The sequence below is a fragment of the Trebonia kvetii genome (assembly GCF_007827045.1).
Lineage (GTDB): Bacteria > Actinomycetota > Actinomycetes > Streptosporangiales > Streptosporangiaceae > Trebonia > Trebonia kvetii.
This window is the reverse complement of the sequence record NZ_RPFW01000001.1, coordinates 57,672-172,081: the sequence shown is the minus strand read 5'-3', so window position 1 is coordinate 172,081 and position 114,410 is coordinate 57,672. Positions and strand designations below refer to the sequence as shown.

Genomic DNA, 114,410 nt, shown 5'->3' with positions numbered 1-114,410 from the left:
CCTCAAGGGTCACCAGATTCGTCACGCTGCCCGCCGTCACGGCGGGCTCGACGCCTCCCGAGTGCGCGTGCCCGCCAGCCGGGAACCGTGAGTCGCCCAGGAGCAGCGAGGCGACGCTCATCGCCCGCTCCCGCCGCCAGCGCGAGATAGTGGATAGTTCTCCACACCCGGATGGCGGCAACTATCCACTATCTTCCGGGCCCCAGGCCAGGACGGCACACGTGCGGGAGGCAGGCGAAGCTCGGACATGGCTCAGAACAGGAAGTAGCGCTGCGCCATAGGCAGCTCAGCGACGGGGGCGGCCTCGACGACCTCGCCGTCGATGCGGACGGTGAACGTGTCGGGATCCACCCGGATGTCCGGCAGCGCGTCGTTGTTGACCAGGTCGGCCTTGCCGCGCGCGGACACGTCGGCGACCGGGACCAGTTCGCGTGCCAGGCCGAGCCGTTCGGCGAGCCCCGCCTCGAGCGCCGCGGGGGAGACGAACGACAGCGACGTCTTCGCGGGCACCCGCCCGTAGGCGCCCCACATCGGCCGGGGCAGCACCGGCTGCGGCGTCGGGATCGACGCGTTGGCGTCGCCCATCGCGGCCCACGCGACGAACCCGCCCTTGATGACCGCGTGCGGCCGCACACCGAAGAACGCGGGGTGCCACAGCACCAGGTCGGCCAGCTTCCCCGGCTCGACCGAGCCGATCTGGCCGTCAAGCCCGTGCGCGATCGCCGGGCAGATCGTGTATTTGGCGACGTACCGCCTGGCCCGCGCGTTGTCCGCGCCGCGCGTTCCGCCGGAGTCGGAAGCGACGGACCCGTAGCCGGACAGGGCGCCGCGCCGCAGCTTCATCACGTGCGCCGTCTGCCAGGTGCGCAGCACCACCTCGCCGATCCGGCCCATCGCCTGCGAGTCCGAGCCGATCATCGAGATCGCGCCCATGTCGTGCAGGATGTCCTCGGCCGCGATCGTGGACGGCCTGATCCGCGACTCGGCGAACGCCAGGTCCTCGGGGACGGCGGGGTTCAGGTGGTGGCAGACCATGAGCATGTCGAGGTGCTCGTCGACCGTGTTCACCGTGTGCGGCCTGGTCGGGTTGGTCGACGACGGCAGCACGTTGGGCGACGAGGCCACGGTGATGATGTCCGGTGCGTGCCCGCCGCCCGCGCCCTCGGTGTGGTACGCGTGGATCGGCCGGCCACCGATCGCCCGCAGCGTGTCCTCGACGAAGCCGGCCTCGTTGAGCGTGTCGGTGTGGATGGCGGTCTGCACGCCGGCGGCCACCGAGACGCGCAGGCACGCGTCGATGGCGGCGGGCGTGGTGCCCCAGTCCTCGTGCAGCTTGAACCCGGCCGCGCCGGCCACAAGCTGCTCCCACAGCGCCGCTTCCGACACCGTGTTGCCCTTGCCGAGCAGCACGATGTTCACCGGCCAGGCGTCGGTCGCCTCGAGCATCCTGGCGAGGTGCCACGCGCCGGGGGTGACCGTGGTCGCCTTGGTGCCCTCGGCCGGGCCGGTACCGCCGCCGATCAGCGTTGTGATGCCGCCGCCGAGTGCCTCGGGCAGCTGCGTCGGCGAGATCATGTGCACGTGGCAGTCGATGCCGCCGGCGGTCAGGATCAGCCCGTTGCCCGCCATGATCTCCGTCGACGGGCCGATCACCAGGCCGGGGTGTACCCCGTCCATGATGTCGGGGTTTCCCGCCTTGCCTATCGCGGTGATCCGGCCGTCGCGCACGCCGACGTCGGCCTTGACGATGCCCCAGTGGTCGAGAATGACCGCGCCGGTGATGACCAGGTCGGGCGCGCCCTCGGCGCGGGTGGTGAGCGCCTGGCCCATCGACTCACGGATCACCTTGCCGCCGCCGAACACCGCCTCGTCGCCGCCCGCGCACAGGTCCCGCTCCACCTCGATGAGCAGCGCGGTGTCGGCGAGCCTGATCCGGTCGCCGGCGGTGGGACCGTAAAGCAGCGCATACCGCTCGCGGTTCAGTTCGCTCACTGGCCCTCCTCCGCGCCGGACGCCTCATCGCCGGAACGCTGCCCGCCGTCCGCGAACCGCCGCCCGCCGGTCTGCAGCCCTGGCACCGCACGCCGCCCGGCCAGCGGCACCAGCGACACCTCGCGCTCGACGCCAGGCTCGAACCGCACCGCGGTGCCGGCCGGCACGTTCAGCCGGTGCCCCCACGCGAGATCCCTGTCGAACAGCAGTGCCGCGTTCGCCTGAGCGAAGTGAAAGTGCGATCCAACCTGGACCGGCCGGTCGCCGGTGTTGGCCACGACGAGCGTCAGCACCGGCCGTCCCGCGTTCAGCGTGACATCGCCCTCGCCCGGCAGGATCTCGCCAGGGATGATGTAAGCGGAGCTCACGGGATCGGCTCGTGCACGGTGACGAGCTTGGTCCCGTCGGGGAACGTCGCCTCGACCTGGACCTCGGTCAGCATCTCCGGCACCCCGTCCATCACGTCGTCTCTGGTGAGCACCGTCCGCCCGGCGCTCATCAGCTCCACCACGGTCCGCCCGTCGCGCGCGCCCTCCAGCAGGTACGACGTGATGAGCGCGACCGCCTCCGGGTAGTTCAGCCGCAGCCCGCGCGCCCGCCGTTCCCGCGCAAGCCCCGCCGCGACGTGAATGAGCAGGCGTTCCTGCTCATGCGGGGAAATCAGCATGCCTGCACGATAACCCCGCGGGTAACTCCGCTCGTTACGCCCGCATGACGAATTGTCACGTCCTGTTTCGCGCCTACGAGCGGGGGTCGCCGCCCCATTCGGTCCACGGGTCGTAGTCGACCTCGAGTGGCTCCTGGGGCGGGCGCTGCTCCTCGGGCACGTGCTCCAGGTTGAGCCGGATCCTGGTCCAGGTGGACGACCGGCCGCGCATCGCGTCCACCAGGACATCGGCAGGCTCGAGCAGCGGCCAGACGTCCGAGTGGCGCGCCTTCCAGCGGTCCAGGCCCTCCATGGCCTCGGCCTTGCTCTTGGCGCGGGCGACCTCGATGAGCGGCTTCGTCGATTTGCGCCGGCCGGTCGGGCTGATCGACGGCACCTCGTCGGCGGACCCGGCGGACCCGGCGGACCCGGCCGAAGCGCCGCCGCCCCCGGCCCGGACCGGCGCGCGGCGCTTCGAGGGCTGGACGCGGGCGTCCTCGCCCTCCTGCTTCTCGTAGTGCGGCGGCCACGGCGCGTCGGGCAGACCCGAGGCCTCGTCCCGCTCCGCCTGCGCAAGCAGTCCGTCGAGCGACCCGACGGCGGAGTCGATGCCCTCCCACGGGTCGCCGATCCGCGCGAACCGCGCGGGCACCGTGTCGATGGTGAATGCGGACGGGTCAACGGAGGGGACCTCATCCCAGTTCAGCGGCGTCGACACGCGCGCGTCGGGCAGCGGCCGCACCGAGTAGGCGGACGCCACGGTGCGGTCCTTGGCGTTCTGGTTGTAGTCGACGAAGACCCCGTGCCGCTCCTCCTTCCACCACTTGGAGGTGGCCAGGTCGGGAACGCGCCGCTCGATCTCGCGGGCCACCGCCACCGCCGACCGCCGCACGTCGGCGAACGACCAGTTCGGCCGGATGCGCGCGTAGATGTGTATGCCGCGCGACCCCGATGTCTTCGCCCAGCCGGTGAGGCCGAAGTCGGAAAGTACCTCGCGGGCGCACAGCGCCACCGCGATGATCTGCGGCCATTCGACACCAGGCACCGGGTCCAGGTCGACCCGCAGCTCGTCGGGGTGGTCGAGGTCGGACGCGAGCACCGGATGCGGGTTGAGGTCGATGCAGCCGAGGTTGGCCACCCAGGCCAGGCCTGCCGCGTCCCGCAGCACCACCTCGTCGGCCGTGCGGCCCGACGGGAACCGCAGTTCAGCGGTCTCGATCCAGGACGGGCGAGACGACGGCGCCCGCTTCTGGAAGAACGCTTCCTCCTCCGCCCCGTTCACGAACCGCTTGAGCGCCATCGGCCGGCCGCCCGCGCCGCGCAGCGCCCCGTCGGCGACTGACACGTAGTACTGGACCAGGTCCAGCTTGGTGTGCCCGGTGCGCGGAAAGTAGACCTTCTGCGGGTTGGAGACCGCCACCTCCCGGCCCGCCACCTCGATCACCATCTTCGGACTCGCCATCAGTGTTAGCCCCATCCGTTCGGAATGCTTAGTTCTTTCCCAGGATTTCCGACAGGCTGTAGCTCACGGGCTCATCGAGCTGATCGAAAGTGCACGAGGCAGGCGTGCGGTCCGGGCGCCAGCGGACGAACTGGGCGGTGTGCCTAAAGCGGCTGCCCTCCATGTGGTCGTAGCGGACCTCGACCACGCGCTCCGGGCGCAGCGGTACGAACGACAGGTCCTTGCCCACGTTCCACCGGCTGTACTCGGAGCCGCGCGGATTGCGGGCACCCTCGCCGGAGGCGGCCGCCGCGACGTGCGCGCCCCAGTCCCAGGGATGGCCCTCGAACGTCGTCACCAGGGGTTCGAGCTCGGCCCGTAGCTCGCGTCGGGTGGCCATCGGGAACGCGCCGATCACGCCGACGCTGGCGAGCTGGCCCGTCGGCTGGTAGAGGCCGAGCAGCAGCGAGCCGATCGCGTCGTCGCCCGTCTTGTGCGGCCGGTAGCCCGCGACAACGCAGTCCGCGGTGCGCTCGTGCTTGATCTTGAACATGACTCGCTTGTCCGGCTCGTACACGCCGGACGGCGACTTGGCGACGAGGCCGTCAAGGCCGGCGCCTTCGAACTGCGTGAACCACTGCTCCGCGACCGAGCTGTCCGCGGTAACCGGCGTGAGGTGTACCGGCGGCCGGGCCGCGCCGAGTGCGGACTCGAGCGCCGCGCGACGCTCGGCGAACGGGCGCTCTGTGTAGTCGTCCGCGCCCAGCGCGAGCAGGTCGAATGCGACGAAGTGGGCGGGCGTCTGCGCGGCGAGCATGCGCACCCGGCTGGCCGCGGGGTGCAGCCGCAGCTGCAGTGCCTCGAAGTCAAGCCGTCCCGCGGCGAAGTCCGGCAGCACGATCTCGCCGTCGATCACGCAGCGCTCCGGCAGGTTGGCGAGCACGGCGTCCACGAGCTCGGGGAAGTACCTGGTCATCGGCCGCTCGTTGCGCGAGCCGATCTCCACCTCGTCGCCGTCGCGGAACACGATCGACCGGAACCCGTCCCACTTGGGCTCGAAGAGGTAATCCCCTGACGGGATCTGCGGCACCGCCTTGGCGAGCATCGGCGCCACCGGGGGCATCACCGGAAGGTCCATGATCACAGACTCGCATACGCGCCACGGCCATGACCCCCCGCACCGGCCAAGCAACGTGCGGGCGCCCGCCCGCACATCGGGGGGTACGGGGGGGCGTCCCCCCGGGAGATACGCGCTTGCTGAGCGCCCGATACGATGGCGATTTGTGCCATCGGGCGCTCAGCAAGCGCCGGTCCAGTCGGCGCTGTGCTTCCACAGCAGCCCGGCGAGCTCGGGGGTGGCCACGTTGCTCGCCTGGCGTGCCGCGCTCTTGTCGTAGTACAGCCCGTTGTCCTGCGCGACCTCCGGCGCGGTGGCACAGTAGACCGACGTGACCGCGCCCTGCTCGACGGTGAGCATCCGCCTGGTGATGAGCGGGCGGGCCAGCCGCGGCACGCGCCGCCAGATGTCGGAGGCGACCACGCCGGGGTGCAGCGCGTAGGCATTGACGTCGCTGTGACGGCGCGCGAGCTCCTGGGTGAACAGCACGTTGCACAGCTTGGAGACCGCGTATTCGCGCATGCCGGTGAACGAGGCAGTGCGCCGTCGCACGGCGGTGAAGTCGATGCCGGGCGCCGAGTAGTGCACCTCGCTCGACACGTTGACGATCCGCGCGTCGGGGCCGCTCGACGACAGCCGGGGGAGCAGCAGCTGGGTGAGCGCGAAGTGGCCGAGGTGGTTCACGCCGAAATGCAGCTCGAACCCGTCCGCGGTGAGGCCGCGCACCCCGCCGACCCCGGCGTTGTTGACAAGCACGTGCAGCGGCTCGCCGGAGTCGAGGAACGCCGCCGCGCAGGCGCGCACCGAGTCGAGCGACGCCAGGTCGAGCGGGAGCAGCCACACCTCGGCCGAGCCGGACTCCGCCTTGATCCGTTCGACCGCCGCCGCACCCGCGGCGGCCGAGCGGCACGCGATGAACACCCGCCCGCCGTCGCGCCCGAGCGCGATCGCCGTGGCCTGGCCAATGCCGGTGTTGCCACCGGTGATGAGGAATGTCCGCCCAGATGTCACGTGCCCATTATCGGGTTATAACGCACTATCCGCCGGCCATCGCGCCGACAACCATGAACGGTTCGCGCCCCGCGGTGATGGCGTCCGCGATCACCGCGGGCAGCGGCGCGTCGGGCGCCTCGTTCGACAGGTCCTCCTCGCACGCGTAGAACCGGACGAACGCGCGCCGCTTGCCGGTCTTGCGGTCCCTGATCGTCCCGCCGAGCACCGGGTACGCCGCCTCGAGCGCGTCCAGCACGCACCGCTGGGTCAGTTCGGTGCCTGCCACCGACAGCAGCACCTCGCCGTGCACGCCGGCCAGGGTCCGCAGGTGAGCGGGGAGCACGACCCGTATCTCGGTCACGGCAATACCTGCACCTCGACCGAGAGCACGGCGGGCAGGTCGCGGACGATCGGCGCCCAGTTGTCGCCGGAGTCGGGTGAGACGTACACCTGGCCGCCCGTGGTGCCGAAGTAGATCCCCGCGTCGTCAAGCGTGTCCATCGACATGGCGTCGCGGTACACGTTGACGTAGCAGTCCTTCTCCGGCAGTCCCGCCGACAGTTCCTCCCACTCATTGCCGCCGACGCGCGACCGCCACACCCGCAGCTTGCCCTCCGGCGGATAGTGCAGGCTGTCGCTGGTGATGGGCACCACGTACAGCGTCTCCTCCTCGTGCGGATGCACCGCGATCGGGAACCCGAAGTCGCTCGGCAGGTTGCCGCTGATCTCGTACCAGTTCTCGCCGGCGTCGTCGGACCGCATCACGTCCCAGTGCTTCTGCATGAACAGCGTGTCCGGCTTGGCGGGGTGCGCCTCCACGTGGTGCACGCAGTGCCCCGCCTCCGCGTCGGGATCCGGGATGCCGTCGGAGAGCAGGCCCTTGTTGATGACCCGCCACGTCTCGCCACCGTCGTCGGAACGGAGGGTGCCCGCCGCCGAGATGCCCACGTAGATCCGCGGCTCCTGCAAGATGATCGTGTGCGGGCACAGGCCGCCCGCGCCCGGCTGCCACGAAGGTCCCGTCGGGTGCTGGCGCAGCCCGGTGAGCTCGGTCCACGACACGCCGCCATCGGTGGACTTGAACAGGGCCGCGTCCTCCGCCCCCGCGTACACGGTGTCCGGGTCGGTCTTCGACGGCTCCAGGTGCCAGATCCGCTTGAACTCCCACGGCTTGGCCGTGCCGTCGTACCACAGGTGCGTGCCCGGGTCGCCGCCCGCGTAGCTGAAGTCGTTGCCCACCGGGTTCCAGCTGAGCCCGCCGTCGTCGGAGCGCTGGATGAGCTGCCCGAACCAGCCGGTGTTCTGCGAGGCGTAGATCCGGTTCGGGTCGGCGGGCGAGCCTTTCAGGTGGTAGATCTCCCACCCGCCGAAGTGCGGGCCGGTGACCGACCACTTCGCCCGCCGTTCGTCCGAGGTCAGCACGAACGCGCCCTTGCGCGTCCCGGCCAGTACTCGTACCTGTGTCATGACGACCGCCTTCCTTTCGTGACCCTGCGCAGCTAAGACCCTCCTGGGCTGGATATGCCCCGATCCTCGTATGACTGTTTGCATTGGCGGAACTCATCGCGCCTATCGATGTCTGGCAGGATAACGTGAACTGATTACGGCGCGTGTGGTCGCGCGCCGCCTGTCGAGGGCCCGATCCGAGACGGCCCACCCCCATGGAGTGCACGATGGCCGGACAGCCGCCAGAACCTTCCTTCCAGCCCAGTGGCCAGGATCAGGCGCTGACCCAGGGACGCCCCGCCTGGCAGCAGCCCACTTACACCCCGCCGTCGGGGAACGCCGGCGGCCAGCAGCCAGGCCAGGGATACCCGCCGCCCCCGCCGTCCTTCTCCCCCCAGGAGCAGGGCTACGCTCCCCAAGACCAGACGTACGCAGCGCAGGACCACGGCTACGGTCAGCAGGATCAGACCTTCACGACCCTGAACCCTGGTGCCCAGGCGCCAGGCCAGGAGTACCAGGGCTACCAGGCGCCCGGCTACGCCCCCGCCGCCGGTGCCGGCGTACCGCAGTGGCAGGGCATCGCCGGAGTGACGCCCGCGGCGGCACGCCCGCGCGGCGAGAAGGGCTTCATCGGGTCGCTGTTCGACTTCAGCTTCGACTCGTTCGTCACGCCGAAGATCATCAAGGTCCTCTACGTCCTGCTGACCATCTGGACCCTGCTGCTCGGCCTGTTCTTCCTCATCATCGGCTTCCGGCAGGGCGGCGTCGGCGGCGGCATCGCCGTGCTGATCATCGTCGAGCCCATCTTCATCTTGCTCACGCTCGGCGTGTACCGGGTGGTGCTCGAGGCGTTCATGGTCATCTTCCGTATCCACGAGGACACCAAGAAGATCCGCGAAAGAGCGGAAAGCCAGCCCTGACAGCGCTGAGCCAGGCGTCCCGAGGGGTCCCGACGGCAAGACGGAGCAAGTTTTTCCGCACAGTCATATCCACAGCCGTCACTGACTTGTCCACAGCGCGGACCCCAAGCATGCGCGGGCTGAGTGGCATCGGATGTCCACAGCGGGAGACGTCCAACCACGTGGTATTCCACAGCAGAGGCCCGGTTACACACATGGTGATCCACAGCGAGCGTGGAGTACGTTACCTGTCCCGGGGAGCGGTCGGCCGGCAACGGCGGACCGCACCGCGGGGACCGGGGAAACACGATGGCAAGCCGGGCAGGACATCTCAGTCATGACCAGAACCCTGATGCAGCCACTGGCCGCCGAGGCGGCCAGGCATTCTCGACACTTTCAGCTCATCGTCGACGTTCACCTGCTGCTGGTGAACGATGGTGACCTGCTGCTCGGCAGACGCGCCAACACGGGATACGGCGACGGTGCGTACGAACCGCCGTCCGGCCGCCTCGCGGAACGCGAGACGCTCGTGGAGGCGGCGGTCCGGGTGGCGACCGCTCAGGCGGGAATCGCGCTCGACCCCGCGAGGGTGTCACTGGCCCACGTCATGCACGACGTGTCGGGCGCGGGACGGATGGCATTCTTCCTCACCGTGGATGGCTGGGCGGGCGAGGCCTGTCCGGTACCGCCGGTCCGGGGGCCGCGCAGCTACAGCGACTTCGGCTGGTACCCGCTGACCGACCTCCCGGCGAACATGATCGACCGGGCCAGGGTCGCGGTGCGCAACTACGCGGCTGGCGCCCGCTTCTCCACGTATCCCGCCTTCGGCATGTGAGCCAGGGCGTAACCCCCAAAATCCCAGGCCATACCTGCCTTCGCCTTCCGCCTGCCCGGCGGCTGAGCGGTAGGCTCGTATGCGATGATGCTGGTGAAGACCCACGGGTCGCTCAACGAGATCTTCGCCCTGCAGGCGACGCCTGACGAGTGGGCGTCCGACGCGGTGCTGCGCGAGTTCGTCCGCCGGGTCTGCGACCGCTCGTCATGGACGGGCGGCAGCGACGGGATCTACCTCTACGACGTGAGCGGCCAGCACGCGCGGGCGTGGTTCTTCAACCCCGACGGCTCATCCGCCGAGTTCTGCGGCAACGGGATGCGCGGTCTCGGCCGGCTCATCCTCGACCTGCGCGGCACTGACACCGAGGTGGTCAGCAGCGGCGGCCGGGACTACACGGTGCACCGCGCGGCGTCGACGCCCGAAGGCGTCCGCCAGGTGCTGCTCGAGCTGCCGCCGCTGCGCTTCGACAACGCGGCGCTCCCCGAGCCGTTCGCGGGATTCACCGCGGTCGCGGTGCCCAACCCGCATGTCATCGCCGTGGTCGGCGAGTACCGCGAGCCGGACCTGATCGAGCTCGGCAAGCGCGCCGACGAGGCGTTCGACGAGGGCGCCAACGTCTCCTTCCTGCTGCCGCTCGACAGCGCAGACGGCCGCGACGGCGGCGACGTGCCTGAGGTCTTCGTCCGCACCTTCGAACGCGGCGCGGGCCTGACCCCGTCCTGCGGCTCCGGTGTGGTGGCATCGCGCGCCGCCTGGTCCCGCGTGTCGGGGCTTGACCCCGAGCGGCGCGTTGTGGTCCGCAACGCGGGCGGCGTCGCCGCCGCGACCATTCACGTCCGCGACGGTGCCTGGCATCCGGTGCTCGAGGGCAACGCCACGGTCGTCTACCGGGCCGAGGTGGACCCCGACGGGAGCCAGGCCGGACCGGTGGAATGGGCCGCCGACGAGAACGCCGCATATGCCACCCTCGACGAACGAAACGTCGCCTTTCTCACCTCGCACGGCATCACGACGTCGCATCCTTAGCGAAGGCAATCGGCGGCAAGTGACGCATAGTAGTAAATAAGTCGCGCTTCGCTCCAGCCGACCTAGCCGCAGTTGCCGCGAATGCCGCTCTGGGCAGCGGAAAGTGATCTTCGCCTATGGCGGCATAGCATCACGAGTGCCCATCCTGACCAGCAGCAATTCTGTCCTCAGAGAAGTTGCTCGCGGTCGCTAGAGCGGTAAGCTCATCCGCAGAAACGCAGGGCTGAAGTACCTCGTAGTTTTCACACAGCAGCGATCGTGCCGACGGGCTTGATCGTCGTCGGTACCGCCCGGCCTAGGGAGCCGAAAATATATGCCTACTACGTACGCGGACGCAGTCTTCACCTCGGACATGTCCGACATTCATGATCTGCCGCTTGACGCTGAAGTGAGCATCGATGACGTCGAATACGCGCACATAATGCGGCGTATTGGCCTCGTTGAAGGTGAACCGGGAACGTCGGTCTCCGCCTTCAATTCATCCATCTGAGACCTTGGCCGTTTTCGGGGACGTGCTGCCGTTCCGGCAGTTCGTCCTCAAGATCCACAGCCGGTGCGATCTCGCCTGCGATCATTGCTACGTCTATGAGCACGCCGACCAGAGCTGGCGCGGCCGTCCCACGGTGATATCGCCGGAGACGGCCCGGCAGGCGGCGGAGCGCATCGCGGAGCACGCCAGCGAGCACCGGCTGTCGATGGTACGCGTCATCCTGCACGGCGGGGAGCCGCTGCTGGCTGGCGTGTCTCGGCTTGGAGCGATCGCCCGGGTCCTGCGCCGGGCGATCGAGCCTGTGTGTGAACTTGACCTGCGGATCCACACGAACGGGGTGCGGCTTGACACCGCGTTCTGCGAGATGTTCCTCGCCGAGGGAATTCTGGTAGGCATTTCCCTCGACGGCGACCGGGCGGCCAATGACCTGCACCGCCGCTATCTCAACGGGCGCAGCAGCTACGATCAGGTGCTGCGCGCCGTCGCCCTGCTGCGCCAGGAGCGGTACCGGCCCCTGTTCGCCGGCCTGCTCGCGACGATCGACATCCGCAGCGACCCGGTCGCGGTGTACCGGGCGCTTGCCGAACTCGACCCGCCGAATCTCGATTTCCTGCTGCCGCACGGCACCTGGGAAACCCCGCCGCCGGGCAAGCGGGGACCGCTGCCCGACGGGCGGCTGCCGGCCCGGCTGGCCGGCGAGCCGGGTGCCACACCGTACGCGGACTGGCTGGCACCCGTTTTCGCCGAATGGACGAAGGACGGCCGCCGGGTTCCGGTGCGCATGTTCGAGTCCATCATCGAGACCACACTCGGCGGCGCCTCCGGCACCGAGTCGCTGGGGCTCGCGCCGAGCGACGTCGCCGTCATCGAGACCGACGGGACGATCGAGCAGGCGGACTCGATCAAGGTCGCCTACGATGGCGCGCCCGTGACCGGACTCGACGTCTTCAGTCACTCGCTCAACGCCGCCGCCGCGCACCCGGCGATCAGGGCGCGGCAGCAGGGCATCGCCGGCCTGAGCCCGGTCTGCCGCACGTGCCCGGTGGTGGACACCTGCGGCGGCGGCCTGTATGCCCACCGCTACCTGACGGGCAGCGGCTTCGCCAATCCCTCGGTGTACTGCACTGACCTGGAGAAGATCATCACTCACGTGCGCGCGCGGCTCCTCCCGCAGGCGGGTGCCACGGTTGCCGCGCAGCGGCCGTCACACTCGATGCCGCAGGCCCATTTCGACGCCCTGGCCGCCGGTTTCGGCGATGCCGAGTCGATCTCCTACCTCAGCGCCGCGCAGCGCAGCGTGCGCCGCGCAGTGCTGCGCCTGCTCCACGAGCGGGCGCCCCTGGACGGCGACCCGGTCTTCGACGGCGGCTGGGACCTGCTTACCCGCCTCGACCACGCCGCCCCTGGCGCGGTCGACGAGGTGCTCGCCCACCCGTACGTGCGGGCCTGGGCCGAGGGCTGCCTGCGGAACGCCGGCCGGACCGCCGTCGGCACCGCCACCAGAAGCACCGCCACCCGGGCCGGGCACCTGGCGTCGGTGGCGGCGGCGGCGGCCATCAGGTCAGGCACGCTGGCCGAAGCGGAGGTGCCGGTCAGCGACGGGTACGCGCACCTCCCCACGCTCGGACGGCTCCGCGCGGGCGACGCGCGGACGGTCACGATCGCGGTGACCGGGCCCGGGCAGTTCGAGGCACGGGCGACGTCAGGCAAGTGGCGGGTCGAGGCGGGCGTGCAGGACCCGGCCAGCGAGACGGAACCCGACTGGCAGCCGGTCCGCGTACTGCGGTCAGGGGAGTTCACGGTCCGCCTCGAGGACACCGACCTCAACAGGGATTGCCACCAGTGGCCCGCCGCGCCGCGGCTGACGCCGGCCGCGGTCGCCGCCTGGCAGGAGCAGTTCGCGGAGGCGTGGCCGCTCATCGAGGACAGCTTCCCCACGTACGCGCCTGGCCTCGCGGCCGGGCTGAGTACCGTGATGCCGCTGGCGAACGACGCGCCTGGCAGGGAGATCAGCGCCGCGGCCAGGCAGGCGTTCGGCGCGGTCGCCGCCGCGTTGCCCGCCACCGGCGCCGACCTGGCGCTGCTGCTCATCCACGAGTTCCAGCACGTCAAGCTCGGCGCGCTGACCGACATGTTCGACCTGTGCGACCGCACGGACCAGCGGGTGTTCTTCGCGCCGTGGCGGGATGACCCCAGGCCCGTCGGCGCGCTGCTCCAGGGCACCTACGCGCACATCGGGGTGACCGACTTCTGGCGAGTCAGGCGCGACGCGGCGGGCCAGGAGCCTGCCGCGGCCGCCGAGGCCGCCGAACGCTTCGCCCGCTGGCGGATGATGACCGCCGAGGCGATCGAGACGCTGGCCGGTTCCGGCGCGCTGACACCGCTCGGTGACCGCTTCGTCGCCGGCATGCGCGCGACCGTCGAGCCGTGGCTGAGCGAACCGGTGCCGCAGGCCGCCGCGTCGTCCGCCGCGCGGTGGGCGGCCGAGCGCCGGGCGGCGTGGCAGCGGCGGAAGGACTCCTGAGCGTCATGGCAGCCGCCGCCGACGCGACCCGCGCCCCCGAGAGCCGTGTCTCCGCGCAGGGGGTCACCGGGCAGCAGCTCGTCGATGCCCTGCGCGGCCTTGGCGTGGGCCAGGGTGATACCCTGCTCGTGCACGGCTCACTGCGCTCCATCGGCTGGGTGGACGGCGGGGCGCAGGCCGTGGCCGGCGCACTGCGCGAGGTAGCGCGGAACGTCGTGGTGCCGGCGGCGACGGAACAGAACTCGAACACCTCACGGGTGCACCTCGCCCGCATCGCGGGGATGACGCCGGAAGAGGTCCTCGCCTACCGCGCCGAGATGCCCGCGTTCCACGCGGGCATGCCAAGCGGGATGGGCGCCATCGCAGAGGCGGTACGCACGGGGCCGGGAGCGGTCCGCAGCGGCCACCCGCAGAGTTCCTTCGCCGCCGTCGGGCCCGAGGCCGGCTACCTGATGGACGACCACCGGCTCCACTGCCACTACGGCGAGGACTCACCGCTCGCGAAGCTGTACAAGATGGACGCGCGGGTGCTGCTGCTCGGGACCGGCTACCACGCCTGCACCGCGTTCCATCTCGCCGAGTACCGCTACACGCCCAGCCCGCCGGTGCGCCGCTACGAGTGCGTCGTCACCCTCGCCGACGGCCAGCGATGCTGGACGTCCTACGACGACGTCATGCTCGACGATCATGAATTCGAGGTTATCGGCAAATCCTTTGAAAAGGCGGCCGACGTCAACCGCGGTGACGTGGGTAATGCGGAGTGCCGCCTGATGCCACTTTGCCACGCCGTTGACTTCGCCGCCCAATGGATGACGGAGAACCGTAAGTAAAGCCTTTGCTAATGCGGGGTATGCGTTCTTTGCAAATGCTTATCCGTCTCATATAGTGAGGTTTCCTAACCAATGCAGGCACGCGTGCCCGCATGCAGGAAGGGAGACCCGGTGCACGGAGGCTACCCGGCCAGAGACGCCGATGGCGACAGGTATCTGTCGCCAGCCGCCGCCGACGACGGGCCGTTTTTCTTCCTCAGCTACGCGCACGGCCCGCGCGACTTTCCCGTCGGACGAGACCCTGACCTGTGGATAGCCCAGCTTTACGACGATCTGTGCGAGCACATCAAATCGCTGGCAGATCTCGCGCCAGGCAAGAAGGCCGGTTTCATGGACCGGGAACTCCAGCAGGGGCACGAGTGGCCTAGGCACCTGTCAAAAGCCCTCGCGACCTGCCATGTCTTCGTGCCGTTGTACTCACGGCGGTATTTCAAGAGCGAGCATTGCGGCCGCGAGTGGTTCGCGTTCAACAGGCGTCGGCTCAATTACCGTGCCAGGAGCGCCAGGCCGATCGAGACCATCGTCCCCGCGCTGTGGATACCGGTGCGCGACGGCCTGTTTCCCGAGGCGGCCAGCGCGGTGCAGTACAACTCCGCCGACTTCGGCCCGCTGTACGCGGAGCACGGCTTCTACGGAATCATGAAGGTCAGCCGGTGGCGGGAGGCCTATGAGGAGGCCGTGTACCTGCTCGCGCGGCGGATCGTCGACGCCGCGGAGGCCTCGCCCCCGATCGAGCACGAGGTCTGGACCGAATACGAATCGCTGCCGTCCGCCTTCGGCGGCCTCGGCGGGACCGGTCCGGGGGACAAGCTGCTGCGGCTCACCGTGATCGCGCCGGAAAGGGACGAACTGCCCGGCGGCCGCGACCCCGCCTACTACGGCGAGAACGTAAGGGAGTGGAATCCGTTCCGCCAAGACTCGCTGCGCGCGCTCGCCGACCACGCGGGGGATCTCGCGCGGAGCCTGTCCTACACCCCGGACGTTGGCGACCTGTACCGGCATGAGTCGGCGCTGTTCGGTGCCGGGCAGCCGACGGGGCCCGAGGTGCTGCTGATCGACCCGTGGGCGGTGCTGCAGCCGGAATGCGGCCAGATGCTCCGGCGGCTCGACGCGATGGACAAGCCATGGGTCCAGGTCGTCGTGGTGTGGAACACCAAGGACGCGCAGATGCAGGCGGACGCGCAGCAACTGCGGTCGGCCCTGGAGGCGGCGCTGCCCCGCATGCTGCGAGAGGGCCGCGCGACATCGGCACTCGCCGTGCGCGGCGTCCCCTCACTCGAGGACTTCGGCGTGGTGTTCCCCGCGGTACTCGCCGCCGCGGGACGGCACTACGTCAGGCTGGCATCCGCCCGGATCGCGTCGGCGAACGACGGACAGGACGACACACCCGTGGAGCGCGCTGATGGCTGATGACATGACCGCCGAGGGAAAGATCGTCACCTTCTACTCTTTCAAGGGCGGCACCGGCCGCACCATGGCGCTTGCCAACGTCGCCTGGATCCTCGCGAGCAACGGGCTGAAGGTGCTCGTGGTGGACTGGGATCTCGACTCGCCTGGCCTGCACCGCTACTACCATCCCTTCCTCGACCCGGCGAAGGTCGCGGCGACGCCCGGCATCATCGAACTGATCACCGATTACGTATGGGACGCCGCCCAGGCCGACGAGCGCTCACCCGACTGGGTCCGTGACTACGCGCAGATACTGCCGCACGCCGTCTCGCTGAGCTGGGACTTTCCCGACGGGGGGACGCTGGACTTCGTCTCCGCGGGCCGCCAGAACCGCGACTACTCGTCCGCGGTGACCGCGATCGACTGGGACAACTTCTACGACCGGCTCGAGGGCGGGCAGTTCTTCGACGGGCTGCGCGCCGACATGAAGGCGCACTACGACTACACGCTGATCGACAGCAGGACCGGGCTGTCTGACATCGCGGACATCTGCACGGTGCACCTGCCGGACATCCTGGTTGACTGCTTCACACTGAACGACCAGTCCATCGACGGGGCGGCGGCGATCGCCAGGAACGTGGAGCAGCGGTACCACTACCGCAACATCCAGGTGCTTCCTGTCCCGATGCGCATCGACGAGGCGGAGAAGGACAAGGCCGACGTCGGGCTGGCGACAGCCCGCGCCAGGTTCGGCAGCAGCCTGCACGAGAAGCTCGGCGAGTTCGAGGCCAACGACTACTGGGCCGCGGTGCCGATCCCGTACAAGCCGTTCTACGCGTTCGAGGAGACGCTCGCCGTGTTCGGCGACGCGCCGCGCTCGCCGACCACACTGCTCGGCGCCTATGAGCGGCTGACCGCCGCGCTGACCGACGGGCGGGTGCGCACGCTCGGCGTGATGAGCGACGAGATCAGGCTCACCTACAAGGCCGCGTTCATCAGGCCGCGGCAGCCACCGCCAGGCGACATCTACCTCAGCTACGTTCCTGAGGACCGGATGTGGGCGGACTGGATCGCGGCGGTGCTCGCGCCGCGCGGCATTCGCATCCTGCGCCCGTCGAGTTCATCAATAGCCGGCGGCAACACCAGGGAGGAAGCCGAACGCGGCGCCGCGTCGGCCAGCCGCACGATCGCCGTCCTGTCGGCCGCGTACATGCAGTCGACGCAGGCCCAGGGCGTGTGGGACGCGATGGGCGCCGCCGACCCCGCCGGGACCGGCAGGCGGCTCATCCCGGTCAGGGTCGGCGAGACGCGGATCGAGCAGCCGTTCTCCGAGCGGAGTGTGGTGGACCTGACCCGCAGGGACGCCACCCAGGCGACCGAGGAGGTGCTGAAGGCGCTCGGCTACCCGCCGAAGCTCGCCGAGCATCTGGCGGGCCCCGAGCCGCGCTACCCGCGGACGATCCCGCCGGTCTGGCGCGTGCCGACAAGGAACGCCTCGTTCACCGGCCGCAACGACGTACTCGAGAAGCTGCACGACCAGCTGATAGGCAGCAGCACCGCGGTCGTCCTGCCCGTGGCGCTGCACGGACTCGGCGGCGTCGGCAAGACTCAGGTCGCGCAGGAGTACGCGCACCGCTTCATGGCCGACTACGACCTGGTGTGGTGGGTGCCGTCGGAGCAGCGCGACCTGATCAACCCGAGCCTGGCCGAACTGGCGCAGCACCTGGGAGTCAGGCCGGCCGACTCCACGGCGGAGACCGCGGAACTGGTCAGGGAGGCGCTGCGCCGCGGCCGTCCGTACGACCGCTGGCTGCTGATCTTCGACAACGCGGACGAGCCCGGCCAGATCGAGAACTTCTTCCCCGGCGGTCCCGGTCACGTCATCGTCACTTCGCGAAATCCCGCCTGGTCGCAGGTGGCCGAGCCGGTCGCGATCGACGTGTTCTCCAGGCCGGAGTCGCTCGCCTACCTCCAGCGCCGCGTGCAGGCACTCACCGACGAGGACGCCACCCTGGTCGCCGAGGCACTCGGTGACCTGCCGCTGGCGATCGAGCAGGCGGGCGCCTGGCTGGCCGCGACGGGGATGACCGCCGCGGAGTACGTCGAGCAGCTGCAAGACCAGTTCGCGGCGACCATGGAGCTCAGCCAGCCGATCAACTACCCGACCTCGGTCGCGGTCACCTACCGGCTCTCGTTCGACAGGCTCAGGAGTCAGTCGCCCGCGGCGGCCAGGCTGCTCGAGCTGTGCGCCTGCTTCGCCCCCGACCCCATCTCGCTGTCGCTGCTCAACAGCGACGAGATGATCAAGTCCCTGATCCCGTACGACCGGCGCCTGCGCGCGGCCCGCAGCGTCCTCGGCCTGCTGATCACGGACATCACGCGGTTCTCGCTCGCCAAGGTCGACCGTGACGTGACGAGCAACTCGATCCAGGTGCACCGGCTGATCCAGGCGGCCATCCGCGACCAGATGCAGCCCGATTCCTACCGCGACGCGACCCTGCACGAGGTGCACACCATCCTCGCGGGCGCGCGCCCCCGGCAGGGCGAGACCGACGACCCGGCCAACTGGGCGCGGTACGACCTGATCTGGCCGCACCTTGGTCCCTCCGAGGTGTGGAACTGCGACGAGGAGGAGGCCAGGCAGCTTCTCATCGACCGGGTGCGCTACCTGTGGAAGCGCGGCGACTTCGAGCAGGCACTCGACGTCGCCCACCTGCTCGAACAGCAGTGGCGGGAGAAGATCGGGCCGGACGACGAGCAGACCCTGTCGCTCCGCTTCCACATCGCGAACGTGCTCCGCTCGCAGGGCAGCTTCCATGAGGCCTACGAGCTGGACACCGAGATCTTCCGCAAGCAGCAGGAGGTGCTCGGCAACGACCACCCGTCGACCCTGCTGACCGCGGGAAGCCTGGGCGGTGACCTGCGCGGTCTCGGCCGGTTCAGCGAAGCGCTTGACCTGGACGAGGAGACCTACAGCAGGAACAGCCAGCTGCTCGGCCCCGACGACCCCAACACGCTGTCGAGCGCGAACAACCTCGCCATCGACCTGCGCCTGGTCGGCGACTGCTTCCGCGCACGCGACCTGGACAGGGAGACGAGGAACTACCGGCAGATCGTGCTCGGGCCCGACCACCCCTACACGCTGCACTCCGCGTCGATGCTGGCGCGCGACCTGCGCGAGGCGGGCGACTACCCGGGGTCGGTCGAACTGCTCCAGGAGACCTACGAGCGCTACCTCTCGGTGCTCGGCGAGGACTTCGTGGACACCCTGCGCACCGCCAAGAGCCTCGCGGTTTCGCTCCGCAAGATGGGGCGGCTCGACGAGGCCTACGTCCTGACCAGGGACATCGATGACCGTTACGAGCGGATCTACGGGACCAACCACCCGGACTCGCTCGCCTGCAAGCTGAACCTCGCCGCCGACCTGTCCGCCCGCGAGGACAAGGTAGCCGCGTTCCAGGTGGCGAGCCAGGTGCTGCGCGCCTACCAGGCAAGCATCGGCGGCGCCCACCCGTTCACCCTCGTCGCGGAGAACAACATCTCGACCTACCTGCGGGGCGTCGGCTCGGCGCGCGAGGCGCTCGGGCTCGCGGACCGCACGCTCGGCGTGATGCGCGACTCGCTCGGCGAGGATCACCCGTTCACCCTGTCGTGTGAGATCAACAAGGCGAACTGCCTGCACGACCTGCGGCGGCTTACCGACGCGGAGGGACTGCAGCGGGAGACCTACGAGCGGCTGCGCAAGACGCTCGGCGAGAACCATCCGGACACCCAGGTCTGCGAGGCGAACCTGGCGATCGTGCTGCGCGCGCAGGGCCGCCTCGACGAGGCGGAGGCGCTGCAGGTCAAGGTGATCGGGGCGCTCGGCCAGGTGCTCGGTAACGACCACCCCAGCGTCACGGCGCTGCGCAACTGGCGGCTGCAGAACCGCGACCTGGAGGCCCAGCCGACGTAATGACCCGCCCATATCGGGGGGTACGGCCAGGGGGGACGGGGGGCGGGTGCCCCCCGTGCTGGGGAGCAGTCGTCCCCCCGGGAGATATTCGCGCGTTTCAGGCGGCCCTGATCAGCCAGGAGAGCACGTCGGGGACCACCTCGAGCGCGCCGAAGTGGGCGGTGGCGGGGCGGATGGACATGACCGCGCTCGGGATCTGCGCGGCGAGCCACCGGGTATGTGCCACCGGCGAGAACACGTCCTCCTGCCCGTGCCAGAGCAGAACGGGCACGGTGATGTCCGCCAGGTCGAAGCCCCAGGGGGAGCAGAACGCGAGCACGTCGTCGATCCAGCCGTCAGCCGAGCCGCCGAGCGCCTCGGCGAAGTTCTGCGCGAGCTGCCCGCGGATGCCGGCGTCGGAGACGATCCGCTGGTCCGCGGCGGGCATCTCGGGCCTGAGGGCGGTGACGTGGCTCGCGGGGTTGGCCCTGATCTGCGCGGCGGCCTGCACCAGGCGCGCGGTGAGCACCTCGGGATCCGACGCCGCGGCGGTGTAGGAGACCACGTTGGAGTCGGCCATGCCGGCGAACCAGTCGAGCCCCTCGGCGGCCCACGGGGCCAGGCTCACCAGGACGCCGGCCCGGGTCACCCGCGCGGGAAGCAGGGCGGCACAAGCGAGTGCGTGCGGACCGCCGCCCGACCGGCCGAGCACCGCGAAGCGGTCGACCTCGAGCGCGTCCGCGATGGCGAGCACATCGGGTACCACATCGGCCACCATGCGGGACTCGAGGCGGTCAGAGCCGCCGTAGCCGGGCCGGTCGAACGTGATGACGCGGACACCGAGCTCGTAAAGCCGCAGTCCGCGCGGCAGCGGGCCCACCCGGCTGCCCGGCGTGCCGTGCAGAAAGAAAACAGCAGGTCCTGAAGGATTCCCCGATACCTGCACGGCGATACGACGACCGTCCGCCGAAATTACAGAATTTGTCACGTGCCGCAATGATCCACCGCAGAAAACCCCATAACGCGATCTCACCTGCTTACCTACTGCCGAGTCAAGGCTAGGACGCCGTTGTCATGTCTATGTCATGTCGCGTGCGCCGGCCGTTATTTGCGGGGCTGTTATTCGCGGGGCAGGCGGTCAAGGGCCTGCCGGGCCCGGCGCTCCGCGGCCTCGGCGTGGCGGGCCTTCATTCGCATCCCCGCGAGGTCGGCCCGCGTCCTGGTGAGCCGGTCCTCGAGATCACGGACCTCCGCCTCGAGCCGATCCTCGTTCGCGAGCGCGTCAGCGGCGGCGGCGGCGGTCGAAGCCACCAACCGTTCGGCATCGGCGTACTGCTCCCGGCGGCGGGCCGCACGTTCCGCCGCCTCCTGCGCCAGCCGCTCGGCCGCTTCCGCCTGCCGCCGCGCGGCGGCCTCCGCCGACCCCTTGGCGGCCGCGGTCTGCCTGCCGCCGGCCGTGTCCCCCTGAGCCGTGCCCGCTGCGCGCCTGCCTCCCGTGCGCCGGTCCCTGGCGCCCCCGGCCGTGGTGCCTGCGGCGGCCGGCCGGACCGCGCGCGAACCCGCCGCGGCCTCATCGGTTCCCGCTTCGGTCGTGGCGCCGCCCGCGGCGCGCCCGCCGGTCACCACGCCGAGCCGCGGGCGCGGGATCGCCGGCCCGCCATCGACGCCGCCAGGCTCCCCGTCGGCGCTCTCCTCGCCGCTGCCCGCGGCGAGCCCGAGGCCAGGCCATGCGCCCTCGTCCGGCCCGCCCCCGGCCGCCGCCTCTGGCAGCACCCCGAAGCCAGACCACTGCATCGCCCGGGTCAGCGTCCCGCTGGCGAAGCCGGCCGCGACCTCGGGATCGGCCACGGCCGCGGTGAGCGTGTCGGTCACCTCGGCGCGCAGCGATGGCGGCGCGTCGGGCACGCCAGCGACCGAGAAGGCCTGGTTAGTGAGCGCGTCGACCAGCGCGCCGCGCGCGGCGGACAACTCGCGCAGCCTCGGCCCGTGCCCGGCCTGCTGCGCCGCGCGCAGCGCCGTAGCCAGCTCCGCCAGCTTGGCGGGTGCGCCCGGGTCCGAACGGGCCAGGTTATTGACGACCCAGGCCGCCCGGGTGGGCCGCCGCAGCGCGCCGATCGCCTTCGCGCCCTCCCGGTCGCCGGCACTGCGCGCGGCGGCCGCTAGCTCGCCGCGCCGCTCGGTGAAGGCCTGCGGGTCGGCGCCGTACAGCTCCTCGACCGCCGCCGCCACCCGGTCGCCGACGCCCGTCTCGCCTGGCCCGTCACCATCGCTCACGCTGCCCGTTATGCCCCCGTTCGCAACCCAGCGAACAGGTCGTCCTCAGGCAGCGGCGTACCGGTCGTGTCCGCGATCCTGATGAAGTACTCGTAGCCGAAGGCCTGCTCGGCGACTTCCTGCGGCAGCTTGCTGAACCACGAGTCGTTGATCTGGCTGCCGTGCGCGAAGAGTGCCGCCCGCTTGCGCTCGAGCACCGGGCGGATGTCGACCGTGGTGGTGATCCGCGCCTCGGACTCAAGTGCCCGCGCTGCCCGCTCCTTCGCCTCCTCGGAGTCGTTGTCCCAGTTCGGGACCTCCTCGCCGGCCTCGCGCAGCGCGTCCCAGATCTTCCGCCAGTTCGAGCCCTTCATCGTGGACAGGTACACCTTCTCCGGTATGCCCGTCTGCGTGGCCGCGAGCTGCGCGGCGAGGCTGGCGTGCACATGGTCCGGATGCTGGTAGGCGCCCGCGTCGTCGTAGGTGACAAGCACCTGGGGCTGGTACTTGGTGATCAGCTCGCCGATCCGCCCCGCCACCGTCTCGATCGGCACGTTGCAGAAGGCGTCGGGCCGCGCCTTGTACTCCCATTCCTCCATGCCCGAGTCGTGGTAGCCGAGCGGTTCGAGCGCGCTGACTTGAAGAATGCGCGCCGACTCGTCGAGCTCCGCGAGCCGCAGCCGCGCCACCGCTTGCGGGTCGTGCCCGTCCTGGCCCGGCTTGATCCCGCCGGGCGCGTCGCCGAATTCGCCGTTCGTGCAGGTAACTACGACCACGCGGACACCCTGGTCGGCGTAGGTCGCGAGGATGCCGCCGCCGGACGCCTCATCGTCGGGATGGGCGTGCACCGCCATGAGAGTAAGAGCCTCAGCCATATCTTCAAGAGTGCCATCTGCCCATGACATTATTCCGCTGAACCTTTCCTATCTTTTTAGTAGGAAACTTGCCCCTCATGCGCTGCCGCCCGCTTGGCTCTGCGGCGCGGGCCCGTCTCGCTACGACTCGTCGGCGCTCCGGCGGTGGGACGTTTCCTCGTGTCACATTGACGATTCGTTACATGGTGGCTTCGATCACGCATACCGCGCTTATTTCGCTTAGATGGAAATGGAACAATAGAAATTGTCACTCGTGCGATTCCGCATCCGCTGCAGATGGCTATTTTCATGATCGCGGTCGTCTTCGTAGCGGGTCAGGTGATGCTCTTGACTCTGGCCATTTCGACCGTGGGCAAGCCCAGCCATGATCGTTACCTGGACCTCATGCTCCACTGGCCCTACGTCCTGGTCGCACCGATCGTGATACTTAAGCGGCACGCACTTCCCGACCGGTACTTCAGCGACGGCGGACAGCACCGCCTGGCTAACCGTGAGAAGAATGGTGGCAGGGGAGAGCACCAGTCGTCGACGCCTGATTCCGATCCTTCGCCGCTTACGCCGCAGCAGTACCGGCGCGCCCTTGGCCTGGCCATGGAGCGGTTGTCGTCGGTAACGATGGACCGCGCACTGCAAGAACTGCTTATGCGCCAACTCGAGTCGCTTGAACAGCGCAGTCAGCCCGAGGACCAGCAGTAGCGTCATCGTCCCACCTTGCTTACCCGGTGACTGCTCCCATGTCCGGTCCGTGGCATTTGTCGCGCCACCGGGTAAGCAACGCCGGCTCTAGCCGACCGTCTCCCGCAGCGCCGGGGCGGTGCCGTTGGTGCTCGGGACGGGCACGGTGGCGGACTTCTTCAGCAGCTCGAGGATGGCGAAGCCCTGGCCGACCAGGCCGGCCATGACCTCATTGACCCCTTGTGTGCCGTTGAGCACGGTGAGGTTGGTACCGGCCAGGCCGCGCGCCGCCGCCTCGACCAGGGACGGCAGGTTCTCCACCAGCGTGCTAGCCGCGATCAGCTCCTGGTTCCCCTGAGCCAGCGACGCGGCGAGCACGTGGTTGGCGTCCGCCTGACCCTGCGCCTGCGCGCGTTCCGCGTGCGCCTGGGCATCCGCCTTGACCCTCGTGGCCTGCGCCGCGGACTCGGCGAGCGTGGTCTGCCTGAACGCATCCGCCTCGGTGGCGAGCCTGGCCTGGTCGCGGTCCGCCTCGGCGATCTGGCGCTTGCGGAACGCCTCGGCCTCGGTGGCGAACCGTGCCTGGTCGCGCCCGGCCTCGGCGAGCGTCCGCGTTCGGTACGCCTCGGCGTCCGCCGGGCGGCGGACCTCGGCCTCAAGGCGCTGCGCGGCCAGCTCGGCCTCGTGCTGCGCGAGGGCGGTCTGCTGCTGGATGACCTGCTGCTTGGTCTCCGCCTCCGCGAGCGGTCCCGCCTGCTCCGCGCGGGCCTTGGCCTGCTGGGTCTCCGCCAGGTACCCGGCCTGCTTGATCGACAGGTCGCGCTCGTACTGCGCCTTCATCGCGAAGGCAGCCATTTCTCGCTCCGCGGCCTCCATGTCGGCCTTGGCCTTCGCGATCCTGGCCTGGCTCGCCGCGGCGGCGGCGTGCGGGGCGGCCAGGTTGCTGATGTAGCCGGAGGAGTCCTCGATCTCCTGGATCTCCAGGGCGTCCACCACGATGCCGAGCTTCTCCATCTCGGCGTGGCTGCCGTCCTTGATCTCCTGGGCGACCCGGTCCCGTTCCCTGATGATCTGCTCGACGGTGAGCCCGCCAACGATGGACCGCAGGTGCCCGGCGAACACCCGGCCGACCAGGGTCTCCATCCGGTCTTGCTCGGACAGGAAGCGGCGAGCGGCGTTGGCGATGGACGCCGAGTCGTCGCCCACCTTGAACGCGGCGACCGCCCGCACGTTGAGCCGGATGCCCTGGTTGGTGATGCATTCCTCGGTGATCTCGGCCTCGCGCAGGGCGAGAGAAAGCAGCCGTGCCCGCTGCTTGACCGGCATGACGAAGCTGCCATGCCCGGTGACGATGCGGAACTGCGTTTCTTCCCTGCGCCGCTTGGATCCGGAGATAAGCAGTGCCTCATTGGGCGCGGGGACACGCCAGAACAGCATGATGGACTCCCTTTTCCCTGTCTTCCGCAGGGTTCTTGTGGGGATTGCTCAGACCGGTGCCGGGGTGACCAGCACGGATCGAGCGGACAGCGCATCGACGACGACAACCCGGGCATGGCGGGCAATGGGCTCGTCAGACCACGCGGCGAACGCCTCGCTGCCGCCGCGGACGGGCAGCAGCACCTCGCCGGGCCCGTTGACTGGAATGGATACGGTTACCCGCCCGACCGTCCCGATCAGGCTTCCCGCCGCGCCACCATAGGCGTCCACGGCCACATCACCGGCTTTCGCGTTATGCGCCGATACGGGTATATCACCGTTTTCCTGAGCCTCAACGGGGGCCCCGGCAGTTAGCAAAGGCGCAGGCCGTCATGCGACCTTCCACGGGCACCCGCTTGAGACCCGCGCATGGCGAAACCGCGATAATCGCGCCGAAAAAGTAAAGCGGACGCCATGATCACGGAAACCTTGATCCTGATGAATGCAAAGCACGTTCTACGAGTACAAAATTTCCGTTGAAATCAGAATTTCCGTGATTCATGCCCAACCCGGCGAAACGCCTGTGGCAGACGAGGCACGTGTGGCCAGCGATCGCGGGACGCCGGGACGCTTGCACGCCGCAGCGCCAACGGCCACGCGGCCGGCAACGTGGACGCGGCCGACCACGTCCACGCATTCGGCAACCACGCGGCCGGCAGCGCAAGCGCTAGCGCGGCTGGCCGGGGGAGAGGGCCGGCGCGCGGCCTGCCCGCAGGGCGGGCGCGGACGCGGGTACCCGCACCCGGAGAGCCGCGGGCCGCACGGAGATCGTGAGCCGGCGGCCGGCCTCGACAAGCTCGCCGTCCACCTCGCGCGGCAGTGTCGCGCTCGCGGTAATCTCGATCTTCCTCGCCTGGAATCGCTCGAGCATCCGGTCCTGGTGGCGGCTGTTCGTCAGCACGCGCGTGGCCACCCGGGGCCAGCCGAACGGGCCATAGGGCGCGAGCACTCCCACGTCCAGCATCCCGTCGTCGAGCCGCGCGTCGGGCAGCAGGCTGAATCCGCCGGGAAGCAGCCCGGAGTTCCCCGCCACCACCGATCGTGCCATCCGTTCGATGGGCGGCCCGTCGTCGAGCGAGATGGTGAACCGGACGGGCGGAACCGCGAGGTGCACCGCGCCGGACATCGCATAGGCGAGCCAGCCGAACTGGTGCTTCAGTTTGGTACCCGCGACGACGGCCGCGTCGAGCCCCATCCCCGCCATCGCCGTGAACGGCACGTCGTCGGCCACCGCAAGGTCGATCGTCCGGTCGCTGGCGCGCGGGTCGAGCGCCGCGCTGAGCGCGGCCCTCGGATGCACCGGGACGCCGAGCGACCGCGCGAGCAGGTTGGCAGTTCCGTGCGGGACGATGCCGAGCGGCACGCCGGTTCCGGCGAGACCCTCGGCGCACCCGCGCACGGTCCCGTCGCCGCCGACGGCGACCACGATGTCCACGCCGTCGAGTGCGGCGCCGTTGGCAGCCGCGATCCCCGCCTCGGCCTTCTCCGTGACAAGCACGTCGCAGTCCCACCCGTGCCGTGCCGCGCCCTCGCGGCACAACGCGACGAAGTGCCCGCTGCCTCGTACCAGCGAGCCATTGACCACAAACGCGACACCAGGCATACCGTCATCGAGGGTACCCGCACGGCCCGCCGGAAACCTCGCGGTCCGCCGGCGGGCCCCGCGATAGCCCAACGCGACACCGCTATCGTGGGCCATCGGCGGGAAACGTTAACAAAAGCAACAAAAAGCGACCTATTTGTCCCGGTTTAGCGGACACCCGACTTGCGATGGTCCACTCATCCGAACCGGGCAATTAGGTCGGGTTGTGCACACGGGCGTGGTCGCCGCCCGTCCTTCGCCGTGTCCCAGGGCCGGTCCTGGCCGGGTGCCTCCACGATCGCGTAGATTCCGCGCATCGCACAAGAAAGGGGGGCACTATCACGCCCCCTTTCTTGCGCGATGACCTGGTGGACCGTAACCAGCCGGGTCGGTCCCCCCGTTCCCGGGGTGTGCGCTAGTAGTCGCGGTGCGCGCATTCGTCGCAAATGACCATCCGCGGCGGATATAGCCGCGGATGGTTCCACGCTGACCCACGAGCCGGAAACGGCTACACACGCCGCGCCGCGTCGCGGGACAGCAAAACGGTTACCGCAGGTACCACTTGTACGGCGCGATGAGCCTCTCGACCGACGCCGGCCCCCACGACCCGACCGCGTACGGCTCCACGGGCGGCGGGGAGTCGAGCAGCGGCTGCGAGATCTCCCACACCCGGTCGATGCCGTCGGCCCTGGTGAACAGCGACTGGTCGCCGAGCATGGCGAGCAGGATCAGCCGCTCGTACCCCTCCAGGGCATTGGACGCCGCGAACGAGTCCTCGTACCTGAAGGTCATCTTCCCCGTCCCGAGCGTCATCTCGGGCCCGGGCATCTTGGCCATGAACTCGATGGCGATCGACCCAGGGTCAGCGAAGTCGATGACGATCTCGTTGACCTTGCCAGTCGGCGCGTCCACCCGGTGGGTGCGGAACATGCGCACCGGCGGCGTGTGGAACCCGAGCGTGATGACCTGCCGCGACGAGGCGAGCGCCTTGCCCGAGCGCAGGAAGAACGGCACGCCGTGCCAGCGCCAGTTCTCGATCTCCGCCCGCACCGCGATCATTGTCTCGGTGTCGGAGTCCTTGGGCACACCGTCGATCGACCGGTATCCCTCGTACTGGCCGCGCACCACATGCCGCACATCGATGGGCCGCAGCGCGTCGTACACCTTGCTCTTCTCATCGCGCAGCGGCTTGGCGGCGAGTGACGTCGGCGGCTCCATCGCGACGAAGCCGAGCACCTGGAACAGGTGGGTCACCACCATGTCCCGGTAGGCGCCCGTCGCGTTGTAGAAGCCGGCCCGCTGCTCGACGGTGAGCGTCTCAGGCACGTCGATCTGCACGTACCTGATGTGCTGCCGGTTCCATATCGGCTCGAACAGGCCGTTGGCGAACCGGAAGGCGAGCACGTTGTCGACCGATTCCTTGCCGAGGAAGTGGTCGATGCGGAACACCTGCGACTCGTCGAATACCGCATGCACGGTGTCGTTGAGCTTTCTGGACGACTCCAGGTCGGTGCCGAACGGCTTCTCGATGATCACCCGCGAGTGCTCGTTGGCCAGACCCGACGAGCCGAGCATCGTCACCACCGAGCCGAACGCGGCGGGCGGCACCGCCAGGTGGAAGAGCCGCCCGACCGCGTGCGACCCGTTCCGCCTGCGCCCGTTGGAAGAAGCGCCCGCAATCGCCTTCTCCGCCTCCGTGACCGCTGTGACCAGCGGGGCGGGGTCGTCGGGCGACGCCGCGCCGAACGACAGCCGCGAGGCGAACGAGTCCCACGACTCGTCGGGCTTGCAGTTGCCGAACTCCTGGCAGGCCTGCTCCGCGCGGGTGCGGAAGTCGGCGTCTGACAGGGCGAACTCCTGCGGTGAGGACCCGATGACGCGGAACTCCTCGGGCAGCAGCCCGGCGACGAACAGATGGTAGAGCCCGGGAAGCAGCTTGCGCTTGGCCAGGTCTCCAGTAGCGCCGAACAGGACGATCACGTGCGGGTCTGGCTTGGCGTGGCCTTGCCGCACGGACCGGGGGGGTTGTGCCGGTCCGGACTGGGTGCTCACTTCATTTCCTCACTTCTGCTCGGCGTGTCCGCCGAACTCTGACCGGAGCGCCGAGAGGATCTTGCCGGTGAACACGCCGAGGTCGCGCGACTCGAACCGCTGGAACAGCGACGCAGTGATGACGGGGGCGGGCACGCCCTCGTCGATCGCCGCCTCCACCGTCCACCGGCCTTCGCCCGAGTCGGACACGCGGCCGCCGAACTCCTGGAGGTCTGGCGATTTGGCGAGCGCGGCGGCGGCCAGGTCCACCAGCCACGACGACACAACGGACCCGCGCCGCCACACCTCGGCGACGTCGCCGACGTTGATGTCGTACTGGTACGCCTCAGGGTGGCGCAGCGGGGTGTTCTCCGCGTCGTGGGTGGCGTTCTCCTGGAGGCCGATGCCGGCCCCCTTGATGATCGACAGACCCTCGGCGATCGCGGCCATCATGCCGTACTCGATGCCGTTGTGGACCATCTTGACGAAGTGCCCGGCGCCGGACGGCCCGCAGTGCAGGTAGCCCTGGGACGCGGTTGTCCCGGGCGCGCGGCCAGCGGTGAGCTCGACGGACCCCTCGCCGGGCGCGATCGTCTTGAAGATCGGGTCGAGCCGCAGCACTGCGGGGGTGTCGCCGCCGATCATCAGGCAGTAGCCGCGCTCCAGGCCCCACACGCCGCCCGAGGTGCCGACGTCGAGGTAGTGCAGCCCCTTCGGCTTGAGCGCCTTGGACCTGGTGATGTCGTCGCGGTAGTAGGAGTTGCCGCCGTCGATGATCGTGTCGTCGGCGTCGAGCAGTGGCACCAGCTGCTCGAGCGTGGAGTCCACGATCCCGGCGGGAACCATGATCCAGATGTTGCGCGGCTTCTCCAGACCTGCCACGAACTCCGCGAGCGAAGATGACCCGACGGCCCCCTCCGCCTCCATCGCCTTGACCGCGTCCGGGTTCACGTCGTAGGTCACGCAGTGGTGGCCGTCGCGCATCAGCCGGCGGACCAGGTTGGCCCCCATCCGGCCGAGCCCGATCATGCCGAGCTGCATGGGATTGTCAGTTGCCATGTCGAGTCCTCACGCCCCCTTGAGCGAACGGTAGCGCCTGATCAGCGCATTAGTAGAAGAGTCGTGCGTCAGCGACGGCTCGGCGGCTGAGGTGAGCTCGGGGATGATCTGCTGGGCGAGCACCTTGCCGAGCTCGACGCCCCACTGGTCGAATGAGTCGATCTCCCAGATGGTCCCCTGCACGAACACCGAGTGCTCGTAAAGCGCGATCAGCGAGCCGAGCAGCCGCGGCGTCAGCACGTCGCATAGCAGCGTGTTCGTCGGTCGGTTGCCCTCGAACACACGGTGCGGCACCACCGCCTCGGCCGTTCCCTCCGCCCGCACCTCGGCCTCGGTCTTACCGAACGCGAGCGCGGCGGCCTGCGCGAACACGTTAGACGACAGCAGGTCGTGGTGGTCGCCAAGCGGGTTCAGTGTCCGCGCGAACCCGATCAGGTCGACCGGGACCAGCACCGTCCCCTGGTGGATGAGCTGGTAGAAGGAGTGCTGCCCGTTGGTGCCCGGCTCGCCCCAGTAGACCGCGCCCGTGTCGTAGTCCACCTGCTGGCCGGACAGCGTCACATGCTTGCCGTTGGACTCCATGGTGAGCTGCTGCAGGTAGGCGGGGAACCGCTTGAGGTACTGCTCGTACGGCATGACCCCGACGGTCTGGCAGCCGAAGAAGTCCCGGTACCAGACGGCGAGCACACCGAGCAGCACCGGCAGGTTCGCGGCGAGCGGCGCGGTGCGGAAGTGCTCGTCCATGTCGTGGAACCCGGCGAGCAGCTCATCGAACTGGTCGGGCCCCAGCGCGATCATGTTGGACAACCCGATGGCGGAGTCCATCGAATAGCGACCGCCGACCCAGTCCCAGAACCCGAACATGTTCGCCGTGTCGATGCCGAACGCCGATACGCGCGCGGCGTTGGTGGAAACGGCCACGAAGTGGTTCGCCACGGCGTCGGCGGACCCGAGCGCGGACACGATCCAGTCCCGCGCGGACGTCGCGTTCGCCAGCGTCTCCAGGGTGCCGAACGTCTTGGAGGAGATGATGAAGAGGGTTTCCTCGGGCGACAGGTCGCGGACCGCCTCCACGAAGTCAGTGGAATCGACGTTGGATACGAAACGGAAGGTGATTTCACGCGTGCAGTAATGCCGCAGCGCCTCGTACGCCATGACCGGACCGAGGTCGGATCCGCCGATGCCGATGTTGATCACGTTCTTTATCGGCTTACCGGTGAAGCCCTTGAACTCGCCGGAACGGACGCGGTTCGCGAAGTCGCGCATGCGGTGCAGCACGGCGTGCACGTCCGCCACGACGTCCTGCCCGTCGACCACGAGCGACGCCGTCTCCGGCAGCCGCAGCGCGGTGTGCAGCACCGCCCGGTCCTCGGACACGTTGATGTGCTCGCCCCGGAACATCGCGTCCCGCCTGGCAGGCACCCCCGACTCCTCGGCGAGCTCGACGAGCAGGGCCATGGTTTCATCGGTGACCCGGTTCTTGGAGTAGTCCAGGTAAATGCCCACGGCCTCGGCGCTGAGCCGCTCGCCCCGCCCGGGGTCGGCCGCGAACAGTTCGCGCAGGTGTGACCCGGAGATTTCCGCGTAATGGCGCTCGAGCGCCTGCCACGCCTTCCGCTCCCGCAGCGGAGTCGGCATGCTGGTCTCCCCTCGTTCAGGCTCTGACTGTGTCTCGTTGATTACCGTCCCGATCCTTCCACGGTTGCCGGTCTGCAGCATGTCTGGGGGGCGAAGTTCAACGTCAAAGAACTAGTCAGGGCGTGGGCCGCGGGGGGAAGATTTCTCGCGGCGCTCCTTCGGAAGGCCGCGAGGAAATCTCCCCCCACGTCCCTCGTCTGTTCTTGGCCGTGGGAGGTCGCGGGGCGGCCTTCGGCCTGCCGCCCCCTGGGCTGACGCGTCACGGTCCATGGCCCGTGACACTGTCCGGGGCTGCCGCATCTATGCGGCCTTGATATTGCCCTCTAGGGAGCTGCCGCGAGCCTTAGAGGGTGGAAGGTGTGGCAGCCGCAAGAGCTACGGCGCGGACGCGTTCGTTCCCGGGGAGGTCCTCAAGGAGGACCGGGACGCCGTCGGGGCCGCAGAGGGGGAGCTTCCAGTTGGGGTACTCGGTGTCTGTGCCCGGCATGTTCTGGGAGCGGGTTTCGCCGGCGGCCTCGGCGAGATTGACGCCGATGAGCAGGGCGGGTGTCAGTGCCAGGTAGGCGTACAGGGCGACGGTGAACTCGTCGGCAGTGGGCCGGCGGTCGGGGTCAAGCAGCCCCTGCGCGACCAGGGCGCCGATCCAGTCGTCGACCATGCGCGCCGCGTCCGCCCGCTCCTCGGACTCCGGCCGGGTGAGCAGGCCGAGGGCGCACCGGTCGGTCACCTGGGAGCCGGAAAGGAACGCGGCGGCGGGCGGCAGGTCGTGCGTGGAGACGGTGACCATGCTGTTGCGCCGCCACCACTGCGGCGCGAGCGGCTCGTTGGACCAGCCGCGCTCGAACCACAGCATCTGCGTGCCGAGCACGCCGCGCTCGGCGAGCGCGTCCCGCAGCCAGGGCTCGACGGTGCCGAGGTCCTCGCCGACAACGACGGAGCCGGACCCGGCGGCCGCGGCTGCAAGCGTGCCGAGCGTTCCCGCGGCGTCGTAGTAGACGTAGGCGCCCTCGGTCGGCGGCGCGCCCGCGGGAATCCACCACAGCCGGGACAGCCCCATGACGTGGTCGATGCGCAGGCCGCCGCCGAGGGCGAGGCTCGCGCCGACGAGGTCCGCGAGCGGCCGGTAGTCGGCGGCGACGAGCGCGCGCGGGTGCATCGGCGGCAGCCCCCAGTCCTGGCCGCGCTGGTTGAACGCGTCTGGCGGCGCGCCGACGGTGAAGCCGCGAGCGAAGCAGTCCTGTAGGGCCCACGCGTCCGCGCCGCCCGGGTGGACGCCGATCGCCAGGTCAGCGATGATGCCGATGGCCATGCCCGCGTCGCGCGCCGCGGCCTGCGCCGCGGCGGCCTGCTCGGCGACGAGCCACTGCACCCAGGTGTGGAACTCGGCCTGCGCGGCGAGATCGCCGCCGCGCAGCTCCGTGGTGACGGCCGCCGATCGCGGGTCGTGCAGCCGCGATGGCCAGGTCCGGTAGTCGGGGCCGTGCACCTCGGCGAGCGCGCACCATGCGGCCCAGTCCCGCAGGGCGCGTCCGTGCCTGGCGCGGAACGCCTCGAGCGACGCCTGCCGCTCGTCGGACAGGTGCACCTTGCGCAGCATTTCAAGCGCTTCGCGCTTGGCAGTCCATACCGTGTCTCTGTCGATCAGCGCGGCCGTGCCCGACGCGGCACGGAGCGGCGCGGAAAGTTCAGTCAGCCGCCTCCGTTCGGGATAACTCAGCTCCCAGTACTCGGGGATGTCCTCGATGCGGAGGTAGAGGGGTGACACCCAGCGACGGCTCATCGGCAGGTAGGGGGAGGCGCTGACCGGGGCAAGCGGCTCGACCGCGTGTAGCGGGTTGATCAGCACGAACCCGGCGCCGAGCTCGCGCGCCGACCAGGCGGCAAGCTCGGCGAGATCCCGCAGGTCGCCGTGGCCCCAGGAGGCGCGCGAGCGGAGCGAGTAGAGCTGGACGGCGAACCCCCACGACCGCTCGCCGGGTCCGGGGGCGACAGCCTCGGACGCGGCGGATTCGCCGTCGTCCGCCGCGAGCACCGCAGACTCGCCGACCGATTCGAGGCAGGACACGATCGCCTCGAGCGTCTCGTCGGACACGGGCACCTCGTGCCCGTGCCAGTCCCAGTAGCTGACAGAAACGCCCAGCTCCGCGGCACGCTGCCGCAACTCCCCGATGCTCACCCGAACAAGTCTGCCGCATGACTCGCACTGCCCGTGCAACGGCAATTCCTCAGGTCAGGTCTCCCGCGTGGTCATGCACGAAGGTCTGCAGTTCTATGGGCGTGCGCACGTAGCCCGTCGGGGCGGGGCGGCGCGGCAGTCGCAGCCGCGGCTCAGGCACGTCGGTGTACGGGATGGTGGACAGCAGGTGCGCGATCATGTTGATCCGCGCCCGCCGCTTGTCGTCGGAATCGACCACGTACCAGGGCGCCTCGGGGATGTCGGTGAGCATCATCATGTCGTCCTTGGCCCGGGAGTAGTCCTCCCAGCGGCTTATCGACTCCAGGTCCATGGGGGAGAGCTTCCAGCGCCGCATCGGGTCGTTGAGCCGCGACTCGAACCGGATCTGCTGCTCGGTGTCGCTGATCGAGAACCAGTACTTGCGCAGCAGGATGCCGTCCTCCACCAACATCCGCTCCCACATCGGGCACTGGTGCATGAACCGGTGGTACTCCTCCTTGGTGCAGAAGCCCATCACGTGCTCCACGCCGGCCCGGTTGTACCAGGACCGGTCGAAGAACACGATCTCGCCCGCCGCGGGCAGCTGCGCGGTGTACCGCTGGAAGTACCACTGGGTGGCTTCCCGCTCTGTCGGCTTGTCCAGCGCGGCGATCCGCGCGAACCGGGGGTTCAGGTACTCGGTGACCCGCCGGATCGTGCCGCCCTTGCCCGCCGCGTCGCGACCCTCGAACACCACCACGACCCGGGAGCCGGACGCCCGGACCCACTCCTGCATCTTCACCAGCTCCGCCTGGAGCCGGTACAGCTCGGCCGCGTAGACCTTCTTCGACAGCTCGCGTCTAGCAGGACTCCCGTCTTTGCCCGATTTGCCAGGCATGCAGCCCCCTTGTCCAACCCCTGCGCGGGGAATCTCTAGATCTTTCCCATGTGGAAGCCTTCGAAGACAACGATCGAAACTCAGGATTCCGAACGGGTTCTTGTCTTCGCCTCGCCCCCTCGGCGCGTGCTTGGGGCCCGGACATCTCCCGGGGGGACGACCCCCATACTCGCGCGCTACATTGAGCCTCGTGAGCGAAGAGCCAGTGAGCCGCCTCGACACTGTCGAGTTGTACCGGACAGGCGCGGCAGCCAAGATCGTCCTGAACCGGCCAGACCGGATGAACGCCTGGTCGACGGGCATGGCCGCCGACCTGCTTAGCGTGCTCGGCGACCTGGCGAGCGACGACAGCGTCCGCGCGGTCATGCTGACGGGGGCCGGACGGGCGTTCTGCACCGGCGCGGACCTGAAGGACGCCGTCACCGCCGATGGCGCGACGATGGACACAGACCGCATCCTGATCGACTGGTATCACCCGATCGTCACCGCGATCCGCGAGATGCCCAAGCCGGTGATCAGCGCGGTCAACGGCCCCGCGGCGGGCGCGGGCGTGTCCCTAGCCCTGTCGGCGGACCTGGTGGTGGCGAAGGAGTCCGCGTACTTCCTGCTCGCGTTCGTGAACATCGGCCTGCTGCCCGACGCGGGAAGCTCGCTGTTCATCCCGGCGCGCATCGGATTCGCCCGCTTCGCCGAGATGGCGATGCTCGGCGAGCGGCTTCCCGCGCCGAAGGCGGCGGACATCGGCCTCATCAACTCATCCTGGCCGGACGACGAATTTGAGAAGAACGCCGAGGCGCTGCTCACCCGGCTGAGCAACGGCCCGACCCGCTCCTACGCGGGCACCAAGCGGGAGCTGAACCACTGGATGTACTCCGGGATGGCCGAGCAGCTGGCCCTCGAGGCGCAGCTCCAGGGCGAGGTCGCCCGTAGCCAGGACTGCGCCGAGGGCATCGCGGCCTTCACGGAGAAGCGCCCGCCGCGGTTCACCGGCCACTGAGGCGCGCCCTCAGCATTCCTTTAGGAATAGTTCAGCCCACAGTCGGCGATTCCTCGGCAGGACACCCGCGCGTGTGACCCGCGTCACGTTGTGTTCAAACGCGGCGCTTTCAATCGGATCATGGGTCACTTCGGCAGACTCGCGGCGGGCCTGGCGCTCCTTGCCGGTACCGCACTCACCGCGATCACAGCGATTTCAACGCCGCCGGCGGCAGCCGCTCCGGCACCGGCCGCCCCAGCGGCGCCCCCGCGTCTCAGCCACGTCTTCCTGATCATGGAAGAGAACAACGGCTTCACCGATGTGATCGGCAACAAGGCCGCGCCCAATCTCAATTACCTGGCGCGCACGTTCGGCGTGGCGACCGACTACTTCGGCGTGTCGCCCGACAGCAGCGAGAGCAACTACGTCGCCATGCTGGGCGGCTCGACGCACGGCGTGACGAGCGACGACGCCTACTGGATGAACAAGATCAACGCGCCAAGCCTGATCAGCCAGCTCGATCACGCGGGCATCAGCTGGAAGGCCTACCTGCAGGGCCTGCCGCACGCCGGCTACCAGGGCATCTGCTACCCGGCCAGGTGCAACGGCGCGCCGGACTCCGACCCGCTTTACGTCTCCAAGCACGACGGCATCCAGAACTTCACGACCTCGTGGAACTCCTTCGACTGGTCGCGCCAGGTGCCGTCCGGCCAGCTTGCCAGGGACCTGGCGTCGGGTAACGTCCCGCGGTTCGGCTACATCGTCCCCGACGAGTGCCACGACATGCACGGCGACCCGCCCTACTGCCTGGACAGCGGGAACCTCGGCGACCCGCAGCAGCAGCACCTGGACGCGGTGGGCGATGCCTATCTCGGCCAGGTCGTCGCGGAGATCACGCACGCCCGGTTCTGGTCGCGCGGCAACAACGCCATCATCATCACCTACGACAACGGCGACGACTCCAAGGGCTGCTGTGACGGGATCCCGGGCGGCGGCCGGATCGCCACGGTCGTCGTCACCAGCCACGGCCCGCGCGGCATCACCGACCACCAGCCGGCCAACCACTACTCGACGCTCAGCTCGATCGAGAAGTCCTTCGGCCTCGGCTGCCTCAACTTCACCTGCGATACCAAGCACGTCACGCCGATCTCGGACCTGCTCGCCGTCACCGGCTCGAAGGCCATCGCCACCAGGATCCAGCCCGAGCTGCGCTGGCCGACCCCGACTCCGTCGCAACCGCGAGAACCGCGGTCGGCCACCAAGCCAGTGACGGGAACCCGGGCGGGCTTTACCGTCCTGCAGGCCCAGTTGCTCGGCACGGGCGACAACAGTGTCGGTGCGATCGCCGGCTCGTCGCCGAAGGACATCTGGGCGGTGGGCAACTACCTTCCCGACCAGCCCAACTCCAACCAGGACGCGACGCTGACCTTCGCCGAGCACTGGAACGGCGCCTCGTGGAAGGTGGTCCGCACCCCGAACACCGGGCCCAACTTCAACTCGTTCTACGGCCTCGCCGCCCGCGATGGGGAGGCATGGGCGGTCGGCGAGCACCTCAACTCCGCCTACCAGGACCGGGGACTCGTCGAGGTGTGGAACGGCCGCTCCTGGCACGTCGCGGACACGCCGAACCCGGGCAGCCTCCGCGACATGTTCTTCGGCGCGTCCGCCCTGTCCGCCGGCAACGTGTGGGTGGTGGGTGACCAGGAGAGCGGCAACGGGATCTTCGAGACCCTCGCCGAGCACTGGACCGGGCACGGCTGGTCGGTCGTGCGCACCCCCGACCCTGGTTCTTCGGGCAATCACCTGTACGCGGTCGACGCGGTGAGCCGCGACGACGTGTGGGCCGTCGGGCAGAAGCTCGGCGGGCAGGCGCCCGACCAGGGCTTGGTCGAGCACTGGAACGGCAGCCGCTGGTCGGCGGTGCCGCTGCCGGTCTCGGTGAGCGCGAGCGTGCAGCTTGACGCGGTGACGGTTTCGCACGGCCAGGTCTGGGTGGCCGGCGAGTCCGACAGCCCGTTCGGCGGCGGCAAGCCGCTGGTCGAGCACCTCTCGAACGGCCGGTGGCATGTGGTGACACTGCCCGCGATCCCGCACCACACGAACTGGGCCAACCTGTACGGCATAGCGGTCGCGAACGGCGCCGTCTGGGCGACGGGCACCTACGTGGACCCGGCGACAGACAACAACAACGCGCTCGTGCTGCGCGACTCCGGCGGCCACTGGACCGTGCTCGACGGTCCAGACGCCGGGTCAGGGTCCAACATTCCTGGCGGCATCACGACGATCGCTGGCCGGCTCTGGCTGGCGGGCACCTACGACAACGGCGGCAGCAGGGAGCCGCTCGTCGCCCGCCGCTGATGAGCGCGCCCGATGGCGAAAGGCGCCATCGTATCGGGCGCGCTCATCAGCTCTGTCTCCCGGGGGGACGACCCCCCGTACCCCCCGGGGTCCCCGCGCTGCGGCAAGAGCTGCTCAGCGACCCCGTACCCCCAGGGGCAAGAGCTGCTTAGCGATCCCCGTACCCCCCGGGGACAAGAGTTGCTCAGCGCCCCCGTAACCCCCCGAGGGACAAGAGCTGGGCGCGATTCGCGGCTGCGAGCTTGGTCTTAGGGCCGGGGGCCATAAGTTTGTCACCATGACTGCTGAGAAGGCGGCCGTCGTCACCGGGGCAGGCTCCGGGCTCGGGCGGCTGATCACGATCGCGCTGGCGGAAAAGGGCTGGCGGGTGGCCGCGGCCGGGCGCCGTCTGCCCCCCCTCGAAGAGACGGCGGCCCTGGCCGCGGCCGGCTCGGTGATCCCGGTGCCGACGGATGTCGGTGACGCCGCCTCCGTCGGGGCGCTCTTCGACGCGGTGTCTGACCGGTTCGGACGGCTCGACCTGCTTGTCAACAACGCGGGCACCGGCGCGCCCGCCGGGGCCGTGGACGAGCTGGGCCCCGATGGCTGGCAGTCCATCGTCGCCACCAACCTCACGGGGTCTTACCTCTGCGCGCATCACGCGGTGCGGCTGATGAAGGCGCAGCGCCCGCAGGGCGGCCGGATCATCAACAACGGGTCAATCTCGGCGCACGCACCGCGGCCGCGCTCGGTCGGCTACACGGTGACCAAGCACGCGATCACCGGCCTTACCAAGTCGGTCTCTCTCGATGGCCGGCCGTACAACATCGCCTGCGGGCAGATCGACATCGGCAACGCCAACACGGAGATGACTGGGTGGATCGCGGCCGGCGCACCGCAGGCGGACGGCTCGGTCAAGAAGGAACCCACGTTCGACCCCCGGCTGGCGGCCGATGCGGTGGTATTCATGGCCGGACTGCCGCTCGACGCGAACGTCCAGTTCCTCACCATCACGGCCACAACGATGCCGTTCATCGGCCGCGGCTAATGCCTAAGTCTTAGTTCTCGGGGGGTACGGGGGGTCGTCCCCCCGGGAGATTCCGGCCGGCTAGCGCGCGATACGATGGCGCCTTTTGCCATCGCGCGCTGGTCAGCCGCCGTACATCGGCCGCGGCTGATGGCGCGCCGCGGCCGACGACGGATTAACGCAGGCTCGCCCTGAGGGGTCCGCGCGCCGGAACCCGTTGCTGGAGTCCCCGGACGGGGGGGCATCCGGGGACTCCAAGTGGGGGAAAGCCCGAGTACGAAACGCCGCACCCCGCAGGGGCGTTACATCGTTTGCGAAGAATCTTTTGAGTAATTTCCCGGATACAGACGGTGTCCAGCTAGAGACCGTATGTCTCAAGCAGCCGCAACCACAACTCGCTCATTGTTGGGTACGAGGGCACCGCGTGCCACAGCCGACTCAGCGGCACCTCGCCCACTACGGCGATGGTCGCCGCGTGGATCATCTCGCCGACGCCGGGGCCCGCCAGGGTCAGCCCGACGATGACCTGGCGGTCCTCATCGACGATCAGTTGCGCGTGGCCGCGGTAGTCGTCGGCGAACAGGCTGGCGCCCGCCACGTTCCCGATCTCATACTCCACGACGCGGACCCGCATCCCCGCGGCTTCGGCCTGCGCGGCCGTCAGGCCGACCGCGGCGACCTCAGGCATAGTGAAGACGACCTGCGGTACCCGGGTCCTGCTCGCGATGTCACGCACCGGGGGCTCCCGCCCCGCGGCGCGCTCGGCGATGGCGTCGCCGCAGATCCGTGCCTGGTACTTGCCCATGTGAGTGAGCAGCGCCAGGTGGTTCACGTCTCCTGCCGCGTATAGCCACCCGCCGGGGACGGCGGTCACCCGCATGGTGTCGTCGACCTCGAGCCACGACCCGTCCTCGAGGCCGACCGTCGCCAGCCCGATGTCGCCGGTCTTCGGGTAGCGTCCGACCGCGCTGAGCACCTCGTCGGCCTCGACCATCGTCCCGTCGTCCAGGGTCAGCATGACGGGGCCGCCGTCGCCCGCCCTAGCCGCCGCGGTCACGTTCGCGCCGGTGCGGACGTCCACGCCCGCGTCGCGCAGCCCCGCGGTGACGAGTTCGCCGGCGAACTCAGGCACCCGGTCGAGCAGACCGCCACGGGAGATCAGCGTGACCCGCGAGCCGAGGGCCGACCAGGCCGCGGCCATCTCCGCGCCGACCACGCCGCCGCCGACGATCGCGAGCCGCCCGGGCGCCGTCTTCGCGCTCGTCGCCTCCCGGCTGGTCCACGGCCGCACATCGCGCAGCGCCGGCGGCACGATGGCCCCGGTTCCGGTGGCGACGACCACCGCGTGCCGCGCCGTGATCGTGGCGCCGCCGACGGAGACCCGCCGTTCGCCGGCCAGCCTGCCGTGGCCGCGCAGCAACTCGATGCCGGCACCGTCAAGCCACTTGACCTGCCCGTCGTCCTTCCAGTCGTGCGCGAAGGAATCGCGCCGCTTAAGCACCTCGGCGGGCTCAAGCCGTGCTCCGGTGACACCGTGCACGGCCGACGCCTCTGCCACCACGCCGGCCGGCCGCAGCAGCGCCTTGCTCGGCATGCACGCCCAGTACGAGCATTCGCCGCCGACAAGCTCCGACTCGACGATCAGCGCGCTCAGCCCGCCGCGGACCGCCCGCTCGGCGGCGTTCTCTCCGGTGGGCCCGGCCCCGATCACGATCACGTCGTAGCTGTCACTCGCCATGCGCCCCTCCGCGGGAATCACGTGTTTATCGTCATGTCACCGTTGCGGGCATAACGTTACGGCCCGGCCGCGGTCCCGCGCGGCACGGGACGACCGCCCGCACGCGAGAGTTAGCTACCAGGACCGCGTGCCGCCAATCATGCGTCGCCGATCATGTGTCGCCGGCCGTCACTGTGTCGCCAGCCGTCACTGTGTCGCCGGTCATCGCTGTGCCGCTGGTCATGGATCGCGGGTCATGTGTCGCCGGTCATCGCCGTGTCGCCGACCATCGCTACCGGGTCGATGACACGGTCGAAGTCCTGCGCCGAGATGTGGCCGAGCGCCACTGCGGCCTCGCGCAGCGTGGAACCGTCGTGCTCGGCCTTGTGCGCGATCTCCGCGGCCTTGTCGTAGCCGATCACCGGCGACAGTGCGGTGACGAGCATCAGCGAGCGGTTGACGTGCTCAGCGATGCGCGCGTTGTTGAGCGCGGCGCCCTCGACGCAGAATTCGCGGAACGTCTTGCACGCGCCGGCCAGCAGTCCCGCCGACTGCAGGAAACTCGCGATCATCACCGGCCGCATCGTGTTCAGCTCCAGGTTCCCCTGCGCGGCGGCGAAGGCGACCGTGGTGTCGTTGCCGAGCACCTGGGCGCAGACCATGAGCATCGCCTCACACTGGGTCGGGTTGACCTTGCCCGGCATGATGGAGGATCCCGGCTCGTTGGCCGGCAGCACCAGTTCGCCGAGCCCGGCCCGCGGCCCGGAGCCGAGCCACCTGATGTCGTTGGCGATCTTCGCGAGCGGCACGGCGAGCCCGCGCAGCCCCGCGGAGGCCGCCGCCACCGCGTCGGACGCGGCGAGCGCCGCGAACTTGTTCGGCGCGGTCACGAACGGGTGCCCGGTCGACTCCGCGATCCGCCACGCCACCTCCGCGCCGAACCCGGGCGGCGCGTTGAGCCCCGTGCCGACCGCGGTGCCGCCCGCGGCCAGCTCGTAGAGGTCCGCGCAGGCACGCTCAAGGCCGGCCAGCGCCTGGGTCAGCTGCCGAGCGTAGCCCGACCATTCCTGCCCGACGGTGAGCGGCACCGCGTCCTCCAGGTGCGTCCGCCCGATCTTCACTACGTCCCGCCACTGATCCGCCTTGGCGGCGATGGCGTCGCGCAGCGCGGTCACCGACGTGACCACCGACGCGACCGCCTGCACGGCGGCGACGTGCATGGCCGTCGGAAACGTGTCGTTGGATGACTGCCCCATGTTCACGTGATCGTTGGGGTGCACCGGCGACTTGGACCCGATGACGCCGCCTGCCAGCTGGATGCACCGGTTGGCGATCACCTCGTTGACGTTCATGTTCGACTGGGTGCCAGAACCGGTCTGCCACACCCGCAACGGGAAATGCTCGTCAAGCTCGCCGTCAATGACCTCGTCGCAGACCCGCGCGATCAGCGACGCCATCCACTCCGGCATCCGCCCCGCGGCGCCGTTCGCCAGCGCGGCCGCCTTTTTCACGTGCCCGAAGGCGTGATACACCGCGCGCGGCACCGGCTCGGGCCCGATGTCGCCGAAGTGCAGCAGCGACCGCTGGGTCTGCGCGCCCCAGTACCGGTCTGCGGGCACGTCGATCATGCCCATCGAGTCCGACTCACGCCGGTGCCCGGTCGCACCGATCCCCACCGGCAGATCCCGCACATGCGGCGCATCGCTCATGCCCCAAGCGTCGCACAGCGCCTCACGCAGGACGACCTCCCGGCCCTCCGGGAGCATTTCCCTCATTCAGGGTCGGCGACAAGCTGACATTCGCGGTGAGCGTCGAAGACGTGAAGTTCTTCGACGAGTCCACCGGCGTGGCCATCCGCGACTGACCCGGGTTCGGCCTGCGGCGTTATGAATGTACCGTTTGGCCGGCTCCAGCCGGCCAAACGGTACATTCATCGTCCGTGCGACCACCGCCTACGAGCACAGGCGTGATCAGAGTGATGGCGGGGGCGGGCGGGAAGGCAAGCCGCGCGGTCAGCCCGCCCCCGTCGAGCCGCGGCGTGATGCTCAAGCCCGACTCGTGCGCCGCGGCGATCGCCGCCACGATCGACAGCCCGAGCCCGAGCCCGTCGTCACCGCCCGAGCGTGACCTGGACCGCGTCCGCGATGACCCGGGTGGCCCGCCGCGCTGGAACGGCAGCAGCAGCCTGCCGACCGCGTCCGGCCCGATCTCAGCACCGGTGTTTCCGACGGTAAGCACCGCACGGCCGCCGTCCGACTCCACGCTGACCCACACCGTGCCGCCGGGCACGTTGTGCAAGAACGCGTTGTCGACGAGGTTGGCGACCGCGCGCTCGGCGAGCGCGGCGTCGCCGGCGAGCAGCGCGGGCGACAGTTCGACCTGGACGTCGAGACCGCGCGCGGTGATCTCCGCGCCGCGCGCCGCGAGCACGTCGCGGGTGATCGCGGCCAGGTCGAGCGGCTCGCGGCGTGCCAGGCCGCGCTGACCGCGGGCCAGGATGAGCAGCGCCTCGATCAGCCGCTCCTGCTCCGCCCCGGCGGCGATGGCCCGCTCGCAGGCGGCGCGCAACGAGTCAGGCGTCGCGCCGGGATCGCGCAGCGCCACCTCGAGCAGGGTGCGCGACCTGGCAAGCGGTGTGCGCAGCTCATGTGAGGCGTTGGCGACGAACTGCCGCTGCGCCTGCAGTGACGCGTCGAGCCTGGCGAACAGGCTGTCGATCATGTCGGCGAGCTCGCGCACGTCGTCGTCGGGCCCGGCGAGCGCCAGCCGTTCGTGCAGGTTCGTCACGGAGATCCGCCTGGCCGCCGGCGGTGATCCGGCGCAGCGGGCGCAGCGCCCGCCCGGCCGCGAACCAGCCGAGCACCGCGGAGACCACCAGCATGATGCCGAGTGCGATGCCCGAGTACAGCAGCAGCGCGTCCTTCTCTGCGCTGCGCGTGTCGCTTGCGTACTGGCTCGTCGCGGCGTTGAGCGTCCCTGGCCCCTGGATCTCGTTGGGCAAGGTCACGTCCGTCCCTGACCCGCCGGATGTCCCAAGCCCGAGTGACCCCGACCCGGTTGACCCCGACCCGTCGGACGCGGACCCGCCCGATGCTGTCGGCTGACCCGAGGCCGGCTGACCCACGATCGTGGTGCCGTTGAACCTCGCCACGATGATGCCGTTCGTGGCATGGCTCACCAGCCCGTAGGTGATGCCAAGGAGCCCCGCACCGGCGGCGAGAAACAGGCTGGCGAACAGCACTGTCAGCCGCAGCCGCACGCTGCCGCGCGTCACGGCAACTCCACCGGGCGGTTCATATCCGGTAGCCCGCTTGCGCGACAGTCTCGATCGCCGGTGGCTCGCCAAGCTTGCGGCGCAGCCGGCTGACGGTGACCTTGACGGCGGTGCTGAACGGGTCGGCCATCTCGTCCCAGGCCCGCTCGAGCAGTTCCTCGGCGGAGACCACCCTCCCGTTGGCCGCCATCAGCAGCTCGAGCAGGGCCAGTTCCTTGGGCCCGAGGTCGAGTGGCCGCCCGTCCCTGACCGCGACGTGCCTGGCCGGGTCGAGCGTGATGCCCTTGGCGGCGAGCACCGGCGGCACCGCCGGATGCGACCGCCGGGCAAGCGCCCGGATCCTGGCGACAAGCTCGGCGAAGGCGAACGGCTTGGGCAGGTAGTCATCCGCAGCCGCGGCCGAGACCGGCCACCCGGTCCTCCACCGCCCCCGACGCGGTCAGCATCAGGATGCCCGCCCGGTTCGCCCCGGCCAGCCGGCCGCACACCTCGTCGCCGTGCAGGCCGGGCAGGTCCCTGTCGAGCACGATCACGTCGTAGTCGTTGACCATGGCATGCTCGAGCCCGGCGTCGCCGTCGAACGCGGTGTCCACCGCCAGACCCTCGAGCCGCAGCCCGGCGGCGATCGCCGCGGCGAGCTCGGCGTCGTCTTCGATCACGAGCACCCGCATCGTCGGTCTCCCTGCTGGGGGTGGGCGAAGATACCGCTCATGCAACTCCCCGTCGCTGACCGTCAGCTCAGGGCAGGCTGGCAGGATCCTGGATCGTGACGGCGGTCAGCTTCCCGTCGGTGCCCCTGATCGTCGCGGACACCATGTCGCCGACCTTGATGCCCGCGATCGTGCTGACCTTGCCGCTGACCCTGGTTGCCTTAGTCACTGTCGCGGTGACGGCGTTGCCGCCCGCGCCGATCGTGATCGAGGTGGCGCTCACCCTCGTGACGGTGCCGCCGAGCTCGAGTTCCAGCTGCTGACCGGGACCCGGCGTCGGAATCGTCGCGCCTGACCATGCTGCCGCTTTCCGGCGGCAGCATGGTCTGCCCGCCCGTCGGCCAGGCCCATCCCCGTCCGCCCTCATCGCGCTCGTCGTCATCGGGGAACCGCTCGTCGAAGTCATCGTCTTCCGCTGTCACCAGCGCCTCACCTCCGCGAGGCGCCAGCCTGCCCGCCCCCCGGTTGCACCGCGGTTACGCCAGGTGCGGGCGCCAGCCCGCACATCGGGGGTACGGGGGTCGTCCCCCGGCAAGCGTCACCGCCGTGCAACCGGCCCCGCCCTACAACAGGCGGCATGTTCTATTTCACATATCTCTTCAGGGAACTGCGCCGCCGCATGCGGCAGTCGGTCTTCATCGCGCTCGGCCTCGCCGTCGGCGTTGGCCTGGTGCTCACGGTCACCGCCGCCTCGGCAGGAGTCAGGAACGCGCAGGCCGGCGTGCTCAAGGGCCTGTACGGCGTCGGCACCGACATCACCGTGACAGGCAAACCGCCGTCCGCGCAGGGCCCGACAAGCAAGGGCAGCGGAGGCGGCCAGCGGACCAGCATCATGATCGGCCCGAACGGCGGTCAGATATGCGTCAACGGCAAGTGCCACTCGCTCAAGAGCGGCTACACGATCGACACGTTGATCGGCACCAACTCCTCGCCGCTCAGCGAGTCCGCGGTCGCCAAGGTGAGGACGCTGCACGGCGTGTCCGCCGCGGCCGGCGGACTGCTGCTTACCGACAACCAGACGACGGTCTCGCAGACCATGACCCAGCCCACCTCGTTCACCGTTGACGGCACCGACCTCGCCTACCAGAAACTCGGCCCGCTCGGCGACGCCGTGCTCACCGCGGGACGCGGCTTCAAGTCCGCCGACGCGGGCGCCGACGTGGCCCTCGTCGACAAGAACTACGCGATCTCCCACGACCTCAAGCCCGGCGGCACGATGAAGATCGGCGGTGTCACGTTCAAGATCATCGGCATCGTCACCCAGCCGGAGGCGAGCGGCCCGCCGAACGTTTACATCCCACTGACCACCGCCCAGGCCGTCGCCACGAAAGGCCCGGGAGGCGGCGGCAGCCTCAAGAACGAGGTGAACACGATCTACGTGACCGCGGTGAGCGGCACCGCCATCGACGCGGTGCAGAAGGAGATCGCCAAGATCCTGCCGAGCGCCACGATCACTACCCCAAGCAGCCTGGCCAGCGAGGTCAGCGGCTCGGTGACGTCGGCCGCGCGGCTCGCCGACGATCTCGGCAAGTGGCTGTCCATCCTGGTGCTGATCGCCGCGTTCGCCGTCGCGGTGCTGCTGACAATGGCGGCCGTCGCGCGCCGGGTGCGCGAGTTCGGCACCCTCAAGGCGCTCGGCTGGCGCGGCCGCAGGATCATCGCCCAGGTGATGGGGGAGTCCCTCGCGGTGGGCGTGCTCGGCGCCGCGCTCGGCATCGGACTCGGCTTCGCCGGCGCCGCGGTCATCAACGCGATCGCGCCGTCCCTGTCGGCGACGCTGACCCAGGCGACAGGGATGCGCATGATGACACCGAACGGCGCGGTCGACCCGACGAGCAGCCATACCGTATCCGTGCCGATGATCGCCTCGGTCGGCGTGACCGCGATCGGCTTCGCCGTGGCGCTCGCCCTGGCCGGCGGCCTGCTGGCCGGCGCCTTCGGCAGCTGGCGGATCGGCCGGCTCCGCCCCGCCGACGCGCTCGCGAAGGTGGGGTGACGGCGATGTACCAGCTGACCGCCGTGTCAAGGGTCTACAAGACGGCCGCGGGGCCGGTGCCCGCCGTCGACGGCGTGGACCTGACAATCGAAGACGGCGAGTGGATCGCGATCAGGGGCCGGACCGGCCATGGCAAGTCGACGCTGCTCAATCTGCTCGGCGGCCTGGACCGGCCGACGGCCGGTCAGATCAGGCTTGACGGCCACGACCTCGGCAAGCTTCCCGACGCTCAGCTGAGCAGGGTGCGGGCGACCGCGATCGGCTTCATCTTCCAGACCTTCAACCTGATCCCCACCCTGTCCGCGCACGAGAACGTGGAGTCCGCGCTGGTCCCGCTCGGCGGCAGTCCGGCCGGCCGTCGCCGCACGGTGGCCGCGGCCCTGGATAGCGTCGGCCTCGCCGACCGCGCCGGCCATCTGCCGTCCCAGTTGTCCGGCGGCCAGCAACAGCGCGTCGCGATCGCCCGTGCCCTGGTCAAGGAACCGAAGGTGCTGCTCGCCGACGAGCCGACAGGCAACCTCGACGAGGAAACCCGCGACGAGATCATCGCGCTGATGGAGAAGCTGTGGCGCGAGCGCGGCCTCACGCTCATCCTGGTCAGCCACGATGGCGCGGTCACCCGCCGCGCCCAGCGGGTCGCCGTCATGTCCCGCGGCCGCCTGACCCTCAAGCCGTAAAACAAAGAGCATCATCCCGAACGGTTGCGTGGCTTCGCCGGACAGGCCCGGCTGGGACCTGTCCGGCGAAGTCCGGCCCCCGCGCCGGTTACCTCACTATCTGGATGACCTTCTCCATGCCGAGGGTGGTGTGCTCACGCCCGTCCTGAGTGTCCATGAAGCAGGCCAGCACCCAGAAGCCGGCCTTCTGCGAGATCACCGACTCGAACGCCTGGCCGTGCGAGAGCGCGTTGTCCCAGCTGTAGAAGCCGGTCGCGAGCGCCTGCGCGGCGTTGTCCTTGCCTGCCTTCAGGTCCGCGGCGATCTTCTTCGCGGTGGCCAGGTTGGGTGCCTCCGCCCCGACGATCATGTGCACAAGAAAGCCTGCGTTCGCCCACTTGACGAGCTCGCCGTCGTGCAGCTTGGCCGGGCCGCGGAAGCCGAACTCGATCGACGAGATCGTCGCGCCCGCCTTGGGCAGCGCGGCCGGGTGCGCCGACTTGGCGATGGTGAACGTGGTGTTGGGCGGCGTGCCGTTGGTGCCGAGGTCGATCGCCACGTAGTTACCCGGTGCGAGGTCGACGATCCCTGAGCTGGTCCCAAGGTTGGCCTGGGGGGAGTAGACGATCTGCGCGAAGCCTTACAGGTCGTTGGGGTCGGAGTTGGGGCTGCTCGCCAGCTTGGCGAACACCTTGAAGAACTCCCCGTACGTGACCCCGGGGTCGAGCCGCAGCAGGGTCGGCGCAGCGCCGTTCGCCGCCTCCGCCTTGTCCGTGACAGTGGACACGACGCGGACCGCGCCGGACTCGAGCGAACCGCCGACGGCGATGACCTTGCCGGTCATCTTCAGCGTCAGCACGGGCAGCGCCGCCGCCGGCGTGCTCTTGGCGGTCGTCGCCGCGTGCGAGGCGCCGAACGGCACGAGTGCCAGCCCGGTCGCGACCGCGACAGGCACCGCGGCAAGCGCCCACCGCCGCCTGTCGCGGCTCAGTCCGCCGCGCGCCCTGCCACCGCCGGGAAGATTCCTGAAAGAGAACATAACGGCCACCCCTTGGCTGTATGAGAGGGCGGATGCTGCCGGGAGCGAACGTTTGTTCCGGCACCCGTCACGGGCCTTCGGCCCGCACACGTTCAGCCTGCGCCCGCGCCAGATTCCCCGCAGGACGGTCACCACCCCTTTCTTTGGCCACGGCCACCCCCTGCTAATACCACCGCTCCCCTCGCGCCAGTACGCCGCGAACCGTCCAGCGCCGGTCTCTGCTTACCCGGTGACAACAATCCGCGACTCTGCTTAACGGGTGACCACTTCCCTGCCCGGTTCGCCCCATTTGTCCGACCGCCGGTTAAGCGAAGTGGCCGACGCCCGGCGACTTTGCAATAGGTGGTGACATGGACGCGAAACAGTTGGCTGTCCCCTCACCCGCCGGAGTCTGTGGCGGTCAGGGGGAAGACCGCGATGGCACACAACAGGAGTCCCGCCACTCCGAGCGCGTGCGTCCAGGTCGCGTCTGTGAACACCAATAGAACTGCGCCCATCACTAGCCCCGCCACGGCAACCCCGCCCCGCTCGCGCGCATGCCGCGGGAACGGCTCCGCCTCCTCGCGGGCCCCGGGCGCGCCCGCGCCGGCCGGGGTCGCGCCCGCGCCGGCCGGGGTCGCTCCCGAGATGGCCGGGGTCGCTCCCGAGATGGCCGGGGTCACGCCCCGCGCCGCGTGCGGGGGAGCGGGCGGCGCGCCTGGTGCATGCGACTCCGGCGTGTCGAGGCGGCCCCGCAGGAACAGCGAGTACAGCAGGACGAGCGACGGGACCAGGATCACCGAACCGCACGCGACCGCGATGATCAGGGCGATCAGGGTGGACCTGCCTGCTGCGGCCTGCGTCACCGTCATGCCCGGCAGGAACCGCGGCGCCTGCGCCGCCGCCCAGCCGGCCACCACCGCGGCAACGGCGAGCGCCGCCGTCAGCCTTGCCAGTAAGAACGATGACCACCAGCACAGCGCCAGGGTGGCAAGCCCGGCAACACCCGACACACAGACGAGAGCCAGCGCCGATCCGTGCGTCAGGTCGAGCCCGGTCCCGCGCATCACCAGTAGCCCGGCGAGGGCGAGTGCCCCCGACACCAGCCCGGCGAGCAGCGCGCGCTGCCGGAAGGCGGCGGCGAGGTCCGGCTCGCCGTAGCGCACCGAGTCGGCCGCCAGGTAGACGGCCGCCAGGTAACCGGAGAAGACCACGGCGAGGGCGCCGATCAGCACCGACGGCGGGTTCAGCCACGCGGTGACCTCGTTGCCGAGCGCGTTGCCCACCGGGACTCGGCCGGTGGCGATCGCGCCGACCGCGGTGCCGAGCGCGAACGGTGTGAGTACCGACGACACCGCGAACAGGTTCTCCGCCGCGCGCGATGCCCCCTGTCCGCGCAGCGCGTACGCGGCGCCCCGGAAGATGATGCCGATCGCGGCGATGAGCAGCGGTCCTGCAAGCGTCGAGGTGATCGAGCCGAAGGCCACCGGGTAGGCCGTCCAGCACACGACAAGCACGAAGATCAGCCAGACGTGGTTGGCCTCCCAGACCGGCCCCATGGCATGCCTGGCCTGGTCGCGTATCCGCGCCGCGGACGGCTCGCCGAGCCGTCCGACGGCGAGCAGCGACCACAGCCCGGCACCGAAGTCGGCGCCGGCCAGCACGGTGTACGCCGCCATGCCGGCCAGCATGAAGGCGACGGGAACATAAGCCATCGTTCGCCTCCCCAGCAGGAGCGGCGGGCGTGACGGGCGTGACGGGCGTGACGGGCGCGGGCAGCGCAGCGGAAGGCAGCGGCACCCTGGAGAGCCGGCGCAAGATCGCGTACACGATCACGCCCAGGATCAGGTACACCACGGTCAGCGCGCCGTAGCCGACGGGGATGGCGCTTGCCCCGGTGACCGCCGCGGACACCCGCATCACGTCGTAGACGATCCACGGCTGGCGGCCCACCTCGGTGGTGATCCAGCCGGCGATCAGCGCGACAACCGACAGCGGACCGGCGGCGACGACCGCCCACAGCAAGAGCCGGGGCAGGCCGCGGCGCCGGAAGCGCAGGAACAGGTACACCAGGCCGAGCAGCGCGAGCAGCGTCCCGATGCCGACCATCGTCTGGAACGACAGCCGCACCACGTTGACCGGCGGCTGGTCGGCGAGCGGAACGATGTTCAGGCCCTTGATCACCGCGTTCGGGTTGTGGAACGCGAGCAGCGACAGCAGCCGCGGTATCTCCACGCCCCACACCACCGCATGCCCGTTGTACCAGCCAAGCAGGTGCTCGGCCGCGCCGCGCGTCGTGCTCGCCAGGCCCTCCATCGCGGCGAGCTTCACCGGCTGGTAGGTTGCCACGTCCCTGGCCGCCCAGTCGCCGACGATGACCTGAAGCGGTGCGGCGACCGACGCGGCCGACAGCGTGATGCCGAGCGCCGTCCGCTCGTAGCGCCCGCGCCGCCCGCGCAGGAAAGCCCACGCGTAGGCCCCGGCGAGCAGGAACCCGCACACGATGTAAGCGGCGAAGTACATGTGCACGTACTCGCTCCAGTACATCGGGTTGGCGAACAGCGCCTGCCACGGGTGCACGTCCGTCGCCCGCCCGTTGACCAGCGTGAACCCGGATGGATGGTTCATCCAGCCGTTCACCGCGATGACGAAAAGCGATCCGGCCACCCCGGCGACCGCGACCGGGATGCCGGACAGGAAGTGCGCGCGCGGCGAGAGCCGCTCCCAGCCGTAGGCGTAGATCCCGATGAAGATGGCCTCGAGGAAGAAGGAGAATCCCTCGAGCGTGAACCCGAGCCCGAAGACGTTGCCGAAGTCCTGCATCCAGGCAGGCCACAGCAGCCCGAGCTCGAAGGACAGGATGGTCCCGGTGACGACCCCGACCGCGAACAGCGCCAGCATGATCCGCGACCAGCGGCGGGCGAGCACCCGGTACAGGTCGTCACCGGTCCGCAGGTAGCGCCACTCGGCGAACAGGACGAGGACGGGAAAGGCGATGCCGAAGCACACCAGCGGGATGTGCACGGCCAGCGAAAGCGCCTGCATTTGCCGCGCTTCGAACAGATAGTGCTGATTCGCACCCATGTCCCTCAGCCTATAACTGCCTACTACGCGACGTAGTAATTGGCCCTCCGCAAGCGCTATGCGTGCTGGTCGTGCAGGTGCCAGCGGACGATGCGGAAGCCGTGTGCGATGGCGGCGGCCAGGGCGTCAGGCTCCAGCCGGCCGTCGGCGCGGCGCGGTATCGGTATGTAACGCATCGCGCGCGGGTTGCCCACCGCGATGACGCCGAGCAGTCGCTCCACCTCCGCCTGGTCGCTGACCAGGTCGGCGTGCGCGGGCACGCCCCGGCCGCGCAGCCGGAGCCTGACCTCCCGGTGCCCGCCGAGGTTGCGCGTCCAGTTGCCGCCGCCCGGCGTGAGCAGCGTCTCGCCGTCCCTGGCGTAGCTCACCGGCTGGCGGTACGCCTTGCCCGACTTCACGCCGGTGTAGGAGATCAGCATCAGGTTCGCCGACAGCGGGGTCGGGAACGGCAGGCTGAGCGCGGCGCGCATGGGGACGTTGACGACCCGCATGATGCGGGCCTGCCGTCGCCCCGCGGCGGCGGCGCCGTCGGGGAATGCGGTCATGGCCATAACGATGGTCCTTTCCTTGACGAGACGAGAGGAGACGGGATGAGACGAGACGAGAGCTAGGCCAGGGCTTGCCGAGTCACACGAGCACGGCGCCGCCGGCCACGTCGAGGACCACGCCGGTGATCCACGCCGCGCCGTCCGACGCGAGGAAGGCGGCGGCCGCCGCGACGTCCTCCGGCGTGCCGAGCCGTCTCAGCGGGTGCCAGTCGGCCATCGCCGCCTGCTGCCCGGCGGGGATGCGCTGGCGGTTGCCCTCCGTCAGGATCGTCTCGGGCGCGATGCAGTTGACTCGTACGCCTGACGGCCCTGCCTGCGCCGCGACCTCCTGGGTGAGCAGCGCGATCCCCGCCTTGCAGGCGGCGTAGGGGATGGGGGAGCGCGGGTCAGCGCGCCGCCCTGCAGCCGAGCCGATGGTGATGACGCAGCCGCGGCGGCGCTCCTTCATCCCCGGCAGGAAGCTCTTCAGGGTGAGGAACGTGGCCAGTAGGTTGCCGTCGACGGTGGCGCGCCAGCCGTCGACAGGAATCTCCTCGATCGGGGCGGGCGGTGTCAGGCTGCCGCCCGCGTTTGCGACGAGGATGTCCACCGGGCCGGCCTCGGCCTCGACCCGTGCGCGGATCTCTTCCACCTGGGCGAAGTCGGTCACGTCGCCGGTCACCGGGAAGGCCTTGCCGCCCTCTGCAGCGACCAAGGCCGCGGCCGCGCGGACGCTTTCAGGGTCGCGCCCGTGCACGGCGACCACCGCGCCGCCGCGGGCGAGCCGCGCCGCGATGGCGGCCCCGATGCCGCGGGAACTGCCGGTGACCAGGGCGACCTGTCCGTCGAATCTCTCCATGGCTGATAGGTTAGATATCTAAGAGTTAGATGTCAAACGGTTAGAGGTCGATGGATGACTGTTACGCTGGCACCCATGCCGGACCCGTTTCCCGTCCCGATCGGGCTGCGCCTCAACCAGGCGGCCCGCGCCGTCGGCCGCGCCTTCGACGAGGCACTGGCCGAGGCTGGCGGCAGCCTCCCGGTCTGGCTGATCCTGCTCAACTTGAAGATCTGCAGGCCCGGCACGCAGCGCGAGCTTGCGGAAGCGGTCGGCATCCGCGAGGCCACGCTCACCCACCACCTGAACGCGATGGACGCGGCCGGCCTCATTACCCGCACTCGCGACGCAGGCAACCGGCGCATCCAGCTGGTACAGCTCACCGAGGCAGGCGAAACGGTGTTCCTCCGCCTGCGCCAGGCCGCGGTCGCCTTCGACGAGCAACTGCGCGCCGGCGTAGCCGAGGCGGAGATAGCGACCCTGACTACGCTGCTCACCCGCCTAACGGCGAATGTCGCCGAACCCCCAAGCGCGGACTCGCCCTGGGCCGGCCTTACCGGTTCGCATTGACGGGCTCAGCGGAACGAGGGTGACCGCGGCGCCGACGCCGGCTCGCGCGACTGGAGCAGCGGCAGGTCCCGCGGCGCGATCACCGTGGACAGCACGATGGCCGACGTGGACCGCGCGACCGACGGCGAGGAGTCGATGCGCAGCAGCACCTGCTGCAGGTCGGCGTGCGAGGTCGCCGCGACCTTGCACACGACGTCGGCCGACCCGGTGACCGCGTAGGCCTCGAGCACCGCGGGGATCGCCGCGAGGTCCGCCTGCACCGCGGACAGCGCACCCTGGGCGATCTCCAGCGTGACGAACGCGAGGACCGCGAACCCGGCGGCGGCCACGTCGATGTCCGGCCCGTAGCCGGTGATGATGCCGGCCTGTTCCATCCGGCGCAGCCGGGACTCGGCGGTGGCCCGTGCGACGCGGGTCACTCGAGACAACTCGAGCGCTCCAGCGCGCGGGTTCTCCCGCAGCGCGGTCACCAGCGCCAGGTCGAGCGCGTCGAGTTCCTGCATGCCGTTCCGACTCCCTAGTCGCGCCAAAGAACAAGCTAGTCAATATGCATAGCTTAGAACCGTATCTGCTCCGCACAATGCTCAACCCGACTATCAGGAAATGGGTTGGTTGACTAGGGGAGCTCGAACCCGTTCTGATGGCCCTAACCGGGCAACCAAACAAGCGGGAGGCACCCGATGAGCGTCAGCTACCTGGAAACCGACACCGACCGGCTGACCGGCGTGGTCGCCCATGACATCAGCACCGACCCGTTCCCCGTCAACGGCTGGGACGCGGTGGTCTGGGTGTCGGGGAACGCGACGCAGGCGGCGCTGTACTTCCAGCTGGCGTTCGGCATGCGGCTCGAGGCTTACGCGGGTCCGTCGACGGGGAACCGCGACCACCATTCCTACGTGCTCAAGGCGGGCAAGGTCAGGTTCGTGGTGATGGGCGCGGTCAGCCCGGACAGCCCGCTCGCCGATCACCACCGCAGGCACGGCGACGGCGTGCTCGACGTGGCGCTTGAGGTGCCCGACGTGGACAAGTGCGTCGCACATGCCCGCACGGCGGGCGCCACGGTCGTCAAAGAGCCGCACGACGTGACCGACTCCCGCGGCACGGTGCGCACCGCCACGCTCAAGACGTACGGCGACACCACGCACAGCCTGGTGGACCGGTCCCGCTACCACGGCGTCTACCTGCCGGGCTACGAGCCGCGCAGCAGCCAGGCCGACGCCCAGGCACACGAGCCCGCCTTCGTCGCGCTCGACCACGTCGTCGGCAACGTGGAACTCGGCCACATGGACGAATGGGTGGCCTTCTACAACCGGGTGATGGGCTTCACCAACATGGCCGAGTTCATCGGCGACGACATCGCCACCGAGTACTCGGCGCTGATGAGCAAGGTCGTGGCGAGCGGCGATCACCGGGTGAAGTTCCCGCTCAACGAGCCGGCCCAGGGCAAGAAGAAGTCGCAGATCGATGAGTACCTGGAGTTCTACGGCGGCCCAGGCGTGCAGCACCTGGCCCTGGCCACCCCGGACATCTGTGCGACAGTCGACGCGCTCAAGGCGCGCGGCGTCGAGTTCCTCGCCACGCCCGACTCGTACTACACCGATCCGGTGCTGCGGCAGCGCATCGGCGAGGTCCGGGTGCCAGTGGGCGAACTGCGCAAGCGCGGCATCCTGGTGGACCGCGACGAGGACGGCTACCTGCTGCAGATCTTCACCAAGCCGATCGGCGACCGGCCGACCGTGTTCTTCGAGTTCATCGAGCGGCACGGCTCGCTCGGCTTCGGCAAGGGCAACTTCCAGGCGCTCTTCGAGGCGATCGAGCGGGAGCAGGCCAAGCGCGGCAACCTCTAGCGCCGCCTGGCGGCGGGACCGCGGGCCGGCGCGGCGGACCCGTCGGGAAGCGAGCGTGCCGACGGCACCGACAGCACGGTAGGCCCTGGCCGCGAGGCAAGCTCCTCGCCGAGCCAGGGCCCGAGCTGCTTCAGCGACGAGATGCCGAGCTTCGCGAAGATCCCCTTGAGCTGCTCCTCGACTCGGCGCGGGGTGGTGAACAGCCGCCTGGCGATCTGCCTGGCGGGCAGCCCCGTCGCGACGAGGAAGGCGATCTCCCACTCGTGGTCGCTGAGCCCCGACGGCCCGGTGGGCCCGCCGGCCTGCGCAAGGCCGTGGACGCTGCCGTCGAGCGTCTCGGCGTCGTTGATCGCGAGCGCGACCACTTGATCCAGCGGATGCTGCGCGCCCGCGTCGAACAGTTGGGCGTACCGCTCCGCGCCGAGCGCCTCCCTGGCGATGGCCACCGCCTGCTCGTGCCGCGGCTCCCAGAGGACCGCGTTGCTGAGCCGGGCGCCGCAGCGGACCCACAGCGGGTCGGCCGCGCCCATCAGCCAGGCGGCACGCGAGTGCCGGCCGGCTCCGGCGGCAAGCCAGCCGAGCAGCTCGAGTGAGTAGGCCGTTCCAGTGACCTCGTCCAGGTCGTACTTGGCGAGCAGCGTGAGCGACAGCACCCTGGCCGACTCGGCCTCCATGCCCGGCAGCTCGAGGTAGCCGAACGCGCCGGCCACGTGCAGGTACCCGTGGTAGACACGCTCGCCGCTGTGCTGGCCGAACCGTTCGATGCCCCGCTGGTAGCAGGCGATGGCCTCGGCCGGCTGGCCGAGGCCCTGGTGCAGCACCGCCAGGTGCGCGTCGAGCACGATCAGCCCCGTGACGTCGCCGAGCGGCGCCAGCCGGCGCTGCGCGGCCCTTCCCGAGCGCACGGCGGCGTCCAGCTGCCCGGCGAAGGTCAGCGCCAGGCACAGGCTGATGTGCGCACGGCCGGCGATCAGCGGCTTCCGCAGCGATTCCGCGAGCCGGACCGCCGCCCGCCCGTCGGCCACCGCCTGCGGGATGGCGCCGCGCACGGCACCGAGGAAGCAGCGGACCGCGAGAACCCACGCCCGCTGCGGGCACGGGTCGGGTATCAGTTCGAGCGCCTTGCTCAGCCAGTAGTCCGCCTCTACCATCCGCCCGCAGGAGACCCAGTAGGCCCACAGCCTCGTTGTCAGCTCGGCGCCGTCCCGCTCCCTGTCCGGCTGCCTGATCCGTCCGCCGAGCGAGTACTCGAGCGCGGCCCTGATGCTTGCCTGCTCCCTGCGCAGCTCGCTGAACAGCTCCAGCTGCTCGTCGCCGAACACGTGCTCTTCGACGTGCCTGGCCATGGACAGGTAACGGGCGATGAAGCGGTCGCGGATGCCGAGGTCTTCGCCGGACGCCGTCAGCTGCTCCGCGCCGAACTCGCGAATGGTGTCGAGCATCCGGTAGCGGGGCCGCCCCCGCCCGTCCGCGACCGCCGGCATCATCAGGGACTTGTCGACAAGCCGCAGGATCGTCTCGAAGATCTCCGTGCCGCTGAGCTCACCGCTCGCGCACACCTCCGCCGCGGCGGCGGCGTCGAAGCTTGCGGGGAAAACCGACAGCCGCGCCCACAGCGTCCGCTCCGTGGTCGTGCAGGTGTCGTAGCTCCAGGCGATGGCGTTGCGCGCCGTCGCGTGCCGCTCGTCGGGGTCGCCGCTCCCGGTGAGCAGCGCGAGCCTGTTGTCGAGGCGCCGGCTGATCTCCGCGAGCGAGAACTGCTTGAGCCGGCCGGCCGCCAGCTCGATGGTCAGCGGCACGCCGTCGAGACGCCGGCAGAGCCTGACCACCTCGGCCCTGTTAGCCTCGGTCACCGCGAACCCGGGCACCGCGGCGGCCGCGCGCCGCGCGAAGAGCTCTACGGCATCGCCGCCGTCGGCCGGGGTCCGCTCGCCGCCGCCGGTTCCGGCCCCCTCCTCGAGATCGATCATGCCGAACGGGTTCCTGCCTTCGCCCGACCCCGCACCGGGAACCGGTAGCGGGCGGACGAGAACGGTGGTCTCACCGGTGACGTTGAGCGGCTCGCGGCTGGTGGCGAGCACGGTCACCGACGGCGCCCCGGCCACGATGGCGTCGGCCAGCTCCGCGCAGGCGTCGATGAGGTGCTCGCAGGTGTCGAGGATCAGCAGCAGCCGGCGGTCGCGCAGGTGGGCGAGCAGCGCGTTCGACGGCGACCCGGCGAAGTGCTCGGCCGCGCCGATCCGCTGAGCGATGATGTGCGGCAGCAGCCTGCGGTCGCGCAACCCGGACAGTTGCACCAGCCACACGCCGTCCGGGTACCTGGGCGCCGCCGCGGCGGCGGCGCGCAGCGCCACGCGGGTCTTGCCGACGCCGCCTGGACCGACGAGCGTGACAAGGCGCGTGCTGTTCAGTAGTTCGTCCAGCTGACGCAGCTCAGCCGTCCGTCCCACGAATTCATTTGGCTCCGCCGGGATTCCTCCCCGCGGCGCCACGACCCTATTGAAACTCATGTCAACCCCCCGGTCCCATCATGTCATCGGCAGGGCGTCAACTAAAGAACGGGAGACATTTGGTTACGAAAGCGTGCTGCGAAATGGCAGACGGCGGCTGTGACGGCTGAACTCTCCCGTAAAGGAGGGGGTTTCGCGGCACTGAGTGCCACGTCGGGCGCACGTCGGGCGCCACTTCGGGTGCAATCGAGTGCAATGCGAAAGGTCACGCGTTCCCGTTTGCGGCCATCCCGGCGTAATGCCCACGCAACTGGATGGTGAGCATTACCCGGGACGTAATTCCGAGCTTGCCGAATATGTGCTCAAGGTGCGCGTCGACGGTGCGCCGCGAGATGAACAGCCGCTCCGCGATCTGCTTGTTTGACAGGCCGGCGGCCACCAGGCTGGCGATTTCCCGCTCGCGGGCCGTGAGCTGACTGGGCAGCCCGATGTCCGTCTCCGCGCTGCCCCTTGGCTCCGTGTCGGTTTCCGGCCCCGGGGCATCCATGGGGCGAGCGCCGGCCGGGCCGGCGGTCTCGTTGAGCGCGAGCGCGACAAGCTGGCCGAGCGGCTGGCTGCGGCCGCGCGCGAACAGGTCGGCGAACCGCTCGTCGCCGAGCGCGGCCGCCGCGCCGGCGGCGGCCGCACGCGCTGGCTCGAACGCCGTGCTCGCGGCGTGCCGCCCGTCGGCTCGCCGCCACAGCGCGTCCGCCCCGCCGAGCAGCCACGCGGCCCGCTGCCTGGCGCCCGACCTGGCGGCAAGGCAGGCGAGGACCTCAAGCGCGAAGGCGGTGCCCGGAATGTCCCCGGTCTCGTGCCGCACCCGGAGCGCCCGGGCCACCGTCCAGGTGGCCTCGATGTCACGGCCGCCGCGATGCAGGGCGAGCGAGGCGAGCAGGTACAGGCGCGCGTGCAGCCAGCGCTCACGTGAGCCGCCAAGACGGCGGAGCCCGTCCTCCACCTGCCCGAGTGCGCCATCGACGTCCCCGCTGAGCAGCGCCAGGTAGCCGAGCTGCGCGTCCAGGTCGGCCAGCCCGCAGCGGTCACCGGCCGCCGTCAGCAGCCGCCGCGCCGTGCCCGCGGCGGCCGCGGCGCCGGCCAGATCCCCCTGCACACACCGCGCGATGCTCTCCACCAGGTGACACTGCCCGGCTAGCGTACGGTCGTCATGACCGGCGGCGATGTCGCGGGCGCGGTACGCGTCGTCGAGCGCGAGGCCGGCCTCACCGCGCATCGCGCGCAGCCGGCCCCGCGCGGCGAGCGCGGCGCCCTGCGCGACGGAACCGGGGTCCGCGGCCGCGACGGCACGACCGAGCCACTCGCTGCCCTCACCGGACAGGCCGCAGGCCAGCCAGTAGCCGGACAGCGCGGTGGCAAGCGCGACACCAGCGGCGGCCCGGTCCGGCCGTGGCCCGGGCCGGCCCTTGCCGACAGCCGCGCCGGCACCCGCGTCGACGTCGCCGAGCGCGTAGCGAAGCGCGGCGCCGACGTTGTCGTGCTCCCGCTGCAGCTCGCGCAGCAGGCCGCCAAGGTCGTCGTCGAGGTAGCGGTCGCGGAACCGCTCGGCCATCGCCAGGTACCTGGCGATGAGCCGGTCGCGGGCGACCGGGCGCGCGTGCCCGGTCCGCGTGTGGTCAGCTTCTGCCGCTGCGAGCCGCTCCGCGCCGAACTCGCGGACGCCCCCGAGCATCAGGTACGTGGGCTGGTCGCCGCCGGCCGCCGGGCTCACCCTGGTCAGCACGGACTTGTCCACCAGCCGGACGACATAGGGCAGCACCGGGCCGAGGCCCGGTTCGCCGCCGATCTCCTCGGCGGCCCGCAGGGTGAACGGTCCGGCGAAGACGGAAAGGCGCGCCCACATCGCCTGCTCGTCGGGAGTGCACAGCTCGTGGCTCCAGTCGATCGAGTCGCGCAGCGTGCGGTGCCTGCCGCCCCGGTGCCCGCTCGTCAACAGCGCCAGCGGCTGGTCGAGACGGCAGGCCAGCTCGGCGAGCGGCAGCGCGCGCAGTCGCACCGCGGCTAGCTCAATGGCGAGCGGCATCCCGTCGAGCCGCCGGCACAGGCCGGTCACCACGGGCAGCTCGGCGGCGCCGACGGTGTAACCGGGAACGGCGGCCGCCGCGCGCTGGATGAAGAGTTCGACGGCGCTGCCCCGCAGGTCCGGGCCGTAGCCACCACCCCAGTCGTCGGGTGCCGCTGTCTCCATGATCTCCGCCGACGGCACGGGCAGCGGGCCGAGCGGGCAGGCGTTCTCTCCGCTCACGTCGAGCGGCTCCCTGCTCGTGGCGAGCAGGGTGACCCGGGGTGCCTGGGCGATGACCAGCTCGGCGAACAGGGCGCACGCGTCGATGAGGTGCTCGCAGGTGTCGAGGATCAGCAGCAGCTGACGCTCGCGCAGGTGGTCGAGCACCGCGTCGAGCGCGGGCTGCTCCGCCAGCTCCTGCAGGCCGAGCGCGGCGGCCACCACCTGAGCCGCGAGGCCGGGGTCGCCATGTTCAGGGTCGCCTGGGCCGGGGCCGCTCAGTCCGGACAGGCTGGCCAGGCAGATGCCGTCGGCGAAGCGAGCGGCGGCCCGCGCCGCGGCGCGCAGCGCGAGCCGGGTCTTGCCGACGCCGCCAGGCCCGGTCACCGTGACAAGGCGGGCGTGCCCGAGCAGTGCGGTCAGCCGGGCGAGCTCCGCTTCCCGGCCCACGAAGCCGGTCGTCTCGACCGGGAGCGCGTGCTGGCGCGGCCTGCCGACGTGCATGCGATCCTCACGACATCGGAGCGCGACGCGCCCCAGTATTATGACCAGAGTAATCAGTTGCTTACAGTCTGTTCAGTCTATGTCACGCATGCCCGCGCCTCCCCGGCGCGCCGCTCGCACCTTCGCGGGTCATGCCATCGACATATACCGACTTTGGGCGGGACAAAGCCGTCAAACGGGGACAGATTTCTGCAGCGAGAGACCGCGTCCACCACGCCGACCTGCGCAACGCCGAGCGCGTCTCCGCTGCTGTCGAAGCAGGCCGCCGCCGCCGCGCGCTGCGCGAACAGGTCAACCACGGTCCCTGAGCAGCGATTCGATCCCGCAGGCGGTGTCCGCGCGCGGCACGCCAAGGCGGAGCGCGACCGTGCCGGCGAGCAGCAGCGGGTCGGTCAGGCCGGACAGTTCGACGAGACAGCTGACGCATCACGGTCTTCCGGTCTTCCGCTCGCCGTTCTTGCCAATCCTGCAAACGTTCGCATCTTTGGAACTCGCCGATAGGATCTTGGTAAGAAATACCGGGAAAACCACGCGAGAACACGGCAGTTCGGGAATTCACCCGGCGGAGACATGCCTCTCTCCGGCCATTGCGTTCCATGCTGGCGCGCTAAGCCCGCAGGCCGGCGCGCTAAGCCTGCGTGAGCGGGTGGCCGATGGAGGCCCGCATCGGGAAACGGTTGTACGGCCGCGAACGGACAGTAAAGAGACACCGGCCAGCCGCGGAAACCATCACCGCCAAGGACAAGCACGCGCATGCGCTTTCACCCGCTACCCGGCGATTGGCACGCCTATCGGTTTTTCGCCGGCGTTAACACTCATGCATGGCGAATGAGCGTGAAACCCGCACCCGTTCGGTGGCTAGACCTCGGCGCGGGCGGCGGGGGTCAGCAGTTCGCCGACCGCCTCCACCAGCAGAGTCATCTCGTAGGCCACCTGACGGGTGTCGCAGTCCGTTGACGCGAGCACCGCAAGGCTCGAGCCGTCGCTGATGGCCTTCACGAACATCAGCCCGCGGTCCATCTCCACCAGCGCCTGCGTGGGCCTGCCGGCCTCCATGATCCTCGCCGCGCCCACGATGAGGCTGGTCAGGCCGGAGGTGATGGCGGCGAACTGCTCGACCGCCTGCCCGGGAATGCCGGACGACAGGGCAAGTGGAACGCCGTCCGCGGACACCACGATCGCGTGCGCGACATCCGCGACCCGCGTGGTGAAGTCCGTGACGAGCCAGTTCAGGTCCTCGCGGTATGCGCCGCTCAACGGCTGTTCTCCTCTCCTGCGTGCGGTGTTCCGCCTGTTCCGCGACCCGCCTGCACGGCGTCACGGTTGCCAAGCTGGAACCCGGACAGGCGACTGCGTGCCGCCTCCGGCGAGCGCCGCCGGGACGTCTCTTGCTCCTGGTACGGGATGTCCTGGCGCTGTGTCTCTCGGTGGGGGGGATCCCGGAATGCGGGGGCGCCGAGTACCGGCATCCCCGCAGCCGGGGTTGGGCTTCCCGGTCCCGCTACGGCCGCGGCCATGCCGGAACCCGGGGTGTCCGTGCCGGGGCGGGAGGCGGCACCGGGGACGCGCCGAGGCAGCCCCGTCGCCGTCCACTCGCGCTGTTCTGGCACCCGGTTCGTATCGCCGTCGCCGTAGCCGTTGTCGGCTGTCTGCCATTCTGCCGCGAGTTCCTCTTGCGACCGTGCCAAGCCGGCGGACGGCCGCTTGGCGGCGAACCACGCGGCCGCGGAACCCGCGGGCTGCACGCTTCGCCTGGCCATTGGCTGCTCGCCGCTCGAGCTGATCACGCCGCTCCGGTGGCGCCCGACCCCGCGCCTGGCCAGCGTCATCGGCTGGAAGCTGGTCGGCGGCGGCGTGCTGTCCGCGGTCGACGACCACGAGCGGAACCCGCCGGTCACCGGGCCCTGCTCGCGCTTGGTCAGGTTGCCAGGCAGCCAGACCAGGGCGGACAGCCCCTGCGGCTCGCCGGGACGGAGCCTGACCCTGATCCCGTGCCTGGCCGCGAGCCGGGCCACCGCGAAAAGCCCCATGTGCCGCGAGATCGACACGTCAACCACGGGCGGGTGGTCGAGCCGCCAGTTCATCTCGGTGAGCCGGCTCGGTGAGACGCCGACACCGTCATCGCGCACCTCGATCATCGCGCCGCCCGTGCCGAGCTCCATGACGGTGACGCGAACCTGAGTCTCGCGTGGCGAGAAGAGCGTGGCGTTCTCGATCAGTTCGGCGAGCAGGTGCACCACGTCGGCCGCCGCCAGGCCGGACACCATGATGCCCGGCTGCACGGCAAGCGCCACCCGGTGGTACTGCTCGATCTCGGCGGCCGCGGCGCGCGCCACGTCGGTCAGCGGCACCGGCTCGGTCCACTTGCGCACCGGCTCCTCGCCGGCCAGCACGAGCAGGTTCTCCGAGTTCCTGCGCATCCGGGTGACCAGGTGGTCCATCGCGAACAGGTTGCCGAGCTGGTCCGGATCGTCCTCGTTCTGCTCCATCGAGTCGATCATCCGGGCCAGCCGGTCGATGAGCGGCACGCTGCGCCGGGACAGGCTGATGAACATGGTGTTCAGGCTGCTGCGCAGCTGCGCCTCGTTGCCCGCCAGCCGCACCGCCTCCGCGTGCACCTGGTCGAAGGCGCGTGCCACGCGTCCGATCTCGTCGGTGGACTGCACGCTGATCGGCTCGACCGCCGCCGTCGCCTCGCCGTCCGTACCCGACGCGGCGGCCGCCACTCGCTCGGGCAGCCGGACCGTGGCGATCTCGAGTGCGTCACGCTGCAGCCTGCGCAGCGGGTTGACCAGGGTGCGTCCGACAAGCGCCGTGGCGAGCAGCACGAGGAGCACCGCGCCAGCGGTCACCGCGGCGCTGATCACGGCCGTGTTCATCGCCTGGTGCCGCAGGGACTGGCTCCGTGCCGTCACCGCGTTCGCGACCTGCGACTCGACCTGGCCCATCTGGCTGATCACCGCCGTGCTGTCGGCGTACCAGATGTCCGCGACCGTGGCACGGTCGAAGCCGAGTGTGGTGTCCTTGCCGATCTCCTCGAAGGTGAGCAGCGGATTCCCGGTCAGCGTGACGAAGCCCTCGAGCAGCTGCGCCTCGTTGTCCTGCTGGCCGGCCACCGTGGTGAGGAACGTGTTGGTCTGGTCCGCCGTCGCGGCGTCGTTGAAGGCGGTGAGGTCGGCCTCCTGGAGGCCTTCCGCGGTGGTCAGCCCGCCGAGACCACCCGAGCTGCTGAGCGCCAGGCCGGGATCGACGTCGTTGAACGGCTTGGAGACCGGGTGGGCCTTGGTCTTCTTGGTGCTCGCGTCGTAGACGCTGACCTCGACCAGGGTGCTGTAGAGGATGGCCCGCTGCCGCGACGCCTGGTCCTTCGCACGGGACAGCGCGTCGAGCGCGCGGACGTTGTCGGCGAGCACCGCGTCGCCGCTGCCGCTGGTGATCTCGTCGTCGAGCACGAACAGGTTGGAGATCGGGTCGTTGTAGTTCGCGACGACTTGGATCGCCGGCTGCCCGATCAGCTCGCTGCGCAGCCCGGTGATGCTGTCCACCGACGAGACGACGGCCTGGGCCTTGGACTGGACGCTGCCGGGGAAGTCCGGCCCGATGGCGGCGGCCAGCGCCCTGACGCGCTGGGCGACGGCGTCGGTGACGTTGTAGGCCGTGTTCCGCTCGGCGGTCTCCTTTGCCAGCGCCGCGTTCACCGGCTTGGCCACCGCGGGATCCGCCTTCGCGGCGTTGGACGCCAGCGTGCCGTAGGCGGAGACGCCCGCGGTCAGGTCGCGCTCGTCCTCCAGGGCCTGTGCCAGCTTGATGGACTGCTCGCCGAGTGTGGCGAGCTGGGTGGTCCTGCCGTAACCGTCCGCGGCGCTCACCGCGTCCGCGACCCGCAGGCCGCCGAAGACCAGGCCGGTCACGCTCGCCACGGCGAACACCGCGACGAGACGCGCGGAGACGGGCCAGTTGCTGAGCGACAGCCGGGCGGGCCGGCCTCGCGCGCCGCCCGGTCCGCCCACTGCGCCACCTGTCGCGGCGCGGGCTTCCTGAGCGGGAGCTGCCTGGGCTCCCGGCTCGATGGCTTTCCCCGTCCCTGCACCGGGCAGCGTGGACTGCCCGCCTCGCCGCTCGGTCCCGAGCGCGTCAGGGCCTCTCATGCTCCGCCCTCGCCTGTTCATGTCTTAGCCGCAGATAAAAATCGACATGAGCCAGTCGCGACATGGGGTCGGGCTGTCGCAGTGCCTTCAGTCACGCAGCGCCGCGTCTGGCTAGCGAGAGTCTAAGTCTCGGCACCTGCGAAATTCGGTGAAATCACGATTTGCGGGAAAAACCGGCGAGTCACCGCGGAATTTTCCTACTTCCATATGCATCAATACATTCCCTGGCATCCAGGCTTCCCGCCAGCCACACTCGCCACCGCTCTAAGCCACTGCTCGCCGCCTTGCGTCCATCGAATATTCCCTTGTCATTGCCGGGGCTATAATCCCGGTGATGATAAGGGAATTCGAAAAGATGATCTTGCCATGAGGTTTCACGGATTGGAGCGAGGACCTGACCGCACCTTCGAGACTGGTGGAGACTGGTTGCATGGACGCCGGACGGGAGTCGCTTGAGCGCGCCTACCGGGACGAGGCGACCCGGATCAGGGCCGCGCTCGCCGCGCGCACCGGCGACGTCGGCCTCGCGGAGGACGCGGTGCAGGACGCGTTCATCGAGGCGATCGAGCACTGGCCGCGCGACGGCGTCCCCGCTAACCCCGGCGGCTGGCTCGCCACCACGGCCCGTCGCAAGGCACTGGACCGGCTGCGCCGCGACAAGACGGGCGCCGACAAGCTGGCGTTGCTCGCCGCCACCGAGGTGTGGGCGGCGCCCGCCGCGCAGGCCGGCTCGCCGGGCGAGGCCCGGCCCGGCCGGCATGAGGCGTGGCCGCCCGCGGGCCACGGGGGCGAACCTGACGCCGGGGGACCGGACAGGCAGGCCGACGATGAGCTGCTCAGCCTCGCGTTCGCCTGCTGCCATCCGGCGCTGGCCCGTGACGCGCAGGTCGCGCTCACCCTGCGCGCCGTCTGCGGCCTGACCACCGAGCAGATCGCGGCGGCATTCCTGGTCAGTGAGCCGACGATGTCCCAGCGCATCCTGCGCGCGCGCAAGACGCTCAGTGGTCTGCGCACGCCGGTGACGATCCCCGACCCCGACGAGCTCGCGGACAGGCTCGCTCAGGTGCTCGCCGTCGTCTACCTGGTATTCAACGAGGGCTACCTGGCGAGCTCGGGCCGCGAGCCTGCTCGCAGGGACCTGGCGGCCCAGGCGATCGCGCTGACCAGGACGCTGCACCGGCTCATGCCGCGCGAGCCCGAGGTACTCGGCCTGCTCGCGCTGCTACTGCTGCACGAGTCGCGCGCCAGGGCGCGCTTCGACGGCTGGGGCCGCATCATCAGGCTCAAGGACCAGGACCGGGCCAAGTGGGACAGGCGGCTCGCGGACGAGGCGGGCCGCTACCTGGATCGCGCGATCACGCTGCGCCGCGCCGGACCCTATCAGGTCCAGGCGGCGATCGCCGCGCTGCACGCACAGGCCCCGTCGTACGAGGAGACGGACTGGCGGCAGATCCGGCTGCTTTACAGCCGGCTGCAGCAGCTTGCCCCCTCGCCGGTGGTCCTGCTCAACCGCGCGGTTGCCACCCGATACGCGATCGGGGCGGAGCAGGCACTGGCCGAAATCGAGCCGCTCGCCGCCGAGCTCGACGGCTATCACCTGTTCCACGCCCTCCGCGCGGCCCTGCTCGCCGCCGTGGGCCGCACGGAGGAGGCCGAGCGGGTCCGCGAGCGAGCGCTCGCGCTGGCCGCCAACCCGGCCGAGCGCGAGCTTCTCACCCGCGGTCTTTCGTTGTGACCGCCCGCGCTTGCTGAGCGCCCGATACGATGGCGGTTTTTGCCATCTGGCGCTCAGCAAGCGCCTGTCTCCCGGGGGGGACGACCCCCTGTACCCCCCGGATAAAAAGCTGCGGCTGCGATGCGTCGCCCTAGCGTTGGTTGCGAGAGTCAGCCCATCTCGATGACGGGGCGGACCTCCATGGTGATCCAGCCGCGGTCGACGCCCGGCCAGGTCTTGGCGATGTCGACGGCCTCGTCGATCGAATCCGCCTCGATCACCGAGTAGCCGCCGAGCACCTCCTTGGTCTCCATGAACGGCCCGTCGGTCACCGCGCCGGCCCGGATCGTCTTGGCCGAATCAACACCCTGGAGCTGGTGTCCGCCGTCCAGCTTGCCGGTAGCGCCCCACTTCTCGTACCAGGCGCCGACCTCGGCGTACCAGGCACCGTACTCGGCGCTGTCGGACGTCGGCTCGTTCGGCGTGTCCAGGATAAGCAGCACGTACTTCACGCGATTCCCCTTCCTGTTGAGCGCCCCTGGCGGGCGCCCTCACTTGCACCACGAATGCGCGGCCCGTCCATCCGACACCCCGCCGCGAATTCCGCGCAGAACTTTTCGCGCACGCCACTGGCATCCCGCTCACCGGGCTTCCTTGCGCCAGACCAGGCGCAGCCCCGACCAGTCGTCGTCCACGGCGGCGACCTTCAGGTCGATGAGACCAAGACCGCGTGCGCACGCGCGGACGACGTTGTCGGTGATGTCGCTGTCGTGCCCGGCCGCGCGCCGTGGCCACAGCGCCCAGAGCGCGCCGCCGGGGAACACCTGGCGGGCGAGGTCCGGCAGCCGGTCACCGAGTTCCACCGTGGCACGGAAGAAGGCGATGATCACGTCGGCCGCCCCGCCGGCGTCGGGGAGAAGCAGGCCGTCCGGCGGTTCGGTGAGATCCCAGCCGTCGGGCGGCTCGGAGAAGCCGACCCGCATCCCCGCCCTGAGCCCGAGCTTGTGCGCCTGTGGTGTTCCCGTCATGCCCTAGGGGACGGGAATGTCGTGGTGCGCCCGCGCGAAGGAGACTTCATCCTCGGTCAGGTCCGCCTCCTTGACGAGCCGGACCAGGTCGACGTGCCGCCCCACCGGGCACCACTGCAGCCGCCAGATGCCCAGGCGCAGTGACTTCAGCGATGCGCCGGGAATCCATACGGTGGTGAATAGGTGACCTTGACGGCAGCGCACGAGGCTGTCCTTGCCGAGCGCGTAGCCCTGGCGGCTGAGGTAGATCGTCCCCGCCACGTAGCCGGCGACGATTCCCAAGAACAGAGCCACTCGTCGTTTGCCCTTGGACGATGTCATGCCGCCTACGCTACTCCGTAGGCACCCGCCCGCCATGGACAATCGTCCCGAGAATCACGCCGCTGGTCAGCGCCGCCGAAGGGTCAGCCGCCGAAGGGTCAGCCGCCGAAGGGTCAGCCGCCGAAGCCCGTCATCGAGAACGCCTCGTCGAGCGCGAGCTGCCACGGGAAGCCGTCATCGTCCGCGCCGACCGGCCCGGTGCCGCCGGGCCCGAGCAGCACGGAAACGCCCTCGGCGCGCAGCGCCTTCACCGACCGCGCGAACTGCGGCCGGGACGCGAGCGGCGCGCTCACGGCGGGCAGCACGACGGTGGGGATCGCCATCCCCGTCTGCTCGGCGAGCACGGCGAGCGCGTAGGAGTCGGCGATGCCGAGAGCCCACTGATTGAGCAGGTTGAACGTGGCCGGCGCGACGATGATCGCGTCGGGCACCCGGGACCTCGGCTCGCCGGGGGAGCGGTGCGTGCTGCGTACCGCCGACCCGGTCGCCGCCTCGATCTCCGCCGCGTCGAAGAACGCGAGCGCCGACGGCGTGGCGATCACCTGCACCGTCCAGCCGCGCTCCACCGCCTGCCCGATCAGCGAGCCCACGTCAGACGCGGGCGCGGCTCCCGACACGACGACCGATAGCACCCCTTTTTTGTGCGCCATGAGGACGAGCATAGAAACCCGTCGCCCCGTTGTCTTCCGCGGCCACGCCGCGATCCCCGCCGGTCAGACGCCGGCCCGCGGTCGGTCAGCCGTGGGAAATCCCATCGACCGGACGGCGGAACGCGGGTAGCGTCGGGCTGCGTGGCCGATGCGCACTTCGAACACCCGCGCCTCGCGATGCTCTACGACCCGCTCGACCCGGACCGCCAGGACCTGGACGTCTACGCGGCGATGGCGGCGGAATTCGGCGCATGCGACGTGCTCGACATCGGCTGCGGCACCGGCGTGCTCGCCTGCCTGCTGGCCGGCCGCGGCCATGCCGTGACCGGACTCGACCCGGCGCTCGCCTCACTGGAGATCGCGCGCGGCAAGCCGTTCGCCGACCGGGTCCGGTGGATTCACGGGACCACCGCGGCGCTGCCCGCGGAACTGAGGACAGACCTGGTCACGATGACCGGCAACGTCGCCCAGGTCTTTCTCACCGATACCGACTGGGCCGCCGTCCTCGACGCCGCGCATCGCGTCCTGCGGGAAGGTGGCAGGCTGGTCTTCGAGACGCGCGACCCGGACCGCCGGGCGTGGCGGGAGTGGGACCGCGCGCACTCCTACGTCAAGACGGACATCCCGGGCGTCGGCGGCGTCGAGGGCTGGCACGAGGTCACCGGCGTGACCGGCGAGTTCGTCACCTTCCGCGCCACCTACGTGTTCGCGTCCGACGGCGCGGTGCTGACCTCGGAGTCGACACTCCGCTTCAGGCCCAAGGCGGCCGTGACAGAGTCGCTCGCCGCCGCCGGGTTCACCGTCGAGGAGATCCGCGACGCGCCCGACCGTCCTGGCAAGGAATTCGTCTTCATCGCCGCCCGGTAGCGGGACGCCGCGCGCAATGCTGTGCCGACTGGTGCCAAGCGAGGCGCGGACCGCTAAAGTCGACAATCGACCGTTCCGGGCGATTTGAGGAGTCAGCGGCGTGACAGACACGGCGACGCAGGTCAGATGGGGCATCGTGGGCACCGCGAACATCGCGCGCGCCCAGTTCCTGCCCGGCCTTCGCGAGGCGGGCGGTGGCAGGGCCGCACTCGTGGCCAGCAGGGACAAGGGCCGGGCCGAGGCCTACGCTGCGGCGAATGGCGTCGACCGCGGCGTCGCCGATTACGCGGCCCTGATCGAGTCGCCTGATGTCGATGCCGTCTATGTGGCGCTGCCCAACGCGCCGCACGCCGAGTGGACGATGCGCGCGCTGCGGGCGGGCAAGGCCGTGCTGTGCGAGAAGCCGCTGTGCGTCGGCTCGGCGCGGACCAGGGCGGTCCTCGACGTCGCGGCGACCGCGGCGAGGCCGCTCTGGGAGGCGTTCGTATTCCCCTTCCAGGCACAGCACCGGCGCCTGGTCGCGCTGCTGGCAGACGGCGCGATCGGCGAGCCCGCCGAGGTCATCAGCGCGTTCCACTTCCTGCTGTCGAGCACGACGAACATCAGGCTCGACGCCGCACTCGGCGGCGGCGCGCTGGCCGACGTGGGCTGCTACCCCATCCGGCTGGCGTATGAGCTGTTCTGCGCGCCGCTGGCCCAGGCGGCAGGCATCACCGCGACGGATCCCCAAGAGGTGCGCGTCGCGGCCTGCACGGGCGTCACCGAGGGCGAGGTGGAGGTCGACGCGGCCGCCATCGTCGGCTTCGGCCGCAGCCGCCGGCTGCTGCTCACCTCCGGCTTCAAGCGCAGCTACGACACCGCGAGCAGCGTTCTCGGCACCCAGGGACGGCTTCAGCTGACCAACCCCTTCCACCCGGGTCCCGCCGACACGCTCACCCTGCTGCGGCCCAAGGCCGACCCGGTCACCGAGCGGCCCACGACGGACGAGCGCTCATTCACCGCGGCCATCAGGCACATCCACGCGGTGCTGCGCGGCGAGGCCGCGCCCGAGCACACCGCGAGCGAGTTCTCGCTGCCCGCCGCCCGGACCCTCGAACAACTGCAGGCACTGGCCAGGCCAGCCAACGAGGAACGGTAGCGCGACGATGACCGACAACAACCTCACCATCGTCATCGGCTCCTACCTGGAGCCCGAGCTCGTCGACCGCATCCGCGCCGCTCGGCCGGCCGCAAGCGTGGTGTACGAGCCGGGACTGCTGCCGGCGCCCAGGTACCAGTGCGACCACACGGGCCCGGCTCGGAACCTGAGCCCCAACGACGTGGCGCGCTGGCGGGAGCTGACCGCGCGGGCGGACGTCTTCTTCGACTTCGACTGGCTCGATCCCGCGGAAATGGCCAACCACAGTAAAGGGCTGCGCTGGATCCAGGCCACGAGCGCGGGCATCGGGGGGTTCATGCAGCGCACCGGGCTCGACAAGTCCGGCCTCACGGTGACCACAGCCGGCGGCATCCACTCCGTGCCGCTCGCCGAGTTCGCGCTGACCGGCGCGCTGTACTTCACGAAGGGCATACCTGAACTGCGCCAGCGGCAGCAGGCCAGGCACTGGGAGCGGTACACCACCAGGCAGCTCGCCGGTCAGCGGGCGCTCGTCGTCGGCCTCGGCGGCATGGGACGCCAGGTGGTCGCGACGTTCGCGGCCCTCGGCGTGGCGGTGACCGGGCTCGGCAGGGACGGCGGCCGCTACGACGTGCCAGGCCTCAGCCGTCTCATCTACCGCGACGAGCTCGACGCCGCGCTGACCGACACCGACATCCTGATCCTCTGCTGCCCGCTCACCCCGGAGACCGAGGGGCTCATCGGCCGCGCCCAGCTCGACAGGCTGCCGCCGCACGCGGTGCTGGTCAACATCGCGCGCGGACAGGTGGTGGACCAGGACGCGCTGATAGACGCCCTGGCGAATGGCAGGCTCGGGGGAGCGTGCCTCGACGTGTTCACCAAAGAGCCACTGCCGGCCGACTCGCCGCTGTGGGGGATGGACAACGTCCTCGTCTCGCCGCACTCGGCGAGCACGGTGGCCACCGAGAACGAGCGCCTGACGGACCTCTTCCTGGACAACCTGAAGCGGTTCCAGGCCGGCCAGTCGCTGCGAAATCTCTACCAGTCATCGCGCGGCTACTAAAAGCCACCAAAGCTGACTCAAGTTTACCAATCCGTAAATATTCAGACATAGACGCGTTTCCCTAACGGGCGTACGGTCGATTGCTGAAGGTCGATGGTCGACGGTCGACAATCGACTGTTGCAAGCCTAGGGAGTGCCGTTGCATTCGATCCCGAAGAGCATTCGGTTGGCGGTTCCGGCCGCCATCGTCGCGCTGGCCGCAGCCGCGTGCAGTTCTTCCCCCTCTAGCCAGCCCGCTAGCTCGACCGCATCGTCAACCGCGAGCGCCGCCGCAAGCGCGGGCGCGCCCGCGCACGGCGGAACGATGCAGGTCGCGTTCCAGTCCGACCCTGACACGTTCGACCCGCAGGTCTGCTACGACGCCACCTGCTGGGACAACATGCAGATGATGTTCGACAGGCTCTACGACTACAAGGCTGCGACCACGCAAATCCAGCCGGAGGCAGCCGCGAGCATGCCTGTCGTCTCCGGCGAGGGCAAGGTCTACACGATCGCCATCCGCCAGGGGATGACGTTCGACAACGGCAAGCCGGTCACCGCGGCCGACTTCGTCTACACCTTCTCCCGCATCTGCGACCCGGCGACCAAGTCCCCGGTGGTCGGATTCTGGAACGCCGTCGCCGGCTGCCAGGACTTCGCCAAGAACCCGGTGGGCAGCGTCTCCGGCATCAAGGCGACGGGCAAGTACACGCTGCAGATCACGCTCACCCAGTCTGACGCCGCCTTCACCTACGTGCTCGCCATGCCCCACGCGTCGGTGATCCCGGCGGGCAGCGGCGCGCAGCAGGCGCAGCACCCGCTCGGCTCCGGCCCGTTCGAGCTCGTCAGCTACAACTCCGGCCAGTCGATCGTGCTCAAGGCCAACCCGCACTACTGGAACAAGGGCCTGCCGTACGTCGACGGTGTCAACGAGAAGCTCGGCGTTACGTCCGAGGTTCAGCTGCTCGAACTGGAGAAGGGCCAGATCGACCTGATGGGCGACCCGCTGCCCAACTCCGACTACCTCAGCGTGATCAACAACAAGTCGCTGGCCAGCCAGATCAACCACCGCCAGTCGCTCGACACGTACTTCCTCACGCTGAACACCAAGGTCAAGCCGTTCGACAACCCGAAGGTCCGCGAGGCCGTCTCGTACGCCATCGACAGGAACTTCCTGCTCAAGCTGGTCAACGGCCAGGGCAGCCCGGCGACCGGCTTCATCCCGCCGGGCGTCACCGGGTACACCAACGAGAACCTGGTCAACCCGCTGAACGTGGCCAAGGCCAAGCAGCTGCTCGCTCAGGCGGGTTACCCGCACGGCTTCACCACCACGCTGTACAGCTGGAACACCCAGCCGTGGACCAACCTGGACCCGGCCATCCAGCAGCAACTCGCCGCCATCGGCATCACCGTCAAGGTGCAGCCGCTGCAGCAGAGCACCTTCTTCACCCTGGCGGGCACCCCGGGCAAGGCGCCGATGACGCTGACCTTCTGGGTCGCCGACTACCCGGACGCCAGCGACTTCTTCCAGGCGCTGACCTCCTGCGCGGCGGCGATCCCCGGCGGCCAGAACTACTCGTTCTACTGCAACAAGCAGGCGGACGCGGACGTCAACGCCGGCCTGGCCGACCCGGCCAACGCCGCGGCCGACTACGTGAAGGCCGACAAGGAACTGCTCGCGGACAACCCGGTCATCCCGCTGTACTTCGGCACGACGACCTCGGTCAGCGGCGCGTCCGTCGGCGGCTTCTTCGCCAACCCGATCTGGGACTGGGAGATGGACTACTACTGGCTGAAGCAGTCCACCTCCGGCAGTTCAAACAGCGGCGGGCTTGGTGGCTGACGTTCTCACCGTGGAACACCTCACCGTTGCCTTCCCCGCCAGGGAGGGCACCGGTGAGGTGGTCCGGGACGTCTCACTCGCGATCAGGCCAGGCGAGCGGGTCGGCCTGGTCGGCGAGTCCGGCTCGGGCAAGTCGCTGACCGCCCGGGCGATCATGCGGCTGATACCGAAGCCGGGCCGGGTCACCGAGGGCACCGTGCTCTTCGACGGGGCCGAAATCGACCCCAAGGCCGCGCCGACCGGCTGGCGCGGCACCAAGCTCGCGATGATCACTCAGGACCCGCTGTCCAGCCTCAACCCGCTGGTCCGCATCGGCACGCAGATCACCGAGATGCTCCGCTTCCACCGGGGCGTGGGCCGCGCCGAGGCGAAGGCCAAGGCCATCGAACTGCTGCGTTCCGTCGGCATCCCCGACCCCGAGCGGACCATGCGCCGCTTCCCCGCGGTGCTGTCCGGCGGCATGCGGCAGCGGGTCGCGCTCGCCATCGCGATCAGCTGCGACCCGCGGCTGCTCATCGCGGACGAGCCGACCACCGCGCTTGACGTCACGGTCCAGGCGCAGGTTCTCGGCCTGCTCGAGCGGATGACCGCGGAGCACGGCAGCGCGGTACTGCTGATCAGCCACGACCTCGGCGTCGTCGGCACCTTCTGCGACCGGCTGCTCGTCATGTACGCCGGGCGGATCGTCGAGTCAGGCCCGGCCGCCGAGGTGATCACCGCGCCCGCGCACCCCTACGCCAAGGCGCTGCTCGCCTCGCTGCCGTCGCTGGCCGGCGAGGTTCCCGAGCGCCTCCCGTCCATCCCCGGCAGCCCGCCGCACGGCGGTGCGGCCGCCGCCGGCTGCGCCTTCGCCCCCCGCTGTCCGGTGGCGCGGCCGGTCTGCCTGCAGGCCGATCCGCCGCTGATCGAGATAACCAGCCACGGAACGGTTGGCGGCTCCGTCAGGCACGCCGCGTGTCACGCCGTCGGCGACGAGACCTGGAACGCCGCATGACAACGCAGCAGACCACGCACCAAGTCACCGCACCGATCGTCGACGTCCGCGACCTGAAGGTGCACTTCCCGATGCGCCGCGGCCTGTTCGGCAGCCAGCTCGTGAAGGCGGTGGATGGCGTCTCGTTCACCATCGCGCCAGGCGAGACCCTCGGCCTGGCGGGCGAGTCCGGCTCGGGCAAGTCCACCGTGGCCCGCACCCTGGTCCGCATCAACCGGCCGACGGGCGGCTCGATCCGGCTGGCAGGCGCGGAGACCGCCCGGCTGAGCGGCCAGGAGCTGCGCGCCTACCGGCGGCGGATGCAGATGGTCTACCAGGACCCGTTCGACTCCCTCGACCCCAAGCTGACCGCGGGCGACGCGATCGGCGAGGGCCTCATCGTCCGCGGCGTGCCGCGAGCGCGGCGCAAGGCCGAGGTGGAGACGCTGCTGTCCCGTGTCAACCTGCCGGCCGCGCTGGCGGGCCGCTACCCGGGCCAGCTGTCCGGCGGTCAGCGGCAGCGGGTGTCGATCGCCCGGGCGCTCGCGGTCAACCCCGAGGTGATCGTCTGCGACGAGGCGGTCGCCGCGCTCGACGTGTCGATCCGCGCCCAGGTGCTCAACCTGCTCAAGGACATCCAGGCGGACGCCGGGGTGAGCTACCTGTTCATCTCGCACGACCTGTCCACGCTCCGGTTCATGGCCGACAATATCGCGATCATGTATGTCGGCCGCCTGGTGGAGTACGGCACCAGGGATGAGGTGTTCTCCCGGCCGAGCCACCCCTACACGCGTGCGCTGATGGCCGCCGTGCCCGACGTGGCGAACCTCGGCAGCCCCCGCGCCGAGGCGCTCGGCGGCGAGCCGCCGAGCCCGGCGAACCCGCCGTCCGGCTGCGCCTTCCACCCCCGCTGCCCGCTGACCATCGACATCTGCCGCACGCACCGGCCGCCGCTGGTGCGCAAGGCCTCCGGCCAGCTCGCCGCCTGCCACGTCGTCCCTGACGCCGATTCGCGGGCCGGCGATCTGGCGGACCTGTCTCCCGTGTCCGCGCCGGAGGTGACCCCGTGACCGCCCCGCCCAGTGAGGCGCTGCCCTCGTCCGCTCCCGGCACCGTCGCGGCGGAGCCGACCGCGGTGACCGAACCGGGCCTCGCCCGGCGCGCGCTGACCAGCCTGCGCAGGGACCCGGTCGCGCTGATCGCGGTGCTCGCGGTGATCGTGCTCGCGCTCGTCGCGGTCTTCGCGCCGCTGCTCGCCCCCTACGACCCGCTCAAAGCCTACTCCGACGGGCTCGCCGCCAACGGCGCGCCGGTCGCGCCCGGCCATGAGTTCCTGCTCGGCACCGACCCGAACGGCCGCGACGTCCTGTCCCGGATGATCTTCGGCGCCCGGGTGTCACTGCTTGTCGGCGTGGTCGCCACCGGCCTGGCGTCGGTGATCGGCGTGCTCGTCGGCGGGATCGCCGGCTACGCGGGCGGTCTGGTCGACTCCATCTTGATGCGGATCACCGACGTGGTGCTCTCCTTCCCGATCCTGCTGTTCTGCGTCGCGCTCATCGCGATCACCGGCCCCTCCACCAGGAACGTGATGCTGGTCATCGCCTTCGGCTACTGGACCTACCTGGCCCGGATCGTGCGCAGCCTGGTGCTGTCGCTCAAGGAACGCGAGTTCGTCACGGCGGCGAAGACGCTCGGCATCGGGCACGCTGCGATCCTGCGGCGGCACATCCTGCCGCACCTGGTGCCCGCGATCATCGTCTACTCGACGCTCGGCGTCGCGTCCTCAATCCTCATCGAGGCCTCGCTGTCCTACCTGGGCATCGGGGTGCCGCTGCCGCAAGCGTCCTGGGGGCAGATGATCTCCCAGGGCCAGGAGTACTTCCAGGCCGCCCCCTGGCTGCTGATCGCGCCGGGCATCGCGCTCATCGTGACCGTCCTCGCGTTCAACCTGGCGGGAGACTGGCTCACCGACCTGCTCGACCCGGCGACCTCGGAAGGGGGCCGATGACCGCATGGGTGCTGCGCCGCATGGCGCAGATGATCGTCGTGATCTTCGGCGTGGTGACGCTGGCCTTCCTGCTCGCCTACATCGTTCCCGGCGACCCGGCCCGGCTGGTCGCGGGCCCGAACGCCAGCCCGCAGGCGGTCGCCTCGATCCGCCAGCAGCTCGGCCTCGACGAGTCGGTGTGGTCGCAGTACGTCTCCTACCTGGGCCGCCTGGCCCACGGCAACCTGGGCACCTCGTTCGCGCTGCAGAACCAGTCGGTGGCCGGCCAGATCTGGCACGCCCTGCCGTACACGCTGGCGCTCGCGGTCGGCGGTGTCGTGGTGGAGATCGTGATCGGCGTCCCCGTCGGCATCGCCGCCGCCTACCGGCCCAGGTCGGTCGCGGACAGGACGGCCACGCTGGGCGCGCTCGTCGGGCTGTCCGCGCCGCCGTTCTGGCTGGGCCTGATGCTGCTGTACTACCTCGGATACAAGCTGTCGCTGTTCCCGATGAGCGGCACCGGCTCGCCGCTGATCTGGTACCTGATCCTGCCGAGCTTCACGCTCGGCATCGGCGGCGCGGCGTGGTACTCGCGGATGGTCCGCACCACGATGCTCGGCGTGCTCCGCTCGCCGTACATCGAGTTCGCGCGGCTCAAGGGCATGCCGGAGCGGACGATCCTGTTCCGGCACGCGCTGCGGCACGTGCTGACCCCGGTGATCACCATGCTCGGCATGGACCTGGGTTACTTCCTCGGCGGCGTGCTGATCATCGAGTCGGTGTTCGGCCTGCCGGGCGTCGGGCGGCTCGCCTACAACGCCATCGGCACGCTCGACATCCCGATGATCACCGGGACCGTGCTGATCGCCGCCGTGTTCATGGTCGTCATGAACTTCCTCGTCGACATCGCCTACACGGTCATCGATCCGCGCGTCAGGCTGAGCCGCCGCTGACCAACCGAACCCCGTTTCCTGCCTGACAGTACGCCCTGGCGCCCGCGCTGTACCCAACCACACGGGGCCCGCCGGGGGGACGTGCAGTAATACCGGCGGCCGGATGATCTGCCGCCACCACGAGAGGATGAATCCACCAGTATGAGCAGCAAAGAGCTTCGGGTCGCCGTCGTCGGAGCGGGCCGCTGGGCCGAGCGGGCTCACGTGCCTGGCTGGCAACGCGACTCGCGGGTCGAGGTGGCCGCGATCGTCGACACCAACGCGGAGGCGGCCGCGTCTGTCGCCAAGGAGTTTGGCGTGGAGCGGGTGGTCACCGACTACCGCGAGCTCCTCGACGACCCGACAATCGACGTGATCGACGTGGCCACCGGCAACGAGGCGCACTTCCAGGTCTCGTGGGACTCGCTGGAGGCCGGCAAGCACGTGCTGTGCGAGAAGCCGGTGCACCGCGACGCGCGGCAGACCGCGGCCGCCGCGCAGCTCGCCGCGTCCAAGGGCCTCAAGACCAAGCTCGGCTTCACCTTCCGGTACGCGCCGGCGGTCATGTACGCCAAGGACCTGATCGACGCGGGCTTCGTCGGCGAGCCGTACATCTTCAACGGCTACGAGCAGAACAGCCAGTGGATCGACCCGAGCACCCCGCTGCGCCAGGCAGAGGGTGCCGAGCCCGGGGAGGAGAAGGAGATCGCGGTCTCCTCGATCGAGGGCTACGGCGCGCCGATCATCGACATCATGCACTGGTGGGTCGGCCGGCCGATGACCAACGTGGTCGGCACGATGCGCAACTTCGTCCCGGTCCGGATGCTCCGCTCCACCGGCACGATGGAGCGGATGAACATCGACGACGGCGACATGTGGATGTGCGAGTTCGACTCCCCGGTGATGGCCTCGATCCAGTCTTCCTACGTGACCGTCGGCAACTACCCGGGCATCGAGGCGCGGTTCTACGGCTCGGAGGGCGCGCTGATCGTCCGCCTCGTCGAGGAGTTCGGCGTCTGCCAGACGATCAAGACTGCGACCAAGGGCTCAGTCGAGTTCGTCGAGCGGGAGATCCCGCAGCAGTACTTCCCCGAGGGCGGTACGAGCCTGGAGCCGTGGCCGCTGCTGTTCTACTCGAACCTGGTGAAGAACTTCGCCGACGAGATCCTCGCTGGCGGCAGTGAGAACCAGGGCGACTTCGCCCAGGGCGCGCTCGTGCAGCGGACCATCAATGCCTTCGAGCGCTCCGCGCGTGAGCGGCGCTGGGTGGCGTTCGACGAGGTAGAGGGCGCCTGACCGTGCGCGTGTCAAGCAATGCCGCGCGGCTCGTCACCCAGGTGCTCGCCGGCGAGGTGTGGCCCCCGCTCGGTGACCGGCACGGTTTCCGCGTCGACCCGGACGGCGACGCCTTCCTGCTTCCCGGCATGGGCGGCGTTACGCTCGGCGTGCACTGCGGCGACCCGGCGACCGGATACGCCGCCGACCATCTGGAGCCTGGCCTGTCGGTCAGGCACCGGGACACGGCCGCCAACTTCGCGCTGCAGTACCTGTCCTGCGTCGGCAACACGGTCCTCGTCACCTCCGGTCCCGCCGCCGGCGCCGAGGGCTTCGTGATCGGCCAGCACGCCTACGTGCTGTGCGACCTGCCGGAGCAGGCCCTGAGCGCGGTGACGACCGGCGACCAGGTCACGGTGTTCGCGGTCGGGCAGGGCCTGGTGCTCGACGACCATCCGGGCATCCGGGTGAAGAACGTCTCGCCCCGGCTCCTCAACGCCCTGGCGGGCGGCACCGGTGCCGGCGGCAGGCTGGACGTGCACGTCGCCGCGCGGGTGCCCGCCGAGGCGATCGGCGCGGGCTCGGGCATGGCCTCGGAGTACGCCAACACCGACCTGATGGGTGCCTACGAGGTGGGCGGCGACGACCTGTCGCTCGGCCTGCACGGCCTGCGGATCGGCGACATCGTCGCGCTCGACGGCCAGGACCACCGTTTCGGCCGCGGCTACCGGGAGGGCTGGGTCACCATCGGGGTGATCTCCACCGGCAGCGGCAGGCTGTTCGGGCACGGTCCTGGGCCGTCCACGCTGCTGAGCGGGCCCGCCGAGGCCTTCAACCTGATCGATGACAGGGACGCCAACCTCGCGGTGCTCGCCACCGCGCCAACGGGAGCCAGCGCATGACCGCAAGCACAAGCACCGACGGCAAGGGCGCGCTCGCGCTCGTCGACGTCAACCTGGCCGGGGTGATCGAGCAGGCGAGCGTCGGCTCTGACCCGTTCCGGATCGACGCCGACGGCGCGCCCTACGTCCCGGTCGGCGACGGCGGCATCGTGCTCGGCCTGCGGCTCGGCGACGGGGTATGGGACCGCGCGGGCGACCACGCCGCGCCTGGCGCCTGCCTGGGTCACCCAGACCCGGCGGCGGGCTACGCCCTCGTCGCCCAGGCCTGCATCGGCAACCCGGTCACGATCAGGACTGGCGCCGCGGCGGGCCGGGCAGGCGTGGTGATCGGCAAGCGTGGCGAGGGCGGCAGGGTCATCGCGACCTTCCCGCAGGACACGCTGCGCCTGCTGCGCCCCGGGGACCAGGTGGCGGTGCGCGGCCGCGGGCAGGGGGCCACCGACCCGGTGCCCGGCGTGACGCTCGCCAACATCGACCCGGCGCTGCTCGCCGCGCTGCCCGTCGAGGTCGCGGACGGCAGGCTGACCGCCGGGGTCAGGGCGGTCGTCCCGAGCAGGCTCGTCGGCAACGGCATCGGCCGTCCGACTCCGCTGTGGGACCTCGACCTGCAGCTCACCCCGGACAACGCGGACCGCTACGGCGCGGCGGGCCTGCGGCTCGGCGACCTGGTGGCGATCACCGACATCGACGCCAGGTTCAACGCGGGCTACCGGCGCGGCTGGCTGACCATCGGCCTCGTGGTGCACGGCGGCAGCCCACAGCCCGGACACGGGCCAGGCGTCACCGCGATACTCACCGGGCCGGCCGGCGCGCTGGCGGCGATCCCCGAAGCGGAGGGCCACCGCGGACTGAGCGAGGAGGCCGCACTTGCGGCTATTTCAGGCCAGCGCTAGGCGGCCCGTGCTCGATAGCATTGGCGGCCAGGGTGTTATGGGTCGTTCGGATCATAGAAGGTGGGATTCGCCGTGATCGCGCATCTTTCACTGCCCGAGGTGGTGCGGCTCACGCTGCGGCGGCGGATACTCAACAACGAGCTCGCCGCGGGGGAGCGGCTGATCGAGGCCAGCCTGGCGGCGGAGTTCGGCGTCAGCAGGACCACGCTCCGCTCCGCGCTGATGGAGTTGAAGAACGACCGGCTCGTCGAGTTCTCGCCGCGCCGTGGCTGCTGGGTCGCGCGGATGACGCGCGCCGAGATCGAGGACGCCTGCTTCGCCCGCTACCTGCTCGAATCCGGCGCGGTGTGCGAGGACCGCGCGGTCATCGACGACGCGCTCGTCGCCGCGCTGCGCACCGAGTTCGAGGCGATGGTGGCGGCGGTCGAGGCGGGCGACATGGCGGAGGCCGTCGAGTGCGACACCCGGCTGCACAGCGTGCTCGTCGAGGCCGGCGGCCGTAGCAGGCTCGCCGAGCTGTGGCACTCGCTCGACGGCCAGATGGGCGCGCTGATGCGGTCCTCGATCGAGTTCCAGGGCGGCGACCTCTCCGAGGTCGTCGACAGGCATCAGTCGCTCATCGACGCCGTGGCCACCGGAGACCGGGTGCTGATCGCGGCCGCGCTCAAGGACCACTACCTCAACCCGAAGACATTCGCTGACTCCGAGGAGAAATCGGCATGAGCCTGGACCAGGCAACCGCCACGGTCACCGCCCCGTCCATCACCGATTCAGCCGTGCGCCCGCCGTTCCACCTGGCCATCCCCGTCGACGACCTGGCGGCGGCGGCCGCCTTCTACGGCGACGTGCTCGGCCTGCCGCGCGGCCGCTCGTCCGACCACTGGATCGACTGGAACCTCGGCGGTCACCAGCTGGTCACCCATCTCGCCCCCGGCGGGCGGCCGGCAGGCGCGCACAACCCGGTCGACGGGCACGACGTCCCAGTGCCGCACTTCGGCCTGGTGCTGCCGGTCCCGGACTTCCAGCGGCTCGCCGGCCGGCTGCGCGCCGCGGGCACCGCCTTCGTCATCGAGCCCTACGTCCGCTTCGCGGGCGAGGTGGGCGAACAGTGGACGATGTTCTTCTACGACCCCGCGGGCAACCCGCTCGAGTTCAAGGCCTTCGCCGACCTCGGCCAGCTTTTCGCGCACTAGATTTTGCCTGCCGACGGTGTTCCTGCGGCTGGCCTGACAGGTTATTGCGAATTTGCGCAATAACCCGGTGGGGCAGGCAGTCCCGGCGTCGCGGCGGCTTCCTGCCGCCGGGAAGCACGCGCCGAGGCGCGCAGGCCGCGCACTCGGCCACCGTCGTTTGGTCGACAATCGACAATCTGTGCACACTCCCACGATGTTGGAGGGTTAACCATGAACGCGCATCACTGGGGTGATCTCAGCGATGACTCAGTCGCGGCCTCGCTGCTCGCCAGGGCGATGTCCGTGCTCGACGGCCGCGTCGAGTACGGCGACGCGCGCCTGATCGAGGCCGCCGAACTGCGGCTGTACCACCAGCTCGGCCGGGGCCCCGACGAGCGGCTCGAAGGGTCGATCGGCATCGGCGTGCGGGCGCTTGTCGACGGCGCCTGGGGCTTCGCCGCCGCGCCGCTGACCGACGACGCGGTACCCGCCCGGGTCGCGGAGCGCGCCATTGCGGTCGCGAGGGCGGGCGTGGGTGTCGGCCCCCGTGCCGCGCTCCCGCCCCGCCCGCCGGCCAGCGGCCGGTACCAGACGCAGGTGGGACGGGACCCGTTCGCGGTGCCGACCGCCGAGCGCGACGCGCTGCTCGCCGAGACCATCGCGGCCGCGGCCGCCGCGCGGCGTGGTCAGCGTGCAGGCGGTGCTCAACGCCAAGCGTCAGCACCGGCACTTCGCTTCGACCGAAGGGTCGCTGCAGCACCAGCACCTGATCGAGGCGGGCGGCGGCCTGATGGCGATGGCCGCGGGACCGGACGGGGTGCAGCGGCGCAGCTACCCGAACTCGTTCCACGGCGACACCGGCGGCGCGGGCTGGGAGTTCGTGCTCGGCCTCGACCTGGTGCGCAACGCGACGAGGGTCGGTGAGGAGGCGGTGCAGCTGCTGTCCGCGCCCGTCGCGCCTTCCGGCGTCAACGACCTGGTGATCGGCGCGCAGCAGATATCACTGCAGATCCACGAGTCCGCCGGACACGCTCTCGAACTGGACCGGATCCTGGGCGACGAGCGGAACTTCGCCGGCACCTCGTTCATCACGCCGGGCGACGTCGGCTCGCTGCGCTACGGCTCGCCCGCGGTGTCGATCACCTCCGACCCGACGGTCGAGGGCACCCGCGGCAGCTTCGGCTGGGACGACGAGGGCACCCCTGCCCGCCGGGTCGGCCTGATCCAGCAGGGCATCGTCACGCACACGCTGTCCAACCGCGACTCGGCCGCCAGGGCCGGGCTCGAGGTCACCGGCGCGGCGCGTGCCGACGGCTGGGCGTACCTCCCGGTGTGCTTCTCCACCCACGTCTTCCTCGAGCCGGGTTCCGGCAGCCTGGACGAGATGCTCGACCGGCTCGGCGACGGCTACTACATCGAGGACAACAGGAGCTGGTCCATCGACAACCGGCGGCTCAACTTCCAGTTCGGCACCGAGGTCGCCTATGAGGTGCGCGGCGGCCGCAAGGGGCGCCTGCTGCGCGACTTCAGCTACGGCGGGATCACGCCCCAGTTCTGGAACAGCGTCGAGGCCGTCGCCGGGCCCGAGGAGTTCCGTGCCTTCGGCTACCCCTGCGGCAAGGGCGAGCCGAAACAGTGGGGCTTCCTCAGTCACGGGGCGGCGCCGCTGCTCGCCCGCGGAATCAGGACAGGAGTCGCGTGATGCTGCCACCCCTCGACGCCAGCCAGACCATGGAGGCACTCGACGCCGCGCTGCGCTCAACCGCGGCGGATGAGTTCGAGATCGCCGTCCTGGCCCGCGCGGGCGAGTACACCAGGTTCGCCGGCCAGGTCATTCACCAGCCGCAGGACATCACCGAGGTGCAGTACCTGGTGCGCGCCGTGGTGGACGGCCACCCGTACCGGGTCGGCACCGCCACCGCGGCAGGACTTGACCGCGCGGTGGCCGCCGCCGCCGACGGAGCGCGCGTCAGGGCTCGGCTGTCCGCGGCGCCGGGCGAGGTCAAGCTCGCCGGACCTGAGAAGGACGCGCAGAATGCCGACCATTGGCACGAGGACACCGCGGCCTACGACGCGGGGCGGCGGTCCGCCCTGGCCAAGTCGGCGATGACCGAGGCGGCGCAGGCGGGCGGCGAGGCGGCGGGCATGTTCGGCCGCGCGGTCACCCAGCAGTTCGTCGCGACCACGACAGGCATCAGGCGAACGACTACCGCCACCGAGGCGTCGGGTGCTCTGACCGTCAACATCGACGACGGCACCGCGCACTGGATCGACCTGGGCCGCTCGGCCCGCCGCCTCGACGTGGCAGGCTCCGTCTCGCGCGCCGTCGCGCAGGCGCGGGCGCAGCGCGGCCGCGCCGAGCTGCCCGCGGGCAGCTACGAGGTGGTGCTCGGCGCCGAGGCCATGGGCGAGCTCCTTGGCTTCCTGCCCGCGCTCGGGTTCTCCGGCGCGCTCGCCGCGGACGGCATCGGCATCACCGCGCGGGCCGGAGAGGCAGCTGCCTCCGCACTCGTCGACGTGGCGGACGACGGCGGCGCCGACGTCGGGCTGCCGATCGGCTTCGACATCGAGGGCGTGACCAAGCGCCGGGTGGACTTCTTCCGCGGCGGCCTGGTCGGCGAGGCGGTCACCGACCTGGCCAGCGCCGCGGCGCTTGGCCGTCCGTCGACCGGGCACGCGCACATCGCCAGGGAGCAGCTCCCCGAGCCGGAGGCCGCCAACATCGTCATGGCGGCGGGCGGCGCCGCGGAGGAGGAGCTCATCGCGCAGGTCGAGCGCGGCGTGTACCTGCAGCGGTTCTGGTACACCAGGCTCGTCGACCGGGTAACCGGCACGATCACCGGGGTCACCAGGGACGCGTGCTTCCTGATCGAGGACGGCCGCCTCGCCGCGCCGCTGGCCGGCATGCGATTCACCCAGTCGGTGCTCGGCGTGCTGGCAGGCATCACAGCGGTCGGCTCCGACGTGCGATCCCAGCCGATCATGAACGTGTGGAACGGCTGCGTCTCCGCCCCGTCCGCCCGTGCCGCCTCCTTCCGCCTAGGCGTCGCCCCCTAGACCCCACCCCAACCACGCAAGCCCACCCAGCCCCCGGGGCAGGGCCGTGTGAGTACTGTTGGGCCGGCTCTGGCCCGCCGGCCAGAGCCGGCCTAACCGTACTCACATAACGAACGAAGACCCCCCGCACCGGGACTGCCGCCTATGCCATAGTGAGCGGCGGGCCTGGGGCGAAGGGGACATACCGATGCTTTTCAAGCACAAGCATCTCCTTGAGGAGCTGCGCAGCAACGGCCGTCACGGGACGGCGGAGATTCTGTCCATCAAGACCGTCGGCGAGGGCAGTTCCATGCGCGCGATGTGGGCGCCGGACAACGACCTGGGCAGCGGCTGGATGGACTGCTGGATGCGGCTGCGGGTCGTGCCGGACGAGCGCGGCGAGCCGCCGTTCGAGGTGACCGTGACCACCCGCATCCACACGCTGAAGTTCCAGGGCAGCGCCGTTCCTGTCTGGTACGACCCGAGGGACACCTCGAAGGTAGCCGTCGACTACGAGGCCGATCTCGCCAACCACGACCACTGGGTGGGCGTGAGCGACCGCCTGACGCACCGCCACGATCAGCGGCTCGGCCTCGCCTGGGCGCCGGTGGGCGGCGAACTGCTGCCGCTCGAGGTTCTCGCCAAGCAGGGCAAGGGCCGCATCTCCGTGACGGGCCCGATCGAGAAGCTGTTCGGGCAGCACGCGGTCGCGGCGGTGGACTACATCAGGTCGCACGCCGCCGCGTACGCGCCGGAACTGGACCCCAGCTGGTTCACGCGCAATGACCTGCACGTCGACGAGCCTTACGGCGGACTCCCGCCGGGCCTCACCGTTGGCGAGACCGCGAGCGCCGGCCTGGCATTCGCCGCCGCGTGCGCCTCGCTCATCTCCGGTCACCCGGTCCGGGTCGACGTCGCGCTCACCGGCGGGGTCGCACCGGACGGCACGCTGCTCCCCGTCGACGACCTCAAGGGCAAGGCACACGCCGCCAAAGAGGGCGACACCCAGCTGCTCATCGCGCCCAAGGCCAACGAGCCAGACCTGTTCCACGTGTCGAACCGCGACCGAGGCAGCCTCCAGCTCGTCTTCGCAGGCACGGTGGCCGAGGCGCTGCACACGGCACTGACCAAGCGCGCGGCCAAGGACCACCACCCGCGGCTGCCCTGACCGTCGCCCGCCGCCCATCGCGCCCAGCTGGCCGCGAGGTACCGAACCCGCTCCGCATCGGCACGCATGTCCGGTTAGGGCCGGCCTGGTCTTCAGGCCGCGAGCGCCGAAGCGGCGGGCATTCGCGTGGCCGGCGGGGCCGAGGGTGCGCGCTTCACGAGCTTGAGCACCGGAGCCGGGTAGCCGTTGAAGGCGCTACGGCCCGAGTAGCACTTCGTGTAGGCGCCCGCGTTGCCGATCAGGACCAGGTCGCCGGCGCGGGGCACGGGCAGCCATACCTCGTCCATGATGGTGTCCTGACTGTCGCAGCTTGGGCCGGTGAGCATGCAGGCCACGAGCGGGCGGCTGTCCGCGCCGGGGATGGTGACGGGGAAGGCCAGCTGGCGACCGGACCCCACGTGGAAGGCGAGCCCGTACGGGTTCAGGCCCAGTGAGCCGGCCAGCCGGGCAAGCTCGACTGCCTTGCCTGGCTGGACGCCGAACTTGCCCTGGTCGCCCACCGCGCCGCCGGCCCGGATGTCGACGCGCAGCAGCACCGCGGACCGGGAGCGTAGCTGGCGATCTTCTCCAGCTCGGTCTCGCTGTCGGCGGCGAACCGCCATACCCCGGCCTTCCGCGCGCACGCGATGTCGGCCGGCAGCTTGACCGGATGGATGAACAGCACCGTGGAGGGGTCGACGCCGGCCTTCATCACGGCGCGCACCTCCGCCCAGGAGGCGACCTCGAACCGGCACCCCGCGGCGTGCAGGCCGGCGAGCAACTGCGGATGGGGGTTGGCCTTGACCGCGTAATGCGCCGTTACCTCCGGGAACGCTGCTGCCAGCGCACCGAAGCTGTCCACCGCCCGCGCGACCTCGAGGCGCAGGCAGGAGGTGGCCGGACGGCCGGCGGCCAGCGATCTGGCGACGCCACGGCGGGCCGCTGCCTCCATGCCGTACCAGGCCACATCGGCGACGACCTTGCCGACCGCGAACCCGAGCCATATTCCGCCAGGCAGCGGCCGGGCCAGCCATGCCGCGCCTGCCATGCACCCGGGACGGATCAGGAAGAAGTCCAGGACTTCGGCGGCCGCACAGGACGCGAGCTGCTCCTTCACGGCGTGCCAGGTCCCGGCGCCCATTCGCCGCCACCCCGACAGGTGAGCCGTGGCCCGGCGCGCGGCGGCCGCTGTCTTCGCCCCGACGCATCCGTAGAAGCCGATCGCCTCGCACAGGGTGGCGAGCCCCGCGGCTGCCAGCAGTGACCCGGCAGCCAGGTAACCGAAGGCGAAGCCGGCGGCGGCCGCGACGGTGCCGGACACCTCGGCCACCCCGAACCGTGCCCGCCATGCACGCCACCATCCACTCCGCGAATCAGCGATCCCAGGTGTCGCATCTTCCTGCGGCACCGGCTGCTTGCTCTCCGCTGCCATCGGCAACTTCGTCGCTTGCTGCGCTCCCATGCTGTCCCCCGTACTTCACGGCATCCCCGCGAGCGGTGCCGGCCCCTGAAATGAAGTGTGTGATTGAGGCCTTGAGCTGCGATGGAGGCGCGATTGAGCGCTCGGGGAGCTCGGGATGAGAGCCGCAGTCCGCCTGAAAGCCGCAGTCCGCCTGAGTGCCGCGGTGCTCAGCGCCGAAGTTACCTGCCGGCAGCGCCTGCCACCGGGGTGCGCGGCGGGTGGGCCGGGTGAGTCAGCCGAACCCGTTCGGGATAGATATTGATGATGCCGCGCGAGCAGAGGGAGACATCAATGACCGATCCTCATGACTGGGAACGTCCAGGCGTTGAGGAGGTATCGGCCGGCGTCTACCGGATCCCGCTGCCGCTGCCGGGGAACGTGCTGCGCGCGGTGAACATCTACGCGATCACCGGACCCGACGGCATCGCATTGATCGACGCGGGCTGGTCGCTCACCGAGGCGTTCGCCGCGCTGGAGAGCGGGCTCGCCGAGCTCGGCTCGGGGCTCGCGGACGTGACCTCCGTGCTCTGCACGCACCACCACCCGGACCACTACACGCTCGGTGTCGAGCTGCGCCGCCGCACCGGCTGCAATCTCGTACTCGGCGAGGATGAGCGGCTCATGATGGAGGCGATCGTCGAGGGCGACGAGGGTGAGGCCGACTTCCGCGCCACCCTGATCCGTTCGGGCGTCCCGGCCGAACGGCTGGCGGAGCTGCACCCGCACTGGACAGGGGAGTTGTACGACTACCCGGCAGGGTGGCTGCGCGACGGCGACCTGCCCAAGGCGGGCGGCCGCGAGCTGCGGGCGCTGGCGACACCCGGGCACACCAGGGGACACCTGTGCTTCGCCGACGAGGACGTCGGCCTGCTGTTCGCAGGCGACCACGTGCTGCCGCACATCACGCCGGCCCTCGGCTTCGCGGTCATCGACGGCCATGAGCCGCTCGCCGACTACCTGGACTCCCTGCGCCGGGTCCGGCAGCGGCCCGACGCGATGCTGCTGCCCGCGCATGGCCCGGTCGGGCCGAGCGTGCACGCCCGCGCCGACGAGCTGCTTGCCCACCACGAGATCCGGCTGCGCCAGTGCGCCGATGCGGTCGCCGCGGGCGCGCGCACCGTCTACGAGGTGGCGCAGCGCGTCCCGTGGACCAGGCGCGGGCGGGCGCTCGCCGAACTGTCGCCGATCGACCAGTTCATGGCGGTGCACGAGACCCGCGCCCACCTGGCGCTGCTCGTGATGCGCGGCGAGCTCACCGTCGCCGTAGGCGACGTCGCCGACGAGTACGCGACGGCCTGATGGGGGTAACCATCTCCGGCGAGCAGATCGCCGGCTTGGGCGGCTGAGAACGTCAGGCCACCCGAACCCTGGGGTGCTGGTGATGCGTGCGGTACTGGCGCTACTCTGTTGGAAATTTCCTGTTACTGGTGGAAATTCCTCCAGAAAGGCTCTCATGCGCAACCTTGCCCGCATCCTCCCGCTGACGGCGCTTGCCCTGGCGCTCGCCGCGTGCGCCGGTTCTTCGGCGACCCATTCGGCGGGCGGCTCCGGGCCGGCGACATCGGCTGCCGCCTCGGCCTCGCCAAGCGCGTCGGCAGGCGCCGGGCCGCTAGGGGTGCTTCCCGTACCGGCAGGTGCGACGCCATACAGCGCGAACACCAACAGGTCGCTGAGCCTCAAGGCCTTCGTCCAGCAGTTCTACGTGTAGACCGCGTGGGCGGATGAAGAGGGCCTGGACGCCCGCCGCGGCTTTAAGACCGGCGAGGTAGAGGGGTGGACCAACACCGACGGATCAGAGCAGATAATCTCCATTGCCCGCTTTAAGACCGCGCAGGGCGCGAGGAGCATGTACGACGGCATGACCGCCGGCTACACCCACCACCCAAAGCCGGCGACTCCACTGAAGGACGCCGCCGTCGGGGGACGTGGCTGGGTCAATCCGACACTGGATTCGTACGGGAACGCCCGGGTGGAGATCGCTGCCGAGGTCCGTGACGAGGTCGTCATCGTCGTGGAGTACAGCGCGGCGACGCCCGACGCCGCGGGGGCCAAGGCCCTGATGCTCAAGCAGTACGACAGCCTCAACCCGTTACGGCCACGCGGAGGCTCGCGCCTTGAACTCTTCGGCGTCGCTGTGCACCGGTATGACGCACAGCAGGTGGCCGCCCGGCGCCCGGAGCACACGGCACTCCAGCCACTGGGCCACCTGCACGGCGCCGAGGGCGAGCAGGCGCGCGGTTTCCGCCTCGACGTCGTCGGTTTCGATGTCGAGGTGGTAGCGCGGTGCGTCATCGATCGCCTGGATGACGGTGACCAGTCCGGGCAGCGCCTCGTCCAACACGGTGAACTGCGGTTCCGCGGGCGCCTGCCGGGCCGTGCCGCCGAGGGCGGCGGACCAGAACGCGGTCGCGTGCGCGGCGTCGGCTTCTGGTGTGTCGATCAGCAGGGCGTAGACACGGCTCTGGTGCATGAAGTGCACGCTACCGTCTTATTTCTGCCATACCGAGATGTGGCTCCTGCTGTCGCTCGTAAAGGCGGAGCGGTCCCAGTCGCTCCACCGCTCGCGCAGGGTCATCCCGGCGAGCCGGGCCATCAGGTCAAGCTCGGCGGGCCAGACGTAGCGGAAGGGTGCGGAGAAGGTCTCGAACTCCCCGTCCGTCACCCAGTAGTGGTGCGACACGACTCCCTGCGCGGCGACCTCATATTCGTCGAAGCCGAGATGCCGCGGGGTGACGGTAAACGGCCGGAACTTCTCTCCCGGCGGGAGGCGGCGCAGTTCAGGCACGATCACCTCGATCACGAAGCAGCCGCCAGGCTCCAGGTGGCCGGCCACGTTGCGGAAGCACTCCACCTGGCTGTCCTGGGTAGTCAGGTTCATGATCGTGTTGCGCACCAGGTAGGCGAGTCCGAACGTTCCAGCCACCGTCGCGGTGGCGAAGTCCCCGATGGTCACGCCGATGGCGTCCGCGCCTGGCTGCTGCTTGAGGCGCGCGACCATGGCGGGCGACAGTTCGATCCCGTGCACCCGGACGCCCCGGCGGCTGAGCGGCAGCGCGAGACGGCCGGTGCCGATGCCAAGCTCGAGAGCGGTGGCCGACCGCGCCAGGTCCGCGAGGAAGTCCACGGCGGGGTCAACGACCGACGGCTCGAACAGCTCGGGCCACTTGGCCTCGTAGGTCGCCGCGATCCGCTCGTCGAAGTAGTTCTCCGGCATGGGCCTACTGTGCCGCTTAACGTTCGATGGACGCGAGCCAATATGCGTCGCCGCCGCGAACGGCAGGCCGCAAGACGCTAGGGACGCGCAGCCGCGAGACGTTGCGGACGGCCGATCAGCGACCGCGCTAACGCCGCATCTCCGCGACGCCCTGGGCCACGGCGCACGGTGCGCAGAGCGCGACCTCCTCATCGCCGATTCGCCTGCCCAAGATGGCGCTGTGGTCGCATACACCCGGGTCCTGCGGGTGCGCCGTGGCGCACGGGCACCGGCAGTTGCCCCAGTTGCCGGTAACCGCCGCGCGCAGGGCCTCCACCGCGGCGCGGAAGGCGGGATCGAGCTTCGCCACGGCCTCGGTGGTCGCTTCCGACACCTGCTCCCGCCACTGGCCAAGCGCCGCCGAGGCGGCCTGCCAGGCTGCGGAGAGTTCCCGTGCCGGACTTTCCGGGTATTCGCCCATGACCCCACCCCTTGTCCTCTGGCGGCGACCAGCGCTGCAGGCGTTTCGTCCTACTCCAACTGTACGAGCACCTGCCCAAGAACCCATAGACCAGGCTTCCTGGCAAGCTGGGTCCATGTTCATCGAACACCGCGGTGCCGTTCCCGAGGTCGATCCCAGCGCGTACGTCGCGCCGACGGCGGTGGTGTGCGGCGCCGTGCGCATCGGCCCGGGTGCCCGCGTGCTTTTCGGCGCCGTGCTGGCCGCCGAGGACGGCCGGGTAAGCCTTGGCGCCCGGAGCGTCGTCATGGAGAACGCGGTGATCCGCGGCCGCGCCGGGCACCCGGTGGTCATCGGCGACGATGTCCTTGTCGGCCCGCACGCCCACGTCAACGGCGCTCAGGTGGCGGACGGCTGCTTCCTGGCCACCGGCGCATCGCTGTTTCCCGGATCGGTGGCCGGGGCGGGCGCCGAGGTCCGGATCAACGGCGTGGTGCAGGTCAACACCGTCCTGCCGCCTGGCACGACGGTCCCGATCGGCTGGGTCGCGGTGGGCGACCCGGCACAGCTGTTCTCGCCGGACCAGCACGAGCGGATCTGGGCGGTCCAGCAGCACCTGGACTTCCCTGGGACCGTCTACGGTCTGCCGCGCGACGCGTCGGCCACCGAGCGGATGACCAGGCAGTCGGCCTGGTTCGCGGCCCACGTCGATGACCGCGTCATCGGCGAACGTTCCGGCGGCGAGGACGACGCCTAACCTCCCACCGCGCGCCACACCAGCCCGGGAGCGGCCGGCCAATCAAGGCTGCAGGACGACCCTGCCGGGGATGCCGCCCGCGGCCTTCGCGCTGAACGCCTCGGCCGCCTTGGCCAGCGGGTACACCGCGCCGACCTGCGGCCGCAGCTGCCCCTCGCCGATCAGCCTGGCGAGTTCGGCCAACTGCACCCGGTCGGACTCCTGCACGAACACGACCGTCTTGATGTCGTCCCTGTCGGCCGGCAGCTGCCGGTCGGGCTTGATCGTGACAAGGGTGCCGCCGGACCGCAGCAACGAGGCCGACCGCATCAGCACGTCGCCGCCGATCGTGTCCACAACCAGGTCGGCCTGGCCTGCCGCGTCCTCGAGCCGGTCGGCGTCCAGTGCGATGAATTCATCGGCGCCGAGTCCGGTGGCCAGCGTCCGCGCGCGGCCGCGCCCGGTGCCGATCACCCGCGCTCCGGCCCAGCGTGCGAGCTGGACCGCGGTCGACCCGACCGCGCCCGCCGCGCCGTGGATGACCACCGTCTGTCCCTTGGCGAGCTTGCCGTGGTCGAACAGCGCCTGCCACGCCGTCAGTCCGGCCCGTGGCACCGACGCGGCCGTGACGTGGTCCGCGGTCCGCGGCTTCAGCGCCAGGTTGCGCGCCTCCACCGCGACGTACTCGGCGGCCGCACCGTCGCGCAGCTGGTCCGTCAGCCCGTACACCTCGTCGCCGATCGCGAACCCGGCCGTCCCGTAGCCAAGCGCGGCGACCACCCCGGACACCTCCTGGCCGGGGATGATCGAGGACCGGGGATGACCGGCACGGCAGTTCCAGACGGGCCAGTCGAGCTCGTTGTGCGTGATGCCGCACGCGACGACCTTGACGAGCACGTCGCAAAGCCCTGGCTTGGCATCGGGCGCATCCTCGTAGACAAGCCCGCCGATGCCCGTTGGTTCATGCATGCGGATGGCCTTCATCGCCCCGCTCCCTTCCTGTGCCGAAATGCCCGCCGGCATGACTGCCGATATGACTGATGCCTGGTCAGGCGGCGATCATGCCGAGCCTCTCATCCGGGCGGCGAGCACCGCGGCGCCCCGCCTCGGTGCGGTCATGGTTGAAGGACAGCCTCGATGTCCAGCGTGACCGACACCTTGTCGGCGACCGCCGCGCCGCCCGCATCCACCCCGTCGGCGTAGCCGATGCCGAAGTCACGCCGGCTGATCCGGGCGGTCGCGGAGAACCCGGCCCGCTGTCCGCCCCATGGGTCGGTGCCGAATCCGAGCACCTCGAGCGCCAGCGGCACCGGCCGCGTGACGCCGTGCAGGGTCAGTTCGCCGTCGATGACCCAGTCGCCGCCGTCGGCCCGGCGGATGCCGGTGGAGCGGTAGGTCATCACGGGGTACTTCTCGACATCGAGGTAGTCGGCCGAGCGCAGGTGGTCGTCCCGCATCTTGAGGCGCGTGTCGACACTCGCGAGCTCGATCGTCGCGGTCACCGACGAGAGCAGCGGGTCCTCGCCGGTCACGATCGTGACCTTGTAGCCGGGGAAACGCCCGCGCGTGTTGCTGATCAACAGGTGCCTGCCAGAGAAGCCGACCTCGGAGTGCGCCGGATCCGCCTTCCAGGTGCCGGCCAGGTAGCCGGGGATCGAGGCGGTGGCGAGTGCGGAGCTCATGGTTCCTCCCTCAATATGGTCCCGCCGCGGCGTTCTCCCGCCGGCGGGTTGCGTCCTACCCGTACGACGAGACACACCGCCCGAGTGTCAGGCGCTGGCAAGATCCACTACTCGATGCCCGTGCCATTACCGGGACCATGACCCCGGTGATGACATGGGCATTTCTTCAGCACCGGCGGCGGCACGGGCACCACCACCGGTCAGCGAGCGCGTCTGGTAAGCAGGTAGGTAACAAGACGCAGGGGAGGGCCCGCATGCCGGTAGAACGATTGCTGCCCGACGCCGAGTCGGAGGCATTGGTCGCCCTCGCCAGGGAAATCGCGACCGACGAGCTCAAGCCGATCGCGAGCGAATACGAGGCGAAGTCCGAATTCCCCCGCGAGCAGTTCCGGCTGCTTGGCCGCAGCGGACTGCTCGGCCTGCCGTATGCGGAGGAGTGGGGAGGCGGCGCGGTCAACTACGAGGTCTACCTCCAGGTGCTCGAGGAGCTTGCCGCCGCGTGGATGACGGTGGGCGTCGGCCTGTCGGTGCACACGATGTCCTGCTACCCGCTTGCCAGCTTCGGCACCAAGGAGCAGCGGGAAGCGTGGCTGCCCGAGATGCTGGCAGGCGAGCTGCTCGGCGCCTACGCGCTGTCCGAGGCCCAGGCCGGCTCGGACGCGGCCGCACTGTCCGCTCGCGCCGAACGCGACGGCGACGACTACGTGCTGACCGGGACGAAGGCGTGGATCACCCACGCCGGGGTGGCCGACTTCTACACGCTCATGGTCCGCACAGGCGACACCGGCGGCCGCGGTATCAGCTGCCTGCTCGCCGACGCCGGCACGCAGGGCATGACCGCCACGCCCGTCGAGCACAAGATGGGCCTGACCGGCTCGCCCACCGCGCAGCTGCTGCTCGAGGGTGCCAGGGTGCCGGTCAACCGCAGGATCGGCGCGGAAGGCGACGGCCTGAAGTTCGCACTCGACGCGCTCAACTCGGGCCGGCTCGGCATCGCCGCCTGCGCGGTCGGCCTCGCTCAGGCCGCGCTCGACGAGGCGGTTGCCTACGCCATGCAGCGCACCCAGTTCGGCCGCCCGATCATCGAGTTCCAGGGCCTAGAGTTCCTGCTCGCCGACATGGCGGCGGGCGTCGAGTCGGCGCGCGCCACGTACCTGGACGCGGCCCGCAGGCGCGACCGCGGCCTGACGTTCCGCCGCCAGGCGTCGATCGCGAAGCTGGTCGCCACCGACATGGCGATGCGGGTGACCACGGACGCCGTGCAGGTCCTCGGCGGCGCCGGCTACACGCGCGACTTCCCCGTCGAGCGCTACATGCGCGAGGCCAAGGTCCCGCAGATCTTCGAGGGCACCAACCAGATACAGCGCATGGTCATCGCCCGCGAGCTCCGCAAGTCATAACCCAAGAAGATCATCCCGAACGGTTGCCTGGTTCCCCCATCCCCACGCGAAGACATATACCGCGTTCGGGGCAAAATCCCATCCGATTTAGAACGTTTTGTCGCACCCAAAACCAGTACATGTCGCTTACGCTGCTCGGGTAGCGAGGACCGGCGAGAGGTGCCGCATGACTTCCAATGGCTCGGGGACGACATCAGGAAGCACGGACGATGCGGGGGAGCAGGCGGCCGGCCCGCCGCCCGGGCGCAGCCCCGGGGTCAACCAGCGGGCGCAGATCACCCTCACCGAAGGCGAAATCGCCGAACTGCTCGCCGGCGTCCGCTCGATGACGATGGGCTCCATCGGTCCGGGCGGCCAGCCGCACCTGGTCGCGATGTGGTTCGCGGTGATCGACGGCGACATCTGCTTCGAGACCAAGGCCAAGTCCCAGAAGGCGGTCAACCTCCGCCGCGATCCGCGGATCACCTGCCTGGCCGAGGACGGCGACGTCTACGACGAATTGCGCGGCGTGGCAGTCGAGGGCCGCGCCGAGGTAAGCGACGACCCGGACCTGCTGTGGCGGATCGGCGTCGCCGTCTGGGAGCGCTACACCGGCCCCTACAGCGAGGAGATGCGCCCGTTCGTCGAGGCCGCATTGCGCAAGCGAGTGGCCGTCCGTGTCCACGCCGAACGCATCCGCTCCTGGGACCACCGCAAGCTCGGCCTCCCGTCATTCGGCCCGGCCACCGGCTCGACCGTCACCGCCCCCGGCCGCCGTCCCCGCTAAGCAGACGCGCCTGACATCCGAGAAACCGCCGGCAGGCCGGCTGCCACCGGGGCTCGGCTGCGCCGTGCCGCCGCGGCTAGCATGCGAGGATGAGCATCGCGGACACGACCGAGCCGGCCGATCCCGCAGCGGACGCCCCGGCGCCCAGGCGGCGCGGCCGCCGCAGGGATGCCGACGTGGACCGGCGGATTCTCGACGTGGCGCGCGCGGTGTACGCCGAGCGCGGCTGGGCCGGGTTCAACTTCGACGTCGTCGCGCACCAGGCGCGCGTCAGCAAGGACGCCATCTACCGCCGGTACGCCAGCAAGACCGACCTGCTGCTCGCCACCATGGCCCGCGCCGCGGAAGACCACGTTGCCGTCGTGCCGCGCGGCGACATCAGGCAGTACCTGATCGCTGCGGCGCGGCGCTACTTCGACTACGTGTCGGGGGACGGGATCAACTCGCTGCGCGTCTTCGTCGAGGCGCCGCAGAACCCGGAGCTTCTCGAGGCTTTCCACAAGGAGCGGGCGGCGCCGGTGATCGTGCAGTCCCGGGCCGCCATCAGGTCGGCCATGGACGCCGGCCTGCTGCCCGCGGCCACGTCGCCGACCGCCGTGCTCGACGCGATCCTCGGCGGGGTCGTGATGCACCTGCTCGCCACCCCGCCTGAGTTGCGCGACAAGATGCTGGCCGGCGCGCACGGCTACCTGGCAGACCTGGTCGACCTGGTGCTGCGCGGCTGCGGCTACGACTTCGGCGACCGCTGACGCGAGCGCGGCAAGCCCTTGCTGCCGCATACCGCCTCTGAAATATTGAAGGCCATGCCGACGAAGTTCGTCGGTAGTAAGGAGGAGGTGCCCATGGCAGACCGCGGAGGGGCCGCGACCGTCCCGCTCGTCTCCTACCTCGCGCTCACCCCGGCGCCGCACCTGGTCGCCAGCGAATGCACCGCCTGCGGCGCTCATTACTTCGACCGGCGCAACGCCTGCGCCGCCTGCCCTGGGTCGGACTTCAGGGCGGCGCCGCTGCCGACCGAGGGCACGGTCCGCACGTTCACCATCGTCCACATGGCGGCGCCCGGCGTGCGGGTGCCGTTCGTCGCCGCGGTCGTCGACTGCGGCGGCACCCAGGTGCGCGCGAACCTCATCAACGTCCCCGCCGACCCGGACCACGTGCGGGTCGGCCTGCCCGTCAGGCTGGCGGTCTACTCCCTCGGCACCGATGATGAGGGCACCGAGGCCGTCGGCTTCGGCTTCGAACCAGTCGCCCAGGAGGACTGATATGTCCGCGGATTCCGTCTGGGTGCTCGGCATCCACATGACCAAGTTCGGCAAGCACAAGGACAAGGACCTCACCGACCTCGCGTCGGAGGCGTGCCTCGGCGCGCTCACCGACGCGGGCCTCACCATGGCACAGATGCAGGTGATGGCCTGCGGCAACCTGATGCAATCGAATACCGCTCTCGGCCAGCGGGTGCAGAAGCAGATCGGCCAGTACGGCATCCCCGTCTACAACGTCACCAACGCGTGTGCCACCGGCGCCACCGCGCTGCGCACGGTCATGCTCGCCATCAAGGCGGGCGAGGCCGACCTCGGCCTCGCGGTCGGGGTCGAGAAGCTGTCCGGGGCGGGTCTGCTGGCCGGCGGCACGCGCAGCGCGTCCGCGGGCACCTGGCGGCCGGAGGGTCGCTTCGGCGCGGTGGCACCGCTCGACGGCCTCGTCGGCACGGAGACCATGCCGGGTGTCTTCGCGCAGGTCGGCCTGGAGTACGAGCACACTTACGGCGGCACGAGCGCCGAGCTGTTCGCCAGGATCTCCGAGAAGAACCACGCCCACTCGGCACTGAACCCGCTCGCCGCCTACACCAAGCGGTTCACACTGGAGGAGATTCTCGGCGACATCATGATCTCCTACCCCAACACCCGTCCCATGTGCTCGGCGAACACGGACGGCGCCGCTGCGGCCGTGCTGGTCAGCGGGGCGAAGCTGGCCACCCTCGACCCGGAGCAGCGGCGTCGCGCGGTGAAGGTCTCCGCCTCGGTGCTGACGACCGACCCATACGAGGAGGGCTGCCAGATCCTGCCGAACGTGAACACGCTGACCCGCAACGCGGCGAAGACGGCCTACGACCAGGCAGGCGTCTCGCCTGACGACCTGAACCTGGTGGAGCTGCACGACTGCTTCGCCACCGCGGAGCTGGTGCACTACGACAACCTGATGCTCTGCCCGCCTGGCGGCGCCGTCGACTTCTTCGAGTCGGGCGCACCCTGGCGGGACGGCCGCCTGCCGGTGAACGTGTCGGGCGGCCTGCAGTCCAAGGGCCATCCCATCGGCGCCACCGGCATCGCCAACGTCTACGAGGTCGCCACCCACCTGCGCGGCGAGGCAGGCCCCCGGCAGATCGATGGCGCCCGCGTCGGCCTCACCCACGTCATCGGCCTCGGCTCCGCCTGCGCCATCCACATCCTGGAAAGGTCCGCCAGCTGACCAGGATCGACCCCCGTGCGTAAGCTCCTCGTCGCCAACCGGGGCGAGATCGCGGTCCGCATCATCGCCTCCGCCGCCCTCGAGGGCCTGGATACCGTCGCCGTCTACACCACCGACGACCGTGACTGCGCGCACGTCGCCCGCGCGGACGAGGCCATCGCCCTGCCGGGGACCGGCGCGGCGGGGTACCTGGACACCGACGCCGTCATCGCCGCGGCAGTGACGGCGGGCGCGGATGCGATCCACCCCGGCTACGGTTTTCTCGCCGAGAGCGCGCATTTCGCTAACCAGTGTGCCGAACGGCTTGTGGCTTTCGTCGGCCCCCCACCGCAGGCTCTCGAGGCGTTCGGCGACAAGAGCCGGGCGCGGGCCATCGCGGCCGGAGTCGGCGTCCCGGTACCCCGCGGCACCGAAGGGCCCGCCACGCTCGACGAGGTCCGGCGCCTCCTCGACAGCCTGGGACCGGGCGGCGCCGTGATGGTCAAGGCGGTGGCCGGCGGCGGCGGGCGGGGCATGGCCCCGGTCGCCAAGGCGGCCGGCGCGGACCTCGCCGCGGCCTACCACCGGTGCGCCGCCGAGGCCAGGGCCGCGTTCGGCTCCGCCGCCCTGTACGCCGAGGAACTCATCGAGGGCGCCAGGCACATCGAGGTGCAGGTCGCGGCCGACGCCGCGGGCACGGTGCTCGCCCTGGGCGACCGGGACTGCTCGGTGCAGCGCCGCCGCCAGAAGCTCATCGAGATCGCCCCGGCGCCCTGGCTCGATGACGACGTGCGCGCACGACTGCATGCCGCGGCGACCGCCCTCATCGGCGCGGTCCCGTATTGCGGCCTGGCCACCGTGGAGTTCCTTGTCCGCGAGAACGAGATCACCTTCCTTGAGGTCAACCCGCGCATCCAGGTGGAGCACACGGTGACCGAGGAGGTGACGGGGCTCGACCTAGTGGCCCTCGCGCTGCGTCTCGCGGACGGCTCGCCACTGTCCAAGGCGGGACTGGCCAAGGCAGGACTGGCCGAGGCGGGGCAGGCAAGCGCGGTGCCAGGGCGCGGCTTCGCGGTCCAGGCCAGGCTCAACGCCGAGACGGTCACCCAAGACGGCTCCGTCCTCGCGGGCGCCGGCCGCCTCGACCGCTTTCTGCCGCCGGCCGGCCGGGGCGTGCGGGTCGACACGCACGGCTACCCCGGCTATCAGGTCAGCCCGCGCTACGACTCGCTGCTCGCGAAGGTCATCGCCTCCGGCGCCACCCTGGAGGAGGCTCTCGCCAGGCTGCGCCGCGCGCTCGGTGAGTTCGACGTCCAGGGCGTCGCGGTCAACACGGACCTGCTGCTCGCCATCGCGGCCGACCCGGCGCTGCGCGAGGGTCGGATCGACACCGGCTACCTCGATGTGCACCTGTCCAGACTGACCGGCAGTGCCGCCGCGCCGTTGTCCGGTGCGCGGGGAACCGAGGCTCCGCGAACCGGTACGCGTCGGGCGCAGGCTCCGCCCAACTGGGCTCCTGCGGCAGCGGCAGTGCCCGACGCGGCCGTCGCGCTGCGCGCCTCGATGCAGGGCGTCGTCGTTGACGTGCTTGTCGAGGCGGGCGACGAGGTCGCCGCCGGGGCCGAAGTGCTCGTGTACGAGGCCATGAAGATGCACCACGTCGTGGTGGCCGGCCGTCCCTGCGTCATCCGGGAGGTGACCGTGGCGGTCGGCGACCTCGTCGAGGCGGGCCAGCCCGTCGCCTACGCCGACCCGTCGGGTGAGGACGCCGGCGCGGCGAACGCCGCGGAGAGCGCCGACCCGGACCACATCCGCGACGACCTGCGCGAGACGATCGACAGGCGCCGTTACACGCTTGACGAGGGACGCCCGGAGGTCACCGCTCGCCGGCACGACCAGGGCAGGCGCACCGCCCGGGAGAACATCGCCGACCTGGTCGACGAGGGGTCGTTCACCGAGTACGGCGCGCTGACCGTCGCCGCGCAGCGGTCGACCCGGCCGCTGCAGGACCTGATCGAGCGGACTCCCGGCGACGGCGTGGTCCTCGGCACCGCCACCGTCGGCGGCGTGCCCGCCGCCGTGATGTCCTACGACTACACGGTCCTGGCCGGCACCCAGGGCAGGCTGAACCACGCCAAGACCGACCGGTTCCTGCGGCTTGCCGAACGCAGCCGCCTGCCCGTCATCGTCTTCGGCGAGGGCGGCGGCGGCCGGGGCATCGACACCGACGGGCCCGCGACAAGCGGGCTCGACTGCCAGACGTTCTGGCATATGTCCCGGCTCGTCGGCAAGGTGCCGCTGATCGGCGTGGTGTCCGGGTACTGCTTCGCGGGCAACGCGGCGATCATCGGCGCCTGCGACGTCATCATCGCGACCAGCGGATCCAGCCTCGGCATGGGCGGTCCGGCGATGATCGAGGGCGGCGGCCTCGGCGTGTACCCGCCGGAGGAAGTCGGGCCGATGGACGTGCAGACCGCCAACGGGGTCGTTGACATCCTCGTCGCAGACGAGCGCGCGGCCGTCGCCGCGGCCAAGGCGGCGCTGTCCCTGCTGTCCGGCACGCAAGTCCCCGGCACCGCCGCCGACCAGCGGATGCAGCGTCATCTCGTGCCGGAGAACCGGCTGCGCGCCTACGACGTCCGCCCGGTGATCGACACCCTGGTCGATGAGGGCAGCGGCCTCGAACTGTCCAGGGACTACGGCCGCGGGATGCTCACCGTTCTCGGCCGCATCGACGGCCGGCCCGCAGGCGTGCTCGCCAACAACCCGCTGCACCTCGGCGGCGCGATCGACGCCGAGGGCGCGGACAAGGCCACCAGGTTCCTGCGGCTGTGCGACGCCAGGGGGCTGCCCGTGGTGTCGCTGTGCGACACGCCTGGGTTCATGGTCGGGCCAGATTCGGAACGCGAGGGAACCGTGCGCCGCTTCGGCGCCATGTTCGCCGCCGCCGCGGCCCTGTCCGCGCCGCAGGTCACCGTGGTGCTGCGCAAGGGCTACGGGCTCGGCGCGATGGCCATGGCCGGCGGCTACCTGCGCGCCTCGATCCTCACGGTGGCCTGGCCAACAGGGGAGTTCGGCGGCATGGGCCTGGAGGGGATGGTGCGCCTCGGCCATCGCAGGGAACTCGAAGCGATCGCCGATCCCGCCGAACGGGAGCGCCGCTTCGCCGAGCGAGTCGCCCAGCTCTACGAGCGCGGCAAGGCGCTCAACGCGGCGTCGCTCTTCGAGATCGACGACGTGATCGACCCGGCGGACACGCGCTCGGTCATCGCCGCAGCTCTGCGCCACGCGTCATGAACGGCATCCTCGCCAGTGGCAATCGCACACAGTGAGTGCGATAACGTCGCCGGCCGGCGAATAATGGGCAGATGACCGCATCGCCGCTGCCCGCCGCCGTGCCATCCACGGGCGTCCGGCGCAGGCGTGACGAGATCCTGAACGCGGCCGCGGAGCTGTTCGCGACCACGGGGTACACCAAGACCTCGATGCGTGACGTCGCGGCCGCCTCGGGAATCCTGGCAGGCAGCCTCTACCACCACTTCGAGTCGAAGGAAGCCATCGCGGTCGAGCTTGTCGAGAACTACCACGCCGACCTGGTCGACGCGGAGCGGAAGTTCAGCCACGCCGACGGCGACACGGTGGCGGCGCTGCGGCAGTTCACCAGGGAGATCGCCGCGGTTTCCTTCCGGCACCCGGCGGCCGTGCAGATCCGCATGTTCGACGCGCCGTCCACGGCGAGCCCGAGCCTGAAGACCGTGATCCACGCCGACCCCGCCAGCCTCGGCAGGCGCTGGCGGACGCTGATCGGCGCGGCCGTCGCGGACGGCGCCATCGGCCCCGAGGTCGACCCGCGCCTGCTGCGGCACGTGCTGTACCGGGTGACCATGCAGGCGGGCAGCACGGCGACGGCGTGGCAGGCCAGCGCGCGTGAGGTGGCCGACTGCCTCACCGCGATCATCTTCTACGGCGTGGCGAGCCCACCGCCCCGCCTCGGCGGCGAGTCCGCCGCGATCGCCGCGGTCAACGAGACGGCCAGGCAGTGGGCGGCCGACGCGAGGGAACGGCTGGCGGGCCGCCGCGGCGCGGTGCTCGCCGCCGCCCGCGACCAGTTCGCGCTGCGCGGCTTCGAGTCGACGACCATGCGTGACATCGCGGACGCGGCCGGCCTCACGGCGAGCAACCTCTACCGCTACTTCAAGTCCAAGGACTCGATGATCATCGAGATCCTCAGCGACTTCTCCGACCGGCTGCTCGCGGCCTACCAGGAGGTTCTCGACACGGGCACGACCGTGATCGAGACACTCGACGCCCTGATGTGGCTACTGCAGCAGGCCAGCCGTCAGTACGCGCCGGAGATCGACATCCTGCAGGGCTACGGCCGGCTGACCGCGCTCGGCGTCACCGAGCATTACGAGCGGGGCGCGCGGACCCGCCTCCGGCTGCTCTCCCAGCTCATCGCCGCGGGCGTGGCGGCGGGCGAACTCAACGACGTGGCGGGCCCGGAACGGGTCGCCGCCGCCGTCCGCGAGCTCCTGTGGTCCCCGATGCGCGACCTCGCCGCCGTCGCCCCGGCCCGTGCCCGCGAGTTCTACCGGCACATCGTGCTATCCGGCGCCGTCACCCGACCCTGACCGGCGGGCCGTTCCCTCCCGGCTGACGCGCAGTCGGCCATGCTCGCTAGCCGACCCTCTCCTCGTGGCGGCTCCCGCTGCCGTCCAGGGACGCGGATCCGGCCGTGCCCGGGCCCGCCTCTTCCCGGTCCGCTTCACGGTGTTCCTGCACCGCTTGCGACGCATTCGCGATGCGGGCAAGCTGCCTGATCGCCAGGCTGAACCCGATGACCGACACCGTCAGCCTGGCCAGGCTGATCCAGTCTCCTGGACCCATCGTGGCTGGCTTCTCTGCCCGGATCATCGACAAGGGAAAGGCGACGGTCACCTTGTTCCTTGGCGATACAACCCGGGGTGCCGAGTGCGCTCGTCGTGCCAGCGCGGTGCCGTTATTCATCACGAGCCTCCTGTCTGCCGAGGGTGGTGCGACACTCACCCGTGTATCACGGCGCCTGTCCCGGTGATGCTGGTGGTCACCTGAGGCGGGTTACCGCTGTAGAAGATTGCTCCGGTTCCGTGGACCGACGCGTCAAGGCTTGCCGTGGGAGCTACCTGGATTAGCCCCGACCCGGCCAGGACCGCACGCACGTGTTCGGCCGCGAGCTGAAAGAGCTGCGCCTGGCCGGAGCCAGGGAGGCTGACGTTCAGGCGTGTCGCGGTGCCGGAAGCGGTCAGCAGCCCGCTGCCGACGACTGACACGGTCAGCTGCGGCGTGCTGATCCCGGTGACGGTGATCTGCCCGCTGCCGGTGAGGGCGAGTGCCGTTAGCGACGGCACCCTGACGTCGACGCTCATCGGGGTTCGCGTGCTGAAGCTGCCGCTATTCCCGATCACCAGTGTTCCGTCCGTGACCTGTGTCGTCACGTGACTGAGCAGGTTATTGTCCGCACGGACGACGACCGACTGCGGGCGGCCGACGACGACTGTGACGTTGTTTGCGCCCGCGAGGTCGAGGCTGTCGAATGCCGCCACGGCACGCGCCTGGCTGGCCGCGAGGCCTGAGCCTTGCAGGCCGGATCCCGAAGTTGTTCCGCCGCGGGCCAGCAGCACTCCCACGATCGCGGCCAGGCTGACGACAGCGACCGCGAGGACCGCGATCAGGGTCAGCTGACGGTGATCCGCCGCATGGCCGCCGCGCCGAGGCGCAGAGGCGACGGTCATGGCCCCTCCCTCCCGAGTTGCGGAGGCAAGTAATGCCACCGTCTTCATTGTCCGGCCGCGGTCGAACGCCGTGGTAGAGCCGGACGTCCCGTTCGGGTGGTCCTGCAGTCCTGGACGTTCGTCGCTTCCTGCTCGGGCAAGACCGCCGTCCTCGCGCCACTTGCCCGCAAGCTGCGGGGGCGCTGCATCACCTTTGACGCTGACGTGCGCGCATCGCATCGTAAGCGGGCTGCCCCGCTCTCGCTCGCCGTAGCGGGACTGGGATCACCTGGCACCCGTTCATCCTGATCGGGTGAGGCGGCAGCGGCGGGGTGCGGCGGATAGTGGGTGCTTGAGACGAGCGCCCAGGGGGGTTCCGTCGTGAGTGACCAGTCCGCGCAGCGTGTCGCCGGCGCCCGGCCGCCCGCCGGATTTCCAGGCGCGGACGACGCGGCCGAGGTGCACCGGGACGCCGACTTCAATCGCGCGGTGCAGGCCTACCGGCTCTTCTACCCGTCTGTGTCGGGGCTGGCAATCTTCAAGGGCAATGCGGCCGTCGGCGTGCTGCCGAACGAGGTGTTCGGGCTGCTCGAGACCCGCCCGGAGCACGTCGGGCTGACCCTGAACTCCGACACGCCCTACGGTCCCGTGCTGCTCGACCTGCGCGACGGCCCGCTGGTCATCGAGATGCCGCCGGGGCCGCTGATCTGCATCGCGATGGACGTGAACCAGCGCTGGGTGGCCGACATGGGCCTGCCGGGCCCCGACGCCGGCAACGGCGGCCTGCACGCGATCCTCCCGCCCGGTTATGACGGCCCGGTTCCCGAGGGATACCACGGGGGCCGGTCAACCGCGTACCGCGTCCTCGTCGGCATCAGGTCGCTGCCGGTCGGCGGCGACCTCAAGGCCGCGACGGAGCGGATCACCACGGTGAGGGTCTACCCGCTGCACGAGCGGCCCGGCTGGCGCGAGCCGCGGTGGCTGGACGTCACGGACAAGCCGCAGGACACCTCGCCGGTCCGCTTGGAGGGCAACCTCGGCTTCTGGCAGGCGCTGCACGAGGTCGTCGACACCGAGCCGCCGCTTGAGGCGTTCCGTCCCGCCTACGGTGAGCTCGCCGCGCTCGGCATCGCCAAGGGTCGGCCGTTCGCGCCCGACGCGTCACGCAGGGAACTACTCGAACGCGCCGCCCAGGCTGGCCTCGCCCAGCTGCGGGCCCAGTCGTTCGCCGACCGGCGGCCTGACCGCACGGTCTGGCCGGGCCGCCACTGGGAATGGGCCGCGCTGCGGTTCGAGAACGGTGACTTCGAACGCGCGGACTCCCTCGACACCGAGGCCCGCGAGAAGTGGTTCTACCAGGCCATCGGCGCGTCGCCTGCGATGTTCCGCCGCGACATCCACGCCGGGTCGCTGTACTGGCTCGGCCTGCGCGACGCGGCGGGGGCCTACCTCGACGGCAGCCGCGGCTACCGGCTCACCGTGCCGCTGCCCGTCCCGGCGAAGCTGTTCTGGTCTGCCACCGTCTACGACGCCCGCACCCGCAGCCAGGTCCAGTCCGAGCAGGGCCGGGCGGTGCTCAGCTCGCTGTTCGATTTCGGTGACACCAGTGGCCTGGGGTCGATCGACCTGTACTTCGGTCCGACACCACCGGGCGGCCAGGGCGGCCGCTGGATCCAGACCCGCCCGGACGCGGGCTGGTTCACCTACTTTCGCATCTACGGCCCGGGACCGGCCGCCTTCGACGGCAGCTGGCAGCTCCCCGACATCGAACTCGTCACCTGACCGGAAACCAGTTGCCGTTACGCGCGGTTCCGGCTAAGCCTTCGTGAGTATGACTAGCCAGCATGATCACGCCACGAGCGGCGAGCGCTCAACCGGTCCCGGCCGGCCGGTGGCGCTCATTACTGGAGTAGGGCGAACCGTCGGCATTGGCGCGGGCATCGCGACGCAACTCGCGGCGTCCGGCTGGGACATCGCGTTCACCTACTTGACCGCCTACGACGAGCGGATGTCCTGGGGAGTCGAGGCAGGGGCAGCCAGTGCCATCGAGGAGTCGCTGACCAGCCACGGCGCGGCGGTCGCGGCAATCGAGGCGGACCTCGCGGACACCAGCGCGGCGGAATTCATCTTCGACGCGTCCGAGCGGCGGCTTGGCAACGTAACCGCCCTGGTGATGTCCCATGCCGAAAGCGTCGACTCGGGCCTGCTCGACACGACCATCGAAAGCTTCGACCGCCACTTCGCGGTCAACGCGCGCGCCAGCTGGCTGCTGATCCGCGAATACGGCCTGCGCTTCCGCGGTGCGCCAGGCGCCGGCCGGATCATCAGCCTCACCAGCGATCACACGGTCGGCAACCTGCCCTACGGCGCGAGCAAGGGCGCCCTTGACCGCATTACCCTGGCCGCCGCCCGCGAACTGGCCCACCTCGGCGTCACCGCGAACGCGATCAACCCGGGCCCGACAGACACCGGCTGGATGACGGACGACCTCAGGCAGGCCGTCCTCGGCCAGACACCGCTCGGCCGCCTCGGCACGCCGCAAGACACCGCGAGCCTGGTGACGTTCCTTTGCTCTCCCCAGGGCGGGTGGATCAATGGCCAGCTCCTGATGAGCAACGGCGGCCACTCCTAACCCGCTTTTGCGCACATTTCGCAGGTGACCCCAGCTGGCAGTTATCGATGTGCTGCAATGCGTTTTGCCGCGCATGCTAGTTGTCATGGACGAACCGACGCGCCGGCACCACGATCATCACCATGATCACGGCCATCCGCACGATCACGAACACGATCGGCACGCGGGGACGCTAGCCCGGGTGCTGCACGTGGTCCGTCCGCACTCGCACGAGGCGGCCGACCGGGTGGACACGGCTCTGGAGGCCAGCGCGGCAGGGATGCGGGCACTGTGGATCTCCCTGGCGGTGCTCGGGGTCACGGCCGCCATCCAGGCGGCGGTGGCGGTCGCGTCGGGCTCGGTCGCGCTGCTCGGCGACACGCTGCACAACGCCGCCGACGCGCTGACGGCACTCCCGCTCGGGGTGGCGTTCGTCCTCGGCAGGCGCCCGCCCACCCGCCGCTATCCCTACGGGTACGGGCGGGCGGAAGACCTGGCGGGCATCCTGATCGTCGCACTGATCCTGGCCTCGTCCGCGCTGGCGGCCTATACGGCGGTGCACAGGCTGCTGCATCCTGAGCACGTCTCCAACCTCATCGCGGTGGCCGTCGCCGCACTCGTCGGGTTCGCGGGCAACGAGCTTGTCGCCAGGTACCGCATCCGGGTCGGGCGCAAGATCGGCTCCGCGGCGCTAGTGGCCGACGGCCTGCACGCGCGCACCGACGGGTTCACCTCACTCGCCGTGCTGCTCGGCGCGGGAGGAGTGGCGCTCGGCTGGAACTGGGCCGATCCGGTGGTGGGCCTCGCGATCACCGCGGCGATCCTGACCGTGCTGTGCCAGGCCGCCCGCGAAATCGGCCGGCGGCTGATGGACGCCGTTGACCCGGCGCTGACCGATCAGGCCGAGCGGACACTGCGGGCCACTCCGGGAGTCCTCGGCATCGGCCTGGTGAAGCTCCGCTGGGTAGGTCACCAGCTCTGGGCCGAGTGCGAGATCGAAGTCAGCGGTGACGCCACCGCCGTCGAGGCGCATCAGGTCACGGTCGAGGCGGAACACCAGCTTAGGCACGCCCTGCCGCGGCTGTCCGCGGCGCTCGTCCATGCCGACCCACGGCCCAGGGAAGGTGCCGACCCGCACCAGCTGCTGGCCCCGCATCGCTAGCGCTGCCAGCCTCGTCGGCCGGGTGACGAGGCTCAACTATGCGCCGCGACCATCAGGGCGATGATTACCACCAGGGCGATGACCACGGGCACAATGACCACGGTGGCAACCCGCAACAGGATCCAGTCCGTGCGCAGATTCCGTTGCTGGTCTTTCACCGGAAGATGCTGCCGGGGCGGACGATAGCCCGGGTCGAACAGGCAGCGGGGGTCGGTGAACGCGTTCGGGTCCTGAAACAGAGTCGGCAGGCTTAGCGGCCCGGTGAGGAGCGTGCCGTCCTTGGTGGTCTCCTGCCCGGCCTCGTTCACGACTTCCCACACGCGAATTGATGCGAACCGAAGTGATCTGGCCCGCACCTGTGCGCCTCTGGCACGCTTGGAGGGGACGGAGGTTGCATGGACGAGGTCAACGTTGCGGTCATTGCTCCGATCCTTGGCCGGGATCTGTCGTTCGCGAGCGACATCGATTCCCGCGTCCGGGTCTTGGACGCCAACTTCGCCGCCACGGGGCACCGGGTAGGAGCGGGCGGTCAGGCGGCGCACGATCCCGTTCTGCTGGCGGACATCCTTGCTCGGGCGGAGGTGCTGGTGGTCGGCTACCCGGTTCCCGAGGGTCTCGCCGCCCGCTCCCCGCGACTGGTATGGGTTCATCACACCCAGGCCGGGGTTTCGAACCTGGCCGGAACCGACCTGTGGGGCGCGGACGTCACCTTGACCAGCAGCCGCGGCGCGATGGCGGCCACCGCCATCGCCGAGTATGTCCTGGCAGCGGCGGCGCACTTCGCCCGGGGCCTGCACGAGGCCGCCCGGCAGAAGGCCGCAGGGCAGTTCACGCGCGAGGGATACCAGATGCTCACCCTGCGCGGGGCGACGATGGGCGTCATCGGCCTGGGCGGCATCGGGCAGGAGGTGGCCCGGTTGTCGCGCGCGGCCGGCATGCGGGTGATCGGCACCCGCCGCTCGGTCACCGCCCCGCTGCCCGATGCCGACGGGGCGGACCTGGTACTGCCGGCCGGCCAGATCCTGCGGGTAGCCGCGGAAAGCGACTTCCTCGCCATCTGCTCCCAGCTGACCGCCGAGACCCGCGGCTTCATCAGCGCCCAGGTCTTCGCGGCGATGAAGCCGAACGCGGTGCTCATCAACGTCGCCCGGGGCGAGGAGGTCGACGAGGACGCCCTCGTCGCCGCGGTCACCGCCGGGCGGATCCGCGGCGCTGTCCTGGACGTCTACGACGGCGAGCTCGCCGGCCGGCCGCCGCGGCCGGAACTCACCGGACTACCCCAGATCCTGCTGACACCGCACATCTCCGGGGGCGGTGAGACGAGAGTCGCCGAGCCCCTTCGCCGCCTCTTCGCAGACAACCTCCGGCGATACCTGGACGGCCAGCCTCTCCGCAACGTGGTCGACCGCGCCCGCGGGTACTAGCGCCACTCAATCAGCTGGACTGGTTCGCCTTCGCCGAACACCTGCGCCCAGCCTCCCCGGGTGTCCATGTACTCACGGATTGCCCGCACTTTGCCGTCGCGTACCTCGTATACGAAGCAGTAGTCGTTGACGTACGGCCGGCCATTGGGGAGCGTGGCCGATAGCCGGTGCTCGACAACCACGACATCGCTCTCGGCCGCGACCGTCAGGAACTCGTTGCGGGCACCGCCGAAGAACCGGGCGATGTCGTTTGTGATAAAGGCGGATCAGGTAATGCACCAGCTCGCCGAATGCGCTGACAGCCGCCATTGCCTTCCCGCGAAGCACGACGCGACAGGCCGGACTTGAGCCAGCTGTATCGCCCGATTCGATCGTCCCGCAACCCGAAGCGAGAGGCTGACTACGGTTGCGGCAGTCGCCGGCATCGGTCACCGGCGGCGCTGCGGGCGCGAGAAGACGTTGATCAGGTTTCCCTCAGAATCGCGGAAGATCATGCTCCGGTTCCCCCAGGGCTGCGTCGCCGGCGGCATGACCCACTCGACGCCGAGTGCCTTGACACGCTCGTATTCGGCGTCGACGTCGTCGACGAGGAAATCGAGAACGGTCTCGGGCGCACGGTCCTGGCCGCCGTCTGCGGTCGCGGCGGGAGAGCAGTGGTGGTATTCGGTGAACCGGCGCTTGGAAAACCCGACCGACACCGGTCCGGCGTGCACCTCGACGTAGTACTCGTTCAGAACCACCTGCACCCCGACGAGCCCGACGTAGAACGCGGCCAGGCGCTCGACGTCGTCGGTGACGATCCGGCACTGCACCAGTTCCATATCAGCCGCTATGCTGCCCGGCGGCGACCGCGCCGACTTCCGGGCTGGCGGGCACGTCCAGCTCGGTGTCGGCGTAGTTGAGGAAGTACGCCGTGAACACGGTCAGGCCCAGGTATGCGAAGGCCTCCGCGAGGTTGTTGTCGGTACATCCGGCCGCGACCGCGCTGTCCCACGTCGCGTCGCTGACCCGCCCGGAGTTCGCGGCAGCCTCGCGGACCACCGCGATCAGCGCGTCGGCGCGCGACTCGCCGACCTTGGCGCCGGAGCGCAGCGCCGCGATCTGGCCAGGTTGCCAGCCAGACCGCTGGACCAGCAGCGTGCTGATGGCCAGGGCGTACTCGCTACCCGCGGCGGCCGCGGTGGCGAGCATCAGCCCGGTGCGCAGCCGCTGGTCCAGCGTGCCCTGTTCGCCGGTGGCCCGGCGAACGGAGGCGTACGCGGCAAGGACGGCTGGCGCGTGCGCCATCTGCGCATGCATGTTGAGCAGCCGCCCGGTGGGCGAGAACTGCACCATGTCGGCGAGCAGCTCCCGTGAGGCCTGCGGTGCGTCCTCGATAGTGTGGCTTGGTATGCGTGTCATCGTGTCTCCCTGGAAGCCGTTGTCACGTCCGGGTTGGTGGCGCGCTCACCGGTAGTTCGTGGCGCGCTCACCAGTAAGGACGGGGCAGGATCTCCGGGTGTGACGGTGACCTGGCCGCAGCGGCCGGATGTCACAATCCGCCGGGCTGCACCGTCCAGGTAGCGGGGGAGGTGCGTCATGCGGCAGGACGAGACAATCAGCCAGGCATACCAGGCGCACCGGCCGGACCTGGTCGACCTCGCGTTCCGGATGCTTGGCGACATCGGCGCTGCCGAAGACGCGGTCCAAGACGCCTTCTCGCGCCTGATGCGTGGCGACATCGGTGAGATCGAGGACTACCGGGGCTGGCTGATCGTGGTCACCAGCCGCCTGTGCCTGGACCAGATCAGGTCGGCGCGGGCCCGCAGGGAGCGCGCCCATGACGCCGGGGAAATCGAGTTCATCGCGCCGCCCGAGCCGGGTCTCGCCGACCCCGCGGACCGGGTCACATTCGATGACCGGGTCCGGATCGCCCTGCTGGTCATGTTGCGGCGGCTTAGCCCGGCCGAGCGCGTCGTGTTCGTGCTCCATGACGTGTTCAGCGTGCCGTTCGACACGATCGCCGTGACGGTCGGCCGGTCCGCCCCGGCCTGCCGGCAACTCGCCCGGCGGGCCCGGCAGAAGATCGCCGCCGGCCGGGCGAGCCTGGGCGCGGACGTCGCCGGCAGCGAGCACCGCGCGGTAACAGAGAAGTTCCTCAGCGCGTGCGCCACCGGCGACATCGGCGGCCTGCTCGAGGTGCTCGATCCCGATGCCTGGGGCGAGCTTGTGCTCGGCCCCGAGGCCACCAGGCGCGAGCCGGTGATCATCGGCGCGGAACGCGTGGCCAGGAACCTGGTGCGGTTCTGGGGTGAGGGCGCCACGCTGGTATCGCTGTCGGCCGCCGGCCAGCCGGCGCTGCTGGGATTCGTCGACCGCAAGCTGACCGCCGTCTTGGTGCTGAACATGCACGACGAGCGGATCAAGGCGGTCCAGGTCATCGCCGATCCCCGCCTGCTCGATTTCGTGGCCGCGCAACTGCCCGCACTGGCCTGAAACGGCCCTGTTCTCGGTCGGCCACGCGACGTCACTATCCGCCTGCCCGTCTCGTCCTTACCGGTGCCGCCGCGAGACGCGGCAGGTCAGGCCGCAGGGCGGCTCCCGTGCTTGACCTAAGGGACAGACATGCCGAAACTCAGGAGCGACCAAATGACTTCTCCATCCGTACCGGCCGCGGCTTCGACTCCAGGGCCGGTCGAGCCGGTGCCGCCATCCCCGTTTGTCAAGATTGTCATGGGCCCGATGACGAAAGCGCTCAACCCGCTGATCGTCAGGCTCGCGGGCCGGCGGCACTTCCCGATGGCTGCCCAGCTCACCCACACCGGCCGGCGCTCGGGCCGGACGTACGTGACGCCAGTCGGCGCCCGTCGCGCCGGTGACCTGGTCCTGATCCCGCTCACGTTCGGCAACCAGTCCGACTGGTCGCGCAACGTACTCGCGGCCGGGCACTGCTCCCTGCGGCTGGAAGGCGCCGACTACCAGGCCTCCGCGCCTGAGCTGGTCAGCCGTGAGGAGGCGGGCCCGCACGTCCGGACTGCATTCGGCCCGCTTGAGCGCGCCAGCATGCGCCTGCTCGGCATCAGGCAGTTCCTGCGCCTGTCCGTGGTACCGACCCGGCCCTGAGATGGCTGCCCTGCGCCGTGAAGTCCGGGTGACGCCCTGGTCATGAACGCCGTGTCAGACCGCTAGGTCACACTATGGGCATGACGTTGACGACTCGGATGCTCACGCCGGAGACCTGGGAGGACTTCGCTGCGCTGGTCGAAGCTAACAACGGCGTGTGGGGTGGTTGCTGGTGCATCGGATTCCACCCGGAAGGCGTCGGCCACGGGCGCGAAGGAAACCGGGAACTGAAGCGCCGGCATGTCACGCGCGGAACGGTCCACCAGGTGCTCGTCTACGACGGTGAGCGCTGCGTCGGCTGGTGCCAGTTTGGACCACCCGCCGAGGTGGCTACCATCAACAACCGCAAGGCCTATGAGAAGGACCTAGCCGAGTTGCCAGACTGGCGGATCGGCTGCATCTTCACCAACGCGAAGGACCGGGGCAGGGGCGTCGCCGCCGCTGCGGTCGCGGCGGCACTCGCCGAGATCAAACGGGCCGGCGGCGGCGTCGTCGAGGCATATCCGGAGCAGACCGAGGAGCGGCCTCCGCAGCGTGGCGCCTATCTGCATACCGGACCGGAGGAGTTGTATACGCGATACGGCTTCACTAGGGTCCGGAAGATCGCGAAGTGGCGATGGGTCATGCGCACTAAGATCTGATCCCCGCCGCTGCACTAGGCGGGCGCGTGGGTGGGGAGTCCTGCCGCGGTTGCGGCGTCCAGAAGGCGCTTGTCGTAGGTGACGAAGGAGGTCAGAGCGGGGCTGGCGTGCAGGGCGGAGCCGAGGTGGATGGCGTCCAGACTGCGGACGGTGGCGGGCCGGGCAGTCTGGGCCAGGATCCGGATGGGCGGGTCGAGGGGGATCAGGTCGATGAGGTCCAGGAAGGCGGGGAGCCTGGAGACGGCGACAGATGCTCGGCGGCAGCGCCGACGCAACCCAGGCAGACCCCGAGTTGAGCGCCAGCCGTTCCGGGGAGCTGCGGGCGATGTTCGAGCTGATGAAGTCAGACCACGATCGCGCGCAGGGGGCCGGCCACTGGAAGGCAGTTATCGCTCAGACTTTCGACCGGATCACTCGGCCGCACGGCTACTCTCTTGACGACCTGCACACGATCATCGCGCCGACGCTCATCATCACCGGCGATAGGGACCCGTTCTGCACAGTCGAGGAAGGTGCGGCCGCCTACCATGCGCTGCAGGCAGGCGAGTTCGCGGTGCTGCCGGACACCGGGCACCTGATCACCCCGGCCGCAGTGCAGACGGTGATCGACTTCTTTGAGCGCCTCTAATCGTTCAGGTCCATCCGGCACCATGACTGCCGGCTGGCCCGCGGTTGCCACGCCTGTCCCGCCTGCGGATTCCCCTGGGCAGATCCATGCGGCTGTGTGTAAGCATGGCGGCAAGGCTGCCAACAAGGGTCCGGCGATGCGCCCAGCCGGCGCACCGGTGGAGGGATTGCTGGCCCGAGTGCCTGATGAAAAGCAACGCGAGGATGCGCGTCGCTTGTGCGCCATGATGCAGGAAATCACCGGTGAGCCGCCGACGGTGTGGGGAACCAGCATCATCGGTTTCGGCACATACCACTACCGGTACGCCAGCGGCCGCCAGGGCGTCTCGGCGCTGGCAAGCTTCTCACCTCGCCGCCAGCACCTGGCCATCTACCTGATCGGCGAGTTCGGCAGCCGGCACAGATCGGCGCTGGCGCGGCTGGGTCCGCACACGACCGGGAAGGGCTGCCTGTACATCAAACACCTCGACGATGTGGACCAGGATGCGCTGGGCGAGCTGATCGACCGTTCGGTTCGGGTACGCAAGGGCATCGACCGGGCTTCCGCCTAGTGGTGATAACCGAGTCGGTCATCACCACGTCCCAGGCCGCCGCGCCGGCGGACGTGCTAGTTAGTGCTGCGGGCGGCTGACAGCACTTCGTCGCAGACAGCGGGCATCCCGGTTTCGTCGGCGGCGCGCTGGGTCAGGACCACGACGGTCAGGTCTTGCGAAGGCACATTCGACCACGCAGTCCCGAATCCGCCTTCCCCTGTGTAGCGGCCGTCATCGAGCACCGAGAGCCCAAAGCCCCAGCCGCGGTCGCCGAGGAAGCTGAAGCCGGGCCAGACGTTTGCCCGCTGCTCGGCGGTCAGCTGATCGCGGGTCATCTCAGCGGCCGTCGCCTGCTTCAGCACCGGGCTGCCCCCGCGCATCAGCATCCGGCCGAACGCGACCATGTCATCAGCCGATGAGACCAGCCCGCCGCTGCCGTCGGGGAACAGCGGCGGGCGTGACCAGTGCCCATCCGGCGGGTCGCTGACGACGAGCAGGCCGTCACGACTCTCATACGCAGTCGAGAGCCGCGAGGTATCCGCCGCGTGAAATGCGGTGTCCTTCATGCCGAGCGGGCCGAGCACCCGCTCGCGCAGCACGACATCAAACGGGCACCTGCGGCGCGAGCCGCTAGCACACCCAGCACCTGCGAACCGGACTGATAAAGCCACCGCTCGCCCGGCTGGGCCAGCAGCGGCAACTCACCGAGCCGGGCAATCCACGTATCCGGGTCGGGCATGGCACCGGGCTGCGGCGGCCTGAAGGTTGACAGCTGCCGCTCCAGCGCCGCGGTGACTATCGGCCACGGCTCAGGTGCCGTGAACATCGCGCCAGCTTGGAAGGCAACGGGCGGGCCTCCGCCGAGCTCTGCATTTGCGGGTCAGGGGCGTCCCTGCCTTTCTGTGAGTGACCGTGGGTCTGGCCGGGCTTCTGGGAGGTTGGTTGTGTAGGCGTGGTAGTACTGCCCCTTGGCGAAGGTCGCCGCGGCGCTGGGTGTGCCGAGGCTGCGGGCCAGGGCCTCGGCCAGTGCCAGGTCCTTGACTCCGTTGCGGGCCTGCACTTCTCGTGCGTTGTAGGTCTCGCGGTCGGCCGGTGGAGCGCCGGCCCGCGCGGCGATCACTTTCATGGTCGGGGTCAGGGCGCCGTTCTCGGTGGTCACCCGGGTCAATGCCGCGGCCGGGACGCCGGCCAGGGCTGCGAGGCGGAAGGCCTCCTCGGCCACGGTGATCTGGACGAGGGACACCAGATTGTTGATGATCTTGAGCGACATCCCGGCGCCGAGACGTCCGACATGCACGGCGTCGGTCGCGTAGGCATCGAGAAGCGGGCGCACCCGTTCCGTATCTGACT

107 protein-coding genes and 3 pseudogenes (2 of these 110 cut by a window edge) are annotated in these 114,410 nt (G+C 70.2%); 53 read left to right on the top strand and 57 right to left on the bottom strand.

The features are described 5' to 3' along the window. The 9 genes from EAS64_RS00740 to EAS64_RS00700 form a co-directional block, all read right to left on the bottom strand. Positions 1-121: the beginning of an urease accessory protein UreF gene (locus tag EAS64_RS00740; protein ID WP_145850784.1), read on the bottom strand. It extends 659 nt beyond the left edge of the window; only the first 121 of its 780 coding nucleotides appear in the window; the start codon lies at positions 119-121; its stop codon lies off the left edge, out of view. A 131-nt stretch (positions 122-252) separates the two neighbouring features. Further along, positions 253-1,992 (bottom strand): urease subunit alpha, encoded by a 1,740-nt coding sequence (locus EAS64_RS00735; RefSeq protein ID WP_145850783.1) that lies wholly within the window; start codon positions 1,990-1,992, stop codon positions 253-255. Next, positions 1,989-2,360 carry an urease subunit beta gene (locus tag EAS64_RS00730; protein ID WP_281283164.1) on the bottom strand — a complete coding sequence of 124 codons (372 nt, stop codon included), beginning with the start codon at positions 2,358-2,360 and terminating at the stop codon, positions 1,989-1,991. Before EAS64_RS00730 ends, EAS64_RS00735 begins: the two co-directional genes overlap by 4 nt. Further along, entirely contained in the window at positions 2,357-2,659 is a 303-nt protein-coding gene (locus EAS64_RS00725) for an urease subunit gamma (RefSeq protein ID WP_145850782.1), read from the bottom strand. The genes EAS64_RS00730 and EAS64_RS00725 overlap by 4 nt, the downstream gene beginning before the upstream one ends. 73 nt (positions 2,660-2,732) lie before the next feature. After that, a complete protein-coding gene (locus EAS64_RS00720; RefSeq protein ID WP_145850781.1) occupies positions 2,733-4,100 on the bottom strand; it encodes a DNA polymerase domain-containing protein in 1,368 nt (455 codons plus the stop codon). A gap of 28 nt (positions 4,101-4,128) precedes the next feature. Next, entirely contained in the window at positions 4,129-5,217 is a 1,089-nt protein-coding gene (locus tag EAS64_RS00715; protein WP_145850780.1) for an ATP-dependent DNA ligase, read from the bottom strand. A gap of 159 nt (positions 5,218-5,376) precedes the next feature. Beyond that, on the bottom strand, positions 5,377-6,207 hold the full coding sequence (locus tag EAS64_RS00710) for an SDR family oxidoreductase (protein ID WP_145850779.1): 831 nt from the start codon (positions 6,205-6,207) through the stop codon (positions 5,377-5,379). A gap of 25 nt (positions 6,208-6,232) precedes the next feature. Then, positions 6,233-6,550, bottom strand: a complete 318-nt coding sequence (locus EAS64_RS00705; protein WP_246115479.1) for a MoaD/ThiS family protein — start codon at positions 6,548-6,550, stop codon at positions 6,233-6,235. Then, positions 6,547-7,656, bottom strand: coding sequence for a WD40/YVTN/BNR-like repeat-containing protein (locus EAS64_RS00700; protein ID WP_145850778.1), 1,110 nt, complete (start codon positions 7,654-7,656; stop codon positions 6,547-6,549). The genes EAS64_RS00705 and EAS64_RS00700 overlap by 4 nt, the downstream gene beginning before the upstream one ends. A gap of 206 nt (positions 7,657-7,862) precedes the next feature. Between EAS64_RS00700 and EAS64_RS44380 the strand changes: the two genes are divergently transcribed. The 7 genes from EAS64_RS44380 (at position 7,863) to fxsT (ending at position 19,583) form a co-directional block, all read left to right on the top strand. Further along, positions 7,863-8,555 (top strand): DUF4282 domain-containing protein, encoded by a 693-nt coding sequence (locus EAS64_RS44380; protein ID WP_222848902.1) that lies wholly within the window; start codon positions 7,863-7,865, stop codon positions 8,553-8,555. 316 nt (positions 8,556-8,871) lie between these two features. Next, entirely contained in the window at positions 8,872-9,369 is a 498-nt protein-coding gene (locus EAS64_RS00690) for an NUDIX domain-containing protein (RefSeq protein ID WP_145850777.1), read from the top strand. 84 nt (positions 9,370-9,453) lie between these two features. Next, positions 9,454-10,395: a diaminopimelate epimerase gene (locus EAS64_RS00685; RefSeq protein WP_145850776.1), complete on the top strand. Its 942-nt coding sequence runs from the start codon at positions 9,454-9,456 to the stop codon at positions 10,393-10,395. 494 nt (positions 10,396-10,889) lie between these two features. After that, on the top strand, positions 10,890-13,409 hold the full coding sequence (locus EAS64_RS00680) for an FxsB family cyclophane-forming radical SAM/SPASM peptide maturase (RefSeq protein WP_187365593.1): 2,520 nt from the start codon (positions 10,890-10,892) through the stop codon (positions 13,407-13,409). After that, entirely contained in the window at positions 13,313-14,239 is a 927-nt protein-coding gene (locus EAS64_RS00675; protein ID WP_246115478.1) for an AAC(3) family N-acetyltransferase, read from the top strand. The genes EAS64_RS00680 and EAS64_RS00675 overlap by 97 nt, the downstream gene beginning before the upstream one ends. A gap of 111 nt (positions 14,240-14,350) precedes the next feature. Continuing rightward, positions 14,351-15,649: a TIR-like protein FxsC gene (locus EAS64_RS00670; protein ID WP_187365592.1), complete on the top strand. Its 1,299-nt coding sequence runs from the start codon at positions 14,351-14,353 to the stop codon at positions 15,647-15,649. Continuing rightward, positions 15,642-19,583 (top strand): FxSxx-COOH system tetratricopeptide repeat protein, encoded by a 3,942-nt coding sequence (gene fxsT, locus EAS64_RS00665; protein ID WP_145850774.1) that lies wholly within the window; start codon positions 15,642-15,644, stop codon positions 19,581-19,583. Before EAS64_RS00670 ends, fxsT begins: the two co-directional genes overlap by 8 nt. A gap of 97 nt (positions 19,584-19,680) precedes the next feature. Here the strand turns inward: fxsT and EAS64_RS00660 are convergent, their stop codons facing one another. From EAS64_RS00660 to EAS64_RS00650, 3 genes are all read right to left on the bottom strand, one after another. Further along, on the bottom strand, positions 19,681-20,550 hold the full coding sequence (locus EAS64_RS00660) for an alpha/beta fold hydrolase (RefSeq protein ID WP_145850773.1): 870 nt from the start codon (positions 20,548-20,550) through the stop codon (positions 19,681-19,683). A gap of 131 nt (positions 20,551-20,681) precedes the next feature. After that, positions 20,682-21,836, bottom strand: a complete 1,155-nt coding sequence (locus tag EAS64_RS00655; RefSeq protein ID WP_145850772.1) for a hypothetical protein — start codon at positions 21,834-21,836, stop codon at positions 20,682-20,684. Positions 21,837-21,844: 8 nt separating this feature from the next. Next, positions 21,845-22,690 (bottom strand): PIG-L family deacetylase, encoded by an 846-nt coding sequence (locus EAS64_RS00650; protein ID WP_145850771.1) that lies wholly within the window; start codon positions 22,688-22,690, stop codon positions 21,845-21,847. 288 nt (positions 22,691-22,978) lie between these two features. Here EAS64_RS00650 and EAS64_RS00645 point away from each other — a divergent pair, with 288 nt between their 5' ends. Continuing rightward, on the top strand, positions 22,979-23,386 hold the full coding sequence (locus tag EAS64_RS00645; RefSeq protein WP_145850770.1) for a hypothetical protein: 408 nt from the start codon (positions 22,979-22,981) through the stop codon (positions 23,384-23,386). 87 nt (positions 23,387-23,473) lie between these two features. Here EAS64_RS00645 and EAS64_RS00640 read toward each other — a convergent pair whose 3' ends face one another. From EAS64_RS00640 to ppk2, 8 genes are all read right to left on the bottom strand, one after another. Further along, on the bottom strand, positions 23,474-24,802 hold the full coding sequence (locus EAS64_RS00640) for a flotillin family protein (RefSeq protein WP_145850769.1): 1,329 nt from the start codon (positions 24,800-24,802) through the stop codon (positions 23,474-23,476). Between the two features lie 48 nt (positions 24,803-24,850). Further along, positions 24,851-25,072, bottom strand: coding sequence for an NfeD C-terminal domain-containing protein (locus tag EAS64_RS00635; RefSeq protein ID WP_145850768.1), 222 nt, complete (start codon positions 25,070-25,072; stop codon positions 24,851-24,853). A 436-nt stretch (positions 25,073-25,508) separates the two neighbouring features. After that, positions 25,509-26,444 (bottom strand): diacylglycerol/lipid kinase family protein, encoded by a 936-nt coding sequence (locus tag EAS64_RS00630; protein ID WP_187365591.1) that lies wholly within the window; start codon positions 26,442-26,444, stop codon positions 25,509-25,511. Positions 26,445-26,969: 525 nt separating this feature from the next. Next, on the bottom strand, positions 26,970-28,475 hold the full coding sequence (gene zwf, locus EAS64_RS00625) for a glucose-6-phosphate dehydrogenase (RefSeq protein ID WP_222848901.1): 1,506 nt from the start codon (positions 28,473-28,475) through the stop codon (positions 26,970-26,972). 9 nt (positions 28,476-28,484) lie between these two features. Continuing rightward, positions 28,485-29,513 carry a phosphogluconate dehydrogenase (NAD(+)-dependent, decarboxylating) gene (gnd, locus tag EAS64_RS00620; protein ID WP_145850766.1) on the bottom strand — a complete coding sequence of 343 codons (1,029 nt, stop codon included), beginning with the start codon at positions 29,511-29,513 and terminating at the stop codon, positions 28,485-28,487. Between the two features lie 9 nt (positions 29,514-29,522). Further along, the gene (gene pgi, locus EAS64_RS00615) at positions 29,523-31,151 is read right to left on the bottom strand and encodes a glucose-6-phosphate isomerase (RefSeq protein WP_145850765.1); all 1,629 of its coding nucleotides are present in this window, start codon (positions 31,149-31,151) and stop codon (positions 29,523-29,525) included. 343 nt (positions 31,152-31,494) lie between these two features. Further along, complete coding sequence (gene malQ, locus EAS64_RS00610; RefSeq protein ID WP_145850764.1) at positions 31,495-33,327, bottom strand: 4-alpha-glucanotransferase; 1,833 nt, start codon at positions 33,325-33,327, stop codon at positions 31,495-31,497. A 49-nt stretch (positions 33,328-33,376) separates the two neighbouring features. Next, positions 33,377-34,204 (bottom strand): polyphosphate kinase 2, encoded by an 828-nt coding sequence (ppk2, locus tag EAS64_RS00605; protein ID WP_145850763.1) that lies wholly within the window; start codon positions 34,202-34,204, stop codon positions 33,377-33,379. 190 nt (positions 34,205-34,394) lie between these two features. Here ppk2 and EAS64_RS00600 point away from each other — a divergent pair, with 190 nt between their 5' ends. The 3 genes from EAS64_RS00600 (at position 34,395) to EAS64_RS00590 (ending at position 38,565) form a co-directional block, all read left to right on the top strand. Then, the gene (locus EAS64_RS00600) at positions 34,395-35,201 is read left to right on the top strand and encodes an enoyl-CoA hydratase-related protein (RefSeq protein ID WP_222848900.1); all 807 of its coding nucleotides are present in this window, start codon (positions 34,395-34,397) and stop codon (positions 35,199-35,201) included. A 273-nt stretch (positions 35,202-35,474) separates the two neighbouring features. After that, entirely contained in the window at positions 35,475-37,538 is a 2,064-nt protein-coding gene (locus EAS64_RS00595) for an alkaline phosphatase family protein (protein WP_187365590.1), read from the top strand. Positions 37,539-37,815: 277 nt separating this feature from the next. Further along, a complete protein-coding gene (locus EAS64_RS00590) occupies positions 37,816-38,565 on the top strand; it encodes an SDR family oxidoreductase (protein WP_145850760.1) in 750 nt (249 codons plus the stop codon). A 337-nt stretch (positions 38,566-38,902) separates the two neighbouring features. On the opposite strand, the gene EAS64_RS00585 is transcribed toward EAS64_RS00590, so the two are convergent. From EAS64_RS00585 to EAS64_RS00560, 6 genes and pseudogenes are all read right to left on the bottom strand, one after another. After that, the gene (locus EAS64_RS00585; RefSeq protein WP_145850759.1) at positions 38,903-40,282 is read right to left on the bottom strand and encodes a dihydrolipoyl dehydrogenase family protein; all 1,380 of its coding nucleotides are present in this window, start codon (positions 40,280-40,282) and stop codon (positions 38,903-38,905) included. A gap of 233 nt (positions 40,283-40,515) precedes the next feature. Next, positions 40,516-41,970, bottom strand: coding sequence for a class II fumarate hydratase (fumC, locus tag EAS64_RS00580; RefSeq protein WP_145850758.1), 1,455 nt, complete (start codon positions 41,968-41,970; stop codon positions 40,516-40,518). Between the two features lie 175 nt (positions 41,971-42,145). Further along, positions 42,146-42,982: a sensor histidine kinase gene (locus EAS64_RS00575; RefSeq protein WP_246115570.1), complete on the bottom strand. Its 837-nt coding sequence runs from the start codon at positions 42,980-42,982 to the stop codon at positions 42,146-42,148. After that, entirely contained in the window at positions 42,906-43,535 is a 630-nt protein-coding gene (locus tag EAS64_RS45410) for a hypothetical protein (RefSeq protein ID WP_246115477.1), read from the bottom strand. The genes EAS64_RS00575 and EAS64_RS45410 overlap by 77 nt, the downstream gene beginning before the upstream one ends. Positions 43,536-43,554: 19 nt before the next feature. Beyond that, a pseudogene (locus EAS64_RS00565) lies at positions 43,555-44,206 on the bottom strand (response regulator transcription factor). A gap of 67 nt (positions 44,207-44,273) precedes the next feature. After that, positions 44,274-44,468: a hypothetical protein gene (locus tag EAS64_RS00560; protein ID WP_145850755.1), complete on the bottom strand. Its 195-nt coding sequence runs from the start codon at positions 44,466-44,468 to the stop codon at positions 44,274-44,276. A 354-nt stretch (positions 44,469-44,822) separates the two neighbouring features. Here EAS64_RS00560 and EAS64_RS00555 point away from each other — a divergent pair, with 354 nt between their 5' ends. Together EAS64_RS00555 and EAS64_RS00550 are read left to right on the top strand one after the other, a co-directional pair. Beyond that, on the top strand, positions 44,823-46,241 hold the full coding sequence (locus tag EAS64_RS00555; RefSeq protein WP_145850754.1) for an ABC transporter permease: 1,419 nt from the start codon (positions 44,823-44,825) through the stop codon (positions 46,239-46,241). Between the two features lie 5 nt (positions 46,242-46,246). Next, positions 46,247-46,918: an ABC transporter ATP-binding protein gene (locus EAS64_RS00550; RefSeq protein ID WP_145850753.1), complete on the top strand. Its 672-nt coding sequence runs from the start codon at positions 46,247-46,249 to the stop codon at positions 46,916-46,918. Between the two features lie 88 nt (positions 46,919-47,006). On the opposite strand, the gene EAS64_RS00545 is transcribed toward EAS64_RS00550, so the two are convergent. The 3 genes from EAS64_RS00545 to EAS64_RS00535 all read right to left on the bottom strand — a co-directional run bounded on the left by EAS64_RS00545 (position 47,007) and on the right by EAS64_RS00535 (position 49,630). Continuing rightward, positions 47,007-47,456, bottom strand: coding sequence for a hypothetical protein (locus EAS64_RS00545; RefSeq protein WP_145850752.1), 450 nt, complete (start codon positions 47,454-47,456; stop codon positions 47,007-47,009). Between the two features lie 81 nt (positions 47,457-47,537). After that, a complete protein-coding gene (locus EAS64_RS00540) occupies positions 47,538-47,936 on the bottom strand; it encodes a hypothetical protein (protein WP_145850751.1) in 399 nt (132 codons plus the stop codon). 377 nt (positions 47,937-48,313) lie between these two features. Continuing rightward, positions 48,314-49,630: a cytochrome d ubiquinol oxidase subunit II gene (locus EAS64_RS00535; RefSeq protein WP_187365589.1), complete on the bottom strand. Its 1,317-nt coding sequence runs from the start codon at positions 49,628-49,630 to the stop codon at positions 48,314-48,316. A gap of 29 nt (positions 49,631-49,659) precedes the next feature. Here EAS64_RS00535 and EAS64_RS46605 point away from each other — a divergent pair, with 29 nt between their 5' ends. Continuing rightward, entirely contained in the window at positions 49,660-49,788 is a 129-nt protein-coding gene (locus EAS64_RS46605; protein WP_281283163.1) for a hypothetical protein, read from the top strand. On the opposite strand, the pseudogene EAS64_RS47280 reads toward EAS64_RS46605, so the two are convergent. The 3 genes and pseudogenes from EAS64_RS47280 to EAS64_RS00520 form a co-directional block, all read right to left on the bottom strand. Continuing rightward, positions 49,776-50,960 (bottom strand): annotated as a pseudogene (locus EAS64_RS47280) (cytochrome ubiquinol oxidase subunit I); the annotation flags it as partial. The gene EAS64_RS46605 and the pseudogene EAS64_RS47280 sit on opposite strands and share 13 nt — an antisense overlap. 95 nt (positions 50,961-51,055) lie before the next feature. Next, complete coding sequence (locus tag EAS64_RS00525) at positions 51,056-51,544, bottom strand: nitroreductase/quinone reductase family protein (protein ID WP_222848899.1); 489 nt, start codon at positions 51,542-51,544, stop codon at positions 51,056-51,058. 82 nt (positions 51,545-51,626) lie between these two features. Further along, complete coding sequence (locus EAS64_RS00520; RefSeq protein WP_145850749.1) at positions 51,627-52,385, bottom strand: SDR family NAD(P)-dependent oxidoreductase; 759 nt, start codon at positions 52,383-52,385, stop codon at positions 51,627-51,629. 75 nt (positions 52,386-52,460) lie between these two features. Here EAS64_RS00520 and EAS64_RS00515 point away from each other — a divergent pair, with 75 nt between their 5' ends. Then, positions 52,461-52,934: a MarR family winged helix-turn-helix transcriptional regulator gene (locus tag EAS64_RS00515; protein ID WP_145850748.1), complete on the top strand. Its 474-nt coding sequence runs from the start codon at positions 52,461-52,463 to the stop codon at positions 52,932-52,934. A gap of 5 nt (positions 52,935-52,939) precedes the next feature. Here the strand turns inward: EAS64_RS00515 and EAS64_RS00510 are convergent, their stop codons facing one another. Further along, a complete protein-coding gene (locus EAS64_RS00510) occupies positions 52,940-53,437 on the bottom strand; it encodes an Lrp/AsnC family transcriptional regulator (protein ID WP_145850747.1) in 498 nt (165 codons plus the stop codon). A gap of 177 nt (positions 53,438-53,614) precedes the next feature. On the opposite strand from EAS64_RS00510, the gene hppD reads away from it, so the two are divergent. Next, on the top strand, positions 53,615-54,781 hold the full coding sequence (hppD, locus tag EAS64_RS00505; protein WP_145850746.1) for a 4-hydroxyphenylpyruvate dioxygenase: 1,167 nt from the start codon (positions 53,615-53,617) through the stop codon (positions 54,779-54,781). Here hppD and EAS64_RS00500 read toward each other — a convergent pair. The 4 genes from EAS64_RS00500 to EAS64_RS00485 form a co-directional block, all read right to left on the bottom strand. Then, positions 54,778-57,231, bottom strand: a complete 2,454-nt coding sequence (locus EAS64_RS00500) for a winged helix-turn-helix domain-containing protein (protein WP_187365588.1) — start codon at positions 57,229-57,231, stop codon at positions 54,778-54,780. The genes hppD and EAS64_RS00500 overlap by 4 nt on opposite strands. Before the next feature lie 265 nt (positions 57,232-57,496). Further along, positions 57,497-60,016 carry a helix-turn-helix transcriptional regulator gene (locus EAS64_RS00495; protein ID WP_145850744.1) on the bottom strand — a complete coding sequence of 840 codons (2,520 nt, stop codon included), beginning with the start codon at positions 60,014-60,016 and terminating at the stop codon, positions 57,497-57,499. Between the two features lie 858 nt (positions 60,017-60,874). Continuing rightward, positions 60,875-61,273 carry a roadblock/LC7 domain-containing protein gene (locus tag EAS64_RS00490; RefSeq protein ID WP_145850743.1) on the bottom strand — a complete coding sequence of 133 codons (399 nt, stop codon included), beginning with the start codon at positions 61,271-61,273 and terminating at the stop codon, positions 60,875-60,877. Further along, the gene (locus EAS64_RS00485; RefSeq protein WP_187365587.1) at positions 61,270-64,164 is read right to left on the bottom strand and encodes a sensor histidine kinase; all 2,895 of its coding nucleotides are present in this window, start codon (positions 64,162-64,164) and stop codon (positions 61,270-61,272) included. Before EAS64_RS00485 ends, EAS64_RS00490 begins: the two co-directional genes overlap by 4 nt. Before the next feature lie 430 nt (positions 64,165-64,594). On the opposite strand from EAS64_RS00485, the gene EAS64_RS00480 reads away from it, so the two are divergent. Beyond that, positions 64,595-65,899 (top strand): RNA polymerase sigma factor, encoded by a 1,305-nt coding sequence (locus tag EAS64_RS00480; protein WP_145850741.1) that lies wholly within the window; start codon positions 64,595-64,597, stop codon positions 65,897-65,899. Positions 65,900-66,048: 149 nt separating this feature from the next. On the opposite strand, the gene EAS64_RS00475 is transcribed toward EAS64_RS00480, so the two are convergent. The 4 genes from EAS64_RS00475 to EAS64_RS00460 form a co-directional block, all read right to left on the bottom strand. Then, positions 66,049-66,390, bottom strand: a complete 342-nt coding sequence (locus tag EAS64_RS00475) for a YciI family protein (RefSeq protein WP_145850740.1) — start codon at positions 66,388-66,390, stop codon at positions 66,049-66,051. A 129-nt stretch (positions 66,391-66,519) separates the two neighbouring features. Continuing rightward, entirely contained in the window at positions 66,520-66,906 is a 387-nt protein-coding gene (locus tag EAS64_RS00470; RefSeq protein ID WP_145850739.1) for a DUF3052 family protein, read from the bottom strand. A 3-nt stretch (positions 66,907-66,909) separates the two neighbouring features. Continuing rightward, the gene (locus EAS64_RS00465) at positions 66,910-67,227 is read right to left on the bottom strand and encodes a hypothetical protein (protein WP_145850738.1); all 318 of its coding nucleotides are present in this window, start codon (positions 67,225-67,227) and stop codon (positions 66,910-66,912) included. A gap of 113 nt (positions 67,228-67,340) precedes the next feature. Continuing rightward, a complete protein-coding gene (locus EAS64_RS00460; RefSeq protein ID WP_145850737.1) occupies positions 67,341-67,877 on the bottom strand; it encodes a flavoprotein in 537 nt (178 codons plus the stop codon). Between the two features lie 141 nt (positions 67,878-68,018). On the opposite strand from EAS64_RS00460, the gene EAS64_RS00455 reads away from it, so the two are divergent. The 17 genes and pseudogenes from EAS64_RS00455 to EAS64_RS00380 all read left to right on the top strand — a co-directional run bounded on the left by EAS64_RS00455 (position 68,019) and on the right by EAS64_RS00380 (position 85,084). Further along, on the top strand, positions 68,019-68,744 hold the full coding sequence (locus EAS64_RS00455; protein WP_145850736.1) for a class I SAM-dependent methyltransferase: 726 nt from the start codon (positions 68,019-68,021) through the stop codon (positions 68,742-68,744). A 100-nt stretch (positions 68,745-68,844) separates the two neighbouring features. Next, positions 68,845-69,882: a Gfo/Idh/MocA family protein gene (locus EAS64_RS00450; protein WP_145850735.1), complete on the top strand. Its 1,038-nt coding sequence runs from the start codon at positions 68,845-68,847 to the stop codon at positions 69,880-69,882. A gap of 7 nt (positions 69,883-69,889) precedes the next feature. Beyond that, positions 69,890-70,924 carry a D-2-hydroxyacid dehydrogenase gene (locus EAS64_RS00445; RefSeq protein WP_145850734.1) on the top strand — a complete coding sequence of 345 codons (1,035 nt, stop codon included), beginning with the start codon at positions 69,890-69,892 and terminating at the stop codon, positions 70,922-70,924. A gap of 166 nt (positions 70,925-71,090) precedes the next feature. Next, entirely contained in the window at positions 71,091-72,746 is a 1,656-nt protein-coding gene (locus tag EAS64_RS00440; protein ID WP_187365586.1) for an ABC transporter substrate-binding protein, read from the top strand. Then, on the top strand, positions 72,739-73,740 hold the full coding sequence (locus tag EAS64_RS00435) for an ABC transporter ATP-binding protein (protein ID WP_145850732.1): 1,002 nt from the start codon (positions 72,739-72,741) through the stop codon (positions 73,738-73,740). The genes EAS64_RS00440 and EAS64_RS00435 overlap by 8 nt, the downstream gene beginning before the upstream one ends. Beyond that, on the top strand, positions 73,737-74,789 hold the full coding sequence (locus EAS64_RS00430; protein WP_145850731.1) for an ABC transporter ATP-binding protein: 1,053 nt from the start codon (positions 73,737-73,739) through the stop codon (positions 74,787-74,789). Before EAS64_RS00435 ends, EAS64_RS00430 begins: the two co-directional genes overlap by 4 nt. Continuing rightward, positions 74,786-75,727: an ABC transporter permease gene (locus tag EAS64_RS00425; RefSeq protein WP_222848898.1), complete on the top strand. Its 942-nt coding sequence runs from the start codon at positions 74,786-74,788 to the stop codon at positions 75,725-75,727. The genes EAS64_RS00430 and EAS64_RS00425 overlap by 4 nt, the downstream gene beginning before the upstream one ends. Then, positions 75,724-76,659, top strand: a complete 936-nt coding sequence (locus tag EAS64_RS00420; protein ID WP_145850730.1) for an ABC transporter permease — start codon at positions 75,724-75,726, stop codon at positions 76,657-76,659. The genes EAS64_RS00425 and EAS64_RS00420 overlap by 4 nt, the downstream gene beginning before the upstream one ends. Before the next feature lie 141 nt (positions 76,660-76,800). After that, positions 76,801-77,934 carry a Gfo/Idh/MocA family protein gene (locus EAS64_RS00415; protein WP_145850729.1) on the top strand — a complete coding sequence of 378 codons (1,134 nt, stop codon included), beginning with the start codon at positions 76,801-76,803 and terminating at the stop codon, positions 77,932-77,934. An 8-nt stretch (positions 77,935-77,942) separates the two neighbouring features. Continuing rightward, positions 77,943-78,815: a DUF4438 family protein gene (locus EAS64_RS00410; protein WP_222848897.1), complete on the top strand. Its 873-nt coding sequence runs from the start codon at positions 77,943-77,945 to the stop codon at positions 78,813-78,815. Next, complete coding sequence (locus EAS64_RS00405) at positions 78,812-79,708, top strand: DUF4438 family protein (protein WP_145850727.1); 897 nt, start codon at positions 78,812-78,814, stop codon at positions 79,706-79,708. Before EAS64_RS00410 ends, EAS64_RS00405 begins: the two co-directional genes overlap by 4 nt. A gap of 72 nt (positions 79,709-79,780) precedes the next feature. Continuing rightward, the gene (locus EAS64_RS00400) at positions 79,781-80,431 is read left to right on the top strand and encodes a GntR family transcriptional regulator (RefSeq protein ID WP_145850726.1); all 651 of its coding nucleotides are present in this window, start codon (positions 79,781-79,783) and stop codon (positions 80,429-80,431) included. Continuing rightward, the gene (locus EAS64_RS00395; RefSeq protein WP_145850725.1) at positions 80,428-80,901 is read left to right on the top strand and encodes a VOC family protein; all 474 of its coding nucleotides are present in this window, start codon (positions 80,428-80,430) and stop codon (positions 80,899-80,901) included. Before EAS64_RS00400 ends, EAS64_RS00395 begins: the two co-directional genes overlap by 4 nt. Before the next feature lie 210 nt (positions 80,902-81,111). Beyond that, positions 81,112-81,348 (top strand): annotated as a pseudogene (locus tag EAS64_RS47065) (hypothetical protein); the annotation flags it as partial. A 232-nt stretch (positions 81,349-81,580) separates the two neighbouring features. After that, on the top strand, positions 81,581-82,582 hold the full coding sequence (locus EAS64_RS00390) for a TldD/PmbA family protein (RefSeq protein WP_222848895.1): 1,002 nt from the start codon (positions 81,581-81,583) through the stop codon (positions 82,580-82,582). Then, positions 82,582-83,937, top strand: a complete 1,356-nt coding sequence (locus tag EAS64_RS00385; protein ID WP_145850724.1) for a metallopeptidase TldD-related protein — start codon at positions 82,582-82,584, stop codon at positions 83,935-83,937. The genes EAS64_RS00390 and EAS64_RS00385 overlap by 1 nt, the downstream gene beginning before the upstream one ends. Positions 83,938-84,124: 187 nt before the next feature. Then, positions 84,125-85,084, top strand: coding sequence for a S16 family serine protease (locus EAS64_RS00380; protein ID WP_145850723.1), 960 nt, complete (start codon positions 84,125-84,127; stop codon positions 85,082-85,084). A 92-nt stretch (positions 85,085-85,176) separates the two neighbouring features. Here the strand turns inward: EAS64_RS00380 and EAS64_RS00375 are convergent, their stop codons facing one another. Then, positions 85,177-85,584: a type III PLP-dependent enzyme domain-containing protein gene (locus EAS64_RS00375; protein WP_187365585.1), complete on the bottom strand. Its 408-nt coding sequence runs from the start codon at positions 85,582-85,584 to the stop codon at positions 85,177-85,179. After that, positions 85,506-86,384, bottom strand: a complete 879-nt coding sequence (locus tag EAS64_RS00370; RefSeq protein WP_187365584.1) for a type III PLP-dependent enzyme domain-containing protein — start codon at positions 86,382-86,384, stop codon at positions 85,506-85,508. Before EAS64_RS00370 ends, EAS64_RS00375 begins: the two co-directional genes overlap by 79 nt. Positions 86,385-86,816: 432 nt before the next feature. Here EAS64_RS00370 and EAS64_RS00365 point away from each other — a divergent pair, with 432 nt between their 5' ends. Both EAS64_RS00365 and EAS64_RS00360 read left to right on the top strand, forming a co-directional pair. Further along, positions 86,817-87,824 carry an MBL fold metallo-hydrolase gene (locus EAS64_RS00365; protein WP_145850720.1) on the top strand — a complete coding sequence of 336 codons (1,008 nt, stop codon included), beginning with the start codon at positions 86,817-86,819 and terminating at the stop codon, positions 87,822-87,824. A 154-nt stretch (positions 87,825-87,978) separates the two neighbouring features. Continuing rightward, entirely contained in the window at positions 87,979-88,233 is a 255-nt protein-coding gene (locus EAS64_RS00360) for a hypothetical protein (RefSeq protein ID WP_145850719.1), read from the top strand. 381 nt (positions 88,234-88,614) lie between these two features. Here the strand turns inward: EAS64_RS00360 and EAS64_RS00355 are convergent, their stop codons facing one another. The 3 genes from EAS64_RS00355 to EAS64_RS00345 form a co-directional block, all read right to left on the bottom strand. After that, positions 88,615-88,995 (bottom strand): VOC family protein, encoded by a 381-nt coding sequence (locus EAS64_RS00355; RefSeq protein WP_145850718.1) that lies wholly within the window; start codon positions 88,993-88,995, stop codon positions 88,615-88,617. An 18-nt stretch (positions 88,996-89,013) separates the two neighbouring features. Beyond that, positions 89,014-89,739: a class I SAM-dependent DNA methyltransferase gene (locus EAS64_RS00350; RefSeq protein ID WP_145850717.1), complete on the bottom strand. Its 726-nt coding sequence runs from the start codon at positions 89,737-89,739 to the stop codon at positions 89,014-89,016. Positions 89,740-89,866: 127 nt separating this feature from the next. After that, positions 89,867-90,199 carry a hypothetical protein gene (locus tag EAS64_RS00345; protein ID WP_145850716.1) on the bottom strand — a complete coding sequence of 111 codons (333 nt, stop codon included), beginning with the start codon at positions 90,197-90,199 and terminating at the stop codon, positions 89,867-89,869. Positions 90,200-90,314: 115 nt separating this feature from the next. On the opposite strand from EAS64_RS00345, the gene EAS64_RS00340 reads away from it, so the two are divergent. Then, the gene (locus EAS64_RS00340) at positions 90,315-90,935 is read left to right on the top strand and encodes a gamma carbonic anhydrase family protein (protein ID WP_145850715.1); all 621 of its coding nucleotides are present in this window, start codon (positions 90,315-90,317) and stop codon (positions 90,933-90,935) included. A gap of 42 nt (positions 90,936-90,977) precedes the next feature. Here EAS64_RS00340 and EAS64_RS00335 read toward each other — a convergent pair whose 3' ends face one another. Both EAS64_RS00335 and EAS64_RS00330 read right to left on the bottom strand, forming a co-directional pair. Next, positions 90,978-91,883 (bottom strand): NADP-dependent oxidoreductase, encoded by a 906-nt coding sequence (locus EAS64_RS00335; protein WP_246115474.1) that lies wholly within the window; start codon positions 91,881-91,883, stop codon positions 90,978-90,980. A 146-nt stretch (positions 91,884-92,029) separates the two neighbouring features. Further along, positions 92,030-92,596: a YceI family protein gene (locus EAS64_RS00330; protein ID WP_145850713.1), complete on the bottom strand. Its 567-nt coding sequence runs from the start codon at positions 92,594-92,596 to the stop codon at positions 92,030-92,032. Positions 92,597-92,850: 254 nt separating this feature from the next. On the opposite strand from EAS64_RS00330, the gene EAS64_RS00325 reads away from it, so the two are divergent. The 7 genes from EAS64_RS00325 (at position 92,851) to EAS64_RS00295 (ending at position 101,841) form a co-directional block, all read left to right on the top strand. Next, entirely contained in the window at positions 92,851-93,996 is a 1,146-nt protein-coding gene (locus EAS64_RS00325) for an acyl-CoA dehydrogenase family protein (RefSeq protein ID WP_145850712.1), read from the top strand. A gap of 166 nt (positions 93,997-94,162) precedes the next feature. Beyond that, entirely contained in the window at positions 94,163-94,762 is a 600-nt protein-coding gene (locus EAS64_RS00320) for a pyridoxamine 5'-phosphate oxidase family protein (RefSeq protein WP_145850711.1), read from the top strand. An 89-nt stretch (positions 94,763-94,851) separates the two neighbouring features. Beyond that, entirely contained in the window at positions 94,852-95,511 is a 660-nt protein-coding gene (locus EAS64_RS00315) for a TetR/AcrR family transcriptional regulator (protein ID WP_145850710.1), read from the top strand. A gap of 93 nt (positions 95,512-95,604) precedes the next feature. Then, entirely contained in the window at positions 95,605-96,024 is a 420-nt protein-coding gene (locus EAS64_RS00310) for a Zn-ribbon domain-containing OB-fold protein (protein ID WP_145850709.1), read from the top strand. Between the two features lies 1 nt (position 96,025). Further along, a complete protein-coding gene (locus EAS64_RS00305; protein ID WP_145850708.1) occupies positions 96,026-97,231 on the top strand; it encodes a thiolase family protein in 1,206 nt (401 codons plus the stop codon). Positions 97,232-97,246: 15 nt separating this feature from the next. Continuing rightward, a complete protein-coding gene (locus EAS64_RS00300) occupies positions 97,247-100,507 on the top strand; it encodes an acetyl-CoA carboxylase family protein (RefSeq protein WP_145850707.1) in 3,261 nt (1,086 codons plus the stop codon). Positions 100,508-100,578: 71 nt separating this feature from the next. Beyond that, a complete protein-coding gene (locus EAS64_RS00295; RefSeq protein ID WP_145850706.1) occupies positions 100,579-101,841 on the top strand; it encodes a TetR/AcrR family transcriptional regulator in 1,263 nt (420 codons plus the stop codon). 46 nt (positions 101,842-101,887) lie between these two features. Here the strand turns inward: EAS64_RS00295 and EAS64_RS00290 are convergent, their stop codons facing one another. After that, complete coding sequence (locus EAS64_RS00290) at positions 101,888-102,217, bottom strand: hypothetical protein (protein ID WP_145850705.1); 330 nt, start codon at positions 102,215-102,217, stop codon at positions 101,888-101,890. A gap of 35 nt (positions 102,218-102,252) precedes the next feature. Further along, positions 102,253-102,981: a head GIN domain-containing protein gene (locus tag EAS64_RS00285; RefSeq protein WP_187365583.1), complete on the bottom strand. Its 729-nt coding sequence runs from the start codon at positions 102,979-102,981 to the stop codon at positions 102,253-102,255. A 360-nt stretch (positions 102,982-103,341) separates the two neighbouring features. Between EAS64_RS00285 and EAS64_RS00280 the strand changes: the two genes are divergently transcribed. The 3 genes from EAS64_RS00280 (at position 103,342) to EAS64_RS00270 (ending at position 106,733) form a co-directional block, all read left to right on the top strand. Continuing rightward, positions 103,342-104,742, top strand: coding sequence for a DUF1254 domain-containing protein (locus EAS64_RS00280; RefSeq protein ID WP_222848894.1), 1,401 nt, complete (start codon positions 103,342-103,344; stop codon positions 104,740-104,742). 49 nt (positions 104,743-104,791) lie between these two features. Then, positions 104,792-105,592 (top strand): SDR family oxidoreductase, encoded by an 801-nt coding sequence (locus EAS64_RS00275; RefSeq protein ID WP_145850702.1) that lies wholly within the window; start codon positions 104,792-104,794, stop codon positions 105,590-105,592. A gap of 85 nt (positions 105,593-105,677) precedes the next feature. Next, positions 105,678-106,733 carry a cation diffusion facilitator family transporter gene (locus EAS64_RS00270; RefSeq protein ID WP_145850701.1) on the top strand — a complete coding sequence of 352 codons (1,056 nt, stop codon included), beginning with the start codon at positions 105,678-105,680 and terminating at the stop codon, positions 106,731-106,733. A 32-nt stretch (positions 106,734-106,765) separates the two neighbouring features. On the opposite strand, the gene EAS64_RS00265 is transcribed toward EAS64_RS00270, so the two are convergent. Further along, positions 106,766-107,053 (bottom strand): hypothetical protein, encoded by a 288-nt coding sequence (locus EAS64_RS00265; RefSeq protein ID WP_145850700.1) that lies wholly within the window; start codon positions 107,051-107,053, stop codon positions 106,766-106,768. 75 nt (positions 107,054-107,128) lie between these two features. On the opposite strand from EAS64_RS00265, the gene EAS64_RS00260 reads away from it, so the two are divergent. Beyond that, the gene (locus EAS64_RS00260) at positions 107,129-108,157 is read left to right on the top strand and encodes a D-2-hydroxyacid dehydrogenase (protein WP_145850699.1); all 1,029 of its coding nucleotides are present in this window, start codon (positions 107,129-107,131) and stop codon (positions 108,155-108,157) included. Here EAS64_RS00260 and EAS64_RS00255 read toward each other — a convergent pair. From EAS64_RS00255 to EAS64_RS00245, 3 genes are all read right to left on the bottom strand, one after another. After that, on the bottom strand, positions 108,154-108,402 hold the full coding sequence (locus EAS64_RS00255) for a nuclear transport factor 2 family protein (protein ID WP_281283210.1): 249 nt from the start codon (positions 108,400-108,402) through the stop codon (positions 108,154-108,156). The two genes, EAS64_RS00260 and EAS64_RS00255, sit on opposite strands and share 4 nt — an antisense overlap. 183 nt (positions 108,403-108,585) lie before the next feature. Continuing rightward, positions 108,586-108,978 carry a VOC family protein gene (locus tag EAS64_RS00250; RefSeq protein ID WP_145850697.1) on the bottom strand — a complete coding sequence of 131 codons (393 nt, stop codon included), beginning with the start codon at positions 108,976-108,978 and terminating at the stop codon, positions 108,586-108,588. A 1-nt stretch (position 108,979) separates the two neighbouring features. Next, the gene (locus tag EAS64_RS00245) at positions 108,980-109,558 is read right to left on the bottom strand and encodes a carboxymuconolactone decarboxylase family protein (RefSeq protein WP_145850696.1); all 579 of its coding nucleotides are present in this window, start codon (positions 109,556-109,558) and stop codon (positions 108,980-108,982) included. Between the two features lie 177 nt (positions 109,559-109,735). On the opposite strand from EAS64_RS00245, the gene sigI reads away from it, so the two are divergent. From sigI to EAS64_RS00230, 3 genes are all read left to right on the top strand, one after another. Further along, complete coding sequence (gene sigI / locus EAS64_RS00240) at positions 109,736-110,632, top strand: RNA polymerase sigma factor SigI (protein ID WP_145850695.1); 897 nt, start codon at positions 109,736-109,738, stop codon at positions 110,630-110,632. 246 nt (positions 110,633-110,878) lie between these two features. Continuing rightward, positions 110,879-111,259 carry a nitroreductase family deazaflavin-dependent oxidoreductase gene (locus tag EAS64_RS00235; RefSeq protein ID WP_187365582.1) on the top strand — a complete coding sequence of 127 codons (381 nt, stop codon included), beginning with the start codon at positions 110,879-110,881 and terminating at the stop codon, positions 111,257-111,259. An 80-nt stretch (positions 111,260-111,339) separates the two neighbouring features. Beyond that, positions 111,340-111,900: a hypothetical protein gene (locus tag EAS64_RS00230; protein WP_222848893.1), complete on the top strand. Its 561-nt coding sequence runs from the start codon at positions 111,340-111,342 to the stop codon at positions 111,898-111,900. A gap of 14 nt (positions 111,901-111,914) precedes the next feature. Here the strand turns inward: EAS64_RS00230 and EAS64_RS00225 are convergent, their stop codons facing one another. After that, positions 111,915-112,175 carry a PIN domain-containing protein gene (locus tag EAS64_RS00225; RefSeq protein ID WP_145850693.1) on the bottom strand — a complete coding sequence of 87 codons (261 nt, stop codon included), beginning with the start codon at positions 112,173-112,175 and terminating at the stop codon, positions 111,915-111,917. A gap of 17 nt (positions 112,176-112,192) precedes the next feature. Between EAS64_RS00225 and EAS64_RS00220 the strand changes: the two genes are divergently transcribed. Together EAS64_RS00220 and EAS64_RS00215 are read left to right on the top strand one after the other, a co-directional pair. After that, positions 112,193-112,528 carry an alpha/beta fold hydrolase gene (locus EAS64_RS00220; protein WP_145850692.1) on the top strand — a complete coding sequence of 112 codons (336 nt, stop codon included), beginning with the start codon at positions 112,193-112,195 and terminating at the stop codon, positions 112,526-112,528. Between the two features lie 178 nt (positions 112,529-112,706). Further along, a complete protein-coding gene (locus tag EAS64_RS00215; RefSeq protein WP_222848892.1) occupies positions 112,707-113,078 on the top strand; it encodes a DUF1801 domain-containing protein in 372 nt (123 codons plus the stop codon). Positions 113,079-113,134: 56 nt separating this feature from the next. On the opposite strand, the gene EAS64_RS00210 is transcribed toward EAS64_RS00215, so the two are convergent. Further along, the gene (locus tag EAS64_RS00210) at positions 113,135-113,659 is read right to left on the bottom strand and encodes a serine hydrolase domain-containing protein (RefSeq protein ID WP_145850690.1); all 525 of its coding nucleotides are present in this window, start codon (positions 113,657-113,659) and stop codon (positions 113,135-113,137) included. 281 nt (positions 113,660-113,940) lie between these two features. After that, a protein-coding gene (locus EAS64_RS00205) for an NAD(P)-dependent oxidoreductase (RefSeq protein WP_145850689.1) crosses the window boundary here: on the bottom strand, positions 113,941-114,410 show its 3' portion. Its footprint extends 406 nt past the window's final position; the window shows 470 of its 876 coding nt (coding positions 407-876); the start codon falls outside the window, past its right edge — the gene reads right to left on this strand; its stop codon occupies positions 113,941-113,943.

Coding starts and splice junctions, on each gene's coding strand:
- EAS64_RS00725 (WP_145850782.1), bottom strand. CDS start 2,659: ATGCTGATTTCCCCGCATGAGCAGGAACGCCTGCTCATTCACGTCGCG.
- EAS64_RS00720 (WP_145850781.1), bottom strand. CDS start 4,100: ATGGCGAGTCCGAAGATGGTGATCGAGGTGGCGGGCCGGGAGGTGGCG.
- EAS64_RS00715 (WP_145850780.1), bottom strand. CDS start 5,217: ATGGACCTTCCGGTGATGCCCCCGGTGGCGCCGATGCTCGCCAAGGCG.
- EAS64_RS00700 (WP_145850778.1), bottom strand. CDS start 7,656: ATGACACAGGTACGAGTACTGGCCGGGACGCGCAAGGGCGCGTTCGTG.
- EAS64_RS44380 (WP_222848902.1), top strand. CDS start 7,863: ATGGCCGGACAGCCGCCAGAACCTTCCTTCCAGCCCAGTGGCCAGGAT.
- EAS64_RS00690 (WP_145850777.1), top strand. CDS start 8,872: ATGACCAGAACCCTGATGCAGCCACTGGCCGCCGAGGCGGCCAGGCAT.
- EAS64_RS00685 (WP_145850776.1), top strand. CDS start 9,454: ATGATGCTGGTGAAGACCCACGGGTCGCTCAACGAGATCTTCGCCCTG.
- fxsT (WP_145850774.1), top strand. CDS start 15,642: ATGGCTGATGACATGACCGCCGAGGGAAAGATCGTCACCTTCTACTCT.
- EAS64_RS00650 (WP_145850771.1), bottom strand. CDS start 22,690: ATGGCTGAGGCTCTTACTCTCATGGCGGTGCACGCCCATCCCGACGAT.
- EAS64_RS00645 (WP_145850770.1), top strand. CDS start 22,979: ATGATCGCGGTCGTCTTCGTAGCGGGTCAGGTGATGCTCTTGACTCTG.
- EAS64_RS00640 (WP_145850769.1), bottom strand. CDS start 24,802: ATGCTGTTCTGGCGTGTCCCCGCGCCCAATGAGGCACTGCTTATCTCC.
- EAS64_RS00630 (WP_187365591.1), bottom strand. CDS start 26,444: ATGCCTGGTGTCGCGTTTGTGGTCAATGGCTCGCTGGTACGAGGCAGC.
- gnd (WP_145850766.1), bottom strand. CDS start 29,513: ATGGCAACTGACAATCCCATGCAGCTCGGCATGATCGGGCTCGGCCGG.
- pgi (WP_145850765.1), bottom strand. CDS start 31,151: ATGCCGACTCCGCTGCGGGAGCGGAAGGCGTGGCAGGCGCTCGAGCGC.
- ppk2 (WP_145850763.1), bottom strand. CDS start 34,204: ATGCCTGGCAAATCGGGCAAAGACGGGAGTCCTGCTAGACGCGAGCTG.
- EAS64_RS00595 (WP_187365590.1), top strand. CDS start 35,475: ATGGAAGAGAACAACGGCTTCACCGATGTGATCGGCAACAAGGCCGCG.
- EAS64_RS00590 (WP_145850760.1), top strand. CDS start 37,816: ATGACTGCTGAGAAGGCGGCCGTCGTCACCGGGGCAGGCTCCGGGCTC.
- EAS64_RS00585 (WP_145850759.1), bottom strand. CDS start 40,282: ATGGCGAGTGACAGCTACGACGTGATCGTGATCGGGGCCGGGCCCACC.
- fumC (WP_145850758.1), bottom strand. CDS start 41,970: ATGAGCGATGCGCCGCATGTGCGGGATCTGCCGGTGGGGATCGGTGCG.
- EAS64_RS00575 (WP_246115570.1), bottom strand. CDS start 42,982: ATGATCGACAGCCTGTTCGCCAGGCTCGACGCGTCACTGCAGGCGCAG.
- EAS64_RS00555 (WP_145850754.1), top strand. CDS start 44,823: ATGTTCTATTTCACATATCTCTTCAGGGAACTGCGCCGCCGCATGCGG.
- EAS64_RS00550 (WP_145850753.1), top strand. CDS start 46,247: ATGTACCAGCTGACCGCCGTGTCAAGGGTCTACAAGACGGCCGCGGGG.
- EAS64_RS00540 (WP_145850751.1), bottom strand. CDS start 47,936: ATGTTCTCTTTCAGGAATCTTCCCGGCGGTGGCAGGGCGCGCGGCGGA.
- EAS64_RS00535 (WP_187365589.1), bottom strand. CDS start 49,630: ATGGCTTATGTTCCCGTCGCCTTCATGCTGGCCGGCATGGCGGCGTAC.
- EAS64_RS00525 (WP_222848899.1), bottom strand. CDS start 51,544: ATGACCGCATTCCCCGACGGCGCCGCCGCCGCGGGGCGACGGCAGGCC.
- EAS64_RS00520 (WP_145850749.1), bottom strand. CDS start 52,385: ATGGAGAGATTCGACGGACAGGTCGCCCTGGTCACCGGCAGTTCCCGC.
- EAS64_RS00515 (WP_145850748.1), top strand. CDS start 52,461: ATGCCGGACCCGTTTCCCGTCCCGATCGGGCTGCGCCTCAACCAGGCG.
- EAS64_RS00510 (WP_145850747.1), bottom strand. CDS start 53,437: ATGCAGGAACTCGACGCGCTCGACCTGGCGCTGGTGACCGCGCTGCGG.
- hppD (WP_145850746.1), top strand. CDS start 53,615: ATGAGCGTCAGCTACCTGGAAACCGACACCGACCGGCTGACCGGCGTG.
- EAS64_RS00495 (WP_145850744.1), bottom strand. CDS start 60,016: ATGCACGTCGGCAGGCCGCGCCAGCACGCGCTCCCGGTCGAGACGACC.
- EAS64_RS00485 (WP_187365587.1), bottom strand. CDS start 64,164: ATGAGAGGCCCTGACGCGCTCGGGACCGAGCGGCGAGGCGGGCAGTCC.
- EAS64_RS00480 (WP_145850741.1), top strand. CDS start 64,595: ATGGACGCCGGACGGGAGTCGCTTGAGCGCGCCTACCGGGACGAGGCG.
- EAS64_RS00470 (WP_145850739.1), bottom strand. CDS start 66,906: ATGACGGGAACACCACAGGCGCACAAGCTCGGGCTCAGGGCGGGGATG.
- EAS64_RS00465 (WP_145850738.1), bottom strand. CDS start 67,227: ATGACATCGTCCAAGGGCAAACGACGAGTGGCTCTGTTCTTGGGAATC.
- EAS64_RS00460 (WP_145850737.1), bottom strand. CDS start 67,877: ATGGCGCACAAAAAAGGGGTGCTATCGGTCGTCGTGTCGGGAGCCGCG.
- EAS64_RS00445 (WP_145850734.1), top strand. CDS start 69,890: ATGACCGACAACAACCTCACCATCGTCATCGGCTCCTACCTGGAGCCC.
- EAS64_RS00430 (WP_145850731.1), top strand. CDS start 73,737: ATGACAACGCAGCAGACCACGCACCAAGTCACCGCACCGATCGTCGAC.
- EAS64_RS00420 (WP_145850730.1), top strand. CDS start 75,724: ATGACCGCATGGGTGCTGCGCCGCATGGCGCAGATGATCGTCGTGATC.
- EAS64_RS00415 (WP_145850729.1), top strand. CDS start 76,801: ATGAGCAGCAAAGAGCTTCGGGTCGCCGTCGTCGGAGCGGGCCGCTGG.
- EAS64_RS00405 (WP_145850727.1), top strand. CDS start 78,812: ATGACCGCAAGCACAAGCACCGACGGCAAGGGCGCGCTCGCGCTCGTC.
- EAS64_RS00395 (WP_145850725.1), top strand. CDS start 80,428: ATGAGCCTGGACCAGGCAACCGCCACGGTCACCGCCCCGTCCATCACC.
- EAS64_RS00385 (WP_145850724.1), top strand. CDS start 82,582: ATGCTGCCACCCCTCGACGCCAGCCAGACCATGGAGGCACTCGACGCC.
- EAS64_RS00380 (WP_145850723.1), top strand. CDS start 84,125: ATGCTTTTCAAGCACAAGCATCTCCTTGAGGAGCTGCGCAGCAACGGC.
- EAS64_RS00365 (WP_145850720.1), top strand. CDS start 86,817: ATGACCGATCCTCATGACTGGGAACGTCCAGGCGTTGAGGAGGTATCG.
- EAS64_RS00360 (WP_145850719.1), top strand. CDS start 87,979: ATGCGCAACCTTGCCCGCATCCTCCCGCTGACGGCGCTTGCCCTGGCG.
- EAS64_RS00355 (WP_145850718.1), bottom strand. CDS start 88,995: ATGCACCAGAGCCGTGTCTACGCCCTGCTGATCGACACACCAGAAGCC.
- EAS64_RS00350 (WP_145850717.1), bottom strand. CDS start 89,739: ATGCCGGAGAACTACTTCGACGAGCGGATCGCGGCGACCTACGAGGCC.
- EAS64_RS00345 (WP_145850716.1), bottom strand. CDS start 90,199: ATGGGCGAATACCCGGAAAGTCCGGCACGGGAACTCTCCGCAGCCTGG.
- EAS64_RS00340 (WP_145850715.1), top strand. CDS start 90,315: ATGTTCATCGAACACCGCGGTGCCGTTCCCGAGGTCGATCCCAGCGCG.
- EAS64_RS00335 (WP_246115474.1), bottom strand. CDS start 91,883: ATGCATGAACCAACGGGCATCGGCGGGCTTGTCTACGAGGATGCGCCC.
- EAS64_RS00330 (WP_145850713.1), bottom strand. CDS start 92,596: ATGAGCTCCGCACTCGCCACCGCCTCGATCCCCGGCTACCTGGCCGGC.
- EAS64_RS00325 (WP_145850712.1), top strand. CDS start 92,851: ATGCCGGTAGAACGATTGCTGCCCGACGCCGAGTCGGAGGCATTGGTC.
- EAS64_RS00320 (WP_145850711.1), top strand. CDS start 94,163: ATGACTTCCAATGGCTCGGGGACGACATCAGGAAGCACGGACGATGCG.
- EAS64_RS00315 (WP_145850710.1), top strand. CDS start 94,852: ATGAGCATCGCGGACACGACCGAGCCGGCCGATCCCGCAGCGGACGCC.
- EAS64_RS00310 (WP_145850709.1), top strand. CDS start 95,605: ATGGCAGACCGCGGAGGGGCCGCGACCGTCCCGCTCGTCTCCTACCTC.
- EAS64_RS00305 (WP_145850708.1), top strand. CDS start 96,026: ATGTCCGCGGATTCCGTCTGGGTGCTCGGCATCCACATGACCAAGTTC.
- EAS64_RS00295 (WP_145850706.1), top strand. CDS start 100,579: ATGACCGCATCGCCGCTGCCCGCCGCCGTGCCATCCACGGGCGTCCGG.
- EAS64_RS00290 (WP_145850705.1), bottom strand. CDS start 102,217: ATGAATAACGGCACCGCGCTGGCACGACGAGCGCACTCGGCACCCCGG.
- EAS64_RS00285 (WP_187365583.1), bottom strand. CDS start 102,981: ATGACCGTCGCCTCTGCGCCTCGGCGCGGCGGCCATGCGGCGGATCAC.
- EAS64_RS00275 (WP_145850702.1), top strand. CDS start 104,792: ATGACTAGCCAGCATGATCACGCCACGAGCGGCGAGCGCTCAACCGGT.
- EAS64_RS00270 (WP_145850701.1), top strand. CDS start 105,678: ATGGACGAACCGACGCGCCGGCACCACGATCATCACCATGATCACGGC.
- EAS64_RS00260 (WP_145850699.1), top strand. CDS start 107,129: ATGGACGAGGTCAACGTTGCGGTCATTGCTCCGATCCTTGGCCGGGAT.
- EAS64_RS00250 (WP_145850697.1), bottom strand. CDS start 108,978: ATGGAACTGGTGCAGTGCCGGATCGTCACCGACGACGTCGAGCGCCTG.
- EAS64_RS00245 (WP_145850696.1), bottom strand. CDS start 109,558: ATGACACGCATACCAAGCCACACTATCGAGGACGCACCGCAGGCCTCA.
- sigI (WP_145850695.1), top strand. CDS start 109,736: ATGCGGCAGGACGAGACAATCAGCCAGGCATACCAGGCGCACCGGCCG.
- EAS64_RS00235 (WP_187365582.1), top strand. CDS start 110,879: ATGACGAAAGCGCTCAACCCGCTGATCGTCAGGCTCGCGGGCCGGCGG.
- EAS64_RS00230 (WP_222848893.1), top strand. CDS start 111,340: ATGACGTTGACGACTCGGATGCTCACGCCGGAGACCTGGGAGGACTTC.